This window comes from Segetibacter aerophilus, from assembly GCF_007991655.1.
In the GTDB taxonomy this organism is placed as follows: domain Bacteria; phylum Bacteroidota; class Bacteroidia; order Chitinophagales; family Chitinophagaceae; genus Segetibacter; species Segetibacter aerophilus.
The window spans coordinates 1-105101 of the sequence record NZ_BJYT01000015.1 but is presented as its reverse complement, the minus strand read 5'-3'; the positions used below and the strand labels follow the sequence as shown (position 1 = coordinate 105101).

Annotated in this window: 86 protein-coding genes; 45 read left to right on the top strand and 41 right to left on the bottom strand. The window is 39.8% G+C overall.

All coding sequences use genetic code 11. The features are described 5' to 3' along the window. On the top strand, positions 1-185 hold a 185-nt coding region (locus SAE01_RS24835; RefSeq protein ID WP_218029187.1), incomplete at its 5' end, for a hypothetical protein. Here SAE01_RS24835 and SAE01_RS17960 read toward each other — a convergent pair. Continuing rightward, on the bottom strand, positions 182-1591 hold the full coding sequence (locus SAE01_RS17960) for a S41 family peptidase (RefSeq protein WP_147205179.1): 1410 nt from the start codon (positions 1589-1591) through the stop codon (positions 182-184). The two genes, SAE01_RS24835 and SAE01_RS17960, sit on opposite strands and share 4 nt — an antisense overlap. A 318-nt stretch (positions 1592-1909) precedes the next feature. On the opposite strand from SAE01_RS17960, the gene SAE01_RS17955 reads away from it, so the two are divergent. The 3 genes from SAE01_RS17955 to SAE01_RS17945 all read left to right on the top strand — a co-directional run bounded on the left by SAE01_RS17955 (position 1910) and on the right by SAE01_RS17945 (position 5403). Next, positions 1910-2482 carry a peptidoglycan recognition protein family protein gene (locus SAE01_RS17955; RefSeq protein ID WP_147205178.1) on the top strand — a complete coding sequence of 191 codons (573 nt, stop codon included), beginning with the start codon at positions 1910-1912 and terminating at the stop codon, positions 2480-2482. A gap of 320 nt (positions 2483-2802) precedes the next feature. Continuing rightward, complete coding sequence (locus SAE01_RS17950) at positions 2803-3465, top strand: hypothetical protein (protein WP_147205177.1); 663 nt, start codon at positions 2803-2805, stop codon at positions 3463-3465. A 36-nt stretch (positions 3466-3501) separates the two neighbouring features. Then, complete coding sequence (locus SAE01_RS17945; RefSeq protein ID WP_147205176.1) at positions 3502-5403, top strand: S9 family peptidase; 1902 nt, start codon at positions 3502-3504, stop codon at positions 5401-5403. Positions 5404-5571: 168 nt separating this feature from the next. On the opposite strand, the gene SAE01_RS17940 is transcribed toward SAE01_RS17945, so the two are convergent. Both SAE01_RS17940 and SAE01_RS17935 read right to left on the bottom strand, forming a co-directional pair. Continuing rightward, a complete protein-coding gene (locus SAE01_RS17940; RefSeq protein WP_147205175.1) occupies positions 5572-6180 on the bottom strand; it encodes a GNAT family N-acetyltransferase in 609 nt (202 codons plus the stop codon). 179 nt (positions 6181-6359) lie between these two features. Then, positions 6360-8588: a bifunctional alpha,alpha-trehalose-phosphate synthase (UDP-forming)/trehalose-phosphatase gene (locus SAE01_RS17935; RefSeq protein WP_147205174.1), complete on the bottom strand. Its 2229-nt coding sequence runs from the start codon at positions 8586-8588 to the stop codon at positions 6360-6362. 444 nt (positions 8589-9032) lie between these two features. On the opposite strand from SAE01_RS17935, the gene SAE01_RS17930 reads away from it, so the two are divergent. After that, positions 9033-10616 (top strand): S41 family peptidase, encoded by a 1584-nt coding sequence (locus tag SAE01_RS17930; RefSeq protein WP_147205173.1) that lies wholly within the window; start codon positions 9033-9035, stop codon positions 10614-10616. A gap of 82 nt (positions 10617-10698) precedes the next feature. Here SAE01_RS17930 and SAE01_RS17925 read toward each other — a convergent pair whose 3' ends face one another. The 3 genes from SAE01_RS17925 to SAE01_RS17915 all read right to left on the bottom strand — a co-directional run bounded on the left by SAE01_RS17925 (position 10699) and on the right by SAE01_RS17915 (position 13430). After that, positions 10699-11049, bottom strand: a complete 351-nt coding sequence (locus SAE01_RS17925) for a nuclear transport factor 2 family protein (protein ID WP_147205172.1) — start codon at positions 11047-11049, stop codon at positions 10699-10701. 151 nt (positions 11050-11200) lie between these two features. Then, complete coding sequence (locus SAE01_RS17920; protein ID WP_147205171.1) at positions 11201-12187, bottom strand: DUF6624 domain-containing protein; 987 nt, start codon at positions 12185-12187, stop codon at positions 11201-11203. Between the two features lie 70 nt (positions 12188-12257). Further along, positions 12258-13430, bottom strand: a complete 1173-nt coding sequence (locus SAE01_RS17915; RefSeq protein ID WP_147205170.1) for a dipeptidase — start codon at positions 13428-13430, stop codon at positions 12258-12260. A 172-nt stretch (positions 13431-13602) separates the two neighbouring features. Here SAE01_RS17915 and SAE01_RS17910 point away from each other — a divergent pair, with 172 nt between their 5' ends. From SAE01_RS17910 to SAE01_RS17900, 3 genes are all read left to right on the top strand, one after another. Further along, positions 13603-14247, top strand: a complete 645-nt coding sequence (locus SAE01_RS17910) for a Spy/CpxP family protein refolding chaperone (protein ID WP_147205169.1) — start codon at positions 13603-13605, stop codon at positions 14245-14247. A 126-nt stretch (positions 14248-14373) separates the two neighbouring features. Continuing rightward, positions 14374-15474, top strand: a complete 1101-nt coding sequence (locus SAE01_RS17905; protein ID WP_147205168.1) for a pseudouridine synthase — start codon at positions 14374-14376, stop codon at positions 15472-15474. Positions 15475-15577: 103 nt separating this feature from the next. Next, the gene (locus SAE01_RS17900; RefSeq protein ID WP_147205167.1) at positions 15578-16300 is read left to right on the top strand and encodes an RluA family pseudouridine synthase; all 723 of its coding nucleotides are present in this window, start codon (positions 15578-15580) and stop codon (positions 16298-16300) included. Positions 16301-16388: 88 nt separating this feature from the next. Here the strand turns inward: SAE01_RS17900 and SAE01_RS17895 are convergent, their stop codons facing one another. The 3 genes from SAE01_RS17895 to SAE01_RS17885 form a co-directional block, all read right to left on the bottom strand. After that, a complete protein-coding gene (locus SAE01_RS17895) occupies positions 16389-17024 on the bottom strand; it encodes a peroxiredoxin (protein ID WP_147205166.1) in 636 nt (211 codons plus the stop codon). A 206-nt stretch (positions 17025-17230) separates the two neighbouring features. After that, a complete protein-coding gene (gene dinB / locus SAE01_RS17890) occupies positions 17231-18379 on the bottom strand; it encodes a DNA polymerase IV (RefSeq protein ID WP_147205165.1) in 1149 nt (382 codons plus the stop codon). 82 nt (positions 18380-18461) lie between these two features. Further along, on the bottom strand, positions 18462-19496 hold the full coding sequence (locus tag SAE01_RS17885) for an acyltransferase family protein (RefSeq protein ID WP_170234198.1): 1035 nt from the start codon (positions 19494-19496) through the stop codon (positions 18462-18464). 101 nt (positions 19497-19597) lie between these two features. On the opposite strand from SAE01_RS17885, the gene SAE01_RS17880 reads away from it, so the two are divergent. Both SAE01_RS17880 and SAE01_RS17875 read left to right on the top strand, forming a co-directional pair. Further along, positions 19598-20191, top strand: coding sequence for a Crp/Fnr family transcriptional regulator (locus tag SAE01_RS17880; protein ID WP_147205163.1), 594 nt, complete (start codon positions 19598-19600; stop codon positions 20189-20191). Positions 20192-20322: 131 nt separating this feature from the next. Beyond that, positions 20323-20943, top strand: coding sequence for a DinB family protein (locus SAE01_RS17875; RefSeq protein WP_147205162.1), 621 nt, complete (start codon positions 20323-20325; stop codon positions 20941-20943). On the opposite strand, the gene rimM is transcribed toward SAE01_RS17875, so the two are convergent. Together rimM and rpsP are read right to left on the bottom strand one after the other, a co-directional pair. After that, the gene (gene rimM, locus SAE01_RS17870; protein WP_147205161.1) at positions 20940-21461 is read right to left on the bottom strand and encodes a ribosome maturation factor RimM; all 522 of its coding nucleotides are present in this window, start codon (positions 21459-21461) and stop codon (positions 20940-20942) included. The genes SAE01_RS17875 and rimM overlap by 4 nt on opposite strands. Before the next feature lie 219 nt (positions 21462-21680). Continuing rightward, the gene (gene rpsP, locus SAE01_RS25150; RefSeq protein ID WP_307725119.1) at positions 21681-22124 is read right to left on the bottom strand and encodes a 30S ribosomal protein S16; all 444 of its coding nucleotides are present in this window, start codon (positions 22122-22124) and stop codon (positions 21681-21683) included. Positions 22125-22362: 238 nt separating this feature from the next. On the opposite strand from rpsP, the gene SAE01_RS17860 reads away from it, so the two are divergent. Then, positions 22363-23286, top strand: coding sequence for a lytic transglycosylase domain-containing protein (locus tag SAE01_RS17860; RefSeq protein WP_147205159.1), 924 nt, complete (start codon positions 22363-22365; stop codon positions 23284-23286). Positions 23287-23415: 129 nt separating this feature from the next. Here SAE01_RS17860 and ffh read toward each other — a convergent pair whose 3' ends face one another. Beyond that, a complete protein-coding gene (gene ffh, locus SAE01_RS17855; RefSeq protein WP_147205158.1) occupies positions 23416-24738 on the bottom strand; it encodes a signal recognition particle protein in 1323 nt (440 codons plus the stop codon). Positions 24739-24888: 150 nt separating this feature from the next. Further along, the gene (locus SAE01_RS17850) at positions 24889-25761 is read right to left on the bottom strand and encodes a sigma-70 family RNA polymerase sigma factor (RefSeq protein WP_218029186.1); all 873 of its coding nucleotides are present in this window, start codon (positions 25759-25761) and stop codon (positions 24889-24891) included. Between the two features lie 295 nt (positions 25762-26056). Here SAE01_RS17850 and SAE01_RS17845 point away from each other — a divergent pair, with 295 nt between their 5' ends. Next, positions 26057-26440: an START-like domain-containing protein gene (locus tag SAE01_RS17845; protein WP_147205156.1), complete on the top strand. Its 384-nt coding sequence runs from the start codon at positions 26057-26059 to the stop codon at positions 26438-26440. Here the strand turns inward: SAE01_RS17845 and SAE01_RS17840 are convergent. Beyond that, complete coding sequence (locus SAE01_RS17840; RefSeq protein ID WP_147205155.1) at positions 26437-27018, bottom strand: hypothetical protein; 582 nt, start codon at positions 27016-27018, stop codon at positions 26437-26439. The two genes, SAE01_RS17845 and SAE01_RS17840, sit on opposite strands and share 4 nt — an antisense overlap. Positions 27019-27125: 107 nt before the next feature. Here SAE01_RS17840 and SAE01_RS17835 point away from each other — a divergent pair, with 107 nt between their 5' ends. From SAE01_RS17835 to SAE01_RS17825, 3 genes are all read left to right on the top strand, one after another. Further along, a complete protein-coding gene (locus tag SAE01_RS17835; protein WP_147205154.1) occupies positions 27126-28568 on the top strand; it encodes an LptF/LptG family permease in 1443 nt (480 codons plus the stop codon). A 9-nt stretch (positions 28569-28577) separates the two neighbouring features. Then, positions 28578-29336, top strand: coding sequence for a superoxide dismutase (locus SAE01_RS17830; RefSeq protein WP_147205153.1), 759 nt, complete (start codon positions 28578-28580; stop codon positions 29334-29336). 200 nt (positions 29337-29536) lie between these two features. After that, positions 29537-30535, top strand: coding sequence for a cation diffusion facilitator family transporter (locus SAE01_RS17825; protein WP_147205152.1), 999 nt, complete (start codon positions 29537-29539; stop codon positions 30533-30535). A 229-nt stretch (positions 30536-30764) separates the two neighbouring features. On the opposite strand, the gene SAE01_RS17820 is transcribed toward SAE01_RS17825, so the two are convergent. Beyond that, positions 30765-31403 carry a hypothetical protein gene (locus SAE01_RS17820; RefSeq protein ID WP_147205151.1) on the bottom strand — a complete coding sequence of 213 codons (639 nt, stop codon included), beginning with the start codon at positions 31401-31403 and terminating at the stop codon, positions 30765-30767. A gap of 241 nt (positions 31404-31644) precedes the next feature. Between SAE01_RS17820 and SAE01_RS17815 the strand changes: the two genes are divergently transcribed. The 3 genes from SAE01_RS17815 (at position 31645) to trmD (ending at position 34388) form a co-directional block, all read left to right on the top strand. Beyond that, positions 31645-33018, top strand: coding sequence for a dipeptidase (locus tag SAE01_RS17815; protein WP_147205150.1), 1374 nt, complete (start codon positions 31645-31647; stop codon positions 33016-33018). 188 nt (positions 33019-33206) lie between these two features. Then, on the top strand, positions 33207-33599 hold the full coding sequence (locus tag SAE01_RS17810) for an RNA-binding S4 domain-containing protein (RefSeq protein WP_147205149.1): 393 nt from the start codon (positions 33207-33209) through the stop codon (positions 33597-33599). A gap of 111 nt (positions 33600-33710) precedes the next feature. Next, positions 33711-34388, top strand: a complete 678-nt coding sequence (gene trmD, locus SAE01_RS17805; RefSeq protein WP_147205148.1) for a tRNA (guanosine(37)-N1)-methyltransferase TrmD — start codon at positions 33711-33713, stop codon at positions 34386-34388. 18 nt (positions 34389-34406) lie between these two features. Here the strand turns inward: trmD and SAE01_RS17800 are convergent, their stop codons facing one another. The 5 genes from SAE01_RS17800 to SAE01_RS17780 all read right to left on the bottom strand — a co-directional run bounded on the left by SAE01_RS17800 (position 34407) and on the right by SAE01_RS17780 (position 39266). Further along, complete coding sequence (locus tag SAE01_RS17800; protein ID WP_147205147.1) at positions 34407-35192, bottom strand: mechanosensitive ion channel family protein; 786 nt, start codon at positions 35190-35192, stop codon at positions 34407-34409. Positions 35193-35249: 57 nt separating this feature from the next. Then, positions 35250-36137 carry a DMT family transporter gene (locus SAE01_RS17795; protein WP_147205146.1) on the bottom strand — a complete coding sequence of 296 codons (888 nt, stop codon included), beginning with the start codon at positions 36135-36137 and terminating at the stop codon, positions 35250-35252. A gap of 85 nt (positions 36138-36222) precedes the next feature. Further along, positions 36223-36999 carry a polyprenol monophosphomannose synthase gene (locus tag SAE01_RS17790; protein ID WP_147205145.1) on the bottom strand — a complete coding sequence of 259 codons (777 nt, stop codon included), beginning with the start codon at positions 36997-36999 and terminating at the stop codon, positions 36223-36225. A gap of 76 nt (positions 37000-37075) precedes the next feature. Further along, a complete protein-coding gene (locus SAE01_RS17785) occupies positions 37076-37846 on the bottom strand; it encodes a 3'-5' exonuclease (protein ID WP_147205144.1) in 771 nt (256 codons plus the stop codon). A gap of 55 nt (positions 37847-37901) precedes the next feature. Continuing rightward, positions 37902-39266: a UDP-N-acetylmuramate--L-alanine ligase gene (locus SAE01_RS17780; RefSeq protein ID WP_147205143.1), complete on the bottom strand. Its 1365-nt coding sequence runs from the start codon at positions 39264-39266 to the stop codon at positions 37902-37904. Between the two features lie 224 nt (positions 39267-39490). Between SAE01_RS17780 and ytxJ the strand changes: the two genes are divergently transcribed. The 3 genes from ytxJ (at position 39491) to SAE01_RS17765 (ending at position 44807) form a co-directional block, all read left to right on the top strand. Next, the gene (gene ytxJ / locus SAE01_RS17775; protein ID WP_147205142.1) at positions 39491-39823 is read left to right on the top strand and encodes a bacillithiol system redox-active protein YtxJ; all 333 of its coding nucleotides are present in this window, start codon (positions 39491-39493) and stop codon (positions 39821-39823) included. A gap of 480 nt (positions 39824-40303) precedes the next feature. Next, positions 40304-42652 carry a UDP-galactopyranose mutase gene (glf, locus tag SAE01_RS17770; RefSeq protein WP_147205141.1) on the top strand — a complete coding sequence of 783 codons (2349 nt, stop codon included), beginning with the start codon at positions 40304-40306 and terminating at the stop codon, positions 42650-42652. Next, the gene (locus SAE01_RS17765) at positions 42621-44807 is read left to right on the top strand and encodes a family 1 glycosylhydrolase (protein ID WP_147205140.1); all 2187 of its coding nucleotides are present in this window, start codon (positions 42621-42623) and stop codon (positions 44805-44807) included. The genes glf and SAE01_RS17765 overlap by 32 nt, the downstream gene beginning before the upstream one ends. A gap of 300 nt (positions 44808-45107) precedes the next feature. Here the strand turns inward: SAE01_RS17765 and SAE01_RS17760 are convergent, their stop codons facing one another. The 3 genes from SAE01_RS17760 to smc all read right to left on the bottom strand — a co-directional run bounded on the left by SAE01_RS17760 (position 45108) and on the right by smc (position 50793). Then, positions 45108-46091 carry a GSCFA domain-containing protein gene (locus SAE01_RS17760; RefSeq protein WP_147205139.1) on the bottom strand — a complete coding sequence of 328 codons (984 nt, stop codon included), beginning with the start codon at positions 46089-46091 and terminating at the stop codon, positions 45108-45110. Positions 46092-46222: 131 nt separating this feature from the next. Beyond that, a complete protein-coding gene (locus tag SAE01_RS17755; protein WP_147205138.1) occupies positions 46223-47092 on the bottom strand; it encodes a hydroxymethylglutaryl-CoA lyase-like TIM-barrel protein in 870 nt (289 codons plus the stop codon). Positions 47093-47235: 143 nt separating this feature from the next. Next, positions 47236-50793, bottom strand: a complete 3558-nt coding sequence (smc, locus tag SAE01_RS17750; RefSeq protein ID WP_147205137.1) for a chromosome segregation protein SMC — start codon at positions 50791-50793, stop codon at positions 47236-47238. 348 nt (positions 50794-51141) lie between these two features. Here smc and SAE01_RS17745 point away from each other — a divergent pair, with 348 nt between their 5' ends. After that, a complete protein-coding gene (locus tag SAE01_RS17745; protein ID WP_147205136.1) occupies positions 51142-53262 on the top strand; it encodes an ELWxxDGT repeat protein in 2121 nt (706 codons plus the stop codon). A 426-nt stretch (positions 53263-53688) separates the two neighbouring features. On the opposite strand, the gene SAE01_RS17740 is transcribed toward SAE01_RS17745, so the two are convergent. The 3 genes from SAE01_RS17740 to SAE01_RS17730 form a co-directional block, all read right to left on the bottom strand. Continuing rightward, the gene (locus SAE01_RS17740) at positions 53689-54537 is read right to left on the bottom strand and encodes an MBL fold metallo-hydrolase (protein ID WP_147205135.1); all 849 of its coding nucleotides are present in this window, start codon (positions 54535-54537) and stop codon (positions 53689-53691) included. Between the two features lie 214 nt (positions 54538-54751). Continuing rightward, positions 54752-56068: an OmpA family protein gene (locus tag SAE01_RS17735; RefSeq protein WP_170234197.1), complete on the bottom strand. Its 1317-nt coding sequence runs from the start codon at positions 56066-56068 to the stop codon at positions 54752-54754. Positions 56069-56273: 205 nt separating this feature from the next. Further along, positions 56274-57089, bottom strand: a complete 816-nt coding sequence (locus SAE01_RS17730; protein ID WP_147205133.1) for an NHL repeat-containing protein — start codon at positions 57087-57089, stop codon at positions 56274-56276. A gap of 229 nt (positions 57090-57318) precedes the next feature. Here SAE01_RS17730 and SAE01_RS17725 point away from each other — a divergent pair, with 229 nt between their 5' ends. Then, entirely contained in the window at positions 57319-57825 is a 507-nt protein-coding gene (locus SAE01_RS17725) for a lysozyme (RefSeq protein ID WP_218029185.1), read from the top strand. Positions 57826-57849: 24 nt separating this feature from the next. Here SAE01_RS17725 and SAE01_RS17720 read toward each other — a convergent pair whose 3' ends face one another. The 6 genes from SAE01_RS17720 to SAE01_RS17695 all read right to left on the bottom strand — a co-directional run bounded on the left by SAE01_RS17720 (position 57850) and on the right by SAE01_RS17695 (position 64491). Next, complete coding sequence (locus tag SAE01_RS17720; protein ID WP_147205132.1) at positions 57850-58161, bottom strand: hypothetical protein; 312 nt, start codon at positions 58159-58161, stop codon at positions 57850-57852. A gap of 422 nt (positions 58162-58583) precedes the next feature. Beyond that, a complete protein-coding gene (locus SAE01_RS17715; RefSeq protein ID WP_147205131.1) occupies positions 58584-59861 on the bottom strand; it encodes a metallophosphoesterase family protein in 1278 nt (425 codons plus the stop codon). Positions 59862-60053: 192 nt separating this feature from the next. Further along, positions 60054-61202, bottom strand: coding sequence for an AI-2E family transporter (locus SAE01_RS17710; RefSeq protein ID WP_218029184.1), 1149 nt, complete (start codon positions 61200-61202; stop codon positions 60054-60056). A 212-nt stretch (positions 61203-61414) separates the two neighbouring features. Beyond that, positions 61415-62443: a Smr/MutS family protein gene (locus SAE01_RS17705; protein ID WP_147205130.1), complete on the bottom strand. Its 1029-nt coding sequence runs from the start codon at positions 62441-62443 to the stop codon at positions 61415-61417. Between the two features lie 121 nt (positions 62444-62564). Beyond that, complete coding sequence (locus tag SAE01_RS17700; RefSeq protein WP_147205129.1) at positions 62565-63581, bottom strand: zinc-binding alcohol dehydrogenase family protein; 1017 nt, start codon at positions 63579-63581, stop codon at positions 62565-62567. Position 63582: 1 nt separating this feature from the next. After that, a complete protein-coding gene (locus tag SAE01_RS17695; RefSeq protein ID WP_147205128.1) occupies positions 63583-64491 on the bottom strand; it encodes a class I SAM-dependent methyltransferase in 909 nt (302 codons plus the stop codon). Positions 64492-64593: 102 nt separating this feature from the next. Between SAE01_RS17695 and SAE01_RS17690 the strand changes: the two genes are divergently transcribed. The 6 genes from SAE01_RS17690 to SAE01_RS17665 all read left to right on the top strand — a co-directional run bounded on the left by SAE01_RS17690 (position 64594) and on the right by SAE01_RS17665 (position 72590). Beyond that, the gene (locus tag SAE01_RS17690; RefSeq protein ID WP_170234196.1) at positions 64594-65961 is read left to right on the top strand and encodes a DUF58 domain-containing protein; all 1368 of its coding nucleotides are present in this window, start codon (positions 64594-64596) and stop codon (positions 65959-65961) included. Between the two features lie 223 nt (positions 65962-66184). Then, entirely contained in the window at positions 66185-68809 is a 2625-nt protein-coding gene (locus SAE01_RS17685) for a transglutaminase domain-containing protein (protein ID WP_147205126.1), read from the top strand. A 3-nt stretch (positions 68810-68812) separates the two neighbouring features. Next, the gene (locus SAE01_RS17680; RefSeq protein ID WP_147205125.1) at positions 68813-69805 is read left to right on the top strand and encodes an AAA family ATPase; all 993 of its coding nucleotides are present in this window, start codon (positions 68813-68815) and stop codon (positions 69803-69805) included. 115 nt (positions 69806-69920) lie between these two features. Continuing rightward, the gene (locus SAE01_RS17675) at positions 69921-70151 is read left to right on the top strand and encodes a hypothetical protein (protein WP_147205124.1); all 231 of its coding nucleotides are present in this window, start codon (positions 69921-69923) and stop codon (positions 70149-70151) included. After that, on the top strand, positions 70133-70519 hold the full coding sequence (locus SAE01_RS17670; RefSeq protein WP_147205123.1) for a type II toxin-antitoxin system VapC family toxin: 387 nt from the start codon (positions 70133-70135) through the stop codon (positions 70517-70519). Before SAE01_RS17675 ends, SAE01_RS17670 begins: the two co-directional genes overlap by 19 nt. Before the next feature lie 70 nt (positions 70520-70589). Further along, on the top strand, positions 70590-72590 hold the full coding sequence (locus SAE01_RS17665; protein ID WP_147205122.1) for a tetratricopeptide repeat protein: 2001 nt from the start codon (positions 70590-70592) through the stop codon (positions 72588-72590). Between the two features lie 54 nt (positions 72591-72644). Here the strand turns inward: SAE01_RS17665 and SAE01_RS17660 are convergent, their stop codons facing one another. Beyond that, on the bottom strand, positions 72645-75110 hold the full coding sequence (locus SAE01_RS17660; protein WP_147205121.1) for a T9SS type A sorting domain-containing protein: 2466 nt from the start codon (positions 75108-75110) through the stop codon (positions 72645-72647). A 69-nt stretch (positions 75111-75179) separates the two neighbouring features. Then, a complete protein-coding gene (locus SAE01_RS17655; RefSeq protein ID WP_147205120.1) occupies positions 75180-76721 on the bottom strand; it encodes a hypothetical protein in 1542 nt (513 codons plus the stop codon). A 287-nt stretch (positions 76722-77008) separates the two neighbouring features. On the opposite strand from SAE01_RS17655, the gene SAE01_RS17650 reads away from it, so the two are divergent. Further along, positions 77009-77992 (top strand): Gfo/Idh/MocA family protein, encoded by a 984-nt coding sequence (locus SAE01_RS17650; protein ID WP_147205119.1) that lies wholly within the window; start codon positions 77009-77011, stop codon positions 77990-77992. 249 nt (positions 77993-78241) lie between these two features. Beyond that, a complete protein-coding gene (locus SAE01_RS17645) occupies positions 78242-79651 on the top strand; it encodes a dihydrolipoamide acetyltransferase family protein (protein WP_147205118.1) in 1410 nt (469 codons plus the stop codon). A gap of 181 nt (positions 79652-79832) precedes the next feature. Here the strand turns inward: SAE01_RS17645 and coaD are convergent, their stop codons facing one another. The 3 genes from coaD to pyrR all read right to left on the bottom strand — a co-directional run bounded on the left by coaD (position 79833) and on the right by pyrR (position 81899). Further along, positions 79833-80321 carry a pantetheine-phosphate adenylyltransferase gene (coaD, locus tag SAE01_RS17640; RefSeq protein ID WP_147205117.1) on the bottom strand — a complete coding sequence of 163 codons (489 nt, stop codon included), beginning with the start codon at positions 80319-80321 and terminating at the stop codon, positions 79833-79835. 59 nt (positions 80322-80380) lie between these two features. Further along, entirely contained in the window at positions 80381-81307 is a 927-nt protein-coding gene (locus SAE01_RS17635; protein ID WP_147205116.1) for an aspartate carbamoyltransferase catalytic subunit, read from the bottom strand. A gap of 67 nt (positions 81308-81374) precedes the next feature. Further along, positions 81375-81899: a bifunctional pyr operon transcriptional regulator/uracil phosphoribosyltransferase PyrR gene (gene pyrR, locus SAE01_RS17630; RefSeq protein ID WP_147205115.1), complete on the bottom strand. Its 525-nt coding sequence runs from the start codon at positions 81897-81899 to the stop codon at positions 81375-81377. 281 nt (positions 81900-82180) lie between these two features. On the opposite strand from pyrR, the gene SAE01_RS17625 reads away from it, so the two are divergent. The 5 genes from SAE01_RS17625 (at position 82181) to SAE01_RS17605 (ending at position 87054) form a co-directional block, all read left to right on the top strand. After that, positions 82181-83179, top strand: coding sequence for a nucleoside phosphorylase (locus SAE01_RS17625; RefSeq protein ID WP_246113272.1), 999 nt, complete (start codon positions 82181-82183; stop codon positions 83177-83179). 4 nt (positions 83180-83183) lie between these two features. Beyond that, complete coding sequence (gene dapF / locus SAE01_RS17620; protein ID WP_147205114.1) at positions 83184-83963, top strand: diaminopimelate epimerase; 780 nt, start codon at positions 83184-83186, stop codon at positions 83961-83963. A gap of 49 nt (positions 83964-84012) precedes the next feature. Next, the gene (locus SAE01_RS17615; RefSeq protein ID WP_147205113.1) at positions 84013-84963 is read left to right on the top strand and encodes a magnesium transporter CorA family protein; all 951 of its coding nucleotides are present in this window, start codon (positions 84013-84015) and stop codon (positions 84961-84963) included. Further along, on the top strand, positions 84963-85448 hold the full coding sequence (locus SAE01_RS17610) for an NUDIX hydrolase (protein ID WP_170234195.1): 486 nt from the start codon (positions 84963-84965) through the stop codon (positions 85446-85448). Before SAE01_RS17615 ends, SAE01_RS17610 begins: the two co-directional genes overlap by 1 nt. A 151-nt stretch (positions 85449-85599) precedes the next feature. Further along, positions 85600-87054 carry an ATP-binding cassette domain-containing protein gene (locus SAE01_RS17605; RefSeq protein ID WP_147205112.1) on the top strand — a complete coding sequence of 485 codons (1455 nt, stop codon included), beginning with the start codon at positions 85600-85602 and terminating at the stop codon, positions 87052-87054. Positions 87055-87226: 172 nt separating this feature from the next. Here SAE01_RS17605 and SAE01_RS17600 read toward each other — a convergent pair whose 3' ends face one another. After that, the gene (locus SAE01_RS17600) at positions 87227-88003 is read right to left on the bottom strand and encodes a queuosine precursor transporter (protein WP_147205111.1); all 777 of its coding nucleotides are present in this window, start codon (positions 88001-88003) and stop codon (positions 87227-87229) included. Between the two features lie 334 nt (positions 88004-88337). On the opposite strand from SAE01_RS17600, the gene SAE01_RS17595 reads away from it, so the two are divergent. The 4 genes from SAE01_RS17595 (at position 88338) to SAE01_RS17580 (ending at position 93874) form a co-directional block, all read left to right on the top strand. Then, the gene (locus tag SAE01_RS17595) at positions 88338-90824 is read left to right on the top strand and encodes a YfhO family protein (RefSeq protein WP_147205110.1); all 2487 of its coding nucleotides are present in this window, start codon (positions 88338-88340) and stop codon (positions 90822-90824) included. Positions 90825-90942: 118 nt separating this feature from the next. Then, the gene (locus tag SAE01_RS17590) at positions 90943-91761 is read left to right on the top strand and encodes a glycosyltransferase family 2 protein (protein WP_147205109.1); all 819 of its coding nucleotides are present in this window, start codon (positions 90943-90945) and stop codon (positions 91759-91761) included. 83 nt (positions 91762-91844) lie between these two features. Beyond that, positions 91845-92966 (top strand): glycosyltransferase family 4 protein, encoded by a 1122-nt coding sequence (locus tag SAE01_RS17585; RefSeq protein ID WP_147205108.1) that lies wholly within the window; start codon positions 91845-91847, stop codon positions 92964-92966. After that, the gene (locus SAE01_RS17580) at positions 92963-93874 is read left to right on the top strand and encodes a glycosyltransferase family 2 protein (RefSeq protein ID WP_147205107.1); all 912 of its coding nucleotides are present in this window, start codon (positions 92963-92965) and stop codon (positions 93872-93874) included. Before SAE01_RS17585 ends, SAE01_RS17580 begins: the two co-directional genes overlap by 4 nt. A 77-nt stretch (positions 93875-93951) precedes the next feature. On the opposite strand, the gene SAE01_RS17575 is transcribed toward SAE01_RS17580, so the two are convergent. After that, positions 93952-94695, bottom strand: coding sequence for a menaquinone biosynthetic enzyme MqnA/MqnD family protein (locus tag SAE01_RS17575; protein WP_147205106.1), 744 nt, complete (start codon positions 94693-94695; stop codon positions 93952-93954). Between the two features lie 249 nt (positions 94696-94944). On the opposite strand from SAE01_RS17575, the gene purB reads away from it, so the two are divergent. Then, entirely contained in the window at positions 94945-96291 is a 1347-nt protein-coding gene (purB, locus tag SAE01_RS17570; protein ID WP_147205105.1) for an adenylosuccinate lyase, read from the top strand. A gap of 23 nt (positions 96292-96314) precedes the next feature. Here the strand turns inward: purB and SAE01_RS17565 are convergent, their stop codons facing one another. Then, on the bottom strand, positions 96315-97328 hold the full coding sequence (locus tag SAE01_RS17565; protein ID WP_147205104.1) for a YpdA family putative bacillithiol disulfide reductase: 1014 nt from the start codon (positions 97326-97328) through the stop codon (positions 96315-96317). A 455-nt stretch (positions 97329-97783) separates the two neighbouring features. Here SAE01_RS17565 and SAE01_RS17560 point away from each other — a divergent pair, with 455 nt between their 5' ends. The 4 genes from SAE01_RS17560 (at position 97784) to SAE01_RS17545 (ending at position 103494) form a co-directional block, all read left to right on the top strand. Then, positions 97784-98941, top strand: a complete 1158-nt coding sequence (locus tag SAE01_RS17560; protein ID WP_147205103.1) for a zinc-dependent alcohol dehydrogenase — start codon at positions 97784-97786, stop codon at positions 98939-98941. Between the two features lie 11 nt (positions 98942-98952). Continuing rightward, positions 98953-99513 (top strand): hypothetical protein, encoded by a 561-nt coding sequence (locus tag SAE01_RS17555; RefSeq protein WP_218029183.1) that lies wholly within the window; start codon positions 98953-98955, stop codon positions 99511-99513. A 958-nt stretch (positions 99514-100471) separates the two neighbouring features. Further along, positions 100472-101326 carry a polysaccharide lyase family 20 protein gene (locus SAE01_RS17550; protein ID WP_147205102.1) on the top strand — a complete coding sequence of 285 codons (855 nt, stop codon included), beginning with the start codon at positions 100472-100474 and terminating at the stop codon, positions 101324-101326. A gap of 812 nt (positions 101327-102138) precedes the next feature. After that, positions 102139-103494, top strand: a complete 1356-nt coding sequence (locus SAE01_RS17545) for a polysaccharide lyase family 20 protein (protein WP_147205101.1) — start codon at positions 102139-102141, stop codon at positions 103492-103494. 126 nt (positions 103495-103620) lie between these two features. Here SAE01_RS17545 and SAE01_RS17540 read toward each other — a convergent pair. After that, positions 103621-105101, bottom strand: a 1481-nt coding sequence (locus SAE01_RS17540) for a T9SS type A sorting domain-containing protein (protein ID WP_147205100.1), incomplete at its 5' end; no start/stop codon positions are given.

Sequence of the window (105101 nt, the reverse complement as noted above, 5' to 3'; positions counted from 1 at the left end):
AGTCACGTTGTAAGAACGAAGCCCAGCGGCTTGAGCTTTTAATTTGGGATTACGCAACACGCATATCAAATCAACGTGTCCTTGCTCGTTTTCTTTACAACCTCATGGGAAGATCAAATAAACGAAAGAGGCCGTCATACAAAGACGGCCTCTTTCATTTATCTAATAGAAATCTATTCAATTAACGCATACCTCTCGTGTCAATCGTTCCTTTAAATTCCCTTTGAGAAAGTCTGCCATTAACGACTTCTACGGCTGGATCTGCAACTACACCCTCAGTCTCAGCACTACGAAACGTACCGGAAGAAAAGCCATTTAATATAGAAGCCAGCGCAGTCTCACTTTTATCACCCCAATCCTTATCAATTCCATCAGCAGCACGATTGGTTATTGTGAGTCCGCCGAAATAACTGCCTTCTCCATTTTTATTTACAGTACGAAAAGAGACAGGAAATATATACCACTCTCCAACGGGGATAGGGAAGAAACCAACAGGCTTACCGGTGGTATTAGATGGACCAACCAAACGAACATCCATATGAGCTTTCAAGTTATTGATAAGAAGTTCACTGGCAGAAGCGGTATTACTACTTGCAATAAAAAATATGCGGTTGAGATTTAAAGACCCCAACTTTTTGAACCTTGTTGTGTTATTATACCTTGTGTTTTTATCGTTGAATTTCTCAGTCATCATCACTTGCCCGTTATAAGCATTGTTGATTAAATAGTTGGCAAGTCTTTCCTGCACTGTCACATACCCGCCTCCATTGTAGCGAAGGTCAACCACCACCTCGTTTACGCCCTCATTACTGAAGCGACTGAAGACACGGTTAAAGTCGTTGTAAATTTTAGTGGTGTCGCCGAGGAAAGAGTTGAAAACAAGGTACCCAACTTTCTTACTGCCGGCCGTATATACAGAGTCAAGCACTACCGGGTGTTCGTTGTAAGCATTTGCACTTAATGAAACATTTACACTTGTACCATCGGGCTTTTGAAAGGTGAAAGTGCTATTGGTACTTTCATACACCCCATTTATAATTTGAGTGCCATTACCCGTAGTTATATTGGTGCTGCCGTTGATCTTCGTTATCCTCCAGCCGCGATGTACTCCTGCCCTACCCGCTGCCGATTCGGGTTCTACATGTGTTACCCGCAGGTCGCCTTCCGTTCTAAAAAACACCCTCATTCCCAGGTCTATTGTACTTTCAGCAGTTTGCTGTACATGACCCGTACTCGAATTGTCCCACTCCGTTTTTTTGATGGCGAAGCTCCACCTGTCAACAGCTGTAGTAAAGGGCGCTTCAATACTAAACGCTCTTATTGCGGTCATCGTCTCAACCGGAGTAGCAAATGACTGCGCATCGAAAGAGGAAGGAATTTGATTGTACCATAAATAAATCTCACGGCTAAACTGCAGCACAGAGTCTTTCATTTTATATTCGGCTGACGGACCAGTATTACTATTTGTAGCGGGAGTTTCGGTAGTAGCAGGTTGTTCAACAATATCTTTTTGACAAGATGAAAGAATACTTAAACCTGTAGCAAACGTTGCCACCAGAAGTATGTTTTTTGAAAGAAGGTTATGCAGCATAAATTATAAATGTGTTGCATATTACTTCAATAACCCCGAGGAAGGTTTTAAGAAAAAGTGATTTAACAATAAGATTAGAGTAGATTTTTAGGCACCCGGCAATAGCACTACTTCAAGCTTCAGTGGCGTCGCACTCTTGTACTTTCTTTCCGTTATTCTTCAACAGAAGATTTATAAACCGTGGCAGAAATAGTTCCCTGCTTGCATTTGTACGAAAAAAGATAAATCTTGTAGCTAAATAGGTGGTTTACAAGGATTAACACCTGTGCCATCCAAAATTTTCTTAAACTAATTATTTCACCAATCAAACTTACTGTTATGCCTTGGAAAGGAATTGTTGGGAAAAGCTTTTCCCTCTCAGAATTCGATAGTTATTGCCACACCATTCAATGGACGGCTTGGAGACCATCTTTTATTGTTTTGCACAACACCGCTATCCCCAACCTTGCTCAAAGAGCTAATGGTCTTACCCTCGATCACATAAAAGGGCTTGAAAAGTTCTATCGGGATGAACAAAAGTGGTTTGGCGGGCCGCATCTTTTCATTGATGACAAACAAATTTGGGCATTTACTCCTTTGAACGTTTCTGGCACCCATTCTCCTTCCTGGAATAAAGTGGCGATTGGCATTGAAATGCTGGGAGACTTCGAAAAAGAAGAGTTCAATTCAGGAAGGGGATTAAACGTGCGTAGGAATGCCGTAGCAGCAATAGCTACCCTGTCAGCAATTCTTGGACTTGCACCCGAAACAATGAAAATCCATAGAGAAGATCCACTTACAACTCACGCATGCCCCGGCAAGAATGTGCGTAAACTTGAAATAATCCAGGAAGTAACAGACCTTATGATTTCAAGACATGCCGGAGAGCATCCTATAAAACCGGTTCCTTAAATCCTCCGACTACCTGCATTTTAACAAGTGCAAAAGCTGTAGCGGCTTCCATTAAGTCTTTTCAACATACTTCTCTTTCCGCAGTTTCTGTTCTGGGGAAAGAGTTTTTTATTACTTATTGTTTCCGTTTGAAATTTTCTCGTGTTTTTCAATTTTATACTTCAAATCTTTTTACAATAGATTTTGTTCAACCGCATAATCTTGCAGCGAATTATTTTGCTTTAACTGCAGTGCTTATCTTCTAAATCGTAATTGTCCTCAAAAAGGAACAACTTGCACCTGGCTTTCGGTTTTCCCTACATTTTTAATTACCAGTACTTATGACAACGAAAATTCTTACTGCCTCGATACTCGTGTTAATGCTTTTTGCTTGCAATCAAAATGAAACTAATAAGTCAACCAAAGATTCGGCGGTTAGTAGTTCTCAAAAAGGTTCGGTAGCTAATGAACCAGACACTACGGTCGTTGCACAACCAACAGCGGACTCATCGCTATTGCTTCTGTCTGATTCCATTCTACGATTGTTTAAAAATCAAGACTTCGCGCACCTTGGTTCATACATCCATCCTCAATCGGGCATTCGTCTTTCACCTTACGGAGTGACAGATACATTAAAAGATCAGAGACTTACTGCAAAACAATTATCCACCTTAACTAGCAGCAAGAAAACAGTTAACTGGGGAATTTCAGAAGGTAGCGGCGAGCCAATTAGCTTGAATGTAAGGGAGTACTTTAAAAGGTTCGTGTATGATGTAGACTTTATAAACGCCGAAAGGAAATCAATTAATAACATTATCGGTCCAGATTCATCGTCAAGCAACATAACCTCAGTTTATCCTGGTCACAAATTTGTCCAGTTTTATTTTTCAGGCTTTAATAAGCAGTATGAAGGAATGGATTGGAAGTCATTAGTGCTTGTTTTTAAAAAAGAAAATGGGAGGCGTTACCTCGTCGCTGTTCTTCATGACCAATGGAAAGGTTGATATGATTTTCTTACCTTCCTTTTCTAAATATTAGCAATGAAAAGATTTGGTTTATTAGCAGCATTTGCGGGCGTCTTTCTTTCCTCTGTAGCTCAACAACGAATGACGCCGGAACTGCTTTGGAAGTTAGGAAGGGTTTCAGGAGTTGGCATCACGAAGGATAACACCGGGGTAGTTTTCACCGTAAGTACGCCTAATGTCGATTTAAACAAAAGCAGTAAGAAAACTTATCTCATTCCAATTATTGGCGGGTCTGCAAAAGAAATAGCTGACAGCAACGATTATGTAAAAAACGACCACATTTCTCCAAACGGAAAATACTTCATACTTGCAGATGACGTAAAAGTCAAAAACGTATTTGGGAAAGATTTCTATCCTGAGCTCTCAAAATCGAGTGCACAGATTTATGACCAGCTAAATTATCGCCACTGGGACGAATGGGAGGACGGCGCCTTCAGCCACATATTCGTACAACCTATTGGCAAGCCCGCCGAGCGTAAGGATATTATGGCAGGACAGCCTTACGACTCTCCTCAGAAACCGTATGGCGGCGATGAAGATTTCACCTGGTCTCCTGATGGAAATATTGTGTACGTAATTAAACCCAAGGAAGGAACAGCGTATGCGCTGAGCACTAACACCGACATTTTCTCTTATAATTTAACCACCGGAACAACCCTCAATCTAACGCAGGGAATGATGGGCTACGACCAGGCGCCGGCCTATTCTGCCCAGGGACAGTTGGCCTGGCTCAGCATGAAGCGTGAAGGATATGAGGCCGACAAGCAAGACATTATTGTAAACACGGGCACGGGCAAAGTAAACCTTACTCAGCATTGGGATGGTAGTGTCGATGGCTTTAAATGGAGTAGTGATGGACGTAATATCTATTTCAATGCGGCGGTTGATGGTACCCTGCAATTGTTCGTTGTTGACTATCCCGGCATGACAATGAAAGTGCCGGAAGTCAAACAAATAACTCATGGAGATTTTGATGTGAGCGCGCTGGTTGGACAAGTTGGCAACACCATGGTAGTTGCAAGAACAGACATGAACCATGCTGCTGAATTGTATACGGTCGATCTTACAACAGGTGCCTTAAAACAATTAACTCATGTAAACGACGAGGTGTATAGCAAATTAACTACAGGCAAATTTGAACGCAGATATGTTACCACTACTGACAACAAAAAGATGCTGGTTTGGATGATGTTTCCTCCGGACTTTGATCCTGCCAAAAAATACCCTGCGCTGTTGTATTGCCAGGGCGGCCCTCAGTCTCCGTTGACCCAGTTCTATTCCTTTCGTTGGAACCTTCAATTGATGGCGGCGAACGGGTACATTATAGTAGCACCAAATCGTCGGGGTATGTACGGGCACGGACAGGAATGGAACGAAGCTATCAGTAAAGATTGGGGCGGCCAGGTTATGAAAGATTACTTGTCGGCCATTGATTATGCAAGTAAAGAAGGTTATGTTGACAAGAGTCGGCTCGGTTGTGTGGGTGCAAGCTATGGCGGCTATTCTGTCTTTTATCTTGCCGGAATACACAATAATCGCTTTAAAACATTCATATCTCACGACGGCGTTTTTGACCTCAAAAGCATGAGTGGCACTACCGAAGAGTTGTGGTTTAGCAATTGGGAAAACGGGGGTTACTATTGGGATAAGGCCAACAAAGTCGCCCAAAAGACTTTCACCCAATTCAACCCTATCGACAACGTAGCGAAGTGGAACACCCCGATTTTCATCATACAGGGCGGCAAAGATTTTCGTGTACCCATCGAGCAGGGATTACAAGCGTTCCAGGCAGCACAATTAAGAGGAATTAAAAGCAAATTACTTTACCTGCCAGATGAAAACCACTGGGTGCTGAAACCCCAAAATGCGCTGGTTTGGCAGCGTGAGTTTTATAAGTGGCTCAAAGAAACTCTATAACAAAAAGACCGGAACATGATAATTGTTCCGGTCTTTTTATTAGCTGATATATTTATTTGGAAGCAAGCGGTTTATCAACATTATTCTTTAGTTGCGTCGCACTCTTGTACTGCAGTTTTTCATGGTTGCAGTTACACGATCGTTTTGCAATACAATAAACCTTCAAAATCAAGAGGAACTACTATCGAAGTTTTCAGGCAGTTTTCTTAAAAAATACAAATCAAAACCAAACATCTCTTTCTCCGAGGTATGATAGTTTTCAAAGCCATGATTCAGGTAAAAGTTCAAGGTTCTCTCTTCGGAAGTTTCAAGATAGATAGGCATATTTTCCTTATTGCTTTTGTCAATAATCTCCTTCAGCATCTTCGAACCTATCCCTTTGCCTTGCTGATTTTTGTCCACTGCTATAAACCAGATATAAATAAATTCATGGTCTTGTGGATGGAACGAGTTGATATAGTCTTCGCGGCGTAATGCTTTCGCTATACCGTCCACACCTGTCACTTGTAGAACAAAACGGGCCGTCAAGTACGCTTCTTCTAAAAAAGGTAACTTATCATCGGACATGCTGCTAATGATAACTCCATTTTCATCCTCGTTCAAATAAATTTGTTCCAGGTCTACGCAGGCGTCAAAGGAGTAATCGATTAAGTGTCTTATTCTTTGCTTTCTATCAGCGTCCTGTTTTACAATCCAGTTAACACTCTTGTTTGTGTCAATACATTCAGCTAACAGTTGTATTACTCTTTCCTTATGTATCTTACTGGCCTTGATCATAACAAGCAATTATACTATTTTATTGCAGCTAACCTTTATTTTGTTAATCAATGAATATTGGAAATACAGCTTCAATAAAAAGCACTATTGCAAAATTAATAATTCATCCTGCTTTTGCCCCAGCTCGTAGAACTTACAAGCTGCGCAATTGCTTGCCAACTTTAATCTGTCGTCGAAATCTATACCAACTGTTTTTCTCCCACCAACTTCAACTCCGTTATCTGTTTTAAAAGAGGAAGCACTTCCTCCTGCGTCTGCAAATTGTAGTTAGCAGCAGTAGATCCGTTTCCTACTTTTATTGTGTAGGCTTTGCCTTCAAGGGCTTTAAACATGTCTTCATCTGTTGTATCATCTCCTATGCAAAGAATAAATTCAGGGGTTAGTTTATTTAACACTTTGAGGGCAGTCACACCTTTATCCATTCCGGTTAATCTTACCTCCAAGACCTTGTTTCCATCCACTACTTGCACAGGGGTGTTAGTCGTTAGTTGCAACAGGTTGTTCAGGAGTTCCCGTGAGCGAATAAACCCTAGTTCGGGATGCGTGTTTCGGTAGTGCCACGACAGCGTATTTTGCTTTTCCTCCAAAAAAGAGCCGGCGCATCTCCAAACGTAACTTTCGAGCATTGGCCTTATTTCATTTTTCCAATCGGTTGAAGCTGCGCTTTGCAATTTCCACTCCCCTCCTTTGTAACGTATTACTGAACCGTGCTCTGCAATGAAGTGAAGAGGTAAATGTCCAAGCCAGTTTTGCAACGTGTCAGCATCTCTCCCACTGATGATTACAACCTCATTTTTTTCATCTGCTGCAAGTTGTTCTAAAAAAGTAAGTACCTCTTTTGTTGGCGCCGCAGCAGATGGAATTTTTCGCAATGGAACCATAGTGCCATCATAATCTAAAAGAAGACATCTCTTATTAGCATTGCTATAGTGCTGTGCAAGTTCTTCAACCTCACCCCTATCTAGTTGTTTTACTTTTAAGTGCTCCTGCTCTTTTTTAATTCTAGACAACTGCTCTAAAAAATCATTCACCCATTGAACCACATTATAATCAGACAGCCGCTTTTGCATAGCCTGCATCCGCTGCTTTTGCTCTTCCAGCGGCATGGTGAGTGCAGTGTTGATCGCGTCCGCCATTTCCTCGGCATCGGTAGGATTAACATGACAAGCTTCGTTCAGTTCGCTTGCTGCGCCGGTAAGTTCACTCAACACCAATACACCTCCGTTGTTACTGCCAGCTACGTATTCTTTGGCCACTAAATTCATCCCATCCCTGAGGGGAGTAATTAAAGCAACGTCCGCTGCCAGGTACAATCCGCACAACTCGTCGAATGGTAAATGATTGTACCGGTAGATGATTGGCTGCCATTGAATACTCGAATACTTTCCATTTATTGTACTCACCATCTCCTCGATGATGCGCTTCCTGTCCACATAGGCAGGAATGCTATCTCTTGAGGGAATGATGTTTAAAATGAAAACAATCTTTTCGCGCCACTCGGGATACTTTGCCAAAAAGTTTTCAAAGCCCTGCAGACGATAGGTCAGTCCCTTAGTATAGTCAAGTCTGTCGACTGAAAATATTATTTTTTTCCCTCCAAAGCTTTGCAGCAACTCGTCTTTGTAAGCAACTACCTCTTCCTTTTCTGAAGCCTGCTTAAACTTATCGAAATCAATACCAATTGGAAAGAGATCAGCTCTTATCAGGCGATTATGATAGGTTAAAGTGTTGTATTGATTTTCGAGGCTTAAGATCATTTTAGCAGAATTAATAAAATACTGCGCATAATCGTATGTGTGAAAGCCTACGAGATCTGCACCTAACAGACCCTCCATAATTTTTGTCTTCCATTCGCGGGGAATAAGGCGGAAGATCTCGTAAGTAGGAAATGGAATATGCAGAAAAAATCCGATGGTAGCTTCCGGGTTTGCTTGTCTAAGCATCTGCGGCAAGATCATTAACTGGTAGTCGTGAACCCAGATAACATCGTCCGGCTTCATAATTTCTATAATCCTGTCGGCAAACAACTGGTTGACCTTATAGTAGGCTTCAAATTCCTGCTTTTTATATTCTGTCATCGAAGGAAAGTAGTGAAACAGTGGCCAGATGGTAGAATTTGAAAACCCGTTATAATAATCTGAATAAACCTCTTTTTCTATAAAAATTGGCTCAATAGAAAAATCTGCCCCTTGCAAACTTTCCTTATTCTCCTTCCAATCGTCTTCCGAGAAGTCGCAGCTTCCTACCCATATCTTCTCATCGAAATCGTTTTGTTTGTTTCCGGTTTGTTCAAAATAACCTTTTAAAGCTGACACCAACCCTCCAGAACTTTGCCTTATCTGTACCTTATCTCCACTGGTATCTAAAGAAAATGGTAACCTATTTGAAATAATTACTAATCTGCTCATACAACTCCGTATTGAATATTTTACGAGAAAAGGGTTCAAAAATTAAGCCACCGGAATACAGAATTAGGGCAAGAAAACGTTTGTGCCAATTGAAATACAGCGAAGAAAACATACAAAAAAAGTTTCTCTGGTTGTAGCTCAAGAGCCGGTGTTAGGTGCAAACTTTTGCGCCGAGAACTATCGCCTATTACCAGATCGCTGTACAAGTGTGCGACGCAACGATAATTCTTTAGTGACTAATGCCGGCTACAGAAAATACTTTGCTGGTACCAATCAAGGGACGTGGTAAAACGAAGGCTTTGGAAAATGCGTAAGTAATTAAAAGCACGGCTAAAACCATTAACGCGAAGGTTTGGCGTTTTTTGAAGGGTTTTTGGCGAAAGAACTTTATTTTTTATTAGACATAATTAGTGAAATTCGCACACTATTTAAGTGAATGACAGTATGGTAAATAAAAGATTGCACGTTTGGCTTCCGTTATTATTTTCGATAATTATGGTGATTGGGATGGTGGTTGGGTACAAACTGCACGAAAATTCAGGCGTAAAGAATTTCTTCACTATCAGCAATAAAAGTCCAATGCAGGAAGTACTGGACCTGATTAGGTTAAGGTACGTTGACAAAGTGCCCGTTGACTCTATTGGTGATCGGGCGATTAACAATCTTCTTCATCAACTTGACCCTCATTCTGTATTTATTCCAGCAAGCGACATCGAATACGTAAACGATGATTTAAGAGGCAACTTCAGCGGTATCGGCATAGAATTTCAACTTTTTTCAGATACGGTAAATGTTATAAACGTGCTTCCGGGAGGACCTTCTGCAAAAGCCGGATTGATGGTCGGTGACAAGTTTATAAAAGTTAACGACAGCATTAATATTGCGGGCAAACACTTGCAGGCGGATGACATAAGGAAATTATTACGTGGTGAAAGCGGAAGCCCGGTGAAATTGACAGTGCTACGAAATCGCCAGCTTGTACCGGTTACAGTTAACCGTGGTACCATTGCTGTTCCCTCGGTAGATGCGGCATACATGATTACTCCTAACACAGGTTTTATACACATCAACAAATTTGCTGAAACTACTTACCCCGAGTTTATGCAGGCGCTTGAAAAGTTAAAGGCGCAACAAATGCAAAAGCTAATACTTGATCTTCGTGGAAACGGTGGCGGCCTGCTTAGCCAGGCAGTAAACATAGCAGACGAATTTTTAGACGAAGACAAATTGATCGTTTATACCCAGGGAAGTCATGTTCCTAAAAACGAATACAGGTGCAAGAGACCGGGTTTGTTTGAAAAAGGTGAATTGGTATTATTGGTGGATGAAGGTTCTGCAAGCGCTAGCGAAGTATTAGCCGGGGCATTGCAGGATTGGGACAGGGCAACCATAGTTGGCCGACGAAGTTTCGGAAAGGGGCTGGTGCAAGAGCAATTTGAGCTGAGCGACGGATCCGCCCTTCGTCTAACTGTAGCTCGTTATTATTCGCCTCTCGGAAGAAATATTCAAAAGTCTTACAAGGAAGGGTATGATAAATATGAAGAAGAGGTTACCCAGCGTTTTCACAATGGGGAGGTTCTAAAAGGCGATACGACAAAACGATTAGGTCCGGCATTTAAAACTCCAAAAGGGAGAATCGTATATGGTGGCGGAGCCATTACCCCAGACATTTATGTGCCTTTTGACACAGCAAGCATGGGTAAAGAAATAATGAAGCTGTACCTGAAAGGAACGCTAAGCAACTTTATTTATACTTATTTTATAGAGCATAAAAAGGAGTTCGAACAATATAAAAAGACCTCGGACCTTGCAGGTTTCAAGGCAGGCGAAGTTGAGTGGAACGCGCTGAAGACTTTTGCTATGAAAGACTCGGTTGATCTTACTAAGGTCGCCCCTAAAGACAAAGCCTATATTATTAAAAGAATTCCTGCCCTTATTGCCCGCCAGATGTGGAGGTATGAAGGATATTACGAGGTAATGAACCAATCAGACGATTTTGTGCAGAAGGCACTAAGTGTGCTGAAATAAAAGTGTTTTCCCTCTCCTTTTTTCACACCTAGGCGTTGCCTGGGAAGATTTACCCGAGAAGCATGAGATTTATTTCGACAGGTTAGGCCTCTTTAGTTTCAATACAATACGATGTTATACTTGCGATCTTACTATTGTCGAAACGGTATACGTCACAATAGGCGATTTCGCTGGGCTTTCCGTCTGGACCAACAAAACGGCAATTTCCTTCAATTGCAATTTGGTTGTTTTCAAAAATTGTATTGGAATTAATCAAAGTATCAGAACCAATTTCTGCACTCATTTTATCGCAATAAGCTATCACATCCTCTTTTCCTCGCACAGTTGTATTTCCTATTATTTTCCACTCGATATTTTCTGCAAAGTAGTCGTAGCAGAATGAGAAGTTTCCTTTGGAAAATCGTTCGCCAATTTCTTTGTTTGATGGTTGCATGTCTTAAAGATTTTAGACATTAAAAATAGATCGACTTTTTATTTTCGATGGTGGCTGAAAGAGACAATTAAGAGGCTGATTCTACCTTTTCTGTAATTAGTATTTCATCACCTGCCCAGTAGCACGAAGGCAATAAAGCCAATGAAGATTTTTAATTTGTTTTCCCAACACGCTTAGCTTCAATTGATGGAAGGTCTTTTTTGTATTGTTCAACGTCCCATTTTATTTGCCATTGTCTTACATAATCAGCCAATGGTTGAAGCCCAACTTCAGCTCGTCTTTTATCAACATTGTCAGGGTCTTCGAGTGGTAAGACGTAATAAGTTTTAGTTGCAGCATCACCTCCAATCTGGCTACCATATAGCTGTCTTCTTCCCTGGCTTAATGCAACCCTGTCCTCAAGTAGTGCAAGACTGCTTCCACGTGCTTTGCCTTTTTTTACGGCATCTCGCATCATCGGCAGATACTTTTCCTGCGTTGCCCTATCTGAATGCTGAATAACAAGAAACAGCGTTGTATTTCCTTGCTCCCCTACAACATCTGCTCCCAGCCAACCGTGCTTGTCAAGAATGTTTTTTACTTTAATCAAGTTGATAGAATCCTTCTCATTAATAATTTTCCAATGCGCTGTCATTTCCTTTGACTCCCAACCATATTTTTTTTCAATTGAATCTATCTGCTGCCTGTACTTCTGGTCCTCAATATAAATACTGTCGAGCTGCGCAACCAGTGGCTTGTTTAAATTGGCTTCTGCCTTGTCTTTGTTTTGTTTTATGCGTGCGATCAGTTGTGCCCAGCGCTTATCCTTATGCAAAGAATTAAGGTCAGGATCAGAAGTGATATGGGCGTAATTCGTATAATTCTGTTTCTCAACAATATTATTAAGCTGATAAAAAGCGCTGTCAGCAACTCCCGCCAAAGCCCAGGAGCAGGCAGCGTTGTACCTGTCCTTTTGGGAACCCTTCCAACCAATTGCTCTAAAGGCTTGCGAGAATGTAGTAGCAGCGTTTTTATAGTCCTTCAAGTAGTACAGAGAATCGGCTTTTTTAGCAAACTTTCCGTATTCATCAAAATTATTCTGCGCAAAAATTACAGGTGTTGAAATAAAAAGCACCAGAAATATTATGGATTGTTTCATAATTGGCTGTTTGAGAATGTGTGGATTTTGAAGACTGCTTTTAAGATGGAGAAATTTTTTTGTTAATCCGCTACATCATATTGGCCTTAAATACCCTCATAAAATTTCCACCTAAAATCTTCTTGATGTCTTTTTTACTATAGCCTCTCGCAAGCAACTCCTTTGTGATCAGGGGATAGCTCGTGACGTCATCCAACTGTTGGGGAGCAGAATTAATGCCATCAAAGTCAGAACCGAGGCTAACATGATCTGGTCCTACCAATTTGACAATGTAATTAAGATGATCTAAGAGTAGCGACAATGGAGGACGCATTTGCTGCACCTCATTTGCATATTTTTCAGACAAAACATTATCGGCAAAGAATGGCTCCGGGTTTAACCTCAACAGCGAATCCCTTTCGGCTTTATGTTTTGTGCTAAAAGCTATAAAACTTTTCATGTAGTTACTGTCAAGAAAACCGGAAAAGAAATTTAGATGTATAACGCCTCCATTTTTAGCCACAGCTTTTATCTGGTCATCTTTTACATTCCTAAAAACGGGGGCTAAACTATACACACTGCTGTGAGACAAGATTACGGGCTTCGTGGTAGTATTAATTGCATCCCAAAAAGTACGTTCCCCGACATGTGAAAGGTCTACTATCATTCCAAGTTTGTTCATATGCTGTACCACTTCTTTCCCGAATGCACTTAAACCTTTTGGTTGGTGTAACGATGTATCGTTCGTTTCTTCCATCGCGGAAGTAGCCCAGGGAGTAGAGTTGTTCCAGGTAAGTGTCATATAACGAACGCCACGGCCAAACAAAGTATCTAGCTTGCTAAGGCTATTTTCTATCATGTGCCCGCCCTCAACTCCAATCAAAGCAGCAAGTTTGTTTTGTGATACTGCAGCGCTCAGTTCGTTAGGATTTCTTACCAGCATTATCTTGCTTGGGTTCCTGGCAATCCATGCATCAAGTGTATCTATCTGTTGATTAGCATACGCAAAAGGATTTTTCTTAAGACCATCACACCAAACGGAAAAAATTTGAACGTCAACTCCGCCTTGTCTCAGGCGCTGCAAATCACTGTGCGTTTTGCCCTTTAAATCGTTGTCAAAGCTTACATGCTTTTCAAATGCTGCAGTGAGGATGTCGTTGTGAGTATCTACAACGATCGCTTCACTATGTACTTTTTTATATTCCTGGGCTGAAGATGGAAGTGTCAAATAAGTTAGGGCGACGATGATAAAAAAGTACTTCATAAATGTCTCTTTGTTTCGGGGAAATGTTTCTCAAGAATTGCCGCAAAAAGCATCACAAGTGTTTGGAAGATACCAAATTTTCTTTTGTTTATAATTAACACTGATCCCTCTATGTGTGTTTAAACTTAGAATACTAGTCTATGTCTACTTATTGCAATAAACAAAAAAACACATGAAAAAGATCATACTAGGCTTGATCGCGGTTGCGTTAACCTTCTCAGCAATGGCGCAAAAAAATGGCAATTCAAACAAGAATGAAAACCAGCGCAAAGAGTTCAAAAACAAGCATTTCAAACACGGTGAAAATTTGGACAAGCTGAATTTGACGGATGCCCAAAAGGCACAGATGAAGACCATCAATGAGAATTTCAGGCAACAAATGCAGGATTTGAAAAAACAAGGAAACATTGCAGTAGATCAACAAAAGCAGCGGCGCGAGGCAATTGCAAAAGACCATAGAGAAAAAATAGCAGCTATATTAACTCCGGAACAAAAAGAGCAGTTTTCTAAATATGCCAAAGATTTTAAGGAAGGCAGAAAAGAAGGTGGACGAGAAAATAAGTTTAACGACATAACAAAAGATCTAAATCTTACTCCTGACCAATCTGCAAAAATAAGCTCTATCAATTCAAGCTTTAAAACCAGCCTTGAAAACATAAAGCAAAACGCTTCAGTAAGCGAGGATGAAAAGAAAGAGCAAATGAAAAAATTAATGAAACAACATAGATCTGACATGGAAGCATTGCTTACCAATGATCAAAAAGAACAGCTTAAGAGCCGCCAGAAAAACCGCCCTAATCGTTCTGCTGTTAAATAATTAAGAAAAAGTTGCAGTTCGATCGCCCACACTTAAGCAGGCCAATTGGTCTGCTTTTTTAATTCTACCTTTACCAGGTATCAATATTTACTGTTGTAAAACAGCAAGCGTTTAAAATAAGCACACATGCCCGCACGCTCAGACAACTTCCAAAAGTTTGTAAAACAAAAGAAAGGAAGCGCGATTAAAGAAGAAATTAAGCAGCAAAAAAGAAAAGAGAAAAAAGAAAAAGCTGCAGCAATAGAAGCACACTTTGAAAGAAAAAGAGCAGAAAGACAGCAAAGACAACAAACTCCTCCTCCTCCTTCTGCTCCGTCTAAAACAGGACGACCTAATAAATACCCCAAGAAAGAAGTTGAAGGTACCGTTACAAAACCAGTAGCTGATGCTCCGGAAACCGCAACACCTTCAGCAGCAAAAGTTTTAACCGGCAAAAAAGCACCAGCGAAAACAGTTGCCACGAAAGGGCAATTTGAGAGAGGTGCAACAGACGTAATGCCTTTGAATAAATACATTGCCCACGGCGGCATGTGCTCAAGGCGCGATGCGGCTATTTGGGTTAAAGAAGGCAAGGTTACCGTAAATGGTGAGCCCGCAACCGATCCGGGAATGAAGGTTGCGCCGACAGATATTATAAAGGTTGGAAATAAGAAAGTCACGCCAAGTAAGAACTTTGTTTACATATTACTAAACAAGCCCAAAGATTACATTACAACTTCCGAAGACCCTCAAGGACGCAAGACGGTGCTCGACCTTGTTCGCACTGCAACTGACGAACGCGTATATCCTGTTGGCCGGTTAGACCGCAATACTTCCGGGGTTTTGTTACTTACAAACGACGGAGATCTCGCCCAGAAGTTGTCGCATCCCAAGCATGAAATCAAAAAGGTGTACGAAGTAAGGCTCGACCGGGCTTTAACTAAAAATGACATGGATAAGATCGCTTCAGGCATCACACTCGAGGACGGCTTTGTCGCTCCCGATGTCATCGCGTACGCCGATCCAAAAGATAAAAGCATCATTGGTGTTGAGATCCATAGTGGTCGTAACCGTATCGTTCGCCGTATTTTCGAACACCTGAAGTATGATGTAAAAGCCCTGGACCGCGTAATGTTTGCAGGCCTCACTAAGAAGGATGTACAACGGGGGCGATGGCGTTTGCTAAAAGAAAAAGAAATCCGCCTCCTTAAGTTTATGAATCAGTCTTTCGTAAAAATTAAGGAATAACAGAACAATTATTATCCTTTTTTCACGAGCGTCAGGTTTCCAATTCATCGTCGTTGCGTCGCACACTTGTACAGCAACATTCTAATACAACTTTTTACTTTTCATGAAATTCGACATCATTTTTCAAAACGAACAATTTATTGCTATAAACAAACCTGCCGGTCTTTTATCCATTCCTGACCGGTTTGGAAAAGACCCTTCGGCTAAAAGTATTTTGCAGGAACAGTTTGGTAAGATCTACACCATTCATCGGCTTGACAAAGACACAAGCGGCCTAATCATTTTTGCTAAAGATGAAGCAACTCATAAAGACCTGTCGCAGAAATTCGAAGGGCGTGAAGTTGAAAAATTTTATGTGGGCTTGGTTAATGGAACGCTGATGAATAGGGAGGGAACCATTGATGTTCCTATAATGGAACACCCTGGTAAAACCACTTTAATGATGGCTAATAAAAAAGGCCGCCCTTCTGTTACCGATTACAAAGTGCTTGAAGAGTTCGGGCTGTACTCATGGGTTCAGTTCCAAATCCATACTGGCCGCACGCATCAAATCAGGGTACATTCAAAGTATGTAGGCAATCCTGTTGTTTGCGACGAGCTTTACGGAGATGGACAGCCTATTTTGCTTTCATCAATTAAACGAAAGTTCAAACTAAGCAAAGACGAATGGGAAGAAAGGCCATTGTTGAACAGGCTTGGTTTGCACTCCTTACAACTAAAATTTACAGATGCCGAAGGCACAAAACACGAGCTGGAAGCACCTTTATCAAAAGATTTGAAAGCCCTGCTCCAGCAGTTGAGGAAAAATGTAAGAACTACGATTTAAAAGATTTGACGGTTCAGAACGAAATAAAAAAGGATTATGATGAATATTGTTTCTCATCATAATCCTTTTAAACTTATAAATCCCGGTTCTACTTATTTGGTTGAGGAGTATATCTCAGGTACGGTTTTACAACATTCACTCCCTTAGGAAATTTCTTTATGGCGTCTTCAGTACTAATTGCAGGCACCACAATTACATCCTGGCCTTCTTCCCAGTTAGCAGGAGTTGCAACGCTGTAGTTAGCCGTCAATTGGAGGCTATCGATAACACGGATAACTTCAAAAAAGTTACGACCTGTACTCGCAGGATAAGTTATTGACAGCTTCAGTTTTTTGTCTGGTCCTATTATAAAAAGCGAACGCACCGTTGCAGTTGCAGAAGCATTCGGATGGATCATATCATATAAAGTGGCCACTTTTCTGTCTTCGTCGGCAATGATGGGGAATTGAACATCGCAATTCTGGGTTTCATTAATGTCGTTTACCCACCCGTGGTGTTTATCAACAGGGTCAACACTTACCGCAAGCACCTTTACATTTCTTTTTGCAAATTCGTCTTGCAGAAGGGCGGTTCTGCCTAATTCAGTTGTACAAACCGGGGTATAGTCAGCAGGGTGAGAAAATAAAACACCCCAGCTATCACCCAGGTATTCATAAAAGTCTAACTGACCAATAGTTGTAGTAGCTTGAAAATTTGGAACTTCATCTCCTAAGTGTAAACTCATAGTAAAAAGATTTTTTGTTTAAGGTGAACGAAGGTAAGGAATATCCCACTAAATTAATAGAGTAAGGATTTTCGAACCAGATTTTTTACTGGAAGTTCGATGGATAAAAGCAGGAATTTTTGCAAGGAAATACTTGTTATACATGAAAGAGGATCGCCGTACCGCCTCGAAATTGGCATATGAAATAATTAGTACGACGGAAATATTTAAACCGTTCTGGCCTTCTTCAAAGCCGTTTTTCCAAACTTATTTTTTACATCGTCAATGGCTTTATACAAATCATTCTTCTTTCCGATATCATCAAACAAGTTTGCCTGCACGGCAAAGTTGGTAAGTTCCGTTAGTCGTACGCCAAGGAGTCTCACCGGTGCACCAGCTTTGTATAATTTTGTAAAAAGATCTTTCGCAATGTGGATCAACTCGTCGTCTCTGTTTGTGTAGTCAATTGCTACCTGCCTGTTGAAAGTACTGAAATCGCTATAACGTATTTTAACAGCGATACAGCCTGCTAATTTTTCATCTTGCCGAAGTTCGTAGGCTACCCGTTCGGTCATTCTCACCAGCTCTTTTAGCAAAAAAGAAATATCAGCACTATTTTCATGAAAAGTATTTTCAGTAGAAATCGATTTTGCTTCATGATAAGCTGATACTTGTCCTGTGTGAATGCCCTGGGATTTATTCCACAACTCGAGGCCGTATCCACCTAATTTACGTTCCAACTCTTTCACATCGTAATTGCTAATGTCTTGGATTGTCTGGATACCCATTGCCAGCAAGGTTTGGTACATGTGTGCTCCGACGCCCGGTATTTTATTCACCTTTAACTGACCTAAAAATTGTTTTTCAAAGCCTGGAGCCACTTGTATATAACCATTAGGTTTGGCCTCATCCGTAGCAATTTTTGCCACCAGCTTATTGCTGGCTAAAGCAAAAGAAATGGGCAAACCTGTTTTATCAATAATTTCCTGACGCAAATCAATTGTCCATTTGAATGGATCAAAGTATTTATCCATCCCTGTAAGGTCAATGTAAAATTCGTCGATTGAAGCCTTCTCAAATAAAGGCGCTTTTGCAGCAATAATTTCTGTTACAATTCTTGAGTACTTACTGTAGTCTCCCCTGCTGCCACCAACGACAGTTGCGTGTGGACAAAGCTTTAGGGCCTTCTTCATTGGCATTGCGCTGTGTACTCCAAACTTTCGAGCCTCATAACTGCAGGCTGTTACAACACCACGTTCACTGTGACCGCCAACCAATACAGCTTTGCCTTTTAAGGAAGGATCTTTCAAAACCTCCACAGAAACAAAAAAGCTGTCGAGATCGAAGTGAGCAATATAGCGTTGCTGGTTTTGCATCTGAAATACTAAGGTAGAAAAGAGAAATGTAAATGCTGACTGTCGAGTCGATATATTCCTAACCGATTAGTAAGGTTTGAAACTACCGGACGATTAACTTCTTTTTCAAAAATGGCTTTTCAACAAATATCCATGAAAGAAAGCCCAGAACTGTAGCAAACAAAGCCGAGATGGCAACATGAAGCCAGGCATTCATAGAATAACCGAAATAAGAAACAACAATTTGCTGAATTGGAAAAGCGCAGAGGTAAACACCATACGAAACATCAAACCCTTTCAGATTAATCACGGCTTTAGAGGTACCGATAATAATAAAGCAATAAGCGAAAAAAATGGAAATGGTGATTGCTTCTAAAAAGGTATAGACAGTTATTAGAGCAATAGCCATCAGGATGTTTGCATAAAACCATTTGAATCGGATGTTATCTTTAAAAATAAAGAAAAGTGAACCGAGATAAAAGTAAGTACCAAAGGTAAAAATGGCATACAGATCGAGGGCTTTTACATGCATATTGTTTAATACGGTCATGTATATCCGCAAGGCTTCAAATAAAACAAAGCATGATAAGTATAGCCATTTTTTGATGACAATTAAATATGCACTAAAACACAAAACGAGGTAAAACTCTACCTCTATTAAAATTGTCCAAAGCGAGGCATTGACAGTATGATCTTTTAAATTGCCAAAAACCCCGGGAAGATAAAACTGGTTCGTAATGAGCGTAGAATTTTTAAGAAGATAAGTCCATGTTTCCTTTGCGGAAAAGTAATCACCGATTGAAAGACTAGTTAAAAGGCAGCCGCCGATAACGCAAACAAGGTTGGCAACAATAAGCGCAGGAATTATTCTTAAAAGGCGTTTCCAGAGGTATTGCTTGAGAGAGTCGGAAGCAAATAAACTTTGTGTCACAAGGAAACCGCTAATGGTAAAAAAGATAGACAAGCCTACGCCACTGAAAATAATATTTTTACCGTTATACCAGAGCGCCGGCTGCTTGTCCGGTATTTGAAGAACAGCAAAAGAGTGTGAAATAAGTACAAAGTAAGCCGCGAGCAATCTTAAGAGGCCGAAGTTATTTTTGTCATTTCCTATATTTTTAAAATCGGTTGTTCTCAAATTTTTCGTGTTAGCTGTGGGTTTTCTTCCTCCTAATTCAAAATAATGCAGTTAAAATTATCAGTTCTTTTAATAGCTTTAGTTGTAAAAAAATATCGGGCTTGCAAAACGTTGATCCTTTAGAACAACTTAAGTCTGTTGTATTTAATGTTCACAGTCTTACTATTGAAGAGTGGGAGAGCTTTGCATCTATTTGGCAACCTTTTGCCGCCAAGCGTAAAACAATACTAACGGCAGCAGGTGAGACTGAAAAGTATTTATACTTTGTTACAGAAGGTGTCCAGCGGGCATTTTACCTGAGAGAAAATTCAGATAAAGATGCAACACTTGTTTTTTCTTATACAGGCTCTTTCTCAGGCGTTCTTGATAGTTTTTTGCTTCAACAACCTTCGCGTTATTTTTTAGAAACCCTTACCGCCAGCTTATTTATTAGAACAACTTTTGTACAGATAAACGAGCTGATGAAGCAATACCACAACATTGAAACCTTTGTTAGAAAGTCACTCGCATTTACCATTGCCGGGGTATTGGAGAGGCAAATAGAATTGCAAAGTTTTACGGCAGAAGAAAAATTCCGGGTACTCCTTTCACGAAGCCCACATGTCCTTAGCATGATACCGCACAAATATCTTGCATCTTATTTGGGGTTGGACGCCACAACATTTAGTAAGCTGTTAGGCAGCGTGAGGATATAGAACCTGACTTACCGGATCGGAAGGGTTATGTCGAATGATTTTAAATAGATTAAGTTAAATGGTAGAAAATCTTGGTGCAGACAAAGATTTCTTGTTTTTCTTTTTGCAAGCTTTGTCTAAAATTTAAAACAATGCAACCATACAACACGACAAAATTGATTGATGAACTAGAGCAACAAACCGAAAGCTTTCTGCAAAAGGCTGTTTCAGACTGGCAGATGACTTCACCTGCAAGATTGTTAAAACAACCAGCAGAAAATAAATGGAGCCTTGCTCAATGCCTTGAACACTTGAATAGCTATGGTCATTATTATTTACCTGCAATCGAAAAGGCAATCAAAACAGCCAAACAAAATAATTGGCCTTCAAAAGAAATTTTTAAGCCGGGGCGATTTGGAGATTATTTTACAAAGTTGATGATGCCTGACATTCAGCAAAAGAAGATGAAAAAAATGTCAGCCCCTAAAAATCACACTCCTACAGCAGCTTTAGACAGCGGCAAGGTACTAAGCGAATTTATCAGCCAACAGGAGAAAATACTCGTCTTATTGCAAGAAGCCAGGAAGGTAGATATTGAAAAAGCCAAGGTACCTGTTTCAATTGCAAAGTTTATCAGATTGAAGTTGGGAGATACTTTTCGGTTCATCATCATGCACAACTACCGTCATGTATTACAGGCAGAAAGAGCATTGCAAAAGGCGTGCATAGAGGGGGCAGAAATAGGTGAAACGACAGCGCTTGCTTCATTTTAGGGGTTAGTATAAATATCAAGAAGCCCTTCAGGCAAGTCAACATATACGCGTTTACTTTTCTTATCAATTTTCTCAAGGCTTTCTTCGTGAATTGGAATAAGTGCCTCAATGCCTTGATATATTATTTTACATAAAACCTGCATCGGCTGCTCTATCACCTCAACGATCTCACCTATTTCCGCGCCTTCATTGACCATCATAAAGCCAAGGAGAGAAATAGGTGAAGACTTGGCGGCAAACTTATCGAAGTCTGCTTTAAGTAGCCAAACCTCTTTTTGGTTTAACCTTCGCGCACTTTCTTTTGTATTAAATCCTTCCAGCTTTATATAAACTTCTTCCTGATTTTTTGCAGTAGTGCCTTCAATAAAATAAGGCAGAAACGAATCTTTTCTTTCTTCTATAAAAATGGTCTGTAAACCTTTTAGATCAGTCTTTTTCCCAAGAGCATGTTGTAATACCACTTCGCCGGTCAAGCCGTGGCTTGCTACTATTTTTCCAATGCTGAAATAATCTTTCATAAAGAAGGGTTTAAGAAAAAAGGTTTTTCGTTTAGGGTTTAAGGATTAAGGTTGGATGTCTTCTTGAGAAAACTGTATTGCTACTTTAAAGTTGAACAAAGGTTTGCTGATGAACGAAATGCGACGCAACCATGATGCTGTAGGAACTAATGCCTGTATCATAAAAAAAGTCCCTAACAAGGTTAGGGACTCAAAGAATTGTATTACAACCTTTTCAAATTAAGCTGGTGTATTACCTTCAGCAGGCGCATCGCTACTTCTTTCAACTCGTCTTACTACCGGAGGATTTCTTCTGGCTCTCTGGTTTCTACGGTTTTCTTCAGTACGCTTTTTAACCTGGGCTTCGTGTTCAGAATGCCAAACCTGGAATTTTTCCATAGCTGTAGCATCATCAAACAAACCTAATCCAACACCACGCAAAAGGTGTTTCAGGTACAACACTCCCTTGAAAGAGAGAATTCTACGAACTGTGTCAGTTGGTTGAGCACCTTTGTGCAACCAATCTAATGCTTTCTGGCGGTCTAACTGCACGGTTGCTGGTACAGTTAAAGGGTTGTAAGTTCCAATTTTCTGGATAAATTTTCCATCTCTTGGTGCACGGGCGTCAGCTACTACTATAAAGTAGAAAGGACGTTTCTTACTTCCGTGTCTTTGCAGTCTCATTTTTACTGGCATCTTAAATAGAAATTTAAATGCGTTAAATAAAATTATTTACGGATGGCAAAGCTAACCCATAGTGCTTAAAGTACCAAAGGAAAATGTAAATGAAATATTGTAAAAAAGACAAGTTTTACCTGTTTTGAGAAATGAGGCAATATTTAGTCAAAACCGGAGAATAGCGTTTAGCACAGTTTTAGTAATAAAAAGGAAATAAAGGATAATACTTTTAATTATAATATTTATGACAGCTACAAATAAATCAATTATATACTTTTCGCTAGGCCTTATAACCGGCATTTTTGTTATTTCTCAATTGGCTTTTAGGGAAAATAATAAAAAAGAAAAAGATAAGAAGCAGCCTACCACTCAAAATGCACCTCAGATTTTTTTACCTCAATTGCCAGCAGAAATCTCTTTTGCAGGTGAAAAAGTACCATTAGATCGCTGGGAAGTGCGTGAGGCATTTGACAGAGAACTCCTGTATAATTACAATTCTCCAGGACATATCAGTTACTTATTGAAGTTGTCTAAACGGTTCTTTCCTGCAATCGAACAAAGACTTAAAGAAAACGGAGTTCCTGACGATTTTAAATATCTCTGTGTTGCAGAAGGAAATCTTCAAAATCTTTCTTCCAAAGTTGGCGCAACAGGGTTCTGGCAGTTTATGAGTTACACAGGCCCGGGCTACAATCTTGAAATAAATGATAATGTAGACGAACGGTTTGATGTGATGAAGTCAACCGACGCAGCATGCAAATACTTAAAGCAAGCCTATGCAAAATTTGGCAATTGGACGGTAGCAGCAGCATCGTACAATTGTGGAATGGGAAGAGTAAATGACTTATCAACTTTTCAACAAACAAAATATTACTACGACTTGCAGCTGCCTGAAGAAACAAATAAATACATTTTTAGAATTTTGACTTTTAAGTACCTGATGGGTAACTCGAAAGAAATGGGATACATGGTGGACGACGAGAATGGCTACAAACCGTTTGAGGCACGTTCGGTAACGGTTTCATCGTCTATTCCTAATCTTGCTCAATGGGCATTGCAAAACGGAACAAATTACAAGATGCTAAAAATCTTAAATCCGTGGATGCGTGACAGATCTTTAAAGGTTAATCCGGGTAAAAGCTATGAAGTTAGATTACCAAGGAAGTAAATAATCGTCGAAGGTCCTCGCATGCAAACCATAACCTTAAGCTTTTACATGCCAGAAATTAAAGAGCCAATCAGTTTATTACAGATTGGCTCTTTAATTTAAATATAATTAGATTCAGTAATTCTTTTTCTACCTCCTCATACCAGGCATTTTACCCATACCCATCGGCATCTTATTCATCATCTTCATCATGTCTCTCATTTGGTCAAATTGCTTCATAAAAGCGTTAACCTCGGTCATGTCTTTGCCCGAACCTTTTGCAATACGAAGTTTACGGCTCTGATTGATTTCATCGGGGTTACTTCTCTCAAATGGAGTCATGCTCTTAATAATTGCTTCAATTCCTTTAAAAGCGTCATCACTGATGTCTACGTCTTTGATCGCTTTTCCAACGCCCGGTATCATAGCCATCAAATCTTTCAAGTTACCCATTTTTTTGATTTGCTGTAGCTGATCCAGAAAATCCTGGAAGTCAAATTGATTTTTACGGATCTTTTTTTCCAGCCTTTTAGCTTCAACTTCATCATATTGGGCCTGCGCTTTCTCCACCAATGTTGTAATATCGCCCATGCCCAGGATACGCTGCGCCATACGCTCGGGATAGAAAACATCAAGCGTATCCAGCTTCTCACCGCTGCTTACAAACTTTATTGGTTTCTCTACTGTATACTTAATAGAAAGGGCGGCGCCACCTCTTGTGTCTCCATCTAATTTTGTAAGAACGACACCACTAAAATCGAGTCTTTCGTTGAATGCTTTGGCTGTATTTACTGCATCCTGGCCAGTCATACTATCAACAACGAATAAAATCTCGTGCGGATTTACAGCACTTTTAATATTTGCCACCTCTGTCATCATTACTTCATCCACAGCTAAACGACCTGCGGTATCAATAATAACAACATTCTTATTTTTAGCCCGCGCTTCTTTAATCGCGTTTTGGGCAATCTCTACTGCATTTTTGTTTTCTCTTTCACTGTACACCTCCACTCCTACTTGTCCTCCTAAAACCATCAGCTGATCGATGGCAGCAGGGCGGTAAATATCAGCAGCAACGAGTAGTGGACTTTTGCCTTTACTTTTCAGGTAATTAGCAAGCTTACCGCTAAATGTTGTTTTACCACTACCCTGTAAACCTGCAATTAAAATCACCGCAGGATTGCCTGTTATATTAAATGAACTTTCTGTACCACCCATTAAATTAGCCAGTTCGTCCTTTACAATCTTCGTCATCAGTTGACCAGGACTAACAGCGTTTATAACCTTTGTTCCCAGGGCAATATCCTTTACCTTATCTGTAAATTCTTTTGCTATTTTGTAGTTTACATCAGCGTCCACCAAGGCTCTGCGAATCTCTTTCACTGTTGCCGCAATATTTAACTCGGTAATCTTAGCTTCACCTTTTAGGTTTTTAAAGGCACCTTCCAACCGTTCACTTAAACTTTCAAACATATTATCAAAGATTTATTAAGATTATTCAAAAAGAAAAAAGTGAACGAAATGTTCACTTTAATGAATTGCAAATATACTTGCTGTAGTAATATGTATAATAACTGAATTAGTAAAGGGCTAGCCTATTAGCTCAACCGATACTTAGAATAATCAACCTAAATAGACCCTCAGTTCTTTACATCTGGAAGTGGTGCGAAGCTTTGTAATGGCTTTATCTTTTATCTGCCTTACCCTCTCCCGGGTGAGCGAGTACCTTTCTCCTATATCCTCAAGACTTAGCGGGTGGTCAACACCAATACCGTAAAAAAAACAGATAACATTCTTTTGCCGTTCTGTTAGGGCTTTTAAAGATCTATCAATTTCCATTTTTAATGACTCTCCATGTACAAGTTGTTCATCTGCCTGGTCTGCATTTGAGTTTACTAATACGTCTATAAGCGTGTTGTCTTCGCCATCAGATAATGGACTATCAACACTTACGTGACGAATTCCCATTTGAAGCGTAGTAGATACTTCTTCGGCAGTAATTTCGAGTAGTTCTGCCAGCTCTTCGGTAGTTGGTTCACGTTCAAACTCCTGTTCAAGTGTTTGGTACGCCTTACTGATTCTATTAGTAAGGCCCACTTTATTTAAAGGCAGCCTTACAATACGACTTTGCTCCGCAAGGGCCTGCAGTATGCTTTGACGTATCCACCAAACTGCGTAAGAAATAAATTTAAAACCTCTTGTTTCATCAAACCTTTGGGCAGCTTTGATGAGACCAAGATTGCCTTCATTAATTAAATCGGGTAATGTCAGTCCCTGGTTTTGGTACTGCTTTGCAACTGAAACTACAAACCTTAAGTTTGCTTTTGTTAATCTGTCAAGTGCCTTCTGATCTCCTTCCTTAATTCTAATTGCCAATGCTACTTCTTCTTCCGGTGCTATGAGTTCGACTTTTCCAATTTCCTGAAGATACTTTTCAAGACTTTGAGATTCACGATTTGTAATTGACTTCGTGATCTTAAGTTGACGCATACTCATAATGCTTTTGTTTTAGGGTAACTAAATGAATAGGTAATAATGATTTTAACGTGTGAAGTAATTGGGGGGAGATTTCTTATCACCAAAGTAAGAAGGTTTTACGTAACAAAAAAAAAATAATAGACGTTGTTAAAACATCATTCCATTAAATAATTTTAATGGTTGTATGATGCTTATAAACGGTAGTTTAAAAGGTTTAATCATAGCAGAAAAACAAGCGATTGAAAAAAATATTTTGGCTCTATTATTAATTTAATATTATTGCAAACTTTCGTTTCTACGACAATAGATTATTATGAGCAAAAAACAATTGTACACATTAGAATACCCGGTAAGATGTTCGCCGAGTATTTTATTTGAATTCTTATCAACACCTGCCGGCTTGGGTGAATGGTTTGCTGACAAAGTTGATGAGAACAAAGAACACGTCTTCACTTTCACATGGAACGACTCAAGCGAAAAGGCTCAGTTGGTTGATATGACAGAAAATAAATCCGTTAGATTTCATTGGGTAGATGCACCTAAAGAAGAATACTTTGAATTCGAAATTGAAAAATCTGAAGTAACAAATCAAACTATACTGGTCATTAAAGATTTTGCAGAGAAAAAAGAAATTAAAGATCAAACGCAATTGTGGGAATACCAGATAAAAGATTTATTCCATAGAATTGGTGCTTAAGAAGCTAATATCTTAATAAGCAATTTAAAATTTTCTTCAAAAAAAGTTTCAGCTTCATCCCACTTATCAAGTGGGATTTTTTTTGCGATTTTTAGATACCTATAATCTTCAAAATCATACTTTTTCTCCGGTTGTAATGGCTGATAATTGTCACTTTCAAAATGATGTTGCCACGGATCATCAGAGGAACCCACATACCAAGACTCAAATAATTTCTCATCTATTGCCTTCTCGATGTGCGGCAAATAATCATTCTTGTATTGTCCGCTTAGCTGGAGGGTAATACTGAAAAAATTGCCCCACCAGAAGAAAGTCCTGATAGCAAATACATCTACTTTTCCAAATTGTCGAGGGTAGTCTAAAATGACATAAGGCAGCCCCTTGTAATTTTCTCCTCGGGAGATTTTAGGAGTAATAAGATTTAAACTAGGAGAACTTTCAATTATTATAACGTTCTTATAAAGTTCACTAAGACCTCCAAAGAACTCACATACCTTTTGAATAATCTTGTTTTTAGTTAACAGCAAATGCTGATCTGTTACAAGTTTCATTTCGTACTCTGTAAGAGCAGTAGCCATATCAGTATAATTATAAAAGAAACAAGTGTTAATAAATAGTCTCTGAAGTTGAGCAATAAGTATCCATCTGTCTAATGCACTAAATTTGTCGCTACTCAATCTGCAAAGTGATTAAAAAACTTGACACATTAATTATAAAAGCTTTTGTAGGGCCCTTTTTCGCAACTTTCTTTATCGCGCTATTCGTACTGGTAATGCAGTTCTTTTGGCTATATATTGATGATCTCGTAGGAAAGGGTCTTGATATAGGAACACTTGCACATCTAACCGGCCTTGTCGCCATTAACTGGGTACCATTGGCCTTGCCTCTTGCCCTATTGCTTTCATCGATTATGACGTTTGGAAATCTTGGAGAAAGTTTTGAACTAATTGCGATCAAGTCGGCTGGTATTCCTTTGCTTCGGTTTATGCAGCCCCTGTTCATTGTTTCAGTTTTTATAGCAGGTATTTCTTTTTTGTTTGCAAATAATATTATGCCTGTTGCCGTCTTGAAGCTTAATACATTAAAGTATGATATTATCGTGGCGAAGCCAGCATTCGACATAAAAGAAGGTGTATTCTACGATAAAATAGAAGGGTATGTAATTAAGATCGGCCGTAAATCAAAAGATGGAAATACAATTAAGGACGTGATTATTTACGAAAAGAATTATGGTTTGCAGGATTACAGCCTTGTCGCCGAGAGCGGCGTTATGAAAGTTGCGCCGGGAAACAAATTAGAGTTTGATTTAAAGAACGGCTGGCGCTACGAAGAAAAAGGAAACCGTTTAACAACGAACACCCAGTTTACTCGAGTAGGCTTTAAAGAATACAAAAAGATCTTAGACCTCAGTAGCTTTCAAATGAGTAAGACTTCTGACAGTGCATTCCGCGACAACTATAAAATGCTTAGCGTTAGACAGCTTAGTAAAACGATTGACTCTTTAAAAAACACTGCTTCTCTTTTTGAAAAAAGGGCACAAAACGAAGTATCTATCTATTTCACTTTTCCAAAATATGCTGATACAGGTTTGAATAAAATTGACCCTAAAAGTTTGCCTGTCGTAAAAAGTACAGATGACCTGATACCAGATTCGGCAAAGACATTAGTAAGGGATAGGGCACAAACACAGGTTAGTTCTGCCAGGGCTAATATCGACCTCATTGCCACTGATTATGATACCAAACAAAAAGACATTAAATACCACGAAATAGAGTTGCAGCGGAAGTTCACTTTGGCGTTTGCTTGTGTGATCTTATTTCTTATCGGTGCCCCACTAGGCTCTATCATCAGGAAAGGTGGCCTTGGTACTCCTTTGGTGTTTGCTGTAATCTTCTTTGTTCTATTTCACCTCCTAAATACATTCGGCGAGAAGTTTGTAAGAGGTGGTGTAATGTCTGCCTTTACCGGTATGTGGCTTTCAACTTTTGTATTGATCCCTATAAGTTTTTTTCTTACTTATAAAGCCATGAAAGATTCGCAGTTATTCAACCAGGAGTACTATTACCGGTCCTTCAAAAGGCTTCGGATTATTTTATCTAATTTTAAAAATAAAAGAATTACCACTTAAAAGATTCGTATGAAAAAAGAGCAGTTATCCAGGCGAAGTTTTATTGAGCAAGCGGGCAAGGCGGGAGTGGCACTAAGCCTTTCTACTACAGTATTGCCTTCAGTTTTTTCTTGTAATGCCGCTCATGCAATGGTTAAAAACTTACCCCCGATCCCTTATACGCAGCAGCCTCTACCCTATAGTTACAGTGCCCTTGAACCTTCTATTGACGCAACTACAATGGAAATTCATTATTCGAAACATGCCGCTACTTATGCTAAAAATCTAGCAGAAGCAACTGCCGCTGAAGGGGTAAATCCTGCTAATACAAGTCTTGAGAATTTGCTCGGTAATATTTCAAAGTATACTCCCAAAATGCGCAATAACGCGGGAGGACACTATAATCATGAACTATTCTGGAAAGTGATGGGGCCGAAACAAAGTGCAAAACCAGGCCAACGCCTGATGTCAGCTATTACAAGAGACTTTGGCTCCTTTGAAGCTTTTACAACCCAGTTTAGCGATGCAGGTAAAAATCGTTTTGGCAGTGGCTGGGCATGGCTTGTAATGACACCTGACAAAAAATTAAAAATAGGTTCAACACCTAACCAGGATAATCCATTAATGAATGTAAGCGACTTAAAAGGGTTTCCTGTTTTAGGCCTGGATGTGTGGGAACATGCCTACTATCTTAAATATCAAAACAAAAGACCTGATTACATTACCAATTGGTGGAACGTTGTTAATTGGTCATTTGTTAGCGAGCGTTTTGATACTGCTGCGAAATAAGCAAAGTTCTTGTTAAGGGGTGAAGGTTTGCATGTATTTAAAACCATTTTTGAATTAATGATATATTTAAAAGCACTGCTACATTTGCAGTGCTTTTTCACTTCTATTTATGTTGTAATAGCCCTTATCATCTTGACCTATTTACCAGAAGAACCAATCATCGTGGTTTTATTAGTCAGCCAAATAAAAAGTATAAGCCTTTGCAATCAGCGAGTTATAATTTAAAAGTGCAGAAGTGGATCACTGCTTTATCGGTTGTCCTTTTTGTGGCTAAAGTCATTGCCTACTATCTTACCAATTCACTCGCTATTTTAACGGATGCTTTGGAGAGCATTGTGAACGTAGTAGCTGGAGGCATAGGACTATATAGTCTGTTTATAGCAGCAAAGCCACGGGATGAGGAACATCCGTACGGACATGGGAAAGCGGAATTTGTTTCAGCAGCCGTGGAAGGAACCCTGATCGTTGCTGCAGGAGTTGTGATTTTGTACGAAACGATTATCAATTTTATTTCGCCCAACCCATTAGGTAAGTTGGATGCGGGACTAATAATGGTAGCAGGCACCGCCATCGTGAATTATGTCGCGGGAGTAATCTGCCTAAAAATTGGCAAAAGAAACCATTCTCTCGCTCTGCAGGCCAGTGGGCGTCATTTGCAAACTGATACCTGGTCTACCCTCGCCATTATTGTCGGATTACTACTAATGGTTGTTACAAAGCTTTTCTGGCTTGATAAAGTGATTGCGATTTTTATGTCAGGCTATATAATGTATAATGGCTATAAGATTATAAGACAATCGTTGGCGGGCATTATGGATGAACAAGACATGCAGCTTTTGCAAGAGATTGTCGACTTCTTAAATAAGAACAGGCGTGTTAACTGGATTGACCTACACAATTTCCGCATCATAAAATACGGTAGTCATCTTCACATCGATTGTCACCTTACTGTTCCCTGGTATTTGAACGTGCACGAAGCACAAAGTGAAATTGACACTTTGATGAATTTAATTACAAGGGAATTTGGAAGCGCAATTGAGTTCTTTGTTCATACTGATGGTTGTCTTGCTTTCAGCTGCCCCTTGTGCGACAAACTCTCCTGTCCCGTAAGACAACATCCTTTTGAACATAAAGTAGAATGGACACTTGAAAATCTTCTCACCAACCAAATGCACCGCCTCAAAAAGGACGCTGCATAAATTGGCTCAGCCTCTGCTGACTCCTCTCTTAATCGAGAAAAACCGGCAAAGGCTGATGGATGGCAAATCGCTCAATCGTGAAGCAAATGTAATGAGATAAGCGATACATGTAGAAAAATTGTGATTAATTTTTTTCCACTTTAATTAATTTATACTTAAACAAATCTCTCCTGCTTTCAATTCCTGCAACTGCACTTATTAGGACTTGTTGCCGTCTTTTTGTGCTTCCTTATTTTATCTCGTAAGATATTATTTCCTGTTTTGAAGTATAAGGCTGGGCACCGGGAGCTGTAACTGCGATCGTGTCTTCTATCAATCCAACGCCTTGCGCATAATAGAAATCTCCTCCTCCAACCACGGTTCCAAACAAAGAGATATCTAATCTTACATGCGTTACATTATCAAATAACTTTCCATTTACTGTACGACTTTCTCCTTTGCCTTTAATAGCATAGTTTAAGTTTGCCGTAAGATTTGCGCCCAGGTAAGTAAATGATGCAGTCCCTGTCCATGTATCGTTTAACCCTTTATCATCTTTTAAATACAACTCCTCAAAGCTATTAACACCGATGGAAGGGAAAGAGGCAAAACGGTAGTAATCAGATCCAATCTTTCCCATGTAGGTAGTAGAGCCGTCTGAGCTTGTATACACTTTATATGTCTTACCATTTGCGGTAGTATCACGGTTCGTAGCAGTAAGTTTAAATGTGGTAGAGGCGGTGCCTTCAGTATATTTATAAGTCCAATTACTACCGGTTGTCGAAGGGCCAAAATTATTTGCCGGAGGATCTGCTGCGGTTTCCTTTTTACAAGCTGTTACTAGTATCGCTGCCGCTATAAAATATATCGGCAAAAGGGCTTTTTTCATAGTTTTCTTTATTTATTCTTTTTGGATTATTATTATGAATTTTACTCCGCTACCTGTTTAAAGCTTTGAAGCTTTTTACTGTCGATTCCCGAAAATTAAAGATAAAATTTTTCGTCGCAACTCGTTTTAATATTTCTCATCGCGGCATCCTTTCAGTATTGGTTCGTTCATATCTTTTTATTTTAAGTGCATATATTCGCCCTGTATTTATTCCTAACAGATCCTAAAAAAAAGCTACCAAATGCAAGCCTGGAAAGAGTATCAATCGAAAAATAAAGATCGGTTTTTAAATGAACTGCTGGAGCTGCTTCGTATACCTAGCATCAGCGCCAGGAGTGAACATAAGGCAGATATGAAAAAGTGTGCGGAGGCAGTTAAAGAAAGACTATTACAGGCCGGCGCAGATAAGGCAGAAATATTTGAAACGAGTGGCTATCCGGTTGTATATGGAGAGAAAATGGTTGACCCAACAAAACCAACGGTCCTTGTTTATGGCCATTACGATGTACAACCTCCTGATCCATTAGAGTTGTGGCATAGTGGACCATTCGAGCCTGTCATAAAAGATGATAAGATTTATGCAAGAGGTGCTTGCGATGATAAGGGACAGTTTTATATGCACATCAAGGCGTTTGAAACAATGGTGCAAACAAACAGTCTTTCCACAAACCTTAAGTTTATAATAGAGGGCGAAGAAGAAGTTGGAAGTCCAAACCTCGCCACTTTTATCAAAGAAAAGAAAGACATGTTGAAAGCAGATGTCATACTAATAAGTGACACTGCTATGCTTAGCCTTCAAACCCCGAGTATAGATGTTGGCGTTCGTGGCCTTACCTATATAGAAGTAGAAGTTACTGGCCCGAACCGCGATTTGCACAGCGGAGTGTACGGTGGCGCGGTCGCTAATCCAATCACCATTCTTGCAAAGATGATCGCCAGCCTGCATGACGAGAACAACCATATAACCATTCCCGGTTTTTACGATGACGTGCTAGAGTCTAATGACACAGAACGGGCTGAAATGGCAAAAGCACCTTACGACGAAGATGAGTATAAACAAGATTTGGGCGTTAAGGAATTATGGGGCGAAAAAGGCTATACTACCAATGAAAGAACCGGCATCCGCCCGACATTAGAAGTGAACGGTATCTGGGGTGGGTACACTGGAGAAGGGGCTAAAACAGTTTTGCCTTCAAAAGCGTTTGCCAAAATTAGTTGCCGCCTTGTTCCAAACCAGACGAGCGCAAAAATGACCGAAGTGCTCATTAAACACATCGAGTCAATCGCACCTGGCGGTGTATCGGTTAAAGCTTCTGAACATCACGGCGGCGATCCTTATTTAACTCCCGTAGATAGCATCGAATACCAGGCTGCCGCTAAAGCTATCGAGACAACCTTTGGCAAATCTCCCATTCCCGTTAGGGGTGGCGGAAGTATTCCTATTACTTCCCTTTTTCAAAGTATGCTTGGGCTTAAAACCGTCTTCCTAGGCTTTGGTTTAGATAGCGACAACCTACATAGCCCGAATGAAAAATTCGATCTTGCTAATTTTTATAAAGGCATTGAAACCATCCCTTATTTCCATAAATATTTTGCAGAAATGAAAGGTGACTAAGAACCTTTTTAAGTAAGAAAATCAATCCCGGCAATAATATGTCGGGATTGATTTTAGCCAACATTTAAATAAAATGCAGCTTTTGTTGCGACGCTCCGTTGTAACTGTATCACTCGGTGCAGCTGGCATTCATTTTATCATTTGAGCTAATTTTGAAAATCAGCAGTTTAAATGTTTTAACTATAGTTATGGCAGAAGTAAAAGAAAAATTACGAATAGACAAATACCTGTGGGCGATACGCGTATTTAAAACCAGGAGCCTGGCAAGTGAAGCCTGCGAAAAAGGCAAGGTAAAATTTAAAGGAGATTCGATAAAAGCCTCAAAGGCTGTTACAGTGGGCGACGAATATGAAATAAAAACTGAGGCAAGAAAGTGGATTATAAAAGTAACTGGCCTGCTTGCAAATAGAGTTCAATATGCTGAAGCTGTAAAGTATTACATAGACCTTACGCCTTCAGAAGAGCTTGAACCAACAAAAACACAAGCGACATCATTTCATACCGGCAAGCGACTTAGCAAAATTGGACGACCAACCAAAAAAGAAAGAAGAGATCTCGATGATTTTGTCGAAGATGTTTAATTGTGGAAGACTTTCAGTGTCTTATTGACTTTAAGTTCCATTATAATTTTACCTTCTAATAGCTCCGCCCAAGTTCAGGCAGTAAAGGTGTGTTTATAGTATTTTTGACAAATGAAAATTGACATTCTCAGTGTTGTTCCGGCTTTGTTGGAAAGCCCTTTCTCTCATTCTATCTTAAAAAGGGCAAAAGAAAAGGGTTTGTTTGAAGTGAATGTTATTAACCTCCGCGACTTTAGCACGAGCAAACAAAAGCAGGTCGACGACTACCAGTTTGGAGGGGGCGCAGGAATGGTAATGATGTGCCAGCCATTAGCAGATGCAATAGATACATTGCAGCAAGATCAAAAATATGATGAGATCATTTATATGACTCCTGATGGAGCAACCTTCAATCAAAAGATAGCGAATCGGTTATCACTGAAAGAAAACCTACTTATTATCTGTGGGCACTACAAAGGAATTGACGAACGTATTAGGCAACATTACGTAACAATGGAAATTTCGATTGGAGACTATGTTCTAAGCGGTGGTGAACTAGCCGCCGCAGTCGTAGTAGACTCCATCGGAAGATTGATTCCGGGGGTTTTAAGTAATGAAACCTCTGCCCTCTTCGACTCCTTCCAGGACAATTTGCTAGCTCCTCCGGTGTATACCCGACCGGCAGATTTCAAAGGCTGGAAAGTACCAGACGTGTTGCTGGCAGGCGACCCTAAAAAAGTAGATGAGTGGAGAACCAACCAATCTATTGAAAGAACAAAAGAAAGGAGGCCTGATTTGCTAGAGGATTAAAATGAATAGATCGGGCATTTACAATCCCGGAAGTTTAATACCTCCAGCAACAACATCTTCCATGATTTTTTGCTGCAATTGTAACTTGATATCCTGGTAACCTTCAGGCTTTACCCACGTGTTGACTATAACTTTATAGCCGTCAGGATCTACAGACGAAACACCGATACGAAATTTTGGCTCTTTCAAAAGATCTGTGTTAGCCCGGATTGTATTTTCCAGCACTGCTCTCACGTTATCAAAAGGGATTGCAAAAGGAAGCTTTATCTCGACATCGAGTCTTCGAATTCCCTCCCTGCTAAGATTTACAATCACCTCGTTTGACAATTTGCTGTTTGGAAGAATGACAGTTCTATTATCGAACGTTGTTACGATGGTGTAGAAAATTTCTATTGAATGAACGATGCCTTCATGCCCCTGCGCGATAATATTATCACCAACCCTAAAAGGCTTTAGAATAAGAATTAAAACACCGCTGGTAAAGTTTTGAAGTGTACCCGACAAAGCCAGACCGGCAGCTACACCAAAAGCACCCACAAATGCAGCAAAGATGGTCATCTGTATACCTACTACCTGCATTGCCGCAAGCAAAAGAAGACCTTGTAAAAAGATAACTGAAACACTTAATAAAAAAGGACGAAGCGATGGATCAACATTGCGTTTATCCAGGGAGTTATGCAGAAGGTTTTTTATTTTTCCTATTACCCAAAAACCTATTGATAAAAGTATAAGCGCTACAATTGCTCGCAGTCCATATCTCACAATCCAGTTATATCCTTTTAAATAAAAGTCTTCGAATTTCATTCAAACCAATTTTAGTGACAAATGTAAAAACAATACCATGAAGGAGTTTTACACCCCTTACCTAACGCTAACCAAATCCTTTCGACTCTTGATAACACGCAGCATTTGCAGCACCACAGCTAAGAGTATTAAACCAAAGCCATAATAGAACCACTTGCTTAAATACTTATTCTCGTTATACACAACAAATGCAAGTATAATTCCATAAACAGGTTCAAGGTTCAGCGTAAGGTTTTGAGTAAAAGCCGATATTTTTTGCAAAGCTTGCAATGAGAAATCCATAGCAGTAATTGTGCAAACCCAGCTTAATAATACCAGCCAAAAAAAATCGGGCTTTAACGGAATCCAATGATCGGTTGGCAGAAAATAAAGGTAAAAAGGCATTAAAACGGTCAGCAATAAAAAGCCTCCGCACAACTCGTATAACATCACTGTTCGAGGTGCGTTGTAGGAGACCTGGTTTTTATTTAGAACGGAAAAAATGCAAGTGAGCAAGGCGGCAACTACGCCAAGGATTATTCCTATTTTGTACCGGGGATCAAAATGAAAAATAAGATAGATGCCGACAATGGCTAGCATTCCTAAAAGAACTTCTGTTAGAATTAACTTCTTTTTCGATAATAGAGGTTCAAGAAGAGCCGTAAATAAACCGGTGGAAGAAAGGCAGGTTAAAGCAATAGATACATTTGAGTATTTGATGCTTCCATAAAAAAAGCACCAATGGAAAGCAAGAAGTCCACCTATGCCGAACAGTTGCCAGCGTTGTTTTGGAGACACGGATTCAAGCTGCTTTTTCGCCCGCATCAAAAAGTATAAAGTAGCTATCGTGATAATTAGGCGATACCAAACTAGTAAACCTTCGTTGAGGGAAATTAACCTACCTAAGACGCCCGTGAAGCCCCATAAGAATACTGCTATATGCAGCTTAAGTAAAGCATTCTTCATGAAGCGCAAATATAGGGCAACGGAAAAGCTGTAGATAAATTTGAGCGGGAAGGTTTACTTTAAATGTATTTGAGACAAGAATGGATTACACCTTAAACTGGTTAGGCACAGCCACTTCAGATGGGTTTCTAACGCGGCGACGATAATCTTTGAATACGCTGCGAAACTGAATTTTCAAAACCCCTAAGACACCTTCCTTTATAATTCCTTTACTCATTTTAGAAGCTCCATCTTTTCTATCAGTAAAGACGATTGGCACTTCTTTTATTTTAAATTTAAGCTTCCAGGCAGCAAACTTCATTTCGATCTGGAAGGCATATCCGACAAATTTAATCTGCTTGAAATTGATGTTTTGAAGCACTTCTCTTTTATAACATACAAATCCTGCCGTTGGATCTTTGATTGGCATCCAGGTAATTAATTGCGTATATAGTGCGCCCCCTTTTGAATAAAACATCCTGTCCCATGGCCAGTTATCAATTCTTCCTCCTTCTACATAACGACTACCAACAGCTACATCTGCACCTTCATATCTACAGGCAGTGTATAACCTTTCAAGGTCGATAGGACGATGTGAAAAATCCGCATCCATTTCGAAAATGAAATTATAACCCCTTGAAATACTCCATTTGAAACCGTGTATATAAGCGGTGCCTAAACCTTGCTTACCTGATCTTTCTTCTAAGAAAAGTTGCCCATCATACACTTCCATCAAATCCTTTACGATATCTGCTGTTCCATCGGGTGATCCGTCGTCGATTATTAACAGGTGATATCCCTGCTGAAGCGAAAAAATTGCTTTAATAATATTAGCAATGTTTTCCTTTTCATTGTAGGTGGGTATGATTACAATTTTTTCCAAAAACAGCAGAGGTTAGTTGTGACCGAATGTACAAATTATGTTCTACTACGAAAGTATTCTTAAAACTAAATTACACTTAAACTTTTTTCAATAAAGAGCGCTTCATAATCTCTGTAAGCTTTTGTTTTGTGTGTAACGGAAAATCACCTTTCATCATCCAATCATAATATTGAGGTTCAGCTTTTAAAACGTCTTCTACACACCGGCCTTTATGCTTACCGAAGTTGAATACTTCCTTACAATCGACCCTCACAAAACGACGGGCAAAGTCAACCATATCTTCTTCACCACAAAAGCTGCAAATTGATTCAAGGGTCACACCAATTTCAGGGTATCTCTCAATCTGCGCTTCCAGAATTTCAGCGGTAGCTGCTGCATCGGCTTCAGCTCCGTGTGCTCCTTCTAACGTTTTTTGGCAATAGAATTTATAGGCAGCGCTCAAAGTTCTTTGCTCCATCATATGAAAAACCCGTTGCACATCAATTAGCTTTCTACCATCAATCGAAAATTCAAGTCCCGATCTTAAAAATTCTTCGACCAGCATCGGTATATCGAACCGGTTGCTATTGTAGCCTCCCAAATCACACTGGTCGATAAACTGTTTTATTTCATTTGCTACCTGTTTAAACGAAGGAGCGTCTTTCACCATTTCGTCTGTAATTCCGTGTATGTCGCTTGACGATTTTGGTATAGGCATTAATGGATTGATCAACCTTCTTTTTGTATGACGGCTTCCATCGATGCCTACTTTCACCATGGCGATTTCAACAATTCTATCTACGGCAAGGTTAGTTCCAGTAGTTTCCAGATCAATAAAAGCAATAGGTCTTTTTAGTTCTAATTTCATGTACGATTATTCAAAACGGGTATTAAATAGTTTATGCAAAAATCTGTATTATTTCTTATTTGGCAGCCGTTATCTTTTCAGCAAAACCGTTAATATCTAAGCCGTCATAATTGCCGCTGCTCATCAAGACCAGATTCGAATTTTCATACTTTTGCCCCGAGAGCCAGGAAGACAATTGGCTTTTATCTGTGATAACATCAAGGCCATCTTTATTGAAACCATTCTTAACCACTTCTTTTGGTAAATCTGGCATTCGTTTAAGTTGCAATGCGTGATGCGAATAAAACACTGCCGCTTTATCCGCCTTGTCAAGTGCGCCTGCATATTCCCTCATGAATTCTTCATTCAGGCTGCTGAATGTATGCAGTTCCAAAACAGCCACTAATTGCCTGTTCGGAAATTGTTGTTTTACAGCATCAATGGTTGCTTTTACCTTACTTGGAGCGTGTGCAAAATCACGATAAACAATGGTGCTATCATTTTCACCAATCTTCTCAAGCCGTTTGCTCGCACCGGTAAAAGTTGCCATTGCCTCTACAAACGTCTGAGAGCCTACATCAAGGTATTTGCAAGCATACCAGGCCGCGTTAAGATTAAGAAGATTGTGATCTCCAAAGACTTTTAACGGACCGGTCGTTTCTTCAATGCTAACGGTAGTTCGTCCGTTTTCAATTGTATGCATGGGAATTGCATAGGGCTGAAGGTGAATGTCTTCCCGTCTATTTTGCAAAACCAACTTGTTCAGTATTTCGTCGGTTTCGTTGTATATCAAATGTCCTTTAGGTTCAATCTTATCTATAAAAATTTTAAACTGCTCGAGATAATTGTCAAACGTTGGAAAGACATTGATATGATCCCAGGCAATGCCGGTGATGATAGCTATATGAGGAAAAAGAAAATGGAATTTTGGCCTCTTCTCAATCACACTTGCTGGGTACTCGTCTCCCTCACAAACTATGACTGGTGCATCGGTTATATTGACTGACTGATCGAACCCTTCCAACCGAGCTCCTACCAGGTAGTCAAACTGCTTTTGTGCATAATTTAACACCTGCATGATCATACTGGTAGTGGTAGTTTTTCCATGACTTCCTCCTACTACGACGCGTGTTTTTAATGTACTTTCTTTGTAAATATATTCGGGAAATGAGTAGAGCTTTAAACCTAATTGACGGGCTTTTTCTATTTCGGGATTATCACTTTTTGCATGCATTCCCAGGATAACTGCTTCAAGCTCAGGATTAATTAAATCGGTGTTCCAACCCATCGATTTAGGCAACAACCCTTCTTTTTCTAAGTTTGATCTGCTTGGTTCAAAAATCTCATCGTCAGTTCCAGTTACCTCGTAGCCTTTTCTTTTTAGAGCAATTGCTAACTGGTGCATAACACTGCCACCAATTGATATAAAGTGAACTTTCATTAATTTTTTTATCTTTGAAATATTCCGTGCAAAATAACCGTTTATTTGTCTAATAAAATAAACTATGAAAAAGACATTTATTGCAATCGCTACAGTGATACTCTTCAGCAGCATGCTTGTATCTTGCGCTTCAAGTCGCCAGGGAAGTTGCCCTTCTCATAACCCGCGTTATTTTTATAAGGGATAATTTTTTAGTAGAGTTTACATTTAAAAGAGGAGATATTATGAACTGGATCGAACTGAAAAGTGAGGATCAATTGAATGTTATTAAAGAACAATCAAAGTTAAAACCGCAGGTAATTTTTAAACATAGTACCCGCTGTAGCATTAGTGCGATGGCAAAAGGAAGACTTGAAAGAAGTGCAGCTCCCGACAACGCCGATTTTTACTTTCTCGACCTTATCGCGCACCGCGGTATTAGCAATAAGATATCTTCTGAGTTTAGTGTCTTTCACGAAAGCCCTCAAATACTTTTAATAAAAAACGGAGAATGTATATATGACGAAAGTCACGGTTCCATCTCAATGGACGAAATAAAAGAGCAGGTATCTGCTTAACCTTTCTTCAAACTAATATAAAAATGCATCCCCTACCGGATGCATTTTTCATTTGTAGGTTCAAACGATATTCAGGCATATTTAGAAAATCTAGGAAAGGATCATTCAGCCGAAAATCATTATAATGCGGCATATGTCAGCTGCTAAACTCCAGTCTTTTCTTTAAGTAGCCTAAAGTACTGAACGGTTAAAACCGAAAGTACCTAATCAAACTTCCAATTTTCCCTAAATGGTAGTTTACTCTCTTTTACCCGTTTTTCTAAAAAAACCCCGATTAAAACTGTTTAGTTCTTCTCTTTCAAAGTTTAAACGTTTGTGCAGTTATTTCCACACTACCTCTCTGGCTTTTAATTTAAACACTTTCAAAAAGTTTGATATTACGAATTTTTAATGTATTTCCTAAGTAAAAAAGAATGGCACGTATTTAATACTATATATGTGCGTATCACTATCTCTGACCTTAAAATATAACATTGAACTATGGAGGTAACAAACAGTTTTTTTAAAACCAATAATGGCTACAACTTAGACGGACATTCAAATAATCCATCTACCCTTATTTGTTTTTCTCACCTACGATGGGACTTCGTTTACCAGCGTCCTCAACACCTTCTTTCTCGTTTTGCTACTATGTTTACCGTCTACTTTGTTGAAGAGCCTTATCATGATGCTCCAGGTGAACCTACTTTATCTTTTACTCCAAAAGCTGATAACCTCTGGATAGTAAGGCCACATCTTCCAAACGGTATTTCTCATGACGAGACTGAAAGATTACAAAAGAGTTTATTAGACCGTTTTTTGAAGAACAAGAATTTGGATGACTTGATTTTCTGGTATTATACACCAATGGCACTTGCTTTTTCAGCTCATATTAAGCCTGCTCTTACTATATATGATTGCATGGATGAGTTGTCTCATTTCAAAAATGCTCCGGCAAGGCTTACAGACTTTGAAAATGATTTGTTTAAAAAAGCTGATATTGTTTTTACCGGTGGTCAATGTTTATACGATTATAAAAAAGACAAGCATAAAAATATACACGCATTTCCAAGCAGCATAGATAAAAAACATTTCGAGCAGGCCAGAACTGTGAAAGAAGAGCCCGCAGACCAAAAAAATATCGCTGGACCTAAACTAGGTTTTTATGGTGTGATAGATGAAAGGTTCGATATAGAATTAGTGAAGAGAATGGCAGAATTAAAGCCCGAGTGGAACTTTGTTTTACTAGGTCCTGTAGTTAAAATTAATCGCGACTCCTTACCTAAACAATCTAACGTGCACCTACTAGGAGGAAAGAGTTACGACGAGTTACCTCATTATGTTTCTGGTTGGGACGTAGCGTTAATTCCTTTTGCGATAAATGAATCAACAAGATTTATTAGCCCAACAAAAACTCCTGAATATTTAGCTGCAGGCGTTCCTGTAGTTTCTACTCCTATTACTGATGTCATTAATCCTTATGGGAACAAAGGCATTGTAAAAATAGGATCTACTGCAGAAGAGTTTGTAGCAGCGGCAGAGGAATACATGAAGATGAACAGAAGCAATTGGCTCCCTGAGGTGGATGAATTCCTCGCAGACAAAAGCTGGAGTTCAACTTTTATGGAAATGCTGAAAAGGATCAACGCAACAATAGCTAATCAGAAGAAAAACAAGACTGTTGCAAGAGCATCAGAGAAATACACTTATGATTATCTGATTGTTGGCGCTGGCTTCGCAGGTAGTGTGCTTGCGGAAAGATTGGCTTCTGTTGGCAATAAGAAGATTTTAATAATAGATAAAAGAAATCATATCGGCGGTAATGCATATGATTATTACAATGAAGATGGCATTCTGGTACATAAGTACGGTCCGCACATTTTCCATACAAATTCTGCTGATGTCTTTAACCATCTAAGCAAGTTTACAGGTTGGCGCAACTACCAGCACAAAGTATTAGCCAATGTAGATGGTCAACTCCTTCCAATTCCAATCAACCTAAATACAATTAACAAGTATTATGGCTTGAATCTAAACGGACTGGAGGTTGAAGAGTTTCTTGCGTCAAGAGCTGAAAAAGTGTACCCGGTTAAAACTTCTGAAGATGTAGTGGTGAGCAAAGTAGGCAGAGAATTGTATGAGAAATTCTTCAGGGGATATACCCGCAAGCAATGGGATTTAGATCCTTCTGAACTGGATGCTTCAGTAACCGCAAGAGTACCAACAAGAACAAATAAAGACGACCGCTACTTCACCGATACTTTCCAGGCGATGCCTGCTCATGGTTATACAAAAATGTTTGAAAAGATGCTTTCGCATCCGAACATAAAAATCATGTTGAACACGGATTATGAAGAAGTGATGAATGAAGTGAAATTTAGAAAGCTGATTTTCACCGGACCGGTAGATGAATTTTTCAATTACAAATATGGTAGGCTTCCCTACAGGTCATTGCGTTTCAAATTCGAAACACTAGAGACGTCACAGTTCCAGGAAACCGGTACTATAAATTATCCTAATGATTATGGATTTACAAGAATTACAGAATTCAAACACTTAACCGGGCAAAAACATGATAAGACGACTTTAGTGTATGAGTACCCAGAAGCAACAGGAGATCCTTATTATCCGGTTCCGAGACCAGAGAACGAACTGTTATATAAAAAGTACGCTGCTTTGGCAAACCAGCTAACCAACACTTATTTCGTGGGTCGACTAGCCACTTACCGTTACTATAATATGGACCAGGTTGTTGCGCAGGCACTTTCTACGTTTAAGAAGATCATGCAGTCCGAATTGTCCACCAAACTGCACACAGATGAAGACAGAGTTTACCAGAAACAGAATTGAGATATGGGGCGGGCTTGAATGTTCTCTCAATAGGGTTGAAGATAATTACATGGACCAGTTAGTTCTTTCTGGTCATTATAAAAGAGGGTCTGAGGATATAAAAAGATTTTCAGAACTAGGGATTAAAGCGCTTCGCTATCCAATTCTTTGGGAAAAGCATGCGCCGCAAAAAGATGAAATAATCGATTGGAGTTACTCAACAGCAAGATTAAATGAATTAAAGCAAGCCGGCATTGAACCCATTGCCGGCTTGGTTCATCATGGAAGCGGCCCTGTGTATGCTGATTTTTTTGACGGCTCTTTTGCAGAAGGTCTTGGTCAATATGCAGGAAAAGTAGCGGAACAATTCCCTTGGCTAACCTACTATACTCCAGTAAATGAACCGTTGACTACGGCTCGTTTCTGCGGTCTTTATGGTCACTGGTACCCACACAGAGCCAACACTTTAGATTTTCTGAAGATTTTACTTGCTGAATGTAAAGGGACTATTCTTGCTATGCAAGCGATTCGGAAGGTAAACCCTAACGCAAAGCTTGTTCAAACAGAAGACATAGGCAAAACTCAAAGTTCTTATAAGCTAAGATACCAGGCTGACTTCGAAAATAAACGCCGCTGGTTGTCGTTCGACATCCTTTCGGGTAAAATCAATAAGGATCATTCTTTATGGGGCTATCTTATTGGTGAGGGCCTTTCTGAGGCAGATTTTAAATTTTTCGAAGAAAACCCTTGCCCTCCGGATATAATGGGTGTTAATCACTATGTTACTTCCGAACGGTATATAGATGAAAGGATCGAGAAGTTTCCAGCTCATGCTGTTGGAGGAAACGGGATAGATGTTTATGCAGACGTTGAAGCAGTACGGGTTGGAAGGAATCAGGGGCCTGAAGTGTTGTTTAAGGAAGTGTGGGAACGTTTTCATTTACCTATTGCTATTACCGAAGTTCATCTGCATTGTACGCGTGAGGAACAATTAAGATGGTTTAACTACATCTGGGCTGCGGTAAACAAATTAAAAGATGAAGGCGCAGACATAAGAGCAATAACAGCCTGGGCACTTTTAGGATCGTTTGACTGGTGTAGTCTGCTAACAAAGCCGGTTGGAATTTACGAGCCGGGATTATATGATGTAAGGGCACTCGCAGAACCAAGACCAACAGCTTTAACTAAACTTGTTAAATCACTTGCAGAGGGAAATGAATTCAACCACCCTGTTCTAAAAGAAGAGGGTTGGTGGAAAAGATCCTGTGCGGTTACATACCAGTTGGAGGATTTAACTACCACCTGTCCGCCTGTGAAGAAAGCCCAGGGAAACCCTTTAATTATTATTGGAAAGACAGGCACACTCGCAGCCGCTTTTACTCGCATTTGTAACCTGCGTGGTATTCATCACATAACACTAGGTCGTCAAGAAGTTGACATATCAGATCTGGCGGATATTGAAAGAATGGTGAAGCATTACAATCCGTGGGCGATTATTAATACTGCGGGATACTCTAAAATTGACGAAGCAGAAAATGAAGCAGAAAATTGTTTCATGGTAAATAGTGTTGCTCCTAAGTTTCTTTCAACTGTCTGCAGAAAGTACGGCGTTCAGTTTGTTACTTATTCTTCAGACCTGGTTTTCGATGGAAAAAAGAACAATCCTTACCTCGAGAGCGACTTTGTTGCCCCTTTAAATGTGTATGGCCAGAGTAAGGCAATGGCGGAGGAGAATGTGTTGAAAAATGACCCTGATGCGCTAATTATTAGAACCGGCGCATTCTTTGGACCGTGGGACAAATTGAACTTTGTACATGAGGCGCTAAAAGCTTTTTCAATCGAACAGGAGTTTGCGGCGCCTAATGATGTAATTGTCTCGCCCACTTATGTCCCCGACCTTGTACACACTACACTTGATTTATTGTTAGACGAGGCAAATGGTATTTGGAACATTTCAAATAAAGGCAGTATTAGCTGGGCAATGTTGGCTTACGAAGTGGCAAGCAGAAGCGGCTATAATCCCAAACATTTTAAAGCTGTCTCACTGCCGGAAATGAATTTTATAGCATCTCGACCTGCATATAGTGTGCTTACCACTGAAAAAGGGTTCGAACTACCCGGTCTTGATAATGCTTTGGATAGATTTTTTAGAGAACAGGAAATGATCACAATGTAAACGATCAAAGAATCAATAGCAATCTCCTGGCCCCAAGCCATAGAAGTGGGTCAGGAGATTTTTTATTTACCCACGTTTGTAATTCTTATCAGCATTGTTGTGTCACTCACTTGTACTTTTCGTTTTTTTTATTCAGCAGCTTTGAAACAAAAAGCATGACATTTTTCTGTTGGCAAAAAGAGAATCAATAAAAGCGGGTGTTTGTAGTATAGGCAAAAATGCCCTAAAAACACTAAAAGTAAAAGTGTGCGACGCAAGAATGAAGCTATGAAAAACTGAAGCTGGAAACACACCCTTTCCCTACAAATTTCTCTTGGAAAAATAGGTTAGCTCCTTGGAAAAATCTAACTCAGGTAGCTTTTCCTGCAACTGCCTTACTTTTTCGAAACTACTTTTCAGGAAAGATAAATGCGACTGCGTCTGCGGTTGAAACGGTTTGTGACGATACCCGTTTGATATCTTTTTGATTTCCTCCATATAGTTCCTTGTGTTGGGATCTATAAAGCTCTGTTCAAACTTTTCGAAGACAAACTCTGTGGCAGCATAATTGGGATGAACCAAATCGATGTCATAAAAACGATAATCACGCAAGACATCAATGACTAGCTCATAAGATGGAAAGTAATGAGAATGTTCATACTTATCGACAAGTTGATGAACTGCCTCAATCAATCTCGCCTTACTGCGATTATTTTCCACCACCCCATCACGAATATGGCGGACGGGGCTAATAGTAAAAATGATTTGCAAAGTCGGGTTAAAATCCAAAAGCTTTTGTATACTTTCTTCAAGTACTGACACCGTCTCTTCTGTAGTAAGCATGTGCTTATTAAACCACTGGCCTGGGGCGCGGTGGCAATTTGCAACCGGCTGATTATCTTCCGTCAGTTGGTAAGAAAAAGATGAACCCAACGTTATGATGAGCCAGGTGGCTTTCTTTAATTCGTCGTGGGCTTTTCGTTGAGAGAGATTAATATTCAGCAACACATTGTTAGCATCCATCCCCGAAAAGACCGAATGATGGTTCCAGCTTTGCCATAATTCATTCAGATAAAAAAGATCAGCTTGCTTGTATTTTTTAAGATCAATATAGGAGTTTAGACTTTTGCTTACGCTTACGGGGTCAAATAAAATTCCGTTAGGGTTTTGTATCATGGAAAACTTCAGCTCCTCCAACCTGCGCCCAATATGTTCGGTGAAACACGAGCCAATCAAAAAAATCTTATCGGCGTAAGTTATCTTCCTGGCAGGAGATTTAATTTCTACATCTAACATGAGTTTCATACTGCAAATTTGAATTAGTTGATTGAAAATTTGAAAATGAAGTTCATATTATGTCAAACTGAAAAAAAGATCGCAAAACACTTCAAACCTCAGCCGAGTTTTAGCGAGTTATATTAGTGGAATATAGAATGCTATATAAAAATTTGTTCCGCTAATTTCAAAGAGTTCGCCAACGCTTCCTCGTCTATCGTGCTCATTATATTCATCTCTTTAAAGTACCTGATCATCCATTCGGTGTTCATGTTGCCTATCAAGTCATTTGTCGCCATCGGGCAACCGCCAATTCCCTTCAATGCACCGTCAAATCTTTTACAGCCTGCTTCCACTGCTGCCTCAAGTTTCTCTCGCCAATTGATAGCAGTTGAGTGGAGATGTACTCCAAACTCTGCCTGAGGATAAGCTGCAATCAAAGTGGCAAGTGCAAAATTAATTTGATCGGGAGTTGCTATGCCGATAGTGTCGGCAAGGGAAATAATTTTAATATTTTTTTTAACCATTTCGTCAGCCCAGTGCAATACAGTCTCTTCGGTATATTCATCGCCGTACGGATTTCCAAAACCCATACTTAAGTACAACACAAGCTCCTTTCGACTTTTTAAACATAGATTCTGAATTTTGTCTAAAGTAACAAGACTCTCTTCGATACTGCTGTTTGTATTTCTTTTTTGGAAGGTTGGAGAAATGGACAACGGGAAACCCAAATAACTGATTTGGTCGAATTGAGTTGCTTCTTCGGCTCCCCGAACATTTGCGACAATAACAAGCAGTTTTGTTTTAGTCCCCTCTAACGATAGTTGACCGATGACATCCTTTGTATCGGCCATTTGCGGAATTGCCTTAGCTGACACAAAACTTCCGCAGTCAAGGGTATCAAAACCTACTTTAAGTAAATTGTTTAGATAAGTAATTTTTGTTTGTGTTGGAATAAATGTCTTCCAACCTTGCATTGCATCTCGCGGACACTCCACCAATTGTGCTCTCTTACTGTAACTTAATGACATGAAGCAAAGTTACAGGTAGAAAAATTAGGAGTGTTTGTAGTAATGTTCCAAAAGAACGAAATAAGAAACAGCCTAAAACAGCAAGAACCGCAAAAGCGGCTCTTACTACACTATCTATTACAAAAGAAAAACAAAAACCTTTTTTATCCGATTGCTACCTTTTTGGCTGAAGGAGGCGTGTCTGCCAGCCCTCTAAAATCAACCGGTACTAGTTTGCTTACACCGGGCTCTTGCATAGTAACACCGTAAATCACATCTACCGTACTCATTGTTTGCTTATTGTGCGTAACAATAATAAACTGGCTATTCTCACTGAACTGTTGGATCATTTTTGTAAACTTTCCAACGTTCGCATCATCTAACGGAGCATCTACTTCGTCTAAGATACAGAAAGGCGCGGGTTTAATCAAGTATATCGAAAATAATAATGCTGTCGCCGTTAAAGTTTTTTCTCCACCGCTTAACTGACCAATACTGCTTGGACGTTTTCCCTTAGGTTTCGCGATAATATCAATTCCGCTTTCTGCCAGGTTTGTCGGATCCACCAATATAAGGTCTCCCTGGTCCTCTTCAGTAAACAATGTTTTAAACACTTTTTGAAAATGTTCCCGTACCTGGTTAAAAGTATCAAGAAACTTTTGGTTGGCTGTTGTCTCTACCTCCTGTATTGTCTGCATCAGGCTCTCCTTCGCATCCACCAGGTCATTCTTCTGTTCGACAATGAAGTCGTACCGCTTTTTCATTTCGGTATAAGCCTCAATCGCTGTAGGGTTCACTTCACCCATATTTTCAAGACGTTTCTTCATCCTGTCCGAGGCGGCCTGCAAGTCTGCAACAGGAGTATCGGTATTTCGAGCCTGGTCTAAAATTTCGTCAAGGTTAATCTTAAACTCTACACTCAGCCTTTCCTTCATCCCTGCCAACTGCAGTTTTAGCTCGTTCAGTTTGTCTTTTATCTCGGTCAGTATGTGATCGATCAGCTCCTTGCTTTTTACCTTCTGACGTAACTCGCTTTCCTTCGCTTGTAAAGTGTTTCGGATGTTGTAATATTCCTGGTCAGCATCATTCAACTTCTTTTCTTCTTCATCTTTCATTCTCATCAAATTGACGAGAAATTCATCGTTGTCATTCAGGGAAGCCTCGTTTTCAACGATGGTCTCTGTTGCCTGCTTGAGCTGGACCTTGTTATTTTCAATTTGCTGAGTCAAATCGTTTAACTGGTTTCGCTTGAAGTTTAGCTCGGTCTTCAAAGCCGAGATCTTGCTTTGCTGACGAGTCAGTTGCAGATTGTTTTCGTTGAACAACCTGTTAACCTCATTGTAATCCTGCTCGGCCAGTTTATAATCCTGCTCCTGCATTTTCATGTTGTCTGAAGCAGCCTGCAGCTGTTCATTCAAACCAAGCAATTCTTCCCGTACATCTGCAATCGAGTCTTGGTTGGCTTCCAGGTTTCCTTCAAGCTCGTCAAACCTTTTCTGACTATTGCTTTGCATTGATACCAGGTTCTCCAGCTTATTTTGCAAGGCGAAAACCTGGTTCGTCAGGTTATTGATTTCCTGCTGTGTTTGCCTGATAACGTTTTCTTTCAGTTGGTCGTTAAATGCAATAACCTCGTCATGTCGCGCCTGTATCTCTGCTTTGATGCTGTTTACAACTGTTTCCTGCGCTTCGATTTGACTAAAGAGTTTTTCCAGGTTTTTTGCACGGCCGATTTTTTTCCCTTCAAATAAACCTACACTTCCACCAGTCAAAGAAAATTTGCCCTTTACGAACTTACCATGTTTTTCAAGCACTACTCCCCCATCGCTGTCTAGCATTGCAGCTTCATCGTCTGCTATATAGACATTGCAAAGAAGGTATTCTGCGAGCCGGCGATATTTTTCATCAACCTCGATTACTTCAAGTGCCTTAATTGTATTTGCCGGCTGATGTTCTTCCGTCTTTTTGTAATTGTTGATTCTGTCAAGCAAGAAAAAATTTGCTTTCCCTTTCTGATTAGCGTCCAGCAAATGAACTGCCTGCATACCTTCCTCAAGGTCGTTGACTACGTAATAGTTCAGGTAAGGCTCCAGCACATTTTCAACCGCGGCGCGATATTCTTCCTTTACATAAATAGTATCAGATAAGATGGGCGCTGTATGATTCCAGTTTTTATTCTTATGGAGAAATTTTACACTTTCCGGGTAGCCTTCCATGCTATCGATTAAACTTTTCAGCAAAGCATGTTCATTACGTTTGCTATCCAGCTTACGGCTCTCTTCCGCTAAGCGGTTACGCAAACCTTCCATTTTCTGCTGAGTCTCCAGTATGCGTTGCTTAGTGGCTTCGTGTTGCTCTTGTAACTCGCGTAGTTCTACCCTTTTATCCTCCAATTCCTGCTCTTTGTCTACCCGCTGTTCCTCCAATTGTTTTAATTGGCTTTCGCGCTGTTGCCTTTCATCCTGCAACTGGGTTAAAGCTCTTTGAAGATTTTGAATAGACGCATCAGCTACTGCTACCTTTTTTTCTGCATCGAACTGCTTACGTTGAATATCCTGGAACTGGCGGCGAAGTTGGTCAACAGTACCGCGTTTGTCGTCGAACACCTGGCGCTTAGCAGCTACATCCATTTTCATCTCATCCAACTGCAGCTGTAGATTGCCCAACTTTCCTTCTTCCTCGCCCAACTGGAGCGTAGTAAACTCAATTGATTCATTGATTCCGCTCAACTGACCTTCCGCCCTATCCAGAAAGGCCTTAATGCTTCCCTCCTTCTCCTTTAAATGTTGCAATTTTTGTGTAGCAAGCTTCTTTTCATTCTCATGCGTTCTTAATTTCTGCACGAGGTCGTTGAACTCATGCTGCATACTTTGCAACGCCCTTTCCTTTTCAATGAAGCCTACTTTCTCCTGCTCGATAAGTGCTTCCTCGGTAGCAATTTCTGCTTCAAGGCGGATTTTCTTATCTGTCTCACTCTCTTGCTTCTCATGCAAATCTCTATAAGTATCGTTGAAACCTTCCAACGAGGCCTTCGCCAATTCTACAGAGATCTCTTTATAATCCTTCTTAATTTCGTAGTACTTCTCAGCTTTTTTGGCCTGATTCTCCAGGGTCTTTAACTGGTTATTGATTTCGAATAACAAGTCTTCGATACGATTTAGATCTCCTTCGGTTGCATCCAGCTTTGCCTTTGCCTCTTTTTTACGTGTTTTGTAAATGGTAATTCCGGCAGCCTGCTCCAGCATACGCCGACGACTATTTTCCTTATCGCGAATAATATCATCCACCATTCCAAGTTCTATAATGGCATAACTGTCGGTGCTTACACCTGTATCCATAAACAGGTTATGGATATCCTTCATGCGACAGCTAACATCATTAAGGCGGTATTCACTCTCCCCGTTCTTATAAAATTTTCTTGTAACGGTTACGGTACTAAACTCCGTTGGCAACAGGTTCTTTGTATTCTCAAAAGTCAGGCTCACTTCTGCTAGTCCACTGGCGCTACGCGTGCGGCTGCCATTAAAAACCAACGCTTCCAAATTCTCACTACGTAAAGCACTAATCTTCTGCTCGCCAATCACCCAACGAATGCTATCAATAATATTGCTCTTGCCGCAACCATTCGGTCCAATGATGCCGGTAATACCTTCATCAAAGTTCAGCACCGTTTTGTCGGCAAAGCTTTTAAAACCCTTTATTTCTAATGACTTTAATCTCAATTTCTACATTTTTAAAATAAATTCCAGTAGTACAATCTGTAGTTACTACTTAAAACTTACTATTTAAAACCTCTTCTAACTGCGAACATAGTTCAAAAGGCAATGAAACCGAAATCATGGTCGCGTGCGGTGGAAAGGTTGTGGATACGTAAACAAAGCGCCTTCTGCCCATCGTTTATTAGAATATGAAAACGCATTTTACGCCTTCCGCCAGTACAATTTTAGGTTTAAAGAAAAAAAGAATAATTTTCTGTTTTTTAAATAATAAATAATTGGGGGTCTTGCAAACTTTTAAAGCCTTTTGTATTTTGATCTTATGAATTTTTATAATTTAAAAAAACACTGGATATGAAATCAACATTACAAACTCTTCTTGTTGCACTATTTATTTTTTGTTTTGAAAAATCTTTTTCACAAGTAACCTTACTATCAAACAATACAAACCTGACTACAGGATTTGTACTAAATGACAAAGCCTTATTAATTTCAGAAGAAGACTCCCTGTGGGTTACTAATGGTACACCAGCAGGTACGGTAAAACTTACTAATTCCGTGTCGTACGTAGATACCGGAGGAGGTCAGATTTTTAATGGAAAATTCTTTTTCTCTGGGGCTAATTCCGCAAACGGCCAGGAGCTTTGGGTTACAGATGGCACTTCTGGTGGAACAACCCTTTTAAAAGACATAAACACAGTTACCACGAATTCTATCCCCGCAAATTTCTTCACCTACAACAACACTTTATTTTTTACAGCAGACAATGGAGTAAATGGCCGCGAACTATGGGTAAGCAATGGAACAGCAGCCGGAACCGTAATGCTGAAAGATATCAACCCTAATGCAGGCAGTGGGTTAAGCATTCCGACCACTAACTTTCACGTTGCAAATGGTATTCTTTATTTTGTAGCTAATAATGGAACAAACGGCGAGGAGTTATGGCGAACCGATGGAACGCCTGCCGGTACTACCATGGTTAAAGATATTACCACCACTCCAAGTGTAGCTACATCAACACAATTCGGCCAATTTATCAATCTAGGAAATATTTTTATTTTTAGTGTTACCGCAGGAGAATTTTTAACCTCTACTAGTCAGTTATGGAGATCTGACGGTACTTCAGCCGGCACTACTCTTATTAAAGACTTCGGAACTTTTTCAGGATTTTTTCCAGTTTTCTTTTTTCCTTTTAATGGCAAAATTTATTTCAATGGTACCGATTATGCAAATACAGGAAACGAGCTGTGGGTTACAGACGGTACTACAGCGGGTACAACGCTGGTAAAGGATATAAATCCGGGTGGTGGTGAGGCCAGTTCTGTTCCTTTTGTGTTTAATGCCGTTGTAATGAATAACAGGTTTATTTTCCAGGCAACAACTGCTGCCAACGGAAGTGAACTGTGGTATTCTGACGGCACCGAAACCGGAACGCAACTATTGAAAGAGATTAATCCGGGTTCTGCTAACGCAAATCCTTTTGTCTACAAAAATTATGATTTTTCATCTGGCAACATCTATGGTAGCACGCTGTATAATGGTAAGGTATTCTTCTCTGCTAATAATGGAACAAACGGTAAAGAGCTTTGGATCACTGATGGAACTTCGCAAGGCACCACTATGGTAAAGGATATCAATACCGGCGCGCCTACCGGAGTAGCTGACAGTGTCGTAAGCTATCTGTACACAACCTCCGGTTTATATTTTAGCGCCAACAACGGTTCAGGGTATGAGCCTTGGATATCTAACGGAACAGATCCTGGAACAACAAGAGTGTTTGACGTAAATACTGGTACTCCCGGCTCCAACCCCCGGTACATGTTTGTCTTCAATAACCAGTTATACTTTAATGGAACGAATGGTGATGTAGCCGGTAGAACTGACTTGTTTAAAATTGACGCAACGGTTACGGTGTTGCCAATAACTCTGCTAAATTTTGCTGCAACTGTAGAAAGTTCAAATTTGGTTAACCTTCACTGGTCAACTACTAATGAGATAAATAGCAGTCATTTCATAATTGAGAGAAGTGCAGATGGAAACAAGTTTACTGATATAGGACACGTTAATGCAACCGGCAACAGTACTATTAAGCAGGATTATAGTTATTCTGATCGCCAGTCTTCAACTCTAAGCAGTCCTTTACTGTATTATAGATTAACGTTAGTAGATAGGGATGGATCACAGGTGCCTTCTAAAGTGCTGCTCGTTCGTCTGCAGGGAAGCGCAGTGCAATTTACTTTCTCGCCAAATCCAGTAAAACAACAATTAAATGTTACGGTTGAGCCTGGTGGAGCAAAAAATGTTTCCTTAAGAATTATAGATGCCGGCGGTAAACAGGTATACCAACAGAATATAGCAGGAGGCGCAAACGTCTACCAGCAATACATTGATGTAGCAGGCTTACAAAAAGGTGTTTACTACATTCAACTAATTACAGACAAAATTGTAAAAACAGGAAAGCTTATTAAACAGTAGTAAAAAATAAAATTTTATGCGAAAGCCGTCTCATTGAAATGTAGACGGCTTTCTTATTATTTATTCCTGGCTTAAAAACTTAGTTGATGAAGCGGAGACACTTTCCCGAGACGGATATATCGACTCCCTGCTATTTCTTGTTGCTAAGTTGTTGAAGTAAAATATCATAGAGACACCAGAGACAAACATTAATATAAGGGCAATTGAGAGTACCATACTTCGTAGAATTTAGATACAGTATAAAATATCTAAGCCGCATGCTTTTTACTCAAATAAGGATGTTTCGAGAATCTTTATTGAATTGGTGCGCATGCTTTTCCACTAACAATTGTTAGTTATATTAAGGCAAGTGAACTCAATTATTATCCAGCGAGCCTTAATTCTTGCACATCTGCATGCAACTCTCTCTTACTTTCCTTCCAGCTTCTAACTTTCCTTATCCACAAACTTCCCGTGCTCTGGAACGGCTACCGTTTCAAACTCATTTACTAACCTTCTCAAGCCTTCGGTTAGCTCTGCGCCGTCCATAGCCGTACCATGCCCGGGAACAACAAGCTGCGGATTAAGTGCCGCCAGCTTTTGTACTGATTCATACGCAGCCCGCCAATCAGTGGTTAGGTATACAGGAGGTCCACACACTTCTTTCTTTTGCACAAGTACCTTATACATTGAGTCCTGCTTAACGGTTATAAAGGCATCAGCAGAAATAAGGGTTGCATCGCTTTCTCTGAATAACGCCACTTGTCCGGGTGAATGACCTGGAGTGTGTATCCATCGCCAGTCTTGCAAATGAGGAATAGAGCCGTCAGCAGGAAGCTCTCGAAGTGCAGGTGTTATATCAATCGGTTCATTGGGATAGATGGAAGATATTTTAGCAAGCATTCCTCCTTCCACAGAAGTATCAGGTTCAGGATAACTTTGCTGACCAGTTAAAAATGGAAATTCAAGTGGATGAGCATAGACAGGCACATTCCAATGTTCAATTAGATGAACAATTCCACCAACATGGTCAAAGTGGCCATGGGTAAGAATAATAGCAGCCGGTTTCGCGTTTGCTCCAAATATATCCTCCGCAACCAGGCGAATTTCTTCTCCACACTTTGGCATCCCTGCATCTACCAAAACCCACCCTTCAGCCGATCCAATAAAAATAACATTGACAATTTGATTGGTATAATATGAGACATCGCTCCTTGCCTCCCTTACTTTACCACTCGATATTGATGTCATTGGAATAAACTTGTCATCCTTGCTTTGATACATTTGGCTATCCATAATTTTTTTACTAAAATTGAGGTAATATCAGTTCAACTCTCAATTGTTATACCACTAGAATTATCGGTAGTTTGAAGATTTTTTTAATCAAAAAGAGAAAAATCAATATTTGGCTTAGCCAGAGAAACAGTTGGAACATAATAAAAAAGCAGCCCCTGAAATCACCCAGGAACTGCCTTAAGTTTGTTTGTTTTGGTTGCTGTTTATTAAACCTTTAAATCTTTATAAATTCCACTCTCCTGTTCTGTGCTTTGCCTTCTTTGGTTTTATTATCTGCTATTGGTTGCGTTATTCCCTTTCCATCAGTTGAAATGTTGGCTGCATCGATGCCGTATTCTTTTACAATTAAATCTTTTACCGCGGCAGCTCTTTGTTTCGAAAGCTCCATGTTTGCAGCAGCATCTCCATCGTTACTTGTGTGACCGACTACCTTTATTTTTACTGTAGGATTTTCCTTCAGCACGCTTGCTATCTCTTTAATCACACCATAAGATTCCTGCTTAATCACTGCACTGTTTACGTCAAACAAAATTCCGCTTGTACTAAACTTACCTTCTTCAATTAGTTTATGCCTTGTATCGGGCAAGCCTGTAGCTACTTTAATATTTTTTAGAAATACACCTATCTCCTCGTCCTTGTAATTTGATCCTTCGAGGTGGAAAACAAGTTGATTCATAACGTCGCTTGTATTAATCGCCTTTGGAACATCAAAGATTTTTGCTTCATTCACCCAAAGACGTAGACGCTGTTTTTGTACATGAATAGAATAATGTAACGGTTTATTAAAATCTTTAGAATAATCATTTAAAGTAACGCGATCACTTAAAAAAACCTGCCCGCCATTTTTGTTACTCTCCAGTCTTGCACCACCGCTTCCATAAGCGTTAATACTTGTTGTTACGGAGTTAATGCTTTCATAGTTCTTTAAAAATTTATTATCTCCATTGTCTGCAGTTCCGCTGGAGAAAAAGCCGAAGGTGACGTCAGGTAAAGAATAGCCGCCTTGCTTGGGCTTATAATAATAAATCATGTCGAACTCGATAGTATAATTCTCACCGAAAGGTTTAGTATTACCACTTAAATAAGTATTGTTTTGAAACAGGCGCAGCCACTTCCCTTGCTTACCCTCAACCGTCATCACTTCTCCTTTTCCACTGGCATTCCAATTTGTAGGCAGTTCGCCAATTGCGTCTTGCGCAAAATCTTCCGTATAAATAATTTTGTCGCCAGGAACAAAATCAAATTTAGAGTAGCTTGTTAGAGTAGCTTTTTCAACTGTTTCCTCTTTTTCACCTGAGGCACCTGTTGCTTGGGAAGTACTTTGTTTAGATTCCTTTGCTGGAGTCGTGTTCTTGCCTTCGACCTGGTCAAGCGTTTTATCAATGGCCTGGTCAGTTTTGTTGTTTATCCTGGAATTGACTTTTGATTTAGCGCGATCTAAAATGTTTCCGAACTGAGCATAATTACTAAAGGGCACACAAAGAATGAAGCCGGCGATTAAGATTTTTTGCATTGTTAGTTTTTGTATCATGATGCTTTTTTTGTTGATTACGAATTGCATTAATGATGACAAAACTATTTATCGAAAAGAGACTTGGCAATCGCATAAAAATGCGAATTGCCTTAATAAACTACTGGTATAAACGTTGCTTTTTCTAGTATGAGCGGTTATTAGTTTGGATGATAATTAACCATAAAACCTGAATAGCATAAATATGTGAGTTGAGAGCAAAACTCTACTGCAACCTATAAGCAGATACAGTCTTTCCAAAGAACGTTGGAACGTAAATGATTTTTTTGGCTGCATCATAGCCTATATCGGCAGTATTCTTTTTTTGTGGGCTTGTATCCAACATCGTTTCTACCTTACCGTCTGCTGAAACATAATAAATCCAACCTCCCCAGGCAGTGGCTATAAAGTCTCCGTTGCCAATTGGTTCCACTCCGTCGCCACCTTCAGGTAGGGTTGCAACGGGTGTAACTTTCTTGTTCATATCCGCCTTTACAAACGATTTTCCTGACGCTATATACAAGTCATTCTTTACCGCCCTTAAGCCGTTTACCCCCTGCATGTTTTCGAGGTAAAGCACGGGCTTATCGTTTTCAATTTTCCAAACGGTCGCCTTTTTTGAATCTGAAACATACAGTACTCCGTTGCCTGAGACCGTTACGTCGTTAAGGCCCTCAGCTCCATCAACTTTAATTCTTTTTGTGATCTTTCCACTAGCAATGTCTATCACTGCTACCTCAGCTATGTCTGCTACGTACAGCCGGTTTCCAACTTTTGCCATTCCTTTTGGCGCGTTAAGTCCGTGTACCCAATAGCGATTGATGACTTTGCCATTCGTTTGGATTTTTGCAATTCCACCTTTGCCATCGACACCCCAGGGATCCCCATCTATCAAGGCCACGTACAACATGTTCCCAACCGGTAAAACAGATTCAGGAACTGCAATGATGGTGTCAGTTTCCCATAGCTTAACAAGTTTATGTTTTTGTGCCACTGCTGAAAACGAGAGACCTACTAACAGAAAAGTGAAAATATTTTTCATAATAAAATTTGATATAAATATAGAATTATGAGGTTGAAAAGCAAAGCATTACCATTCGGGGCTGTTTTGAAATCCTTCGTTCAGGATAAGATTGTAAATAGAAACAACGCAAATAGTTGACTTTAGAAAAAGCCCTGCCCCTTTCAAAATTTCCTTTTATGCATTATGACTTTTCGATTTTCAATTTTATCTTAAAGCATTCTTTTTATGAAATACTAATTCATACTTTATGGCAACTTCAGTAACTCCTACAATGCCTACCCGCCCGGCATCAATTGTAACTAAAAACGGAATTGAGCTAATTAAACAATTTGAGGGATTATGCTTGAAAGCTTACCTCGACCCCATTAAAATACCAACTATCGGCTACGGAACTATTTGCTATGAAAATGGGGCTAAAGTAAAAATAGGCGACGTTATTTCTCAGGAGCGAGCTGAAGAATTACTCTTCCATGGAGTAAATCAAAAGGTTTGCAGCATCACAGAAATGATCAAAGGCGTTCCCTTAAATCAAAATCAAATAGATAGCCTTAGTTGCTTTGCTTATAACGTTGGTTGTGGTGCATTGGCAGGAAGTACATTACTTAAAAAAGTGAAAGCAAACAGAAACGATCCCACTATTCGTGATGAGTTTATGAAGTGGAACAAAGCAAGAGATCCTAAAACAAAACAACTGGTAGCACTGGCAGGATTAACACGCCGGAGAAAAGCTGAAGCCGACTTGTATTTTTCTTAATGAGTTTTGCGTTCTCTGAAAGGCCTACTCCTTGGTATTTTCGTATGCTCCTTTTACTCTTTTTAAGTCTTTTTTTCGCAACCAGCCTTTTGTGGTTTGTCCCAAATGGTTTTTGAATACGACGTAAATGAAACCATCTGTCTCATCAAGTGGTCTAATGGATGCGTAGGAATTATTCCAGTAATTAATGAAGGCCTTTCTTCTTGTCTGTTCATCAGGCTCATTATAAAAATGTGCTACGGAAATTACTTTATAATCTGTCTGCGGTGAAGCTCTTTCGGTTTTTACAGGCACCACTGCTTTTTGTATTTGAGGCTCTTTAGCAACAGCCAGCATATCGTCTTTCGTCTCTTTTGCGGGAGCACTTTTTGGTCTTGGGTAGTAGCGTCATTTGCAAGAGCTGCACTTCTTTCGTTGCCACTAATTTGCTCAGAGGTTTGATCCTTTTGAGATAATATTTTGCGGGCCGCAAGACTGTTTTCTATAGGGTCAACCGCGACAACGTCATGAGTGTCACGCAAACGGAAAAGTAAAAAATAAGAACTGGCAATAGCGCCAATTACACACAGAGAAATTAATGCTATTCTTAACTTTCTTTTATTGCGTCGTCTTCTATCTCTTCCGTAGTAGTACATATTTTTTGAATTAATCAAAGACCTTACCAAGCGTTTAAAAAAAGACGCTGAAAGTACAGCAACAGTTGCCACACTAGCTTTTAAAAGGCAACAGCTGAAACGCCGTTGAAAAAAATGTAAAAACTACGCTTCTATCGCTTTTCGTAAATCTTTTGCAAACGTTTTAAGTTTTCTGTCGCTGTCTGCTGTGTGATCGGTAATACTTAAGCCAGTTAATTTTCCGGTAGCGATATCTACGGACCACTCTTCCTGCAAGACTTTCCGAGGTTGCTCTTGCTTATCGTTGTCGTCGAAGTAATTAATGGTGAGGTTATTTGAAGCGATATTTAAAACGACAAATCCATTATAGCCGAGTGCGATTTCTCCATCAATTCTTTCTCTTTCTCTACAGTCGTACAAAGCAAGGTTACGGTTTACAGGATTTAAACAGTCGGCATTTTTGGGACTTTTCAGCTCTTTCTTTTTATTGATTTCAACAGGCATTCCGCTATTTCCAACACATCTTGCGAAAATGTTTGAGCCATTGTCTAACTTGTTTGGGCCGTATACAGAAAACCAATGCTCGTGTCCCCAAAGCCATATAACATCTCGGCCGGGCTTTATTAAAGATGAAATAAATTTTCCTGGCTTTGGAAACTCCTCCTCAAAAGCTGAGAAACATTGATGATGTGAAAGGATGATAAGTCCACGATTATCATCATCTAATCTAACGGTCTTTTCCAGCCATTCTTTTTGCTGTTCGTGGAGATCCAGCTTGACGTTAGCGCTTAAACCAAGAATTCCCTTCAGCGAATAATAGCCCGTGTCTAAGCCGATGATGCGCCAGTAATCATTTTCGAGGCAAAAGAAACTAGCTTGTTGGGCCTTATCATGATCCTTAACAAAGTTGCCCATATAAGGCAATAGTTGCTGGAAATAACTTCTGCCGCTCGAATACATTTCATGGTTACCCAGCAATGCAAAACTTCCCTGCTTTCCATACGGCCACGTACCCTGATGATCGGTATTAAAATTGTCCGCAATCTCTTTTTTATTTCCAACATAGTAGGTATCTCCAAGGTGAATGCTGTAGTCGTTGTCTGCCGCCTGGCGAGCTATGAGGTGAGACTCAAAAGTATCGGAAGCCCAATCGCTTAGTAAAGCAACAGTAGTTAGTTTGTCCGAATCATTTTGCATTTTGAAGATCCCATTGTTTATCTCGGGCTTAGGATAAGTCTGGTAGGCAAAATGAGAATTACCGATATTGGCTATATTTCTAACTAACCACGTAAGCTTGTTTTCTTCGACAAGACCATGCATATCGTAATCAGGCTTCTTGTTAACGATACTATCTCTTACAGACAGTAACTGACTAACAAGAGAACTTTTGTTCATGTCGATAAACTTCCTTTTATCCTTCATAGTTGCAGTATTAATTGCCCTACTTTATCGTTTTTTCAAATAACTGATCAAAACTGTTCAGACTACAACAAAGTATAACGGCTTTGCAACATTTGCAATAGCAGCAAGATTTGCGCTATCAATCCTTGTCACGGAGAGCTTTTGGAAGCTACGGGGCAAAAAAGGCAAAAGTATTTGAGTAGACAGTACCGGCTATCTTTCATCAGGAGGTTCAATCCCATTTTCTTTTTTCAGCTGCTCTTCGATTTTCTTTCCCTTTTTTCGAAAAACAGGAAAATTCATTGGGCTTTGCCTGGGCTGTTCATCACCCAATAATACACCCCACTGCTTCATACTTTCTGTGCGGTCAAAGATTATTTTAAGAACAGCCATAATGGGTAACGATAAAAACATTCCTGAAATTCCGGCGAGCGCCCCCGCGATAATAACTCCGACAATCGTAGCCAGTGCGTTGATTTTCACTTTCGAACCCACTATTCTCGGCATCAAAATATTATTGTCTAAAAACTGCACTGCCGCTATGGTAAGTAGTACCGTAAGAATCGGCCATAGTTCCTGTGAAGAGGTCAGCGTGAGCAGAACGCCTATAATGTTTCCAAGTAGGGCGCCGACATAAGGAATCAAATTAAGTAAGGCAAATATTACCCCAATCAATATTGCGTGTTTAATTCCAAAAAGCAGTAGAGTAACCCCCAGTAAAACGGTTATATAAGTTATTTGGATAAGCAACCCAATGAGATAGCTTTTGATGATCGTTTCCGTTTCATGCATGGCACCTTCGACTTCCTTCTGGTTCGATTGCGGAAACCACAAAAAGACAAAGCGCAACAATAAATTTTTATAAAAAAGCAACAGAAAAACATAGATAGGCAGCAGGCCGACAAAAACAAAAATGGAGGTTAGCGAAGATGCAGCACCACTTAATACACCCCCGGCATAATTAACCAGCTTTTTGCTTTGATCATTAATAATCTGCACTTGCCTTTCTGTAGAAAGATGGGTTCGCTTGTCAATCCATTCGCTCAGTGAGTGTAGGTGCACTGTCACGTTTTGCTTGATTTGTGGAAAATCGTTAACGAGACTACTCATTTGTGAGGAAAAAAACCACAGTATCGCAACTACCAGCACTATCAACATCATGATGGCTAGCGAAATAGATAAAACCTCGGGAAACTTTCTTTTTTTAAAAAACCTGTAAACAGGCAGCAGAACAATGCTTATAAAAAAAGCGAGAACAATAGGCATTATAATGCCTTTTCCCGCTACAATTATTACCCCTAAAAAATATAAGCCTATAAGCTCCAAAGCTCTCCTGACGGTAACCGGCATGTCCTTATTCATTGCACTTTTTTTGCATCGTAGTTATAAAAATAACACTACTATGAAAACTGGGCCACAGGCCACTTTCTGGTACCAGGGCTGCAATAGCTATGAATGTTTTTTACAGCGTTTTTTGATCCAGGCTTAATATCGCTGATGTTACATCGTTGCGTCGCATTTCGTTCATCAGAATTTTCGCTATTCAGCTCTGTTCCTTTTTTGCTACTCTTCGTTTACGCGTACTGAAAAAATATTTCAGTCGCGCCATATCCAAATCGCTGGTCATATTGATTAACGAAAAACCTTACCTCTTTCTTCGTTTTTAATATGTCGTGAATTTCATCCTTCAGTTTGCCCTTGCCTACACCATGAATAACAATCAGGTCCGGTTGACGGTGAGCAACGGCCAAATCATACCACTTTTCAAATTCTTTCAGTTGGATGGTAATGATCTCGAAATTGCTCAAACCTTTCCAGTTGTCTGTTATCTTTTCAATGTGCAAATCAATCACACTTCTTGCCGGATCCAGGTGCTGCCTTGCTTTGCCGGCGTCATATACTTTAAACCCTGCAGAGCTTAATTTCGACAAATCGAGCGAGTCATCTACATAAACCTTATCGGGATACTTTTCCAACAGCCTGTGATTGATCGAGGGAAGGTTCTTTTCTTTCAACTCCTCAATCTTTTGAAACATCTGCTTCGCCTTTATCTTATAGTGCGCTTCGCAAAATTCAGCTTTGTACTTCGAGGGCTGCAGCAGTTTAAATTCAAAATCAAAAGAGGGATTATCGTTCAGACTTTCGAAGGGAATATCGTGTAAGTAAAAATCTTTGAATGGTTGTATATCGCTGGTTATGTCAAAATCTGTCTTGCCTAAAAAACTCAACTTATAGGTAAACTCGTAACCAATATCGGTCCTGTTGACCAGGTACACTTTAAACCTATCGACAATATCATCACCAAAAAGATCTGTCTCAAACTTGGGGAATAACATAATCCAAATGCCGTCGGCCACTTTCACCTCGTCCCTGCGCTTTTCTTTCTGCACCTGGTCAACATATACCTTCGGCTTTCTTTGTTCGGGAAACAGTTTTTTCTCTGTAAATCTTTTAAAGTACGGAAAATCAATCTGGTCCATATAAGCCGGAAACTTTACGCCCTTAACTTCTATCAACACCATCTTATCGTTCAAAATCTCAATCACCTTCCCGGGATCATTGCTATGAGCCACTATAATATCATCTCCTACCTCGTACTTCATTATAATTTCAATTAAACAGCGAAGTTACTGATAAGAAAAGCTTTTAGAATTGGTGAAACAAGAGCGTCTGAAATTTTAAGAAAAGCTGTTGCCAGACTTGGCGGAGATTAAAGTGCTGCTTTTACTCCAAAGAGACCATGGCTTTAATAACACCGTTGGCCGGGTCGAGCCATTGCTCAAACTGGTCTTTTACTTCCTGAAATTTTACCCTGTTTGTAATATAGGTGGTGGGATTTACCTGCTTATTTTTCATGGACGCTATTACGTGAGCAAAGTCTTCCCGGGTTGCATTTCGGCTACTCATCAGTGTTGCCTCCCTTTTATGAAACTCCGGATGGCTAAACGATATCTCCCCTTTCTGCAAACCAATCAACACGTAGCGACCACCATGAGACATGAATCGAAAAGCATTATTGATAGCCTTCAAATTTCCGGTGGCATCTATTACAACTGTAGGCATATCGCCATTCGTAATTTCCATTAATTGCTCCGTCACATCCTGAGCTAGTGCATTGATAGCGTGGGTCACCTGCAGCTTGTTTTTGCAAAACTCCAATCGCTGTTCGTTAATATCGAGCGCTATTACTTTACCTCCCGCAATGCGTGCAAACTCCATGGTACCCAGTCCTATAGGGCCGGCCCCAATCACGAGCACAAATTCATCCTTTTGTACACCTGCCCTTCGAACTCCGTGCGCACCAATGGCTAACGGTTCTACCAGCGCAAGTTCATCGAAGCTTAATCCTTCCCCGTGCACCAGGGAATAAGAGGGCACGGATAAATACTCTACCATCCCCCCATCGCAATGCACTCCGGAAACAATTATTTTATTACAACAATTTGGTTTGCCTGCACGACAAGCGACGCATTCACTACAATTAAAGTACGGGATGAAGGTGACTGCTTCACCAATTTGAAAACCAGGTGCATCATCAAACTCCATCAGTTCCCCCGCTAACTCATGTCCCAGTATTCGCGGGTAGCTAAAGAAAGGTTGGGTCCCTTCATACGCATGCAGGTCGGTTCCACAAATACCAATGCGTTTGATTTTTATGATAGCATGACCTTTTATCAAAGCTGGTTTTTTGCCTGTTATATATTCAAAGTGGCCAGGCTCGGTACAAACTAATGTTTCCATCTTATGCTTGTTCATTCTTCTTAATAATATAAATCAACGAACTACATTTTGTAGCATCCCGGCTCGCTTTAATGTTTGAAACAAGACCGTTCCAGACAGCCTTAGCCAGATTATTTTTTCCGTTCTTATACTTTTCGCTCAGCATACTTACATAGAAACTATCAAACCACATTGGCTTTATTGCCTCCAGCAAAAAGCCTTTTCTTTCTATAAGTACCTCCATACTCTTTGGCGAAAAGTGATACAGGTGACGAGGAACGTCATAAGCTGCCCAATAATTTTTATAGATCGTTGCATCATAGCTGGTGTAATTAGGCACGGCAACAATTAGACGGCCTTCGGGCTTTAAAATGTTAATAAACTTTTCAAGGTAGCCCTCCAGGTCGTGCACATGCTCCAGAACATGCCACATAGTGATTGCATCAAATGTCTCGCTTACAAGATTGTTCAATTCTTCTAATTCCGAAAGCTGTAGCTGATAGTTAAGCATTGCGTTGTCTCGTGCGATCTTATCAGGTTCAAGTCCGGTTACATCCCAGCCGGCCTTTTGCATAATGTTTGCAAACGCACCGGTACCGGCCCCTATGTCTAACAAAATACCCCGATCAATTCCCGTGGCTTCTTCCACGAGTTTTTTCTTTCCTTTCAAAGTAAAGGTCCGTACAATATGATAGAGCCGGTTAATTAGTCCCCTTTTTGAATCGCTGTGCGAAACGTAATCTGAGGACTGGTAATACGAACCGATATAAGCTTCGGTAGGAACATTTTGGGTGAAGCGAAAGGTACAAGCGCTGCATTTCCACACGTCGAACTGCTCGTGCGAAACTGTATAATCAGTACAGGTAAGTACTTTACTGATTGCCGCGCTACCGCAGCATAAGCAATGATCGTAGTTAATGATAAAAGCCATATTGCGGCAAAGAAAGTGAAAAGGCGGTTAAAAAAATGCTGGCCTAAGCCAACTCTTTTTTCTATCATTTATTCTTTCTTTACCTTGACACCCGAAATGAGCATGAACTTTTCAGAGATCAGAGACCAAATCCGGCGGGCTTCCTTTTATATTCCTTTCACGGTTTATTTTGTTGTCTTCACCATAGCTGCGCTTATTTCATACAAGATGTTAGGGCACAACGAAATTGATGCCGACTCCTCTTACGCCGATATTTTTGGCCTGTTACTTAAGGTTGCTTTTGCGTTTTGTGCCTCTATCCTTGCGGTAGCATTCTTATCTGTTCTTGGCTCCTATCTCTATTTTCTTTATAAGAAAAGAAAACCCGGCATTCATTTCCAGGTTTCAACAGATTTAAAGGAAAGCGAATCGAATCAGAAACAGACAGTGAAGTTGGTAATAAGACCAATTTTGAAGCCACTCTTTGGCTTTATAAAACTGAGGTTGCTGTACGATAAAAAACATTTTTCCGACAAGTTCTCGTTGCTTGAAAACAGTAGCAGAAAGTTTTTTAGCACTTCAATTGAAGGAACCTATCATTGGCCACTTCCTGAAATAAAGGAATATCATGTCGAAAAAGGGTTGATTTACTTTGAAGATTTTTTCCAGTTTTTTTCAATAGCCGTAACACTTCCTGCAAGCAGTAAGTTTTTTACACAGCCTACATCAAAAAGCTTACAAGACTTAAAAGTTTTGCCCCGCAAAACTGAAGAAACGAGTACGCGCATCGAACAGCTTAGGAAAGTAGAAGGCGAATATTTGAATTATAAAAACTTTGAGAACAACGACGACGTAAGAAGAATCGTCTGGAAGATTTATGCAAAAAACAAAGAACTCGTAGTTAGGATGCCTGAAATTATGGATCCTTATGCTTCTCATGTTTACTTGTATGCTTCTTATTATACCGTGTTTGATATTGCAGGAAATGGCGCAATTGAAGTCCCTTTTCTAAATTACTTTAAAGTGATTAACTGGTCGATTTACCAAAACCTGGTCAAACAGGGTTTTGAGGTTCGGTACATTCCTGACCAGGAAGTTGCCAAAAATAAACTGGCCGACGAAGCGCAGTGGGTCAAATACAGTATCAGTACAAGCAATTGGCACCAGGCAAAAGATCTGAAGTCGTATGTAAAAACAAGTGATGCTTCAGTTGTGGTGATTTCATCGTTGAGCAATGCGAACGAGGTGAAGGATTTGATTGAGATTCACGGAAAGGACATCACGTTCATTTTCATAAAACTCACAGAAAGCTTCAAGAACCAGAACATGTTCGATTGGGTGCAATGGGTATTTGTGCAGAATGCAAAAGACGATATCGATGTTTACAAGAGAGCCTGGGCTTTGTCGCCTTTAAGGCAAAGAATTAAAAACAACGAAAAACGCTTGGAAGACCTTGTAGCAAAATACCAGGAGGATGCGGTGGTCATTTAGTTGGTGTGAAGCAAATAGGAATTAGGAATTGAGAATTGGGAATTTTTGGGAGCGGCGCTTTATAACTATAATCAGCATTGTTGTGTCACTCACTTGTACTGAAAGAATATGAAGCAGCAAGATTTGCTACAAAACGAAATCCCTTATAAAAAGAAACAAACTAAAAAAAGCTTACAACCTCAAGTTAGCAGCTTGTGGCTAAAACCGGCTTTAAAAGAGACAAATGCAAATCGGAAGAATACATAGTTGGAAGAAAGTTACGGCTCAATTGATTTTATTAGCGCTGCCGACAGTGGCGCTTGCACTATACCTGTTGTTAAATGTGAATAGGTTTTATTCATTCTTACAAAATAACTGGCTCGAACAGGGATTGTATTTTACTACCGGTCTTGTTGCAGCTATTATTTTTTACGGTTATCGCTTCAGGTTCATCACCACTGCTCTACTGTTGTTTGGAGCTTATTTCATTGCTTATAGGCTTTTGGGGAAATTGAGTGTAGGCGAGTTTGACGCATTCTTTATCTCCGTAAAATTCCTGATCTTCTCTATGCTCTTTTCCGCCGGATGGCTGGCTGGTTATGGATTTTCCAGGTCTAGATATTTTACCATTTTTTGGTCGGTCTTCCTGCTTGTGATGCAGATTATTGTAGTTAGCAAAACGTCAGAGATAACAGCCAATTCTTTGATTTCAGCATTTGCTCCTGTACTAGTGTATGCTTTCTACATCATCTACACTTCCGAACTTATTAGAAATATGAATGAGGATGAGCCCGGCTTCGGCTGGTTCATCACAAAGCGTCTTACCGGATTTATTGCCCTGTCTGTAGTTCTTTTGTTTAGCATGCTGCTGATTTTTCAGAAACAATTCAACAGCATTGAGCACGACTGGGGCGGAAGCCAGGGTGGAAATAAGAAGAACGGTGGCAAAGAGAGCATGACCAAGCAGAACAAAGATGGCAGCCTCAGCAACAAAGACCAGATGAAAATGACTGGATCTTTAAGCAAAGACAAAAGGCTTGTGTTTGTCGCTAAACTCGACAACTATTTCCCCGACGGAAAAACGCCTAATCCGCTCTATTTTACTTCAACTTATTATACCAAATTCGATACCGCTACGCAGACTTTTGAGGAAGATAAGAACTTTCCTAAAAACGACTTGTTTAGCCCGGATCCCTCAAAAATACCTTTATACTTTACCAAGGTTGATACCGCCGTTATAACAAATACAATGGCCACTTTAAACCGTAAGGTGGTGTCAGCTGATATTTATAAAGTAATTCTATCACCTAACGAATATATCGCGCCTTCTACTGCATTCTTTTGCCAGCCACTGCCAGTAGAAAACGAGTATAAAAAACAATTTAAAAGCGCCTACCGCGCCAAGATGTGGGTCAGCGATTTAAACAGTGCTTACTTTATTTATAATCCCGCAGGCAACAAACAGCTGGAAACGTTTCAACAACAACGTTTCGAAATGCTGCGAAAGGCAACTTCATACGACGGTCTCGACAAGAGGTTTATGGAGTACTACACTTACATGCCGCGCAATGAAGAATATAATAGAATAACAGAACTGGCAAAACAATTAACCAAAGATGCAAAGACGCCTGTTGATAAAATGATCGCCATAAGGGATCACTTTACCAGCAAGGATCAATTCGGACAACCTCTATTCAGATATAGCGACAATCCGGGCATTCCGGGGCTACCAAGTGCCAGCAAACTAAATTATTTCTTATTTGAAAACCGTAAAGGCTACTGTGCTTACTTTGCGGGTGCTACGCTATTTATGCTTCGCTCTCTCGGCATTCCAAGCCGTATTGCGGCAGGTTTTTTAACTGTTGACAGAAGCAGCAAAAATCCGGGGTGGTATTGGTTCTACGCTGACCAGGCGCATGCATGGGTTCAGTTATATTTTCCGGGGTACGGTTGGATGGATTTCGACACCACAGTGCCCGACCAAAACACGCAACAGTCGCCTCAACCCGACGGAACGCCTCCAATGAACACCCAACAGGCACTTATGGTAGCTGATGGTGAGGCGTTGAGTGTAGACACCGTGGCGAAAAGAGTGACCATGAAAGTGAAAAAAATGTTGTTTCATGACGAAAACATTCCGGCACCCGAAGTAAAGGATCTGCTGATGGATGTATCAATTGCATCAATAACGAGAGATACAGGAACAGGCAAGCTGAGTGATATAAAAGCAGGCAGTAACATTGTTGCCGTTTCATATGCGGAAGCGTTGAAAAATATCATGGCTAATGAGACTGATAATCTTGCTTCATTAATTGTAAAACTTCCAAAACCTGCTCCTGTTGATGAAATAAAAATCATGGAAACAGAACAGCAGAAAAAGGATCGCGAAAGGCGACAGGAAGCTGTGTCAAAGCCTTTTGATTGGGCAAAGGCTCTTATAATCGGTTTAGGCATTATAGGCTTCTTTATCCTCTTGTTGTTCTCTTCACCTTGGTTGATTTGGCAATATTTAAACAGCAAGGCAAAAAGCAATACAGCAAACGCCAGAACAAAAGCATACAACATTTATATGGCCAGTATGTATTACCTAAATCAATTGGGAATAGTTAGAGAAAATCAAAGCCCTCAACAATTTGCTGAAGCAGCCGACAAGCGACTTGGTTCAAGCTTTAATTCATTTACGAATGTTTATCAGAAAATAAAATACAGCACCACACCACTCACTACCAAGGAGGAAACGCTGGTGCAAGATTTTTATGAACCGTTTAAGGAGCAGGTCAGAAATAATATTCCTTTAAAGCAGAGGTTCAGCAGTTTCTTAAATATTTACAATACCCTGCATTATTTTACAAAATCAAAAATTAGCTAAGAGATGGAGCAAATGACTGAACAAGGTATACAGATAGACGAGGCACTTGAAAATATACAGAAACTGGTTGAAAACATTGAAACTGTTATTCGTGGTAAGCGTACTCAAATTCAATTTATATTAACCGCTTTACTTGCTAAGGGCCACATTTTAATGGAAGACAATCCGGGAACTGGTAAAACGGTGATGGCGAAGACGCTGGCGCAAAGTATCTCCGGCAGAACAAATGAAGGTGGCGTTAATTTTAAGCGGATTCAGTTTACGCCAGATTTACTTCCCATGGACCTGATTGGCTCCCACATTTTTGATGATGTAAAAAAGGAATTCATATTTAAGAAAGGGCCATTATTCTGTAACGTGCTGCTTGCAGATGAAATTAACCGGGCCTCTCCTAAAGTACAATCGGCTTTGCTTGAGTGTATGGCGGAGCACCAGATCACGATGGGAGAAACTACTTATCCTTTGGAAAAAATGTTCTTTACCATAGCCACTCAAAACCCTGTTGAAATGGAAGGTACCTATCCCCTTCCCGCTGCCCAGCTTGACCGGTTTTTTATCAAGATTATTTTTGGGTATGTAGATGAAGAAACTGAGCTCGAGATCTACAACAACTACCTTGGCATTGCCAACAACCTTGAACATATTCACCAGGTGTTGAGCATGGAAGAAATCCTGTTTTTACAAGATGAAGCAGAAAGGGTATTTATCCATGAGGAAATTGTGAAAGCTGTAAGAAATATTATCTGGGATACGCGACGTAATTCTGATATTGTATTAGGGGCTTCAACAAGAAGTGGCATTACTTTCTTAAAATGCCTGAAAGCTTTTGCACTTGTAAACGGTAGAACTTTTGTAACAGAAGACGACCTGCAGAAAATTACCCCTGCTGTTTTGGATCATCGTTTAATCTATAGAAACAAAGATGCGAAGGCCAAATCTTTAGCGGCAATATTAAATAAGGAAATGGACAGGTTGAGTAAATTGAAGTTGAGTTAAATTGAATTTGTTGTTCTGACCATAGAACTTCTATTGTGCTTTTGTTGCGTCGCACCCCTGAACTGTTTGTAACTTTATTCAAAAAAAATACTCTATCCAAGTTTAATTCTAACATATGACAAAGACAATCATTACTCCTGCTAATAATAATGTTCTCTTGGCCATTCCAGACAGCTACATTGGAAAAAAAATAGAAGTACTGATGTATGCAGTGGAGGAGCTTTCTGAGAGTACACTTTTACCGAAAACAATGTCGTCATATAAAGGTATACTGACCTCTGAAGAAGCAGAACAACTTCAGGAATATGTAAAACAATCAAGAGAAGAATGGGACACAAGTATCTGATGGACTCTAATGTCGTAATAGATTACCTCGGTAATAAGCTACCTCCTGCGGCAACAACTTTTATAGATGATTTAGTTCCTGTTGTTTCTGTTGTTTCAAGAATCGAAATACTAGGTTGGCTAGGAATTACTCAAAAACAATCAGACAAACTATCCCTCTTTATTAATAATGCCTTTGTTTATCCTTTAGATGAACCTATTATTTTAAAAACAATTGAGTTAAGGCAACAATTCAAAATAAAGACTCCTGACGCCATCATTGCTGCTACTGCCCTGATAAACAATCATACTTTACTTAGTCACAATAGTAAGGATTTTAAACAAATACCAGGACTAGTCTTGGTTGATGCATTTGCACTAAAAAGTTGATAAGTTGAAAATAGCTCCGCGCTGTTCTTTTTGCACGTGCATGAGTGAGACCTGAATTAAAAAAATGAAAATGATCTATCGGATTTTGTCCTTTGTAATATTAATTTCTACTACGACCCTTTCCTTTTCACAAGGCAATCCTACTGCCCGTTATGAAATTGATGCAAAACGAATCGGAGTAAATCCATTGGACAAAGATGCGCTTCCGAGGAGCCGCGAGTTTATTCGGCTGGATAGTACTTATTACGTTGGCTATATGTTTGAGGGGATTTATAAATCTGATAAAAGCAGCGACTACCTTGGCTTCAAAAATTCTATCCCATCTCTAAAGAAGGCTTTTGTTTTATTGCAAAAAGATTATGGCAAAGATCTAAAAGGCATCTTCAACTCGCCTCAGAACTACATGCAGTCAATGAACAAATATGTGGACTTTTTGCAGATTACAAATACCCTCAAAGAGTGTTATGATAACATTGAAATGCCCGACAGTGTAATTTGGGTGTTGAACGTTTTCTCAGGTTACAATTTCCCAAAAGATCATTTGGGATCAAATACAACAAGAGCCTGGACTTATCACCGCAATAGATTTTTTACCTCGGAAAAATTTTCATTTTTAAAAAATTCCGTTGAAGAAAATGAAAAAGCCGCTTTCGAATATTGTTACTACGCTCTAGAAAAAATTGACGTTAATAAAACCAAAAACGACATGTGGTTTGGTCCTGGTCAGGCCGAGAGCGATAGAATGGGAGTATATCATTACCTCGCATTATTGCACTGCTACAACAAAAACTATGACAGCAGCGAGTATTATTACCAAAGGTTAGCCCAAAACGGAGCGGTTTCCTGGAACAACTACGGGAACGAAAAGCACGAACTGGGCGAATTTGCGGTCGCCTTGGAATACCTGAACAGGGACAAGTACAAGTACCAGCAAAAGATTTTAAAAGAGCCGTTTTATTTTGTTCCGATGCTGAATGTGTATTCAGGCCGAACAAAAGACGCAATGGCTTTATGTAAAGAGGCGATTATAAATTCGGGATCTACACCAGGCTTCGGATGGTACAATATTGCGCTTGCCAGAAGTTATATGTACGACGGCCAGTTAGACAGTGCAGAATATACCATCCAGAAAGCTGCAGACTTTAAAGAGATCCATATTGGAACAACTCTGACTCAGAGCCAATACGACTTTACAATCAACCTATTAAAGCTGCAATTGAATGAACGGAAGATTGCTCTGGTTAAGTTCGAGAACAAAGGCTGGTGGTACTCTCCATCTGCTTTGTATGATATCGCCGCTTTAAAGTTTGGCAAAATGCTTTTGCAATATGTCGTTATTAATCAAATGGCTGCAAACCCTGAAAGAAACAGGACTGTGTACGACCTTTTTTGCGGCGAAAGCACGACCACATTCGACGAAGCCTTTTACCTCATAAAAGACTTTAGTCCGTCGTACTTTGTAAAAAAGTATGAGAATTACCAACAAACAGATAACCGAAAAAACTTACAGCGCTATTTTAAACTGTTCACCTATCAAATGCAATGGATGAACGGGGACGAGGACAAAGCATTCGACGGTTATAAGCAAATGGTTAAAGAAGTGCTTTTAGATACTGCCCATGAAAGATTGTTTTTGGGAAGGCTATACGAAGGGCTGGCAAAAGGCTATAAAGACGACGGCAACGACAGGGATCAGAACTTCTATGCTAATGCTCTATACGAAGAATATCCCCAACTGCTTCCCTTCTCAGGGATTACCATTCCGATGAAACTGGTTACAAGTGGCGTTATTGACGAAAACACAAATACGGCAGTAAAAGAATTAAAGCGTTGTAAAGTAAATTGGGTCAACGAAGCCGATGGCAATACACCGATAGCCCAAGTATCCTTTGTAAAGAAAGGAGATCAATACGAAGCAACCGTAAGTGTGAAAAGTGGTTCGAACTTACCGATGGTTTTAAATGAAAGAATGCTCTTTAAAAATGCCGAAGGTGTAGGAAAAGAACTTGCTCTCCGACTATTTGGCAAAAGCGGTGCAATGGTTTTCGAAAGAAGAGACGCGGGCAATTAAAGTAGGTTGACGCCTCGGGTTAATGTCTCATCCTCCAACTATAGAAACAGTCATTTATTCCGCTATCAGTGAAATATTTTGAACTTGCTGTTTCATTAAAACTTGCAATTGATATACTCCGGGCGTTAATGCATTTTTCAGCTTGAAGATATGTTCTTCTGTCGTACTATTATGCTTAACTGACGTTGTATATTTCTCCTGCCCCAACGCATCAATTATTCTTACCCGGTAAGTTCCTAACAATTTATTTTTAAATCCAAGACGTACGGTTGTGCCAATAATGGGGTTAGGATATAAGCTAATACTACCCTTACTTTTCTCAATACTCACCGATACTACTTGACTATATTTTACTTCTCCCGAACGGGCAACAGTACGAATGCGGTAAAAATTGTCACCATTGTAATAACTGTTATCGGGCCATAAGTAGGAATTGAGAATATCGCTACCGTTTTTTGATTTTACTGTTCCTATCTTCTCAAAGTCGCGCGCATTCCGGGATCTCTCTACTTCATATCGCTCGATGTTTATTTCTGAAGGAGCGGTCCATTCTACTTGAATACTATTATTTCTTTCGAAAGCCTTTACACTTTTTAATTCGACAGGTAAAGTCGTGAACTTTTGAAAAACGATAGAAAAACGGTTTGCAGAATAGGAACTGCTATCCGCGGTAACTGAAAAAGGAACCATTGTAATGGTTTCATTAATCAGTCTTGTAGTAGAGTTGAGCCAGTTATCCCTCAACCAAACTTCAACCTGGTCTAGCTGTCGAACCTGGATTTGCAGCGTATAGTCTTTTTTTAATAACTGCCAGATTCTCAAGAATAAGGTATCAGCACTATGGATTGGCTTTCTTCCTTCCAACGACAAATATTGGCTGTCGCGATAGATAGCCAGGTTTTCATCAGGATTAGAAATCTTGTAAGAGTCCTCGTCCTGTAAAGAATTATTAAAACGATCGTCAAAGTAAGCTTCCACTCCGTCTGCCGCCTTTGTTGAGGATGGCAATAACAGCATGACAGACACATGAGGCGTTTCCGACGTTGACCTGAACACGTTTCTCCGCGCGCCTACCTTATCAGTTTCTTTAAAAGTAATGGTTGGGTTTGGACCTGTCGTTCTTACTATAAACCCCTGTCCTGCTTGTATGTTGTTGTCAATAGAAGATGCACTGTTATTATTGGCGTTTAATGCCGCATTATAGGTTACATAAGCTCCACGACCATTAGAGCCAGAAATAGTTGGATCGTAAATATATATTGTAGAAAAAATATCCTTCTTAGTTACTGTCTGCCAGTCCACCGGAGACGCGTAAGGGTTGCCAATGAAACTGTATTCAGTATTTTTCGAAGATATTGCGCCGGTGTTAGCAGTGCCACCTCCTCCCGCTTTTGTTATTGTAACTGTGCCTGTAAGAAGGGTACCTGTGGTTCGAAGAGTTGTTGTAGAAGGTTCTGGCGTGTTTTGAGACAGATCAGTGTTCCTGTTTCCACGAACGAAAGTTCTATAGCCGACTCCCGGGTTTAACAAAATTCCGGTACTTGTTACCGCGCTCCATGCTTGCCCTTGTTCGTCAAACGTAAACATAGACGGATTGTTGGTAGTGGTAGCATCAAAGCCATTTCCATTCCCATCTTTACCTGTAATTTGAATGCCGTATCCTGGCACAGGATTGCTATTTACTCCAATGTTTGAGTTGTTAGTATTTTCCATCCAGTTCGCTTTTAAACTGCCAGTCGTACTCACGGGTGAAGCAAGAAAACGGTAAGACCTTTTGGCTGTAATAAAATGCTCAACCGTTACATTGCCAATTACAGGCGTTGCAGCATTGGAAGTAATGGTTGCTACACGGGCAGTTGACGTCGGGGTTGATTTTAAAGTAAGATAGCCACCTGAAGTCAGGGCGCCATTTGTAAGAGATAAAGCATTGGTTAAATTTAATGGGCCAGCTAAGCTTGCTCCCGCATTGTTGTTTATTATTAAGTTGGCAACTGTGTTTGATGAGAATGTACCGGCAGGTATTATTTGCGCTGCCGTACCATTCAATTCTATACTTCCATTGGCTGCAATTACTGATCCTGCACTTACTATGGCTCCCCCGACCTTTAAAGTGTTTGCAAGCACATCTAACGATCCTGACGAAACAGTAAGGTTGTTACTTACTATAAAATTCTTGTTTAGTGAGACGCCAAAAGCATTATTGGCAATAAGATCATAGGTATTAAAAGGGTTCAAACCTGAAATCGATTGGGCACTACTACCGGTGAGGTAAAGCCGTCCGGTAGTTCCTGCCGCGAAACTTGTCTGGTTATTTATGATGTTGCCTTTAACGTAAAGAGCTCCGCTATTTGTTAATATAGCAGAGTCGCTGTTTGTAAAATCAGATGAAATATACAAGGTGTCTGTATTGCCGCTAACCTTTAAAGTACCATTGTTAAAAAAAATAGTTTGAGCAAATGTCTCGGTGTCCGAGGCAAAAAACACAGTAAATGCAACTAGTATATTTTTTAAAAATCTCATTCTTTAAGTGATTTTTCTATCGTTTCCATTCCGCAACTAATTCTACAATGAATGCCCTAAAAGCATTGCCTACTTTACTATAAGTGTTAGAGTTTGTGCCGTTACATCCGTATTTGTTTCATTGTTTTCAGCCCATACCTCTATGTAATCATTTGGTGCCAGAGAAACTGTGCAGCCAAGTGTTACCGATTGGATGTCTCCTTGTGAAGATCGAACACTTGTCAGCTGTTTTGAACTCGGAACTTTCACTCCGTTTTTATAAATATAAAAAGAGTAGGTATAGGTGCCACTTGCTCCTAGTACCGACATATAAGAACTGACTGTAAAAGTTCTTGTCTTAGTTCCATCATACATCAGACGATTATTTGCCGGAGAGGTAAATCTCACCAGATCTGAGGCAGATGTAGTACCTGCTATTTTTACCGGAACGTTCATGGAGATAATATCTGTTAAGCCGCTGGCAGAGACATATAAGCTTCCGGTAGCAACCGCATCCTTTTCGGTACTTAAGCCAGGAGCTTCAACTTCCCATTTTTTTGAAAATGTGCCATTAACCTTTGTTCCTGTACCGGTGAAACCTGTGTTTTTTAAATTGCCTGCTTCGGTAATTGATGTAATTCCGGTTATATCCAAACTTACTGCAGACAACGTAGCAGAAGCCTGGCTTAGGCCGCCTAACTTTTCTATGATCTCAAAAGTGCCTACTAATTTTTCGAACGTATTGCTATTAGTAGAAAACCAGGCGGTATTATCAAGTAACAGTGAAGTAATGTTTTGATAAGTAATGCCATTCAAATTACCCGCGTAATTAACGACACTAAAAAAACAGATGTTTGCCCCACTTACTAAACCTACATCTTTACAGTTGACAATATTCGCATCACGAACAATAAGGTTTTCGCTCGAAGCAAGAGTAAGATTAAACAGTTTTGAACCCGAAGTAATTGCGGCGAGTGTAAGCACTTTTATAGTTCCGCCCTTGCTTCCGGTAAATAACTCGCCGCTTCCGGGAGTGTAAATTATTTTATCGGTGTTCGCATCTTCCCCCATCAGGTAACACCCGTTTAAGTTTATTTTGTTCGTCATAGTAATTGTACCATTAATCTCATAAATGGTGTTAGCCGCTAATGTGACTACTCCTGCAACAGGAGCCGGAAAATCTGCTGAAGATTTTACAATTACATAGTTTGCCCTTGTTTTATTAATTGCTGCAACGCTAGTTACATTCCACCCCGTTCCGCTGCTGGTAAGTGTAACAGATTTTTGTGCTTCATCAAGGAGGTAAATGGAGGAACCATCAATAGTTTGTGAAGAAGTAGTTGCAATCGTAAGTACAGGTACCGGCAAAGTAGCGCTTGTATTTTTTATGGTGTACACCCGACCAGTGCAAGTTGTAGCATCAGGTAGAGTAAGCGTAGCGGCTGAAGTGCCGGTAAAAACCAGCCCATTATCAGTAGAAGCTGCAGTAGTCGAAGCAGAAAACGATCGTTGATTTAAAGAAAGCGAACCCCTCACATCAAGCGTAGAATTTGGAGAAGTTGTCCCTACTCCTATTTGTGCTTTTGAAATTGTAACTAGGAGTAGAAGGAAATACGTAAAAATTAATCGCATATAGAAGTATTGTCTTAACAAGAACATTTATAGATGATGCACGTCAAACGAAGAAAACATCAGGTTATTATGCTCAAGCAAGGTTTAACCTTAATAGGTCACAATAAAAACTTTTAGGTAAAGCTGTAACTGGCAAGGTTCCGCTTGAATTTTTTCAAATACGACAAGCAACCTTTCTTTTATAGGATTGTTAGTTGGTGTAGTTTTTTAGATTAAAAGATCTTGAAGAAATTGGACGTTAAAGGGGCCGATGCGTTGCTAACATTTACAAGAATAAAAAAACGATTATGGAGACAGTACAATGGGGAATTATTGGGTGTGGAGATGTTACAGAGGTGAAGAGTGGCCCTGCATTTAATAAGGTTCCGAATTCGAAACTTCTGGCGGTCATGCGCAGGAATGAAGAAAAAGTAAAGGATTATGCAAAAAAGCATAATGTTCCTAAGTGGTATACTGACGCATTCGAATTGATTAATGATCCTGAAATCAACGCGATTTATGTAGCCACGCCGCCGCTTCAACATGAGGAGTATGCCATCGCGGCTATAAATGCAGGCAAGCCTGTCTACATAGAAAAACCAATGGCGGTTGATGCAGCTTCTGCAAAAAGAATAGCAGATGTAGCAAAAAACAACAAAGTAAGCGTAGCTCATTATAGACGCGCCCAGCCGCTATTTATCAAACTAAAAGAACTTTTAGAGTCTGACATAATAGGCGAAATAAGGTACATAAATCTAAAATTCTTGCAGGTACCGCTGTCAAATGAAGATCTTCAACTACCAAAAGTTCAATGGCGCGTCGATCCTGCTCTTGCCGGTGGCGGATTGTTTCATGACCTTGCACCGCACCAGTTAGACCTGATGCTGTACTATTTTGGCAAAATCAAAAATGCATCTGGATATTCTGCAAACCAAGGACGGGCCTACTATGCTGATGATATCGTCAGCGGAAATATTTTATTTGAAAGCGGGGTAATATTTCAGGGGCTGTGGTGTTTTAATGTACCAAAGGAAGAAGCTGTAGACAAGTGCGAGTTTGTTGGCTCTAAGGGAAAAATAAGTGTAAGCATTTTCGGTGAACCTGAAATAACGCTTGTAATAGATGGCAAGTTCACAAAAATAACACTTGATAAATTGCAACATGTACAACAACCTATGATCGAAAAAGTAGTGCAGTATTTTTTGGGTGAAGGAGAAAACCCCTCAAGTGCCGACGAGGGTGTGGAGGTTATGACGTTATTAGAAGCTTTTACCAATAAATCGATAAAATAAAATAAGGCAACTCTGCTGATATTTTGTTGTCATCTGTAATAGTTTACCTCCTTCATCAATACCGATGTTGATGAGAACGTGCTTCTTTTGTTATCTCCTTTAAATAAAACATCTTTGCAGTAACGGGTAGCACTCCTGATAATTTTAGTTGAACAACAACGAAAGTACAAGTGTGCGACGCAACGATGAACGATTGAAAGAATAAAGCCGGGACCAAAAATTCTTTCATCACAAAACAAAATATTTGATATGGCTATAGTTGATTTAGTAATGCCAAAACTGGGAGAGAGCATAATGGAGGCCACTGTTTTAAAGTGGACGAAGAAGGTTGGCGAAACTGTAAAGATGGACGAAACTTTGTTAGAAATTGCAACGGATAAAGTTGATAGTGAAGTTCCATCGACGTCTGAAGGGGTGCTTACAGAAATCTTATTTAATGAAAATGAAGTGGTACCAATAGGAACGGTAATTGCCCGCATCGAAACAACAGGCAATGCAACCGACACTGCAGAAATGTTAGAAGCAAATTCGGAGATCGAAGTAATTGCCGAAACAAATGAACCCCTTGAACCATTCACTCACGAACATGCGGTAGAACGCGAGGACGATGACACCTTTGAAGAGCCTGTTCCATTCTTACCACATTTAACTACAAATACCAGCAGCTCCGGACAAGGCAATAATAAGTTTTACTCTCCATTGGTTTTAAACATTGCCAATAGCGAAGGAATTGCAATGACAGAGTTGGAAAATATTCCGGGTACAGGCAATGAGGGAAGGGTGACGAAAAAAGATATTTTGCAGTATGTAGCCGCAAAAAAAGACGGCAAGCCATCTCAGCCAATTGCACCCATCAAACCGGTGGATGAACCAAAGTCAGAGCCTGCTAAAAAACAGTCGGATGAGATGCCAGTTGAAGAGATTGCCCAATCGTTTTCTGCACCAACAGGTAACGTAGAGATTATAGAGATGGACCGCATGCGGAAGATGATAGCCAAACACATGGTTAACAGTAAGCAGACTAGTCCACATGTGACAAGCTTCTCGGAGGCTGATGTAACCAATATGGTGATGTGGCGCGAGCGGGTTAAAAAACAATTCGAGAAACAGGAAGGGGTAAAACTAACGTTTACGCCTATGTTTATTGCTTGTGTAACAAAGGTGATAAAACGCTACCCATATATCAATTGCTCAGTAGAAGGTGACAGGATAATTTTAAAAAAAGACATCAATATTGGAATGGCCACTGCCCTTCCATCGGGCAACCTAATTGTTCCAGTAATAAGGAATGCAGATCATCTTAACCTGGTGGGCCTTTCTAAATCCGTGAACAGCCTTGCAGACGCTGCAAGAACCAACAGGCTAAAACCTGATGATACAAATGCAGGCACTTTTACCATTACGAATGTTGGCACTTTTGGAAGCTTGATGGGAACACCGATTATTAACCAGCCGCAGGTCGCCATTCTTGCTGTTGGAGCTATTAAAAAACGTCCAATGGTAATCGAGACAAGTGAAGGTGATGCTATAGGTATCAGGCACATGATGTACTTGTCGTTGAGCTACGACCATAGGGTAGTTGATGGAAGTGTTGGAGCAAGCTTTCTAACTGAGGTAGCTAAAGAATTTGAAAATTGGGATGTGGCCAGGGAGTGGTAGTGGTGGTGCTTTGGGTGGGATTCTTCAATCGCTAGTCGTTAATCGTTAATCGCTAGTTTTTCATCACCGTCGTCTTACTAGCGACTTCCGATCTCTCACGACTTCCAAATCTCCGCCTCTTACTCGCGATTTTCGATCACTTGCGACTACCGACATAACTCTCTCGCAACTTACTATCTATCTACCTATGCTCCAATTCCATTTCCTTAATAGAATTTAATACCACTTTTGGTAAAAACTGCGACACGTCGCCACCGTTCCTGATTACATCTCTTACAAGAGTTGACGCTACAGAAGTGTATTGAGGAAGGCAGGTGAGAAAGATAGTTTCGATAGAAGCATCGAGGCTGCGGTTCATGTCAGCGATGGCTTTTTCGTATTCGAAGTCATTTACGTACCGAATTCCTCTTAAGATAAATTTTGCTCCTACCCTTTTGCAGCAATCTGCTGTTAAACCTTCGTAAACCAAAGCGTCCACTTTGGGTTCATCTTTGTAAATTTCTTTTACCCAGTAGAGTCTTTCCTCAGCAGAATACAACGGAGTTTTATTGGAATTTTTACCAATGCCGATCACGACTTTATCAAAAAGATTTAGCGACCGATTGATGATATCTACATGACCTAAAGTGACGGGATCAAAGGTTCCTGGGAAAAGACAGATGCGGGCCATAGTAACGAATTAAACAGTTTAAAGGGAAATAAGGGGTTTTTGTAATTTTCTTATAATACCTAATGCTCTCTATTTGAGAGCAAGTATAATACAGCCATTCTAACAGCCACACCATTTTCTACTTGTTGCAGAATAATGCTTTCGTTTCCGTCAGCGACGTCACTGTCAAGTTCGACACCACGGTTAATAGGACCGGGATGCATGATCACAATATTCTTCTGAATGCTATCTAACAACTTCCTTGTTATACCGAAGGCAAGATTATACTCGCGCAAAGAAGAAAATAAAGGCTGATTTTGTCTCTCCAGTTGAATGCGTAAGACGTTTGCAACATCACACCATTCCAACGCTTCTTTTACGTTGTAGGTTACGTTTACTCCAAAAGCTTCTTTAATAAATTTTGGAATTAACGTAGGCGGCCCCGCTACCGTAATTTCAGCTCCCATTTTTGTAAGCAGGTAAATATTACTCAAAGCTACGCGGCTATGCATAATGTCACCAATGATCGCTATTTTCTTTCCCTGCAAACCACCTGTTGCTTCCTCAATAGAAAAGGCGTCGAGCAAAGCTTGGGTAGGATGTTCATTGATTCCATCGCCAGCGTTTACAATAGCCGCAGGAATATGCTGAGCTAAAAAATGAGGCGCCCCGCTTGCACTATGCCGCATCACTACCATGTCGACCTTCATGCTTAAGATGTTATTTACCGTATCTAACATCGTTTCACCTTTTGCTACGGAAGACGAGCTGGTTGTAAAATTTAGAACATCTGCGCTTAAACGCTTTTCGGCAAGTTCAAATGAAATTCGGGTGCGGGTTGAATTTTCAAAAAACAGGTTAACGATGGTCACGTCTCTCAACGAAGGAACTTTCTTAACCGGTCTTTGTAAAACGTCTTTAAATTGTTGGGCTGTGTCTAAAATTAAACGGATATCCGTTGGTAGTAAATCTTTAATTCCTAAAAGGTGCGGCGTGGAAAGTGTCATTTCAAGAGGCAAAGTTAATAGGTATCGGTTAATAATAAGGCGTAGCTGCGATCAGGCACATGAAAACCTATTCTGTAATCACAACTTCGGTCACTGCATCTTTCTCCTTCCACTTTACAATTACTTTCTGCGAAATAAGGGCGTCAATTACTTTGCCTGCATAATCGGGCTGAATAGGTAACTGGCGGCTAAACCTTCTGTCAATTAAAACACACAATTCAACTTTTGCCGGGCGGCCAAAATCGAGGAGAGCGTCCAGTGCGGCACGTATAGTTCTACCGGTGTATAAGACGTCATCAATCAATATTACCTTCTTGTTTTCTATGCTAAAATTTATATCCGTCTTATTCGGCACTTTGATTTCCCGCCTTACATCGTCACGGTAAAATGTGATATCCAGTATTCCGTAATTGACGGTTTTGCCCATTAAATTGCTTCTTAGCTCTTCCACAATTTTATCGCTCACATAAATGCCACGGGGCTGCAATCCGATAATAACGGTATCAACTAAGTCGAGGTGATTCTCGAGAACCTGGTGAGCAAGCCGCTTAATAGTTAGGGAAATTTGTTGTTCGGTTAGAATAGTCTTCAAACGAAGTATTTTGGTAAAATTATAAGATTGAAAGTAAAAGTAAACAGGTAAATTGTCAAGCGCTCCGTCGTAAGTTGGTTAGCATGTGAATTCTATTAGTCGCCTTTTCCTGTTTCAATTCCCTTTAGTTGCGGGCAGTATAAGTTTTCTCAACATTCTTGTGTCACTCCCTTGTACCTGAAGTTATCTATTCACCCCGCCAAAAATTTATATTCAATATTATCTATCCTATTTTTGCCGGAGTTACAATAGCTATGTCACTACCCTTCATAACATAATAAATGATGACCAATGGTGTGGCGACGAACGAAATGCGACGCAACAATGTTTCATTAATAAATAAAAGCCAGGATCAAAAAACGAAAAGGATCACCAGTTCTCACATAAATACTTTAAACATTATCATGGCAAAAATTGCTGAAAGCGAATTAATAATAAATAGCAGGGGCGCAATTTATCATTTGGACGTAAGGCCTGAAGAGCTTGCCGATACAGTAATAACCGTTGGCGATCCTGACCGTGTAAAGGAAGTAAGCAAACATTTTGACCACATCGAACACAAACGCCAGCACCGTGAATTTGTAACCCATACGGGTACAATAAACAGTAAAAGGCTGTCAGTTGTATCTACGGGTATTGGCCCTGATAATGTAGATATTGTGGTTAATGAATTGGACGCACTTGTAAACATAGACTTTGAAAGCAGGACGGTTAAACCCGACCTAACGCGGTTAAATATCATTCGCCTAGGAACATCAGGAGCACTGCAGGAAGATATCCCGGTCGATAGTATTGTTGTCTCAACGCACGGTTTGGGCATCGACAACCTGCTGAACTATTACAAGCACGACAACAACGATGAAGAGATGCAAATCATTCAACAGTTTGTTGCGCACACGCAGCTAAATAGTAATTTTTCCCACCCGTATATCAGTTCTGCAGGTTCCGCTGTTTTAAAGCATTTTGTGGCAGGTTTCTATCATGGCATAACCATTACTTGCCCAGGCTTCTATGGCCCCCAAGGACGGGTGTTGCGCCTTGGCCTTACCAACCCGGATCTAATAGACAGGCTTACAGAGTTTACTTTTGGTCAACACCGAATTACCAATTTCGAAATGGAAACAAGTGCTATTTACGGACTGGGAAGATTACTCGGGCACCAATGCCTGAGCCTAAGCACAATAGTAGCAAACCGGATAAAAAAAGAATTTAGCAAAGACGGAAACGCAGCAGTGGAGAATATGATTGAAAAGGCGTTGAAAATAATAGCAAGCTTTTAAACAAATGAACATTCAATTTTTCAAATACCAGGGAACAGGAAACGATTTTGTTATACTTGATAACAGAAACAAACAATATAGTGGACTAACAACGGAGCAAATTAAGTTCTTATGCGATCGCCGCTTTGGAATCGGTGCTGATGGCCTGATGCTGCTAAACACATTGGAAGGTTACGATTTCGAAATGAAATACTACAATGCCGACGGAAGCGAAAGTACCATGTGTGGCAATGGCGGGCGTTGCCTCGTAAAGTTCGCCAACGATATGGGCATAAAGAAATCCGACTATTTATTCCTGGCTATCGATGGCTCCCACGAAGCTTCTTTTGGGGACAATGGTTGGATACGTCTGAAGATGAAAGATGTAAACGAGATGGATGAAGACAACGGCAACTGTATTGTAGACACCGGTTCACCGCATTACGTGAAAATAGTGAACGATGTAAAAAAGTATAACGTGTTTGAAGAAGGCAAGCGGATACGAAACAGCAAAAAGTTCAGACAGGAAGGTATTAATGTAAATTTTGTTGAAATAGAACATGCACACATATACGTTCGAACCTACGAGCGCGGTGTAGAAAATGAAACTTATAGTTGCGGTACAGGCGTTACGGCAAGTGCTTTGGCTTGTGCTCACAACACCGGCTTTAATCGGGTACAGGTAAAAACGTTGGGCGGAGAACTTGCCGTTGAATTTCAAAAAGATGAAAAAGACCATTTCTCCGATGTCTGGCTCTGCGGCCCCGCCATGTTTGTTTACAAGGGTGAAATTGAACTTCCATAATTTTTTTGATCAGTTATATTTACCAAAAACCAACTGACCGCATTTCTACATGATACACTATTTTAAGAACGTAAATAACGAGACTGTAGAAATAGACAAACCCGAAAATGGTATCTGGGTTAATCTTGTTCCGCCATTTAAAGAGGAAGAATTTTTTGAGCTTGGTGAAGAACTTGACATACCAATTGAATTTCTAAGAGACTCTCTCGACATAGACGAAAGGCCGCGTTACGAGATAGAAGACAATGTCAAGTTTATTGTTATCAAAACTCCTACAGAAAACAATTCTTTCAACGACAGCGATGCATTCTATATCACCATTCCTATTTGTATTATTTTAACCCACAACCACATTGTAACTGTAAACTCTTTTGATAACGGGGCTATCAAAAAGTTTCTTAACACGTTCCAAAAACGACATCCCGACAAAAGAAATTTAATGGTGTTGAAGATCTTCGAAAAGGTCGTAAGTAACTTCATGGATTACCTGAAAGAAATCAACCAACGAAGAAACTTACTTGAGCAAAAACTGTACGACGCCAATCGCAATGAAGAACTGCTGCAACTGGTGAGGATTCAAAAAAGCCTTGTCTATTTCGTTACTGCACTTCGAAGCAACGAGTTGCTTATGATGAAACTGGAACGAACAAACTTCTTCAGCCTTAATGAAGAGGAACGGGAAGTTTTGAATGATTTAATAGTCGATAACTCTCAAGCGTTGGAGATGGCTAACATTTATACCAATATCCTGAGTTCTACTTTAGATGCTTTTGCTAGCATTATTGCAAATAACCAAAATGAGGTCTTAAAAAGGCTAACTACGCTAACCTTAATACTGACTGTGCCTACCCTGATCGCCAGTATTTATGGCATGAATACGCCGATCCCTTATAAAAATTCTCCCTATACTTTTTGGATCCCGGTCATCATATCTTTCATAATACTGGTCGTTGTAAGCTGGAAGTATTTTGATCGTGTTAGAAAAACAAAATCTAAGTAATGGCATTGTTTAATGTAAGAGTTTATGGCATTTTGCTAGATAGTCAAAAACGCATTCTTGTGAGTGATGAATTTATCCGCGGTAATTATTTTACCAAGTTCCCGGGCGGTGGATTGGAGTTTGGCGAAGGAACAAGGGATTGCCTGAAACGGGAATTTAAAGAAGAAACAAATCTTGATGTAACCATCGGCGACCACATTTATACAACAGATTTCTTCCAGATTTCGGCCTTTAATAATGTCGATCAGATCATCAGCATCTATTATTTTGCGTATGCAGCTGAACCAATCCCGCTTGCTACGAAAACAGCTTTGTTCGATTTTCAACCACACCAGGTAGCGGACCCAAAAGGCGAGTCTGAAGTTTTCAGGTGGATTGCGTGGAAGGACTTAAAAGAAGAATCTGTCTCTTTGCCTATTGATAAAGTAGTCGTGAAAATGTTGAAAGAAGGAAAAATCCCGATAAAGGTGCGCTCCATTCATTAGCACTTTGTTACTCTTTTTTCTACCGACAGAAAATCACCTATCAGCATCGTTGTGTCACTCACTTGTACTTGTATAATTACAATTGTGCATGCCATGCTTCAAACAACTTTGTATCTACAAACCTTAATTTCGCCATTCTCAACAAACTAAGATGGAGGTCTTAAAAGCAGATTCGGTCACTGTAAAGCATGGCGGACAAACCATACTAAATCAACTCAGTTTCTCTATACAACAAGGGGAACAATGGGCCATCGTTGGCCCTGCGGGTTCAGGTAAAACAACTTTATTGAAGGCTCTTACCGGAAGACAACATTTTACTGGTCATGTAACGCTTCATGAAAACAATCTTACCCTTACCAGAAAAATTGTGTTGGTTGAACAACAGCACCACTTTAAAAACCTTTCAAACACAACAAATTTCTACTACCAGCAACGCTTCAATTCGCAGGATGCAGAAGATGCTATCACGGTTGAAGAAGATTTACAAAAAACTCTTACTGCAACAAAGTCGTCGTTGCAAGGTTTGGATGAATTAGCTGAGTTATTTAATATAAAGAAATTATTTACAGAAAGGCTTATCCAATTATCTAATGGCGAAAACAAACGCCTGCAAATTGTAAAAGCGCTATTGCTGCAACCTGCATTTTTGTTGCTCGACAATCCTTTCACAGGTCTTGATGTAAAGAGCAGGCAAAAGCTTGAAGAAGTGTTAGATGAAATTGGTAAAAAAGGGATTCATATTATCCTGGTTACATCTGCTACTCACCTGCCTTTTTTTATAACCAATGTTCTGTTTCTTTCAAAAGATGGTTCATACATTACTGAACCAGTAAATGCAGTTGAATGGAATGATACTCATGCTACGAAAGCAAAAGTGTCATTTGATCATGAATTATTGCGACAGCTTACTTTAAATAATAAACATGCATCTTTTGAACTTGCGGTAAAGATGAAAGATGTAAATATTGAGTACGACCATAAGATTCTAGACAATATAAACTGGGAAGTTAAAAACGGCGAACGATGGTCGTTGTCGGGGCCAAATGGATCAGGTAAGTCTACCCTTCTAAGCCTGGTGAATGCAGACAACCCACAAGCTTACGCGAATGATATTTATCTATTTGATAGAAAGCGTGGAAGCGGAGAAAGCATCTGGGATATTAAAAAGAAGACCGGGTTTGTTTCACCTGAACTACACTTATACTTTGAAAAGGGAACAAATTGTTTCGACGTAGTTGCGTCAGGGTTATTTGATACGATAGGACTTTTTAGAAAAATAAATCAACAACAATCAGCACTTGTAATTAGATGGATGCAGTTACTTAAGATAGAAAGCTTACAAAGAAAGTTTTTGAACCAACTATCAAACAGCGAGCAAAGATTGGTTTTGCTTGCGCGTGCTCTTGTAAAAAATCCGCCTCTGCTTATTTTGGATGAACCTTGTCAAGGCTTAGATGAGGAGCAAACCCTGATGTTTAAAGAAATAATTAATGCTATTTGCGTTGCCGGAAACAAAACGCTTATTTATGTCTCGCATTACGCTGATGAAATTCCTGCATGTGTAACTCACTTTATAAAACTAGAAAACGGCAAGCAGGTGGAGTAAAAACAGATGAACAAAAAATGATAAAAGCACCTCAAAAAGTCCAAAGTACAAGAGTGCGACGCAACTAAAGCCCAATAGAAATTATACTGTTTGTAACAAAGACACCATCTAATTATTCACTATTCATTATTAATTATTCACTATTCATTCCTAATTGCTAATTACAGCCCACTCAATCATTATTCATCGCCGACAATCTCATCTGTCTTGCTGTTTCGCTTCCTACATAATTTGCTATCCGGGCTTCAACAAAATATATTACGGGAGTCATCAAAACAGCTACTAAAAACTTATAACTATAACCCAGTAAGGAGATGGAGAGCACAGTTGGCCAGCTCCACCCCTTGCCTATTTTGAAAGCGATAAATACTACAATGAAACTATCAACAAGCTGAGAAATTACAGTTGAACCAGTTGCCCTGAGCCACACTTTTTTCTCGCCCGTTACTTTTTTTATTTTGTGAAAGATGGTCACATCAACCAATTGACTTACGAGGAATGCAATGATGCTTGCAACAATAATCCACATGCCTTGGCCAAAGATGGAGTTAAACGCATCGTTCATGTTAGGAATATGATTTGGACTGCCACTGCCAATCCAAAAATCAGCGGGGGGAAAATGAATGGCAAGGTAGAAAATGAAAAAAGCATAAGAGATCAACGCTACGGCAATGTAAGAAATTCTCTTAACGGCTTTGGGACCGTAGAACTCGTTAACAATATCTGTTATGATAAACTCAAGTGGCCACAGCAACACACCGCAAGAAAGATTGAATGATAACCCGCTCTCGCCAAAAATGGTAAGGTTGGCAGGTTGTAGTCCAAGCAATTTTTCAAGGGAAAATATTTTTCCACCTATACATTCTGCTATTAAAGCATTTGCAACAAAAAAAGCGGTGATGACAACAAAAAGTTTTGTCGGCTTGTCTTTTATAATTTTTTCTATCATTCTGGCGAAAGTATTCGATAAACAATTTGAGTTGAGAAACAAATGAGATTAAGGCTTACCAACCATACAGGAACCAATAAAGCTTTTTTTGCAGCAAACATCCAAACGGCATAAACAGCAAAAATCAAATTAAAGAAGACTGACATAACCCATCCTACGATCACAACAAAACCTGTGGCACCTTCCGGAATTGTAAAATGCGTGTGCCGAATTAGTAAACATAAAACAAAGAACAGGTTGCAAATGAATGCGACCCTTGCAAGAAATAAAAGGACACGCATGAAATAATTTCGTGTAAAATAGTATTATTTTGCCATCCGCATAAAATAACAACATGAAGAATATTGATTGGAAGAGGGTTTGGCCGCATGTATTTGCTATTGGTATTTTCCTGGTTGTAGCTTTATTTTATTGCAAGCCTGCGCTACAAGGTAAAGTGTTGCAACAGAGCGATATAACTCAGTGGAAAGGGATGAGCCACGACATTTACCAGTACAAAGAGCAACACGGCGAAGCACCCCTTTGGACCAACAGTATGTTTAGTGGAATGCCGGGTTATCTTATAGCTGGTAAAACAAACAACGATGTACCTTATTATTTTGCTGAAGCGCTATCATTGTTTTTAGGGAAGCCCTTTCAATTCTTTTTTCTCGCTTGTATTTGTTTCTATTTCTTATCGCAAGTGTTAAGAGTCAATTCATGGATTGGAGTAATCGGATCGCTGGCCTATGCGTACGCTACATACAACCCGGTGATAATAGTTGCGGGACATGATACAAAGATGATGTCCATCGCTTTGATACCCGGTTTCATTGCTTCACTTATTTTAATCTATGAAAAGAAATACTGGTGGGGAGCAGCGCTTACAGCCTTTTTTACAGGGGCATTAATAAGTCAGAACCATTACCAAATTACATATTACGGAGTAATCATTGCCGTTATTATGACGATTGGTTATTCGATCAATTGGATAAGAAACAGAGAGTATAAACATTTATTATTAGCTGGGGCAATAACACTTTTTGCGGGAGTAGTTGGGGCGTTATCTAACGCAGTGGTTCTTTTTCCAAATTACGAATATACTGAGGCTACGATAAGGGGTGGAAGTGAGCTGGCAGACGCAAAAAGCAATATCGGTAAAAAGGGACTTAACGAGGAGTATGCGTTCGACTACAGTATGTATAAGAGCGAGCCTTTTGTAATGCTTATTCCGCGAATGTTTGGCGGAAGCAGCAACAATCTAGAGTTGGATGAAAGCAAGTCGAAAGCTATCGAGGCGCTGCAGGCGATGCCGCAGCAACTTGGTCAACAGCTTCAGGGCAATCTAAGTTTTTATTGGGGTGGTATTGGTGGAACACAGGGGCCGCCTTATGTTGGCGCTATTATTTGCTTCCTTGCAATACTAGGTTTTGCGGTGCTGGATTCGAAGCATAAGTGGTGGATACTAGTAACTTGCATATTGGCGATTTTAATGAGTTGGGGCGGCTTCTTTCCTGGCTTCAATGGTTTTTTATTAAAGCATCTGCCGATGTACAATAAGTTCAGGGCTCCCAGCATGACTATTGTCATTCCTACTTTTTTGCTGTGTATGACTGCTATTTTAGCATTACAAAAAATATTGTTTGGTGTTGAGGACAAAGCCGTTCTTCAGAAGCAGATTAAACAAGGATTTGTAGCCACAGCTGCAGTTTTTGTTTTGTTGTTTCTTATCTACTTTAACCTTGATTATGTTAGCAATGGTGACACTCAATTGTTGCAAAAAATAGGTCAGATACCCGATCCAACTCAAAAAGCCGCCTTTGAAAGCGCTGCTCGCTCTATGTTAAACGGGCTCAAAGATGACAGGCAACACTTATTCCTGATGGACATTTTTCGCTCGTTATTCTTTATAGCTATTGCAGGTGCAGCTATATGGTTATACCAACGGAAAGTTTTAAAGCCAATAGTTGTAATGAGTGTCATTGGTCTTTTCTCTTTTATTGACGTTATGGCTATAGACGTCAATTACCTAAAAAGCGAAAACTACCAGGAGAAGGAAGAAAATGAAGCAGCCTTCAATCCTACTCCTGCTGACCAGGCGATTCTACAGGATAAGACTTGGTACAGGGTGTTGGATTTATCTAATGGCGTGGGGAATGCTTTCAATGGCGGCGCTTTAACTGCTTATCATCATAAAACAATTGGTGGCTACCACCCAGCTAAACTTAGCATCTACCAGGATTTAATAGAGCACCAGTTGTATAAGTATCCGAATAACCAGAATGTATTAGACATGCTTAATACAAAGTATGTCATCGAAAACCCGAATGCTACAACTGTTCCTGCAAGACCAACGAACCTGGGACCGGTTTGGTTTGTAAAAGGTATTCGCTTTACAGACAATGCAAAGGAGGAAATGGCAGCGCTTGATAACCTTAATACAAGAGATTCTGCTGTAGCCAATAAATCTTTTTCGAATGTTTTAAAAGCCAGTTTTACCGTAGATCCTATGGCAAGTATCCAGTTGGTAAAAAATGAAAACGATGTGGTGACCTATAAGTCCCGAAGCGCAGCTGAACAACTGGCTGTATTTAGTGAAGTGTTTTACAACATAGGCTGGAATGCTTACGTAGATGGAAAGCAAACACCATACGCCAAAGTGAATTATGTGCTACGGGGAATGATGGTTCCGGCGGGAGAACATACAATCGTATTTAAGTTCGAACCAAAAAGTCACGCAGTTGGATGGACAGTAACTTATATCTGCTCGTTTCTTATGCTGCTGCTATTAGCCGGCGCAATTTTCTTTGAGGTAAAAAATACAAGGGCAAAAAGCGCGTAGCCTTTTTTAATTTCTAAGAAGCTGTTTTTTTACAGCTTCAATTTATTAAGATTATTGTTGCCTTGCTCTTACAATTTCTGAATTTGCTCCCAAACTTTAACTGCCTAAAAACACGGCAATGTCTTCACCTGCTATTAGTATCATTTTGCCGGTTTATAATGCGGCAAAGTATGTAGGCGAGGCAATAAACAGTTTACTAGAGCAAACGTTTCAAGATTTTGAATTGCTTATTATAAATGACGGCTCCTACGACAGTTCTGAAGAAGTCGTTTTATCTTTTATTGATAGCAGAATTACTTACGTTAAAAACGAAAATAACCAAGGACTTGTTGATACCTTAAATAGGGGAATTGAACTAGCCAGAGGGAAGTATATAGTCAGAATGGATGCAGATGATATTTGTGTACCACTACGACTAGAAAAGCAATTTACATGGCTTGAAAAAAACCTTTCAACTTCTGTTGTTAGTTGCCATATATCTTTTATAGATGAGAGTGGAAAAGTTACAGGAGATTGGGAAGAAGATGTAAACACAGTAAGTTGCCGCGAAATAAAACAGAAGATGGCTTGGGCAAATTGTATCGCTCACCCTACTGTGATGTTTCGAGCTGACTTAATCAAATCTTACAGGTACAATCAAAATCAAAAGAATACCGAGGACTATGACTTGTGGCTGAGATTGATTGCAGATGGAGCTGTAATAGAAAAAATTCCGGAAAAGCTGTTACTATATAGGGTACACGAAGCTTCAATAACAGGAACAGTTTTAAGAAAAAGCAATCCTTTCTTTAAACAATTTCAATGCAAGAAAAGATTTTTACTGCAAAGGACGATGCACGGAAAATGGGGTTTGTTCGAGTCATCGGTACTGCTTACAACTATTTTTGATGGAACAATGGGAATTGGTAAACATATAAAAGCAATTGTCAAAGATTGAATTTTGGGCACTACATAATTAAGAGAAAGTTAGAGGCTTTATTTATTTATCCCTTTGTTGTAATTGGTAGATTGATCGCGTTCATGCTTCCACTAAAGAAAGAGTACGAAACCTTTTATTTTTTCCCTTTTTATCACACCGGTGGCGCAGAAAAAGTTCATGCGCTTGTTACACAGGCAACTGGAGGACCGAATTCAATTATCTATTTTACACGCACGTCTCACGACAAAAATTTCTATGCTGATTTTGTAAAGTCAGGCTCAACTATCAAAGACATTTCAAGATATACTGACAACAAGTTTCTCTATTTTCTAAATCTTATTTATCGGGGTTATATTTCAGGAGTCATCAATAATCAAAAAAAGACTGCCTTAATTTTTAACGGCCAATGCAACTTTGCCTATAAAATTTCCCCATGGATAAAAAAGCGAATTCCGCAGATAGAATTAATACACTCCTTCAATACTTTTTCCTGGATCAGGATTCCATTTCTTCCTTTTATTTCTCGAACGGTTATGATTAGCCAGGTAAGAATTGACGACCATCTGAAGCAATATAAAAAATTGAAAGTACCGGATGTATATAAAGCGAGAATACAACACATAGTAAACGGTATTCCATTGCCGTTATCGAAAAAACAAAAAGATGTCACTGAAACAATTAAAGTATTATACGCCGGGCGAGGAACCGAAGAAAAAAGGGTCAACCTGGTAGCGAAAATAGCAGTGCGTTCAGCACAAGAAGCGCTACCTGTTGAATTTCTTTTTATGGGAGATGTACGGGAAGCAATTTCTCCCTCGCTTAGATCCTTTTGCACAATACTAGGTCATCTTGTTGACCAGAAAAAAATTGACGAAGTCTATAGCAAAGCCCATCTAGTAATAATCACGTCTTATACCGAAGGTTTCCCTTTAGTAATCGAAGAAGGAATGTCTCATGGTTGTGGAGTGATTGCCACTCCCGTTGGAGACATTCCGATCCATGTAAAACCTCATGAGAATGGCTTTTTATTTTCTTCCATTTGGGATGAAGCATTGATAGTTGAGGAAGGAGTAAAATTTCTTTCCTTACTTTCAAAAGAAAAAGGACTTTTATTGCAAATGGGAGAAAACAACAGGAAATATGCGTATGAAAATTTCAGCTTAGAAGCGTTTGATAAAAAGTACCGGCAACTATTTGATCAGTTAAGAAACAATCTCTCTTGAAACCTCTCAGCTTCATTATTATAACTTACAACAGGCCTAAAGATGCACTTGAGTTGTTGCAAAACATAAGCAAGTTACATCGGGCTAGCGAGTTGTTGCAGGATGTGATTGTAGTGAACAATGCCTCAACTGAAGACTACGATGATGTAAGAGATTTTAAAGATTCAAATCTTCCCATTGTATATATCGAAGCAAAGGAAAACTTAGGTGTAACGAAGGGAAGAAATTTTGCTTTGCAATACAGTAAAGGTGAAATTATTATTTTTCTTGACGACGATGCAGTGCTACAAGGGGAAGACTCATTGGTTAACGTTTTAAATGCTTTTCAAAGGCCTGGTTTCGAGAACCGTCCTGTTGCGATCGTTTCTTTTAAGATTTTATATTATGACTCTCTTGAAATGCAGAAGAATGGATTGCCTCATAAGCAGTTTGAGCAATACAAAGATAAAAGCGAGTTCTTCACGTATTTCTTTGCGGGTGGAGCCCACGCTATTAAAAGAAAAATATTAGACGAGGCAGGACAATTGCCTGCAGAATTTTTTTATGGAATGGAAGAATATGACCTTAGCTACCGTATTCTTGACAATGGCTACTGCATAAAATACGATAGCTCCATAGTCATGCTTCATAAGGAAAGCCCATTAGGACGAAAGCCACGCAGCGACAAACAGCGAATGATGTGGGTGAATAAAACAAAAGTGGCTTACCGATATTTACCAAAAACATACTTCTACTCTACCGCCCTTATGTGGTCGTTCGAGTACTTATCAAAAACAAGTTTTGATATTAAGGGATGGCTTACGGGTTGGAAACAAGTTTTTGACATTCCCCAAAAAGAGCAAAGAACAAGGCTAAAAGAAAGCACTTTAAATTATCTAAAAAAGGTTGAAGCAAGACTTTGGTATTGAATGTTCCCCAGTAACTTCCGGCGCGCATCTGTTGCGGATTGGATGAGGTAGCACTTGTTAGATTGATCCAACACATATTAGGGTTTCGGCAAAAACCTTAAAAATTTCTCCAAACCTTGCCTCTTACCAGCTGTCAGTTCGTAACTAATATTTTCTGTATAATATTTTTTTAAGTCGTAATTAGGCGAACTATTCTCACTAACTACAGCATCTATGTTTTGAAGCCCTTTTTTATTTGCTTCATTAAACTGGAGGATAAAGTCTTCAGGTAATTGCTTATTAGAAACCCAGGCAGCAAAGACAAACGGAAGTCCGGTAAAATCAATCCAAGCAGCTGCAAGGTCGTAGTTGAAAGCTGATATTTTTCTTTGCTCAAAAGCCCTGTCTCCTATTACAACTGCGGCTGTTGTGCCTTTTATTTCGTCCCTAAAATTAATGCCTGCTTCTTCAAATATTACAGGCAATTTCCAATAATGCTCTATTAAAACTCTTGCAAGAGCCACCGATGTTTTGCTTTGATAATCGAGTATAACTTTTTCAATTTGCTCAATTGGCACTTCGCTAAAAAGACATACTGATGCAACTTCCTGCTCCGCCCCGATGCAGTAATTACTAATGATATAATGTTCTTTTAACTTTGGAATAATTGCTACTGGCACCAGTCCCACATCAATCTCATTGCTCAGTAACATTGACGCTATTTTAGCCGGATACTCTTCTACAATCTCCATCCCTTCTATCCTTAGTCCGTGCTTAAAAGCGTACATCAATGGTTTCGTATTCAAATAACTTACAGCTCCTACCTTTACAGTCTTATCCAATTCATCTAATTTTGAGCTGCAAAGGAAAATGATTTTCGGTTAAGGTTTGACTGGCGACTGTTAAAGATGGAACGGTCGACATTTGATAAAGACATCAGACAGTAAGTTCTTGCCAAATTTGAAAATTTCACTAAAAACTGTTCAAACCTTTCCAAACTGATGCAGTGTGCGACGCAAGAAAAGATGAATAGTATTGCAAGCGCTGGTAACCTAAAATAATAGCTTAATAAAAACTACCACTACAAATAAATGGAATTATCCAATCTTACAGCCATCTCTCCCATTGACGGACGATATAGAAAACAAGTAGAATTTTTAGATGAATATTTTAGTGAATACGCGTTGATGAAATACCGGGTACTGGTTGAAGTTCAATATTTTTTCTTCCTTGCCGACAATAACTTTTTTGAATTAGATCTCACATGCCGTCAACAGTTTCAAAAGGTGGCGGATACATTTTCCTTGGAAAATGCAGAAAAAATAAAAGACATAGAAAAAGTTACAAACCACGATGTGAAGGCTGTTGAATATTTTCTGAAAGAAAAACTTGAAGATGCAGGTGGAGGCAATTTAAAAGAATGGATCCACTTCGGACTTACCTCGCAAGACATTAATAATACTGCCATTCCCTTGGGCTGGAAAGCCTGTATAGAACACGAATATTTGCCTGCCATTGTTAACCTACAAAAAAGTTTGAAGGAGCTGGCAGTGCAGTGGAAAGAAATTCCGATGCTGGCCAAGACTCATGGGCAGCCTGCATCGCCTACTTCATTAGGCAAGGAATTAATGGTTTTTGTAGAAAGGCTGCAAAATCAGGTAAACCTCTTTTCACATATTCCGTATGCGGCAAAATTTGGCGGAGCAACTGGAAATTTTAACGCGCATCATGTTGCTTATCCTGAAAGAAACTGGATAGAATTAGGAAATCAATTTGTGGAAGATGTGCTTGATTTGCAAAGAATGCAGTTTACAACTCAAATAGAACATTACGATAATTTGGCTGCACATTTTGACTGCGTTAAACGCATCAACAATATTCTTGTCGATTTTTGCCGTGATGCGTGGACGTATATCAGTATGGAATATTTCAAGCAGAAAACAAAGCAAGGCGAAGTCGGCAGCAGCGCAATGCCACATAAAGTAAATCCCATAGATTTTGAAAATGCAGAAGGAAACCTTGGAGTTGCAAATGCTTTGCTTGAGCATCTTTCAGCGAAGCTTCCCATAAGCCGCTTGCAGCGAGACCTAACGGACAGCACTGTTTTGCGTAACCTCGGCGTTCCGGTAGCTCATACTTTAATTGCAATAAAATCTATTGAAAAGGGCCTAGGCAAGCTGTTGTTGAATGAGGCTAAAATAAACGAAGACCTCGAGCAGAATTGGGCCGTGGTTGCCGAGGCTATTCAGACTATTCTTCGCCGTGAAAATTATCCTCAACCATATGAGGCGTTGAAAGAACTAACGAGGGGTAAAACTTCTATAACTAAAAACGACATAAAGGAGTTTATCGAAACGTTGGGTATTAATGAGGGCGTGAAAGTAGAACTGAGGAAAATAACTCCGCAAACGTATGTAGGTGTAATGGCGGAATTTTAGCCGACGCTTAGGCTGCTAAAGGGTCATTTCTTTCCAACAATATCTTTTACAATTTTTTCTGCGTGTACCCGGGAATTCTCAATGAATAACCGGTGCGTGTTCATGCCACCACAAATTACCCCTGCGAGGTAAACACCCCTTACATTGGTTTCCTGCGTTTCTTCGTTAATGGTTGGGCATAGAACAGCGTCGTCAGAAAGTTCAATTCCAACATCTCTTAAAAATTTCATGTTGGGCTGATAGCCTGTCATTGCCAGCACCCAATCGTTTTGGATGGTTACTAAACCTTCAGGCGTATTGATATCAACTTCATGTTCCCTTATTTCGGCTATCGATGAGTTGAAGTATGCTTTAATCGAACCTTCGGCAATCCTGTTATCGATATCGGGTTTTACCCAATATTTTACACGGTCACTTATTTTATCACCCTTAATAACCATCGTAACTTCTGCACCTTTTCGCCATGTTTCAAGGGCAACATCGATGGCAGAATTTGCTGCGCCGACAGTCACAACCTTTTGAAAGGCATAATAATGAGGGTCTTTGTAGTAGTGCTTTACCTTGGGCAAATCTTCTCCGGGTACGTCGAGTAAATATGGAATATCATAAAAGCCGGTAGCTATTATAATATTTTTTGCAGTGTAGTTTTGCTTTGTGGTGATTACGGAAAAACCTTCATTTTTTCTTTCAACCTTCAATACTTCTTCAAACAGCTTAACATGTAATCCTCCTGATATTGCCACTCTCCTGTAATATTCAAGCGCTTCCGGACGAGTTGGTTTGGGATTGTTACTTACAAAAGGAACGCCTCCAATTTCTAACCTTTCACTGGTCGAGAAGAAGGTCATGTTTATTGGATAATTATATAAAGAATTGACCAAAGCTCCTTTCTCCAAAATTACATAACTCAATCCGGCTTTTTTTGCTTCCAACCCGCAGTTCAAACCGATAGGACCACCGCCAATAATAACCAAATCAAATCCGCTGTGATCTCTTGATAAGTCAGTAAAGTCTTGCAAATTGTGCTGCTCGTTCATAAGTGTCAATTCTTAAAATAGCTCCTTTAAAGACCGCAAATATAAAGGAAGATAATTGCAGGTGTCCTGTTCTACAAGCTCGTCAGGCTCTTTGAATTGATACGGTCGTTTATCCAGACCCAACCCTGGGAGCAAAAACCGGAAGATCGAAATTTCAAAAACGATACCTGCGAAAATCCTCGAATTAAAAGGGGAAAACAATACACGTGAGCAGGGGCGCCGCAGGTACTTCCAGCGGAACTACTTATGAAAAAAATTAAAGTATCTTTTATAAGATTAATATAATGCGCACAAAAACAAATAGTTACAAAAAACAACTATCTCCGATCTTACTAAACCCTTAGTATCATTCTTTATGGGCATCTTTTTGTAAATCGAATAAAGACTATTAATCAATTGCTTTTCAGTCAGAAACGAAACAAAGTTGTAATCATTTAAAAAAAAGGAGACAATCTATGTTAGCAATGAACTTCCGCGGACCATTTAGAGTCAGGGCGGATCGAAATCGTCCGTATCCCGAAATCAAACATCCTCAAGATGCAATCGTTCGGGTTACCCGTTCTTGTATCTGCGGATCAGACCTGCACTTATATCACGGTCTTGTGCCGGATACCCGGGTAGGGATGACGTTCGGCCATGAGTTTACAGGTGTCGTGGAAGAACTCGGATCAGCCGTAACAAATTTAAAAGTAGGTGATCATGTAATGGTGCCATTTAATATTGCGTGTGGCGCCTGCCCGTTCTGCCAACAGCAATTATTTGGAAACTGTCATGAGTCAAACCCGCAGGCAACAGCGGTAGCGGGCATCTATGGTTACTCGCACACAGCCGGAGGCTACGACGGCGGACAGGCAGAATACGTCCGCGTTCCTTACGCTAATGTTGGACCTACCATCATACCGCAGGGTATGGACCTTGACGACGCCGTTTTGTTAACGGACGTCGTTCCTACCGGCTACCAGGCGGCCGAAATGGGTGGCATTCAAAAAGGCGATACGGTAGTAGTTTTCGGGGCTGGGCCCGTAGGTATTATGGCTGCAAAATGTGCATGGCTATTTGGTGCAGGTCGTGTTATTGTCATTGACCACATAGACTATCGCCTTGAATTCGTAAGAAATTATGCGCAGTGCGAAGCATACAACTTTAAAGAATTGGGAGATGTGGTGGTGTTTTTGAAGAAAACAACCGGATGGTTTGGAGCGGATGTATGCATTGATGCTGTTGGCTGTGATGCTGCTGGCGATGCTTTCCAAAGTCTTGTTGGTCGCAAGTTACCTCTTACCGGAGGCTCAGCTACGGCGCTCCATTGGGCGATTAACTCAGTGAAAAAAGGAGGTATAGTTTCGATAGTTGGTGTATACGGTCCTTTAGATACGCTGGTTCCCATTGGTAATGTTGTAAACAAAGGGATTACCATACGCGCGAACCAGGCATCAGTAAAGCGTCTTCTTCCCACCCTGATCGACCATGTTATGTCGGGAAGGCTAAATCCGAAAGCAATTATTTCTCATCGCCTTCCATTAGAGGAAGTGGCAGAAGGCTATCATATCTTTTCTGCAAAACGTGATAATTGTATTAAACCAGTTCTTATTCCACCACATGCAAGAGCATAAAATTAATTATTATGGAAAATAGAAATAAGCCAGAACCAGATAAAGCCATAGAAGCTGACAACGACCGAAACATTGCAAATAGCCCGAAAGACCATATACCTGGTTGGGGTATAGATGCTAATCCTGAGAATGATCCTACCTACCCAATGAAAAATTGGAACGGTGCGGATTACCAGCGATTCAACTATGATAAACCAACACAACAACCCATTGACGTTGAAGTGCTGCATTCTATTGAACGACCTGGTGTTTCCCGCGTATTTGGAACCTCAACACCGCCGACAGGAATAAGTGGAGCAATACGACGTTGGGCTTTTAAATACAGCGAATCTACCTATCTGCATTGGGTGCCGCTGGTATTAGCAGATAGGGTGAATGTAATTGAAGGTTATATTGATGACCTGAAGCACGGTATTGTACCCAATCCTTTTGCCGAGCGAGGATGGCAAGCAGAGTGGAAATACAACAGGAAGTCGTTGGTTAAAAATGTTGCAATAGGTGTCGCCATTGCAGGTGCAGCAGTTTTGATAATGAAGCAGCAGAATAAAAAGAAGAAAAGGTATGTGATGTAAGTACTGCTTGGTTTGAATGTTTTATTAATGGATTTTCCAAGGTACGAAAAGGGCTGCTAGATCAATAGCAGCCCTTTCGTTTAAAAATTATACGCGCCTATTGAGGAATTGGAAAACCTGTTGCCACTATCACCACTTCAATACCAGCAATTATTTTCTTTCTACTGCCGGTGCGCAAGGTCGCCCACAAATATTCACGGCAATTTAAAATGGTTGTAAATACTACTTGGAACCATTTCGATCATCTTCTCAAGGATCGAAAAGAGTTTTATAATGAACCGGAATATTGAGTTTTCGCTACGTTTTGTTCGCTAAAATTCAGATTCAAGTCAGATCTTGGAATTTCACTAATTCGTTGATAATAATTTTTTTAAGTTGACTAATCTTGTTTCTGCGTTTATAGTGTAGCTATTGACCGAAAGCCATTCTAAAACCATTCGATGCAATATCGGAACCTTACAGTTTCGAAAATATTTTTAAAAGAATCAGTATTTTACTTCTTAATATTTTTGAGGAGTAATTCTAAAAGAATAGCAAGCATCACAAGTAAGGTCCATATCCACCAGGGGCTTAAAATCCAGATCCAAGACCAATTAACAACGTCAAACATTTTTAGAGGGATAGAGATTAACTCTGCAACTAAAGCCAGACATCCAATTACCCTAAATGGTCTGTTTAACATATAGTTTTAGTTCAATGGTTCGATTATAGTAACCAATTAAGACCTGCATTTAAGGCAACATTTTAAGAGCGCGATTGTCTTAAAGCTTTTGACGTCAGCCTTCAATAATGAATATACGAGTAACACATCAATAGGCAACACAAAAAGTGCGATCCCGACAGAACGCCTAAGATTATTTAAAATATCACCTACTGTGAGATTTTTAAAAAATTTTTTATCTTATAAGACAAATGCTTTTTTTATTTGTCACCCCTGTGGACTAAAAATTCAGTTTGTATGAAAAGTAATGTTTACTTATCAATAATAGCAAGCGCGCTCCTGTTAACAACTTCATTTTTAGAGTATGATTCAACAATTCTTAAAGAAAGTCACAATTATAATGTTTCAGGTGACGAAAAAGAGATAGTTTTTGCCGAAACTTTTGAAGGAGTGCATCCTTTTTCAACGGCTGTTGGTATAGAAAACTGTGGGCTAGATTACGCAATGCAATTTGTTTCCAGTCCAGTTTTTAACGGTTCCAAGGCTGTGCGATTTGAAATAAAAAAAGATCAGCCCCTTGTAGGTTCATCTCAGAAAGTGCGTTCTGAAGTGGCGATTGTTAGGGCTTCCAGAGAAATGTGGTATTCGTATGCAGTATACTTTCCCTCCAAAGGGATGGAGTTTGATACGAAAAGAGAATGTATTACACAATGGTATGAGGATGGAAGTGATGAAACTTCCATCCGTAATGAAAAAAACAAAGCCTTCCTTGAAGTATGCCCTCCTCTTGGTTCTACAACTCTAACAAAATATGATTTGTTTGGAACAAGCATTACTTCAAATTTAGGTGCTTCAACTGCTTCTCTAACATCATTTGTGAATATTCCCAAAGATTCATGGCATCAATTTGTTTTTCATTTTATTCATTCTAAAGGCAGCGATGGATTAATTGAAGTTTGGCGGGACGGTCTTAAAATTCATAATATTATTGGTAGGAATATGCATCTGAAGTATCCAAAGTGGAAATTGGGGCTTTATAAAGCCTCTTTTTTACACAAATCCTCTTTATCAAACTCAAGAGTAATTTACTTCGACGACATCAAAGTTGGAAACACTGACGCTAACTTATCGAGCATGATGTCTTCTAATTGAAAAAGGACAACATCAACAACAATTACTACTCCTCGTAAATCATTACGCTTTTGTTCACGAGCTAATAATTAAAATAGATCCTTTAATCGAGGTTATAAAAAAAGGGAATAAAAGCTTGGCAAGTTACCAACCTTTTATTCCCTCTTTTATTTCTAAACAACATCAACAGCATTTTACCTCACTTCTGCGAGTAAGGTAATTGCCTCATTTAATCGTGCTACTAGTTACCTATTTACCGCACTATACTTGTGTCCGTTAAGAGAAGATAAAAAGCCTGCTTTCTCCGTCGCTTTTTACTTTAGTATCACCTACTTCTAATTCTTGTATTGGAAACTTCTAGATAAATGAGAACACATGTTCCTGCTCCAGAAATACAAATTTTCTTCACTCCTGTAGACTTAAAATTATATGAAAAGGATCTGTGGGAAAACTTTTTGTTGGTTAACTAACCCCTTTACTGGAAAACAGAAATAAGTTTAAATTTTTACATTTAAAGCAGAAGCGGTATCACTCATCATTTATTGTTTTTGTTGAAAACTGTTCTGAGTTCTTTTGACCTAGCAGCAACTATTTATTAAAGTGGTCCTGTAGCCAAGAGAAAAAAGTACAAGTTTTCCTTTAACATGATTTTACAATTTTCGTGGTAAGGAGATAAAACATTGGCACAAGATTGGCTGGGCAGCAGATCTTAAAAATAAATTATTAATTCAAAAAATGAGGAAAAGTGTTTTTACTAAAAAAGTAATGGTTTGAATTGGTAGACCTTCTTTAATGTAATTGCCTTGAAATTATTTGTAGACAAAACCAAATTGATGAATCGAAAAAATCTGTTTTCAAAAGGAACTATTACTTTTTGTTCCATGTTTTTATTGTTTGAACTTTCTTCCTGTAAAAAGGAGCTGAACGATGATCTGTCATCTCAGCTTAATCCCACCGCTGGTCTTAATGCTGCTTCGGCAACTTCTAATGTATCTGTAAATTCCAGTATACTTTACGAAGAAACCTTTGAAGGGAGTACTCCGTTTTCAACCGTAGTTGGAATAGAAAATTGTGGTCTTGATTATGCTTTACAGTATGTTGACAATCCGGTGTTTCAGGGTTTAAAAGCTGTGCGATTCGAAATCCGAAAAGACCAACCTTTGGTAGGATCATCTCAAAAGGTACGATCGGAGGTTTCTATTTTTAAGGGAACGACCGATACCCGGTTTACTAAAGAAATGTGGTATTCATACGCCCTATATTTTCCCTCCGTTGGAATGGAGTATGATGCTGAAAGAGAATGTATCACACAGTGGTATGAAGACGGAAGTGACGAGACAAGTGTGCGGGCAGAAAAAGATAAGGCGTACCTTGAAGTATGCCCAGAGGCCGGCTCTTCAACGTTAAAAAAGTACGACCTTTTCCGCTTAAATGAAGCTTCCGGGGTCGCCTCAACAACTGGTTCCCCTACTTCGTTTGTAACTATCTCGAAAGACTCTTGGCACCAATTTACTTTTCACATCATTCATTCAACTGGAAGTGATGGCCTAATTGAGGTATGGCGAGATGGAGTTAAAATTCACACCATCCCCGGCAGAAATATGCACCTTCAATATCCGAAATGGAAGTTGGGCCTTTATAAGGCCTCGTTTCTAAATAAAACTTCGGTCCGCGATAGTAGGGTGCTTTATTTTGACAACATAAAAGTAGGCAATTCCAGTGCTACTTTAGCTGATATGACACCATCATCGTCTTCTTCTAATGGAGGTTCTGAAACTACTGCAGGTTCTGAAACTACTGCAGGTCCTGAAACTCCTTCGATCTCTCAAATTGTTAGTTATACTCTAGTTAATGCAGGAACTGATAAAGATGTTGCAGTTATAACTGATGGAGCTACTTACAGTTTGAAGGCCTTGGGTATAAGCAAAGTAAATATTAGGGCAAACACAAGTGGAACTACTGTTAGCAGCGTAAATTTTGCTTTAAGCGGCAAGAAATATTATAATTACAAAGACAGTCGTGCTCCGTATGCTTTATTTGGTGATGACGGCAAGGGAAACTATTACCATGAAGATTATTTCCTTTCAACTCCAGGTAGTTATACATTAACCTCGATACCTAACAGTTTGGTAAACGGTACAAGCACTCCCGGAAATTCTAAGAGTATAAGTTTTACTATTGCCAAATAGAATTTAGTTTATAAATCTTTTCATTACTCCAAAAAGGGGATAGAAGTATCAAAATACTGAACTTCTATCCCTTTCTGCTTTCTAATTCTACTATATTCTTTCAACCATTATCCTTTGCTGCAAAGCCTATCTTACTATAAGCTTTTGACTAGTCGTATAATTGTTAGTTTTTAACCTCAATAAATACATACCCGGGTTTAAATTAGAGCAATTTATTGTTATTGTTTGTGTTTTGTGGGCTTCTGACCACCCTTCACTTAATACTGACAATGCTACTCCACTCGTAGTATATAAACTTATGTGATACTTACCTTGTTCTACTAGACTAAATTGTACAGTGGCATTTGTAGAAACAGGATTAGGATAAACACGAAAAGAAGTCTCCTCAGTATTCGGAATTGCACCTTTATTGGCAGAGTCGATAGCAGTTGCTTTCATAAAAGGTGAGGATGTAATACTTGTACTTGAAGATGTGCCAGCATCGCTACCTAAAAATCCTGCTGCCCTAAGTTGTGTTGCACTCTGATCAGTAACGATCACGGCAATTTCCGGATTGTAAGTCTGGTGAGTACTTGTAAGGTAATTGTAGTTGCCGTTGAACAACGTAAATTGCTGGCTGAAATTTGTAAGATCCGAAATGAGAGCTTCTTTATAAAGAATATCACCTCCGCCTTCCAGTGAAGTATACAGAACTTTTACCTTGCCTATAGACTCATTTAGAATAACCATAGGCCGTGTACCAACCAAGTTAGTAGTAACAGGGTACAAATTATCCCAGGTACCTACAGGACGACGTACTAACAGCCCTATTTTTGGGTAGCCGTCTGTGTCATAACTGGTTTTCATAGCAACATATAAAGTACCATCACTGGCAAGCATCAGCTGCAAGTGATCATCAGAGAAACCGTGTCCTACACTTAAAGCTGATTGAGAAGCGGGATTTTCATCGGCAGACCAGGTGGAAGGACTATCGCCATCCATATGTGTTCTGAAACCAAATCGTTGGGTGTTTTGGTTACTCCAGAATAGCCCTATTTTTCCGTTATTTAGAGTAGTAATGGAACAAATGTCGTCTACCGTAACTCCCGTAGCTAGAATGATGGGGGCACTCCATGTTCCGTAGGGGAAATCGCTGTACCGTACTCTAATATCAGTATCACCATCAGAAGCTATCCACATTCTGCCAGAGGCATCCATGTCTATCGTAGCGGTTTCAGTGCCTGTCTCAAAAGTGATACTTGCTTTTGAGTTACGTTTTGACCATAACTTATACTTATCGGTAGCAGGATCATACTCGACAGATACGACATAAGAAGTACTTGTTCTAAAAAGCAATAAATGAACTACATCACCTACTACCCTAACATCACATTTAGTATTGGTCGCAGTAGAGAGTGTTATTATGTCTGTCCAGTCGCTCCCAACCAGTTTAAATATTTTTGTTCCCTGATCTGTAGCTAAAGCCGCCCACCATTTTCCTGCAAATTTCCAAGTTTTGGCCTGAGGCTTTTGACCTGTGTGACTTGATATATTAAGCGGATTAAGATAGGATACAGTAGCAAATCCTGACAGGGTAATTGGCGGAGTTGTTGTAATGATGTAGGTTT

What these genes read in the sequence shown, in the direction of transcription:
- SAE01_RS17960 (WP_147205179.1), bottom strand. Translation starts at nt 1,591, where the DNA reads ATGCTGCATAACCTTCTTTCAAAAAACATACTTCTGGTGGCAACGTTT.
- SAE01_RS17955 (WP_147205178.1), top strand. Translation starts at nt 1,910, where the DNA reads ATGCCTTGGAAAGGAATTGTTGGGAAAAGCTTTTCCCTCTCAGAATTC.
- SAE01_RS17950 (WP_147205177.1), top strand. Translation starts at nt 2,803, where the DNA reads ATGACAACGAAAATTCTTACTGCCTCGATACTCGTGTTAATGCTTTTT.
- SAE01_RS17945 (WP_147205176.1), top strand. Translation starts at nt 3,502, where the DNA reads ATGAAAAGATTTGGTTTATTAGCAGCATTTGCGGGCGTCTTTCTTTCC.
- SAE01_RS17940 (WP_147205175.1), bottom strand. Translation starts at nt 6,180, where the DNA reads ATGATCAAGGCCAGTAAGATACATAAGGAAAGAGTAATACAACTGTTA.
- SAE01_RS17935 (WP_147205174.1), bottom strand. Translation starts at nt 8,588, where the DNA reads ATGAGCAGATTAGTAATTATTTCAAATAGGTTACCATTTTCTTTAGAT.
- SAE01_RS17930 (WP_147205173.1), top strand. Translation starts at nt 9,033, where the DNA reads ATGGTAAATAAAAGATTGCACGTTTGGCTTCCGTTATTATTTTCGATA.
- SAE01_RS17925 (WP_147205172.1), bottom strand. Translation starts at nt 11,049, where the DNA reads ATGCAACCATCAAACAAAGAAATTGGCGAACGATTTTCCAAAGGAAAC.
- SAE01_RS17920 (WP_147205171.1), bottom strand. Translation starts at nt 12,187, where the DNA reads ATGAAACAATCCATAATATTTCTGGTGCTTTTTATTTCAACACCTGTA.
- SAE01_RS17915 (WP_147205170.1), bottom strand. Translation starts at nt 13,430, where the DNA reads ATGAAGTACTTTTTTATCATCGTCGCCCTAACTTATTTGACACTTCCA.
- SAE01_RS17910 (WP_147205169.1), top strand. Translation starts at nt 13,603, where the DNA reads ATGAAAAAGATCATACTAGGCTTGATCGCGGTTGCGTTAACCTTCTCA.
- SAE01_RS17905 (WP_147205168.1), top strand. Translation starts at nt 14,374, where the DNA reads ATGCCCGCACGCTCAGACAACTTCCAAAAGTTTGTAAAACAAAAGAAA.
- SAE01_RS17900 (WP_147205167.1), top strand. Translation starts at nt 15,578, where the DNA reads ATGAAATTCGACATCATTTTTCAAAACGAACAATTTATTGCTATAAAC.
- SAE01_RS17895 (WP_147205166.1), bottom strand. Translation starts at nt 17,024, where the DNA reads ATGAGTTTACACTTAGGAGATGAAGTTCCAAATTTTCAAGCTACTACA.
- dinB (WP_147205165.1), bottom strand. Translation starts at nt 18,379, where the DNA reads ATGCAAAACCAGCAACGCTATATTGCTCACTTCGATCTCGACAGCTTT.
- SAE01_RS17875 (WP_147205162.1), top strand. Translation starts at nt 20,323, where the DNA reads ATGCAACCATACAACACGACAAAATTGATTGATGAACTAGAGCAACAA.
- rimM (WP_147205161.1), bottom strand. Translation starts at nt 21,461, where the DNA reads ATGAAAGATTATTTCAGCATTGGAAAAATAGTAGCAAGCCACGGCTTG.
- rpsP (WP_307725119.1), bottom strand. Translation starts at nt 22,124, where the DNA reads ATGAGACTGCAAAGACACGGAAGTAAGAAACGTCCTTTCTACTTTATA.
- SAE01_RS17860 (WP_147205159.1), top strand. Translation starts at nt 22,363, where the DNA reads ATGACAGCTACAAATAAATCAATTATATACTTTTCGCTAGGCCTTATA.
- ffh (WP_147205158.1), bottom strand. Translation starts at nt 24,738, where the DNA reads ATGTTTGAAAGTTTAAGTGAACGGTTGGAAGGTGCCTTTAAAAACCTA.
- SAE01_RS17850 (WP_218029186.1), bottom strand. Translation starts at nt 25,761, where the DNA reads ATGAGTATGCGTCAACTTAAGATCACGAAGTCAATTACAAATCGTGAA.
- SAE01_RS17845 (WP_147205156.1), top strand. Translation starts at nt 26,057, where the DNA reads ATGAGCAAAAAACAATTGTACACATTAGAATACCCGGTAAGATGTTCG.
- SAE01_RS17840 (WP_147205155.1), bottom strand. Translation starts at nt 27,018, where the DNA reads ATGGCTACTGCTCTTACAGAGTACGAAATGAAACTTGTAACAGATCAG.
- SAE01_RS17830 (WP_147205153.1), top strand. Translation starts at nt 28,578, where the DNA reads ATGAAAAAAGAGCAGTTATCCAGGCGAAGTTTTATTGAGCAAGCGGGC.
- SAE01_RS17820 (WP_147205151.1), bottom strand. Translation starts at nt 31,403, where the DNA reads ATGAAAAAAGCCCTTTTGCCGATATATTTTATAGCGGCAGCGATACTA.
- SAE01_RS17815 (WP_147205150.1), top strand. Translation starts at nt 31,645, where the DNA reads ATGCAAGCCTGGAAAGAGTATCAATCGAAAAATAAAGATCGGTTTTTA.
- SAE01_RS17810 (WP_147205149.1), top strand. Translation starts at nt 33,207, where the DNA reads ATGGCAGAAGTAAAAGAAAAATTACGAATAGACAAATACCTGTGGGCG.
- trmD (WP_147205148.1), top strand. Translation starts at nt 33,711, where the DNA reads ATGAAAATTGACATTCTCAGTGTTGTTCCGGCTTTGTTGGAAAGCCCT.
- SAE01_RS17800 (WP_147205147.1), bottom strand. Translation starts at nt 35,192, where the DNA reads ATGAAATTCGAAGACTTTTATTTAAAAGGATATAACTGGATTGTGAGA.
- SAE01_RS17795 (WP_147205146.1), bottom strand. Translation starts at nt 36,137, where the DNA reads ATGAAGAATGCTTTACTTAAGCTGCATATAGCAGTATTCTTATGGGGC.
- SAE01_RS17785 (WP_147205144.1), bottom strand. Translation starts at nt 37,846, where the DNA reads ATGAAATTAGAACTAAAAAGACCTATTGCTTTTATTGATCTGGAAACT.
- SAE01_RS17780 (WP_147205143.1), bottom strand. Translation starts at nt 39,266, where the DNA reads ATGAAAGTTCACTTTATATCAATTGGTGGCAGTGTTATGCACCAGTTA.
- ytxJ (WP_147205142.1), top strand. Translation starts at nt 39,491, where the DNA reads ATGAACTGGATCGAACTGAAAAGTGAGGATCAATTGAATGTTATTAAA.
- glf (WP_147205141.1), top strand. Translation starts at nt 40,304, where the DNA reads ATGGAGGTAACAAACAGTTTTTTTAAAACCAATAATGGCTACAACTTA.
- SAE01_RS17765 (WP_147205140.1), top strand. Translation starts at nt 42,621, where the DNA reads ATGAAGACAGAGTTTACCAGAAACAGAATTGAGATATGGGGCGGGCTT.
- SAE01_RS17760 (WP_147205139.1), bottom strand. Translation starts at nt 46,091, where the DNA reads ATGAAACTCATGTTAGATGTAGAAATTAAATCTCCTGCCAGGAAGATA.
- SAE01_RS17755 (WP_147205138.1), bottom strand. Translation starts at nt 47,092, where the DNA reads ATGTCATTAAGTTACAGTAAGAGAGCACAATTGGTGGAGTGTCCGCGA.
- SAE01_RS17745 (WP_147205136.1), top strand. Translation starts at nt 51,142, where the DNA reads ATGAAATCAACATTACAAACTCTTCTTGTTGCACTATTTATTTTTTGT.
- SAE01_RS17740 (WP_147205135.1), bottom strand. Translation starts at nt 54,537, where the DNA reads ATGGATAGCCAAATGTATCAAAGCAAGGATGACAAGTTTATTCCAATG.
- SAE01_RS17735 (WP_170234197.1), bottom strand. Translation starts at nt 56,068, where the DNA reads ATGATACAAAAACTAACAATGCAAAAAATCTTAATCGCCGGCTTCATT.
- SAE01_RS17730 (WP_147205133.1), bottom strand. Translation starts at nt 57,089, where the DNA reads ATGAAAAATATTTTCACTTTTCTGTTAGTAGGTCTCTCGTTTTCAGCA.
- SAE01_RS17725 (WP_218029185.1), top strand. Translation starts at nt 57,319, where the DNA reads ATGGCAACTTCAGTAACTCCTACAATGCCTACCCGCCCGGCATCAATT.
- SAE01_RS17720 (WP_147205132.1), bottom strand. Translation starts at nt 58,161, where the DNA reads ATGCTGGCTGTTGCTAAAGAGCCTCAAATACAAAAAGCAGTGGTGCCT.
- SAE01_RS17715 (WP_147205131.1), bottom strand. Translation starts at nt 59,861, where the DNA reads ATGAAGGATAAAAGGAAGTTTATCGACATGAACAAAAGTTCTCTTGTT.
- SAE01_RS17710 (WP_218029184.1), bottom strand. Translation starts at nt 61,202, where the DNA reads ATGAATAAGGACATGCCGGTTACCGTCAGGAGAGCTTTGGAGCTTATA.
- SAE01_RS17705 (WP_147205130.1), bottom strand. Translation starts at nt 62,443, where the DNA reads ATGAAGTACGAGGTAGGAGATGATATTATAGTGGCTCATAGCAATGAT.
- SAE01_RS17700 (WP_147205129.1), bottom strand. Translation starts at nt 63,581, where the DNA reads ATGGAAACATTAGTTTGTACCGAGCCTGGCCACTTTGAATATATAACA.
- SAE01_RS17695 (WP_147205128.1), bottom strand. Translation starts at nt 64,491, where the DNA reads ATGGCTTTTATCATTAACTACGATCATTGCTTATGCTGCGGTAGCGCG.
- SAE01_RS17690 (WP_170234196.1), top strand. Translation starts at nt 64,594, where the DNA reads ATGAACTTTTCAGAGATCAGAGACCAAATCCGGCGGGCTTCCTTTTAT.
- SAE01_RS17685 (WP_147205126.1), top strand. Translation starts at nt 66,185, where the DNA reads ATGCAAATCGGAAGAATACATAGTTGGAAGAAAGTTACGGCTCAATTG.
- SAE01_RS17680 (WP_147205125.1), top strand. Translation starts at nt 68,813, where the DNA reads ATGGAGCAAATGACTGAACAAGGTATACAGATAGACGAGGCACTTGAA.
- SAE01_RS17675 (WP_147205124.1), top strand. Translation starts at nt 69,921, where the DNA reads ATGACAAAGACAATCATTACTCCTGCTAATAATAATGTTCTCTTGGCC.
- SAE01_RS17670 (WP_147205123.1), top strand. Translation starts at nt 70,133, where the DNA reads ATGGGACACAAGTATCTGATGGACTCTAATGTCGTAATAGATTACCTC.
- SAE01_RS17665 (WP_147205122.1), top strand. Translation starts at nt 70,590, where the DNA reads ATGATCTATCGGATTTTGTCCTTTGTAATATTAATTTCTACTACGACC.
- SAE01_RS17660 (WP_147205121.1), bottom strand. Translation starts at nt 75,110, where the DNA reads ATGAGATTTTTAAAAAATATACTAGTTGCATTTACTGTGTTTTTTGCC.
- SAE01_RS17655 (WP_147205120.1), bottom strand. Translation starts at nt 76,721, where the DNA reads ATGCGATTAATTTTTACGTATTTCCTTCTACTCCTAGTTACAATTTCA.
- SAE01_RS17650 (WP_147205119.1), top strand. Translation starts at nt 77,009, where the DNA reads ATGGAGACAGTACAATGGGGAATTATTGGGTGTGGAGATGTTACAGAG.
- SAE01_RS17645 (WP_147205118.1), top strand. Translation starts at nt 78,242, where the DNA reads ATGGCTATAGTTGATTTAGTAATGCCAAAACTGGGAGAGAGCATAATG.
- coaD (WP_147205117.1), bottom strand. Translation starts at nt 80,321, where the DNA reads ATGGCCCGCATCTGTCTTTTCCCAGGAACCTTTGATCCCGTCACTTTA.
- SAE01_RS17635 (WP_147205116.1), bottom strand. Translation starts at nt 81,307, where the DNA reads ATGACACTTTCCACGCCGCACCTTTTAGGAATTAAAGATTTACTACCA.
- SAE01_RS17625 (WP_246113272.1), top strand. Translation starts at nt 82,181, where the DNA reads ATGATGACCAATGGTGTGGCGACGAACGAAATGCGACGCAACAATGTT.
- dapF (WP_147205114.1), top strand. Translation starts at nt 83,184, where the DNA reads ATGAACATTCAATTTTTCAAATACCAGGGAACAGGAAACGATTTTGTT.
- SAE01_RS17615 (WP_147205113.1), top strand. Translation starts at nt 84,013, where the DNA reads ATGATACACTATTTTAAGAACGTAAATAACGAGACTGTAGAAATAGAC.
- SAE01_RS17610 (WP_170234195.1), top strand. Translation starts at nt 84,963, where the DNA reads ATGGCATTGTTTAATGTAAGAGTTTATGGCATTTTGCTAGATAGTCAA.
- SAE01_RS17605 (WP_147205112.1), top strand. Translation starts at nt 85,600, where the DNA reads ATGGAGGTCTTAAAAGCAGATTCGGTCACTGTAAAGCATGGCGGACAA.
- SAE01_RS17600 (WP_147205111.1), bottom strand. Translation starts at nt 88,003, where the DNA reads ATGATAGAAAAAATTATAAAAGACAAGCCGACAAAACTTTTTGTTGTC.
- SAE01_RS17595 (WP_147205110.1), top strand. Translation starts at nt 88,338, where the DNA reads ATGAAGAATATTGATTGGAAGAGGGTTTGGCCGCATGTATTTGCTATT.
- SAE01_RS17590 (WP_147205109.1), top strand. Translation starts at nt 90,943, where the DNA reads ATGTCTTCACCTGCTATTAGTATCATTTTGCCGGTTTATAATGCGGCA.
- SAE01_RS17585 (WP_147205108.1), top strand. Translation starts at nt 91,845, where the DNA reads ATGCTTCCACTAAAGAAAGAGTACGAAACCTTTTATTTTTTCCCTTTT.
- purB (WP_147205105.1), top strand. Translation starts at nt 94,945, where the DNA reads ATGGAATTATCCAATCTTACAGCCATCTCTCCCATTGACGGACGATAT.
- SAE01_RS17565 (WP_147205104.1), bottom strand. Translation starts at nt 97,328, where the DNA reads ATGAACGAGCAGCACAATTTGCAAGACTTTACTGACTTATCAAGAGAT.
- SAE01_RS17560 (WP_147205103.1), top strand. Translation starts at nt 97,784, where the DNA reads ATGTTAGCAATGAACTTCCGCGGACCATTTAGAGTCAGGGCGGATCGA.
- SAE01_RS17555 (WP_218029183.1), top strand. Translation starts at nt 98,953, where the DNA reads ATGGAAAATAGAAATAAGCCAGAACCAGATAAAGCCATAGAAGCTGAC.
- SAE01_RS17550 (WP_147205102.1), top strand. Translation starts at nt 100,472, where the DNA reads ATGAAAAGTAATGTTTACTTATCAATAATAGCAAGCGCGCTCCTGTTA.
- SAE01_RS17545 (WP_147205101.1), top strand. Translation starts at nt 102,139, where the DNA reads ATGAATCGAAAAAATCTGTTTTCAAAAGGAACTATTACTTTTTGTTCC.